Source organism: Corynebacterium sp. c8Ua_99 (assembly GCF_039907185.1).
GTDB lineage: Bacteria > Actinomycetota > Actinomycetes > Mycobacteriales > Mycobacteriaceae > Corynebacterium > Corynebacterium jeikeium_D.
This window is the reverse complement of record NZ_JASBOG010000002.1, coordinates 57672-173014: the sequence shown is the minus strand read 5'-3', so window position 1 is coordinate 173014 and position 115343 is coordinate 57672. Positions and strand designations below refer to the sequence as shown.

The 115343-nt window shown below is 58.6% G+C and carries 91 protein-coding genes and 1 riboswitch (2 of these 92 cut by a window edge); of the genes, 40 read left to right on the top strand and 51 right to left on the bottom strand.

Features of this window, described 5'->3' with window-relative positions; translation table 11 throughout:
* On the top strand, positions 1-876 hold the 3' portion of the coding sequence (locus QKE19_RS02065; protein WP_069359178.1) for a GTP pyrophosphokinase. 291 nt of this gene lie to the left of the window's left edge; 876 of the gene's 1167 nt are visible here — the last part of the coding sequence; its start codon lies beyond the left edge, outside the window; the stop codon is at positions 874-876.
* On the opposite strand, the gene QKE19_RS02060 is transcribed toward QKE19_RS02065, so the two are convergent.
* Positions 824-1216 (bottom strand): RNA-binding S4 domain-containing protein, encoded by a 393-nt coding sequence (locus QKE19_RS02060; RefSeq protein WP_080969602.1) that lies wholly within the window; start codon positions 1214-1216, stop codon positions 824-826. The genes QKE19_RS02065 and QKE19_RS02060 overlap by 53 nt on opposite strands.
* On the bottom strand, positions 1217-1453 hold the full coding sequence (locus QKE19_RS02055; protein WP_172620238.1) for a hypothetical protein: 237 nt from the start codon (positions 1451-1453) through the stop codon (positions 1217-1219).
* Between the two features lie 161 nt (positions 1454-1614).
* On the opposite strand from QKE19_RS02055, the gene QKE19_RS02050 reads away from it, so the two are divergent.
* Positions 1615-2361 carry a helix-turn-helix domain-containing protein gene (locus QKE19_RS02050; RefSeq protein WP_016422973.1) on the top strand — a complete coding sequence of 249 codons (747 nt, stop codon included), beginning with the start codon at positions 1615-1617 and terminating at the stop codon, positions 2359-2361.
* 6 nt (positions 2362-2367) lie between these two features.
* On the opposite strand, the gene QKE19_RS02045 is transcribed toward QKE19_RS02050, so the two are convergent.
* A complete protein-coding gene (locus QKE19_RS02045; RefSeq protein ID WP_347890246.1) occupies positions 2368-3060 on the bottom strand; it encodes a YigZ family protein in 693 nt (230 codons plus the stop codon).
* Positions 3061-3198: 138 nt separating this feature from the next.
* Here QKE19_RS02045 and treZ point away from each other — a divergent pair, with 138 nt between their 5' ends.
* Positions 3199-5115: a malto-oligosyltrehalose trehalohydrolase gene (gene treZ, locus QKE19_RS02040; RefSeq protein ID WP_347890244.1), complete on the top strand. Its 1917-nt coding sequence runs from the start codon at positions 3199-3201 to the stop codon at positions 5113-5115.
* Here treZ and QKE19_RS02035 read toward each other — a convergent pair.
* The 3 genes from QKE19_RS02035 to dnaE form a co-directional block, all read right to left on the bottom strand.
* Positions 5112-8792 carry a hypothetical protein gene (locus QKE19_RS02035; RefSeq protein WP_347890242.1) on the bottom strand — a complete coding sequence of 1227 codons (3681 nt, stop codon included), beginning with the start codon at positions 8790-8792 and terminating at the stop codon, positions 5112-5114. The two genes, treZ and QKE19_RS02035, sit on opposite strands and share 4 nt — an antisense overlap.
* A 106-nt stretch (positions 8793-8898) precedes the next feature.
* Positions 8899-10194: a threonine ammonia-lyase IlvA gene (ilvA, locus tag QKE19_RS02030; RefSeq protein WP_049190440.1), complete on the bottom strand. Its 1296-nt coding sequence runs from the start codon at positions 10192-10194 to the stop codon at positions 8899-8901.
* Positions 10195-10250: 56 nt separating this feature from the next.
* Positions 10251-13808, bottom strand: coding sequence for a DNA polymerase III subunit alpha (gene dnaE / locus QKE19_RS02025; RefSeq protein ID WP_016422978.1), 3558 nt, complete (start codon positions 13806-13808; stop codon positions 10251-10253).
* A gap of 243 nt (positions 13809-14051) precedes the next feature.
* On the opposite strand from dnaE, the gene QKE19_RS02020 reads away from it, so the two are divergent.
* The 3 genes from QKE19_RS02020 (at position 14052) to QKE19_RS02010 (ending at position 17010) form a co-directional block, all read left to right on the top strand.
* Positions 14052-14216: a hypothetical protein gene (locus QKE19_RS02020; protein ID WP_016422979.1), complete on the top strand. Its 165-nt coding sequence runs from the start codon at positions 14052-14054 to the stop codon at positions 14214-14216.
* 80 nt (positions 14217-14296) lie between these two features.
* On the top strand, positions 14297-15586 hold the full coding sequence (locus tag QKE19_RS02015; protein ID WP_069359181.1) for an alanine racemase: 1290 nt from the start codon (positions 14297-14299) through the stop codon (positions 15584-15586).
* Positions 15583-17010, top strand: coding sequence for a D-arabinono-1,4-lactone oxidase (locus tag QKE19_RS02010; RefSeq protein WP_347890241.1), 1428 nt, complete (start codon positions 15583-15585; stop codon positions 17008-17010). Before QKE19_RS02015 ends, QKE19_RS02010 begins: the two co-directional genes overlap by 4 nt.
* Here QKE19_RS02010 and rarD read toward each other — a convergent pair.
* The 4 genes from rarD to lspA all read right to left on the bottom strand — a co-directional run bounded on the left by rarD (position 17007) and on the right by lspA (position 20371).
* Positions 17007-17975, bottom strand: a complete 969-nt coding sequence (gene rarD, locus QKE19_RS02005; protein ID WP_049193996.1) for an EamA family transporter RarD — start codon at positions 17973-17975, stop codon at positions 17007-17009. The genes QKE19_RS02010 and rarD overlap by 4 nt on opposite strands.
* 124 nt (positions 17976-18099) lie before the next feature.
* Positions 18100-18825 carry a hypothetical protein gene (locus QKE19_RS02000; RefSeq protein WP_049193997.1) on the bottom strand — a complete coding sequence of 242 codons (726 nt, stop codon included), beginning with the start codon at positions 18823-18825 and terminating at the stop codon, positions 18100-18102.
* The gene (locus tag QKE19_RS01995; protein WP_042389388.1) at positions 18822-19733 is read right to left on the bottom strand and encodes an RluA family pseudouridine synthase; all 912 of its coding nucleotides are present in this window, start codon (positions 19731-19733) and stop codon (positions 18822-18824) included. Before QKE19_RS01995 ends, QKE19_RS02000 begins: the two co-directional genes overlap by 4 nt.
* 68 nt (positions 19734-19801) lie before the next feature.
* The gene (gene lspA / locus QKE19_RS01990; protein ID WP_070600855.1) at positions 19802-20371 is read right to left on the bottom strand and encodes a signal peptidase II; all 570 of its coding nucleotides are present in this window, start codon (positions 20369-20371) and stop codon (positions 19802-19804) included.
* Positions 20372-20461: 90 nt separating this feature from the next.
* Here lspA and QKE19_RS01985 point away from each other — a divergent pair, with 90 nt between their 5' ends.
* Complete coding sequence (locus QKE19_RS01985; protein ID WP_347890239.1) at positions 20462-21490, top strand: hypothetical protein; 1029 nt, start codon at positions 20462-20464, stop codon at positions 21488-21490.
* Positions 21491-21661: 171 nt separating this feature from the next.
* Here the strand turns inward: QKE19_RS01985 and QKE19_RS01980 are convergent, their stop codons facing one another.
* Positions 21662-22405, bottom strand: coding sequence for a hypothetical protein (locus QKE19_RS01980; RefSeq protein WP_347890237.1), 744 nt, complete (start codon positions 22403-22405; stop codon positions 21662-21664).
* A 124-nt stretch (positions 22406-22529) separates the two neighbouring features.
* On the opposite strand from QKE19_RS01980, the gene QKE19_RS01975 reads away from it, so the two are divergent.
* Entirely contained in the window at positions 22530-23516 is a 987-nt protein-coding gene (locus QKE19_RS01975) for an asparaginase (protein ID WP_347890235.1), read from the top strand.
* 1 nt (position 23517) lies between these two features.
* Here the strand turns inward: QKE19_RS01975 and QKE19_RS01970 are convergent, their stop codons facing one another.
* From QKE19_RS01970 to QKE19_RS01865, 22 genes are all read right to left on the bottom strand, one after another.
* Positions 23518-24180 carry a sugar O-acetyltransferase gene (locus QKE19_RS01970; RefSeq protein WP_016422989.1) on the bottom strand — a complete coding sequence of 221 codons (663 nt, stop codon included), beginning with the start codon at positions 24178-24180 and terminating at the stop codon, positions 23518-23520.
* 66 nt (positions 24181-24246) lie between these two features.
* A complete protein-coding gene (locus QKE19_RS01965) occupies positions 24247-25713 on the bottom strand; it encodes a DNA polymerase IV (protein ID WP_070566022.1) in 1467 nt (488 codons plus the stop codon).
* A 15-nt stretch (positions 25714-25728) separates the two neighbouring features.
* Positions 25729-28989, bottom strand: coding sequence for an isoleucine--tRNA ligase (gene ileS, locus QKE19_RS01960; RefSeq protein WP_083276346.1), 3261 nt, complete (start codon positions 28987-28989; stop codon positions 25729-25731).
* 420 nt (positions 28990-29409) lie between these two features.
* Entirely contained in the window at positions 29410-30423 is a 1014-nt protein-coding gene (locus tag QKE19_RS01955) for a DivIVA domain-containing protein (protein WP_049170271.1), read from the bottom strand.
* A 398-nt stretch (positions 30424-30821) separates the two neighbouring features.
* The gene (locus QKE19_RS01950; RefSeq protein WP_048731166.1) at positions 30822-31121 is read right to left on the bottom strand and encodes a YggT family protein; all 300 of its coding nucleotides are present in this window, start codon (positions 31119-31121) and stop codon (positions 30822-30824) included.
* A 63-nt stretch (positions 31122-31184) separates the two neighbouring features.
* On the bottom strand, positions 31185-31706 hold the full coding sequence (gene sepF / locus QKE19_RS01945; protein ID WP_048731168.1) for a cell division protein SepF: 522 nt from the start codon (positions 31704-31706) through the stop codon (positions 31185-31187).
* 122 nt (positions 31707-31828) lie between these two features.
* A complete protein-coding gene (gene pgeF, locus QKE19_RS01940; RefSeq protein ID WP_049190457.1) occupies positions 31829-32551 on the bottom strand; it encodes a peptidoglycan editing factor PgeF in 723 nt (240 codons plus the stop codon).
* A 6-nt stretch (positions 32552-32557) separates the two neighbouring features.
* Positions 32558-33865, bottom strand: coding sequence for a cell division protein FtsZ (gene ftsZ, locus QKE19_RS01935; protein WP_016422996.1), 1308 nt, complete (start codon positions 33863-33865; stop codon positions 32558-32560).
* A 268-nt stretch (positions 33866-34133) separates the two neighbouring features.
* Entirely contained in the window at positions 34134-34910 is a 777-nt protein-coding gene (locus QKE19_RS01930; RefSeq protein ID WP_347890231.1) for an FtsQ-type POTRA domain-containing protein, read from the bottom strand.
* 4 nt (positions 34911-34914) lie between these two features.
* Positions 34915-36408 carry a UDP-N-acetylmuramate--L-alanine ligase gene (gene murC / locus QKE19_RS01925; protein WP_049170265.1) on the bottom strand — a complete coding sequence of 498 codons (1494 nt, stop codon included), beginning with the start codon at positions 36406-36408 and terminating at the stop codon, positions 34915-34917.
* A gap of 13 nt (positions 36409-36421) precedes the next feature.
* Entirely contained in the window at positions 36422-37594 is a 1173-nt protein-coding gene (gene murG, locus QKE19_RS01920) for an undecaprenyldiphospho-muramoylpentapeptide beta-N-acetylglucosaminyltransferase (protein WP_070603082.1), read from the bottom strand.
* Between the two features lie 4 nt (positions 37595-37598).
* Positions 37599-39407 (bottom strand): putative lipid II flippase FtsW, encoded by a 1809-nt coding sequence (ftsW, locus tag QKE19_RS01915; RefSeq protein ID WP_070438843.1) that lies wholly within the window; start codon positions 39405-39407, stop codon positions 37599-37601.
* Entirely contained in the window at positions 39400-40878 is a 1479-nt protein-coding gene (gene murD / locus QKE19_RS01910) for a UDP-N-acetylmuramoyl-L-alanine--D-glutamate ligase (RefSeq protein ID WP_347890229.1), read from the bottom strand. The genes ftsW and murD overlap by 8 nt, the downstream gene beginning before the upstream one ends.
* Positions 40875-41981, bottom strand: a complete 1107-nt coding sequence (gene mraY / locus QKE19_RS01905) for a phospho-N-acetylmuramoyl-pentapeptide-transferase (RefSeq protein WP_016423002.1) — start codon at positions 41979-41981, stop codon at positions 40875-40877. Before mraY ends, murD begins: the two co-directional genes overlap by 4 nt.
* On the bottom strand, positions 41982-43508 hold the full coding sequence (gene murF / locus QKE19_RS01900) for a UDP-N-acetylmuramoyl-tripeptide--D-alanyl-D-alanine ligase (RefSeq protein WP_347890227.1): 1527 nt from the start codon (positions 43506-43508) through the stop codon (positions 41982-41984).
* A gap of 132 nt (positions 43509-43640) precedes the next feature.
* Complete coding sequence (locus QKE19_RS01895) at positions 43641-45215, bottom strand: UDP-N-acetylmuramoyl-L-alanyl-D-glutamate--2,6-diaminopimelate ligase (protein ID WP_347890225.1); 1575 nt, start codon at positions 45213-45215, stop codon at positions 43641-43643.
* Between the two features lie 138 nt (positions 45216-45353).
* Positions 45354-47264, bottom strand: a complete 1911-nt coding sequence (locus QKE19_RS01890; protein ID WP_048731186.1) for a penicillin-binding protein 2 — start codon at positions 47262-47264, stop codon at positions 45354-45356.
* Between the two features lie 341 nt (positions 47265-47605).
* Entirely contained in the window at positions 47606-48421 is an 816-nt protein-coding gene (locus QKE19_RS01885) for a hypothetical protein (RefSeq protein ID WP_016423006.1), read from the bottom strand.
* Positions 48422-48485: 64 nt separating this feature from the next.
* Positions 48486-49526: a 16S rRNA (cytosine(1402)-N(4))-methyltransferase RsmH gene (rsmH, locus tag QKE19_RS01880; protein WP_016423007.1), complete on the bottom strand. Its 1041-nt coding sequence runs from the start codon at positions 49524-49526 to the stop codon at positions 48486-48488.
* 260 nt (positions 49527-49786) lie between these two features.
* Complete coding sequence (gene mraZ, locus QKE19_RS01875) at positions 49787-50218, bottom strand: division/cell wall cluster transcriptional repressor MraZ (RefSeq protein WP_005510286.1); 432 nt, start codon at positions 50216-50218, stop codon at positions 49787-49789.
* Between the two features lie 708 nt (positions 50219-50926).
* Positions 50927-51370 carry a DUF3040 domain-containing protein gene (locus QKE19_RS01870; RefSeq protein WP_048731191.1) on the bottom strand — a complete coding sequence of 148 codons (444 nt, stop codon included), beginning with the start codon at positions 51368-51370 and terminating at the stop codon, positions 50927-50929.
* Between the two features lie 230 nt (positions 51371-51600).
* A complete protein-coding gene (locus QKE19_RS01865) occupies positions 51601-52089 on the bottom strand; it encodes an SAV_6107 family HEPN domain-containing protein (RefSeq protein WP_048731236.1) in 489 nt (162 codons plus the stop codon).
* A gap of 206 nt (positions 52090-52295) precedes the next feature.
* On the opposite strand from QKE19_RS01865, the gene QKE19_RS01860 reads away from it, so the two are divergent.
* Together QKE19_RS01860 and QKE19_RS01855 are read left to right on the top strand one after the other, a co-directional pair.
* Positions 52296-52886, top strand: coding sequence for a GNAT family N-acetyltransferase (locus QKE19_RS01860; RefSeq protein WP_048731193.1), 591 nt, complete (start codon positions 52296-52298; stop codon positions 52884-52886).
* On the top strand, positions 52867-53541 hold the full coding sequence (locus QKE19_RS01855) for a DUF3153 domain-containing protein (protein WP_016423011.1): 675 nt from the start codon (positions 52867-52869) through the stop codon (positions 53539-53541). Before QKE19_RS01860 ends, QKE19_RS01855 begins: the two co-directional genes overlap by 20 nt.
* A 3-nt stretch (positions 53542-53544) precedes the next feature.
* On the opposite strand, the gene metF is transcribed toward QKE19_RS01855, so the two are convergent.
* Complete coding sequence (gene metF, locus QKE19_RS01850; protein ID WP_101738820.1) at positions 53545-54519, bottom strand: methylenetetrahydrofolate reductase [NAD(P)H]; 975 nt, start codon at positions 54517-54519, stop codon at positions 53545-53547.
* Between the two features lie 78 nt (positions 54520-54597).
* On the opposite strand from metF, the gene QKE19_RS01845 reads away from it, so the two are divergent.
* The 4 genes from QKE19_RS01845 to QKE19_RS01830 all read left to right on the top strand — a co-directional run bounded on the left by QKE19_RS01845 (position 54598) and on the right by QKE19_RS01830 (position 60119).
* Complete coding sequence (locus QKE19_RS01845; protein ID WP_048731197.1) at positions 54598-55710, top strand: polyprenyl synthetase family protein; 1113 nt, start codon at positions 54598-54600, stop codon at positions 55708-55710.
* Positions 55711-55728: 18 nt separating this feature from the next.
* Entirely contained in the window at positions 55729-57429 is a 1701-nt protein-coding gene (crtI, locus tag QKE19_RS01840) for a phytoene desaturase family protein (protein ID WP_048731199.1), read from the top strand.
* A gap of 86 nt (positions 57430-57515) precedes the next feature.
* Complete coding sequence (locus QKE19_RS01835) at positions 57516-59132, top strand: alpha-(1->6)-mannopyranosyltransferase A (protein ID WP_048731201.1); 1617 nt, start codon at positions 57516-57518, stop codon at positions 59130-59132.
* A gap of 6 nt (positions 59133-59138) precedes the next feature.
* On the top strand, positions 59139-60119 hold the full coding sequence (locus tag QKE19_RS01830) for a phytoene/squalene synthase family protein (RefSeq protein WP_016423016.1): 981 nt from the start codon (positions 59139-59141) through the stop codon (positions 60117-60119).
* 30 nt (positions 60120-60149) lie between these two features.
* Here the strand turns inward: QKE19_RS01830 and QKE19_RS01825 are convergent, their stop codons facing one another.
* Complete coding sequence (locus tag QKE19_RS01825) at positions 60150-60524, bottom strand: Rv2175c family DNA-binding protein (protein WP_005510311.1); 375 nt, start codon at positions 60522-60524, stop codon at positions 60150-60152.
* A gap of 79 nt (positions 60525-60603) precedes the next feature.
* Here QKE19_RS01825 and pknB point away from each other — a divergent pair, with 79 nt between their 5' ends.
* On the top strand, positions 60604-62871 hold the full coding sequence (gene pknB / locus QKE19_RS01820; protein ID WP_347890218.1) for a Stk1 family PASTA domain-containing Ser/Thr kinase: 2268 nt from the start codon (positions 60604-60606) through the stop codon (positions 62869-62871).
* A gap of 72 nt (positions 62872-62943) precedes the next feature.
* Here the strand turns inward: pknB and QKE19_RS01815 are convergent, their stop codons facing one another.
* From QKE19_RS01815 to QKE19_RS01785, 7 genes are all read right to left on the bottom strand, one after another.
* Positions 62944-64329, bottom strand: coding sequence for a 3-deoxy-7-phosphoheptulonate synthase class II (locus QKE19_RS01815; protein ID WP_005510339.1), 1386 nt, complete (start codon positions 64327-64329; stop codon positions 62944-62946).
* Positions 64330-64397: 68 nt separating this feature from the next.
* A complete protein-coding gene (locus QKE19_RS01810; RefSeq protein WP_016423018.1) occupies positions 64398-64889 on the bottom strand; it encodes a polyadenylate-specific 3'-exoribonuclease AS in 492 nt (163 codons plus the stop codon).
* 151 nt (positions 64890-65040) lie between these two features.
* On the bottom strand, positions 65041-65832 hold the full coding sequence (locus QKE19_RS01805) for a lysophospholipid acyltransferase family protein (RefSeq protein ID WP_016423019.1): 792 nt from the start codon (positions 65830-65832) through the stop codon (positions 65041-65043).
* A gap of 102 nt (positions 65833-65934) precedes the next feature.
* Entirely contained in the window at positions 65935-66948 is a 1014-nt protein-coding gene (locus QKE19_RS01800; protein ID WP_147721787.1) for an ROK family glucokinase, read from the bottom strand.
* A 9-nt stretch (positions 66949-66957) separates the two neighbouring features.
* Positions 66958-68112 (bottom strand): glycosyltransferase family 4 protein, encoded by a 1155-nt coding sequence (locus QKE19_RS01795; RefSeq protein ID WP_049190492.1) that lies wholly within the window; start codon positions 68110-68112, stop codon positions 66958-66960.
* Between the two features lie 53 nt (positions 68113-68165).
* Positions 68166-69266, bottom strand: coding sequence for an NlpC/P60 family protein (locus tag QKE19_RS01790; RefSeq protein WP_049190494.1), 1101 nt, complete (start codon positions 69264-69266; stop codon positions 68166-68168).
* Positions 69267-69582: 316 nt separating this feature from the next.
* Positions 69583-70161 (bottom strand): C40 family peptidase, encoded by a 579-nt coding sequence (locus QKE19_RS01785; protein WP_048731217.1) that lies wholly within the window; start codon positions 70159-70161, stop codon positions 69583-69585.
* Positions 70162-70175: 14 nt separating this feature from the next.
* Positions 70176-70318: riboswitch (cyclic di-AMP (ydaO/yuaA leader) on the bottom strand.
* Positions 70319-70731: 413 nt separating this feature from the next.
* Here QKE19_RS01785 and QKE19_RS01780 point away from each other — a divergent pair.
* The gene (locus QKE19_RS01780) at positions 70732-72321 is read left to right on the top strand and encodes a DEDD exonuclease domain-containing protein (RefSeq protein WP_347890217.1); all 1590 of its coding nucleotides are present in this window, start codon (positions 70732-70734) and stop codon (positions 72319-72321) included.
* On the opposite strand, the gene trpD is transcribed toward QKE19_RS01780, so the two are convergent.
* Positions 72318-73385: an anthranilate phosphoribosyltransferase gene (gene trpD, locus QKE19_RS01775; RefSeq protein WP_049192934.1), complete on the bottom strand. Its 1068-nt coding sequence runs from the start codon at positions 73383-73385 to the stop codon at positions 72318-72320. The genes QKE19_RS01780 and trpD overlap by 4 nt on opposite strands.
* A 537-nt stretch (positions 73386-73922) precedes the next feature.
* On the opposite strand from trpD, the gene QKE19_RS01770 reads away from it, so the two are divergent.
* From QKE19_RS01770 to QKE19_RS01750, 5 genes are all read left to right on the top strand, one after another.
* Positions 73923-74537, top strand: coding sequence for a heme-copper oxidase subunit III (locus QKE19_RS01770; RefSeq protein ID WP_088611596.1), 615 nt, complete (start codon positions 73923-73925; stop codon positions 74535-74537).
* A 75-nt stretch (positions 74538-74612) separates the two neighbouring features.
* The gene (locus tag QKE19_RS01765) at positions 74613-75503 is read left to right on the top strand and encodes a cytochrome c (protein ID WP_016423027.1); all 891 of its coding nucleotides are present in this window, start codon (positions 74613-74615) and stop codon (positions 75501-75503) included.
* A complete protein-coding gene (locus QKE19_RS01760; protein WP_049170241.1) occupies positions 75500-76711 on the top strand; it encodes a ubiquinol-cytochrome c reductase iron-sulfur subunit in 1212 nt (403 codons plus the stop codon). Before QKE19_RS01765 ends, QKE19_RS01760 begins: the two co-directional genes overlap by 4 nt.
* On the top strand, positions 76708-78336 hold the full coding sequence (locus QKE19_RS01755; protein ID WP_070603055.1) for a cytochrome bc complex cytochrome b subunit: 1629 nt from the start codon (positions 76708-76710) through the stop codon (positions 78334-78336). The genes QKE19_RS01760 and QKE19_RS01755 overlap by 4 nt, the downstream gene beginning before the upstream one ends.
* Positions 78337-78502: 166 nt before the next feature.
* The gene (locus tag QKE19_RS01750) at positions 78503-80230 is read left to right on the top strand and encodes an ABC-F family ATP-binding cassette domain-containing protein (protein ID WP_347890214.1); all 1728 of its coding nucleotides are present in this window, start codon (positions 78503-78505) and stop codon (positions 80228-80230) included.
* A 163-nt stretch (positions 80231-80393) separates the two neighbouring features.
* Here the strand turns inward: QKE19_RS01750 and QKE19_RS01745 are convergent, their stop codons facing one another.
* Together QKE19_RS01745 and QKE19_RS01740 are read right to left on the bottom strand one after the other, a co-directional pair.
* Positions 80394-80840 (bottom strand): cytochrome c oxidase subunit 4, encoded by a 447-nt coding sequence (locus QKE19_RS01745; RefSeq protein WP_016423031.1) that lies wholly within the window; start codon positions 80838-80840, stop codon positions 80394-80396.
* Between the two features lie 35 nt (positions 80841-80875).
* A complete protein-coding gene (locus tag QKE19_RS01740) occupies positions 80876-82051 on the bottom strand; it encodes a cytochrome c oxidase subunit II (RefSeq protein WP_049190506.1) in 1176 nt (391 codons plus the stop codon).
* 500 nt (positions 82052-82551) lie between these two features.
* Between QKE19_RS01740 and asnB the strand changes: the two genes are divergently transcribed.
* Positions 82552-84477 (top strand): asparagine synthase (glutamine-hydrolyzing), encoded by a 1926-nt coding sequence (gene asnB / locus QKE19_RS01735; RefSeq protein WP_347890211.1) that lies wholly within the window; start codon positions 82552-82554, stop codon positions 84475-84477.
* 178 nt (positions 84478-84655) lie between these two features.
* On the opposite strand, the gene QKE19_RS01730 is transcribed toward asnB, so the two are convergent.
* Positions 84656-84997: an iron-sulfur cluster assembly accessory protein gene (locus tag QKE19_RS01730; protein WP_005512007.1), complete on the bottom strand. Its 342-nt coding sequence runs from the start codon at positions 84995-84997 to the stop codon at positions 84656-84658.
* Between the two features lie 309 nt (positions 84998-85306).
* On the opposite strand from QKE19_RS01730, the gene QKE19_RS01725 reads away from it, so the two are divergent.
* The 4 genes from QKE19_RS01725 to QKE19_RS01710 all read left to right on the top strand — a co-directional run bounded on the left by QKE19_RS01725 (position 85307) and on the right by QKE19_RS01710 (position 88694).
* Positions 85307-86071, top strand: coding sequence for a DUF3043 domain-containing protein (locus QKE19_RS01725; protein WP_016423034.1), 765 nt, complete (start codon positions 85307-85309; stop codon positions 86069-86071).
* A gap of 11 nt (positions 86072-86082) precedes the next feature.
* Positions 86083-86676: a bifunctional adenosylcobinamide kinase/adenosylcobinamide-phosphate guanylyltransferase gene (locus QKE19_RS01720; protein WP_347890208.1), complete on the top strand. Its 594-nt coding sequence runs from the start codon at positions 86083-86085 to the stop codon at positions 86674-86676.
* Between the two features lie 102 nt (positions 86677-86778).
* The gene (cobT, locus tag QKE19_RS01715; RefSeq protein ID WP_049190512.1) at positions 86779-87816 is read left to right on the top strand and encodes a nicotinate-nucleotide--dimethylbenzimidazole phosphoribosyltransferase; all 1038 of its coding nucleotides are present in this window, start codon (positions 86779-86781) and stop codon (positions 87814-87816) included.
* A gap of 5 nt (positions 87817-87821) precedes the next feature.
* Entirely contained in the window at positions 87822-88694 is an 873-nt protein-coding gene (locus tag QKE19_RS01710) for an adenosylcobinamide-GDP ribazoletransferase (protein WP_070549814.1), read from the top strand.
* Positions 88695-89259: 565 nt separating this feature from the next.
* Here QKE19_RS01710 and QKE19_RS01705 read toward each other — a convergent pair.
* Together QKE19_RS01705 and QKE19_RS01700 are read right to left on the bottom strand one after the other, a co-directional pair.
* Positions 89260-91137, bottom strand: a complete 1878-nt coding sequence (locus QKE19_RS01705; RefSeq protein WP_347890206.1) for a VWA domain-containing protein — start codon at positions 91135-91137, stop codon at positions 89260-89262.
* 489 nt (positions 91138-91626) lie between these two features.
* Positions 91627-92742, bottom strand: a complete 1116-nt coding sequence (locus QKE19_RS01700; protein ID WP_347890204.1) for a branched-chain amino acid aminotransferase — start codon at positions 92740-92742, stop codon at positions 91627-91629.
* A 222-nt stretch (positions 92743-92964) separates the two neighbouring features.
* On the opposite strand from QKE19_RS01700, the gene QKE19_RS01695 reads away from it, so the two are divergent.
* The 7 genes from QKE19_RS01695 to QKE19_RS01665 all read left to right on the top strand — a co-directional run bounded on the left by QKE19_RS01695 (position 92965) and on the right by QKE19_RS01665 (position 103686).
* Complete coding sequence (locus tag QKE19_RS01695; protein WP_070546921.1) at positions 92965-94503, top strand: leucyl aminopeptidase; 1539 nt, start codon at positions 92965-92967, stop codon at positions 94501-94503.
* Positions 94504-94676: 173 nt separating this feature from the next.
* Positions 94677-96707 carry a 2-oxoglutarate dehydrogenase, E2 component, dihydrolipoamide succinyltransferase gene (gene sucB, locus QKE19_RS01690; RefSeq protein ID WP_150961050.1) on the top strand — a complete coding sequence of 677 codons (2031 nt, stop codon included), beginning with the start codon at positions 94677-94679 and terminating at the stop codon, positions 96705-96707.
* 569 nt (positions 96708-97276) lie between these two features.
* Positions 97277-98902, top strand: a complete 1626-nt coding sequence (locus tag QKE19_RS01685; RefSeq protein ID WP_016423042.1) for an inorganic phosphate transporter — start codon at positions 97277-97279, stop codon at positions 98900-98902.
* Positions 98903-99054: 152 nt separating this feature from the next.
* On the top strand, positions 99055-99858 hold the full coding sequence (gene lipB, locus QKE19_RS01680; protein ID WP_048732570.1) for a lipoyl(octanoyl) transferase LipB: 804 nt from the start codon (positions 99055-99057) through the stop codon (positions 99856-99858).
* A gap of 9 nt (positions 99859-99867) precedes the next feature.
* Entirely contained in the window at positions 99868-100953 is a 1086-nt protein-coding gene (gene lipA / locus QKE19_RS01675) for a lipoyl synthase (RefSeq protein ID WP_070546245.1), read from the top strand.
* A gap of 66 nt (positions 100954-101019) precedes the next feature.
* Positions 101020-101799 (top strand): DUF4191 domain-containing protein, encoded by a 780-nt coding sequence (locus QKE19_RS01670; protein ID WP_005511046.1) that lies wholly within the window; start codon positions 101020-101022, stop codon positions 101797-101799.
* Between the two features lie 267 nt (positions 101800-102066).
* Positions 102067-103686, top strand: a complete 1620-nt coding sequence (locus QKE19_RS01665; protein WP_172954657.1) for an aspartate:alanine exchanger family transporter — start codon at positions 102067-102069, stop codon at positions 103684-103686.
* Positions 103687-103688: 2 nt separating this feature from the next.
* On the opposite strand, the gene QKE19_RS01660 is transcribed toward QKE19_RS01665, so the two are convergent.
* The gene (locus QKE19_RS01660) at positions 103689-104207 is read right to left on the bottom strand and encodes an RDD family protein (RefSeq protein ID WP_016423046.1); all 519 of its coding nucleotides are present in this window, start codon (positions 104205-104207) and stop codon (positions 103689-103691) included.
* Positions 104208-104611: 404 nt separating this feature from the next.
* Between QKE19_RS01660 and glnA (QKE19_RS01655) the strand changes: the two genes are divergently transcribed.
* From glnA (QKE19_RS01655) to QKE19_RS01630, 6 genes are all read left to right on the top strand, one after another.
* A complete protein-coding gene (gene glnA / locus QKE19_RS01655; RefSeq protein ID WP_048732575.1) occupies positions 104612-106048 on the top strand; it encodes a type I glutamate--ammonia ligase in 1437 nt (478 codons plus the stop codon).
* A gap of 958 nt (positions 106049-107006) precedes the next feature.
* A complete protein-coding gene (locus QKE19_RS01650; RefSeq protein WP_048732577.1) occupies positions 107007-108179 on the top strand; it encodes a tyramine oxidase subunit B in 1173 nt (390 codons plus the stop codon).
* Positions 108180-108251: 72 nt separating this feature from the next.
* Positions 108252-109709, top strand: a complete 1458-nt coding sequence (gene glnA, locus QKE19_RS01645; RefSeq protein WP_048732579.1) for a type I glutamate--ammonia ligase — start codon at positions 108252-108254, stop codon at positions 109707-109709.
* Positions 109710-109869: 160 nt separating this feature from the next.
* A complete protein-coding gene (locus QKE19_RS01640; protein ID WP_048732581.1) occupies positions 109870-110064 on the top strand; it encodes a PspC domain-containing protein in 195 nt (64 codons plus the stop codon).
* A gap of 52 nt (positions 110065-110116) precedes the next feature.
* Positions 110117-110407, top strand: coding sequence for a PspC domain-containing protein (locus QKE19_RS01635; RefSeq protein ID WP_049170200.1), 291 nt, complete (start codon positions 110117-110119; stop codon positions 110405-110407).
* 309 nt (positions 110408-110716) lie between these two features.
* Positions 110717-111409: a YtxH domain-containing protein gene (locus QKE19_RS01630; RefSeq protein WP_347890199.1), complete on the top strand. Its 693-nt coding sequence runs from the start codon at positions 110717-110719 to the stop codon at positions 111407-111409.
* An 83-nt stretch (positions 111410-111492) separates the two neighbouring features.
* On the opposite strand, the gene QKE19_RS01625 is transcribed toward QKE19_RS01630, so the two are convergent.
* Both QKE19_RS01625 and QKE19_RS01620 read right to left on the bottom strand, forming a co-directional pair.
* A complete protein-coding gene (locus QKE19_RS01625) occupies positions 111493-112110 on the bottom strand; it encodes a DNA-3-methyladenine glycosylase I (protein ID WP_070438607.1) in 618 nt (205 codons plus the stop codon).
* Between the two features lie 52 nt (positions 112111-112162).
* Positions 112163-113080: a 2-dehydropantoate 2-reductase gene (locus tag QKE19_RS01620; RefSeq protein ID WP_049189583.1), complete on the bottom strand. Its 918-nt coding sequence runs from the start codon at positions 113078-113080 to the stop codon at positions 112163-112165.
* 261 nt (positions 113081-113341) lie between these two features.
* On the opposite strand from QKE19_RS01620, the gene QKE19_RS01615 reads away from it, so the two are divergent.
* Positions 113342-115343, top strand: the 5' portion of a protein-coding gene (locus tag QKE19_RS01615; protein ID WP_049189584.1) for a glucose PTS transporter subunit IIA. The gene runs 119 nt beyond the window's last position; only the first 2002 of its 2121 coding nucleotides appear in the window; the start codon lies at positions 113342-113344; the stop codon falls past the right edge of the window.

Sequence of the window (115343 nt, the reverse complement as noted above, 5' to 3'; positions counted from 1 at the left end):
TGGCACGATATCCACGACATCATCGGTGTGCGTGTAACCACGTACCATTCGACGGAGATTCCCGCGATCATGGATGCGCTGGGAGATTCGCTGACTGTGCTGCGTAGGATTGACAAAACCGCGGAGACACGAATCAGCGGCCGGTTGGGATACGGCTCCCAGCACTTGATCTGCAAGGTGTCGACGGCGGCGCCGTCAGAGCTAGCTCCATATGCGGATATGCAGTTTGAGGTGCAACTGCGCACTGTGCTGCAGCATGCGTGGGCGGAATTTGAGCACGATATTCGCTATAAGGCCCCTGAGGGAGCGACAGACCCGCGGATTGATCGAGCTTTTGCGCTGGCCGCTGGCCTTATTGAGCTCGCGGATCAGCAGTTCGACCAAGTCGTTGCCGTGCTGGAGGAATCCACGCCGGACGATTCCGCGCAGGGAGAGGGAAAACAGCCCTCAGCTCCGGCAAAGACCACAGCCGATGACATTGTGGTGACTGAGGAAACCCTACCCGGCGTGCTGACGATGCTGCTTCCAGATGCGCCCCGATCGAAATCAGAACATTACGGCTGGGCAGAAGAACTGCTGGAGCGCAATGGCATTCGCACTGTCGGGCAGCTGCGAGAGCTACTTAATCCGCAGCGCCTCAGCGCCGTAAGCAAGGCCATGAAGTACCGCTTTAACCCAGGCCATGTGCGTGTTATCGATGACCTACTACTAGCGGCTCGCGGTGAAAAACACATCAAGGCCACTGCGGATACCAGCCATAACCCGAAGCGTCGACCAGCCCGTTTGCGCGCACGGTTGCAGCAACTAGCGGAGGCCGGGATGCCTATGAGCGACGTCCCCGAAGACGATCGAGCTGACGGCGATCGCGCTTCGTAGGCCGCCCGGCACCGCGGTCGCGCGTCGGCATCGATGCGAGAATCTCCCTCGGGGGCGGCGGCGGAGAGTGGTCGATATAGCACTGCCTGGCCACCGGAGCTCCGACCCGCTTCTTCACCGTCTTGGTGACCTCAACAATGTGTTCGCGGTGGTTTGCCCACAGTCGCACTCTATCCCCTGGAACGACCAGAACTGAGGGTTTCACGGCTTCGCCGTTGACTTTGACGTGGCCGCCACGGCACGCATCTGCGGCCAATGAGCGAGTTTTCAGCAACCTGACCGCCCAAATCCAGGCATCAATACGCACTGGCTCGGTAGACAATTGCTGCTGAGCAGGCATTTACTGCGGATCCTTGTAGTTCACAATCCGCTGAACCTTTTGCCAATTGAGAAAACCACCGACCAGGCCGACTACTGCCAGGATGAGGAATAGAGACATGCTTCCGGCTAGAAGTCCGAGCACTGCACCGCCGACGACACCACTGCCTGCCCATACAACGGCATTGCGGGAGTACTTTCGCACCGCGTTCTTGCGGAGCTCAATGGGGTTCTGAGGTTGGGGCTGAAGATAGCTCATGGAGTACATATTAGAGCGTTCTGGTCGCCCTGACGCATCGCATAGGTCGATAGGGCGTACAATTCGGGAAAAATTTCTACAGCTATAGCAAACCTGCTAGATATTCCTATTTGGGTAGGTAATTAACACAATGGCGTAGGTTGATTGCTAGTGTTAGTCCTATGACAGAAACTGTCCGCCCCCGCCACCGCATGGTCGACCGCGTTGCGGCGATCCTCGAACTCGTTGCGCGCTCTAACGAAGGTCTAACCCTCACTGACATCGCCCACACGCTGAACTATCCGCTCAGTACCACGCAGGGCCTTGTCAACGGTCTGACTGTGACAGGTTACCTTGACGAGTCCAACAAGCGTTACACGCTCGGCATGGCGCCGTTTCTGCTCAATGTCATGGCCGGTCGTCGCATGGTCAACGTTCCGACGGCTGAGCTCGAGGCGATTCACAACGAAACTGGCTTGATTACCGTGCTGGCACTGCCGGTTGGTGGCAAGCTTTTCTACCTCAAAACCGTCGGTGAATCCATGCGCTACCAGTACCTGACGGAGAACTTCCTGCCGCGCTCGCTGTTGCGCACCTCTGCAGGTTGGGTTTTGATGAGTCGGTTTGAAAAGCGCGAACTGTGGTCCTACCTGAACTCCGCGCGGCCGGAAGACCAGGTCTATGTGGATGATTTCCTCCGCCAGGCCGGGGAAATCGCAGAGACCGGCGTCTGTGCTGCCCCGGGTATTGCCGAAGGCGGTGGCGTTGACGGTGTCTCTATCGCAGTGGAGGAAGACGGTGCTACTGTCGCGGCAGTCTGCGTCTTCGGTCGGCCAGAAAAGATTGCGGAAAATAAGGACGAATTGGTGGAAATTCTCAAGCGCCATCGCGGCGCACACAACGGCGAGGAATCCCCGAACCAGGGTTAGTGGCTGTTAAGCGCGCAGCTCCCACCAGACTTCGCCACCGTCCGTAGACGGCTCGCTAGCTCCCTTAGTCAGCGCCTGCATTTCGCCGTCAAGCTGGGCAATCCCATCGGCAGTCACCGCGATGGAAAACCCCACGTTCTGGCCCCACCGCGTTTCCACGATCTCATAACCACGAGCACGCAATTCCGCTTCGATGCGACCGGCATCTGCGGCGGAGACACTCACTACTCTCAAGGCTCTTTGCACGCGCCGCATGCGCGTGACTTTTTCTAGACACTCTGAGACCGAATCCGAATAGGCCCTCACAAGCCCACCCGTGCCTAATTTGATGCCGCCAAAATAGCGGATCACTACGGCGGTGACATTCGTCATTCCAGAGCCCTGGAGCACATCGAGCATCGGGCGCCCTGCCGTGCCACCAGGTTCACCGTCATCTGAGGATCGCTCCGCCCGATTCCCTCCGACGACCTCATGAATGTATGCGCTGCAGTGGTGGCGAGCATCCGGGTACTCCGCCTTGGCCAAATTGATGACCTCTCGGGCGCTGTCTTCGTCGTCGGCACGCGCGATCCACGTAATGAAGCGAGATTTCTTAATCTCGATTTCATTCGTGACGATGTCACCGTCGGCGGGGACAATCAGCTCGATGTCACGCTGGTTCTGCGTCGCTTCGGTCGAAGTGGATGGCTTGGTGGTCATAGTGTCCATTGTTGCCTATGGGCTTAGTGCACACCCAATCACCGCCGCTCGGTACTTTTCTCGACCTCACCTTTGACTCCCCTCGAATCCGCGGTGTTCGAAAACGTTTCCCTGTGCCAATCCGCTGACTGACCTACCATGGTGCCCATGAGCAACTACCGAGTCTGGGCCCCGTACGCTTCCGAAGTTCGTCTGCTGTTGGGCAATCCTGAAGCGCCAGCGATTTTTGATATGCATCCAATCGCTGACGCCACCGATGGCTACGGCGCCAACTCTGGTTGGTTTGAAGCTGATGTGGCTCGCACACCGGGGGATCGCTACGCATTTTCGCTGCGGGCACATGCGGGATACGGCGCGCCTGACGACGAATCGGGGGACGGCTCCTCCCCTGCTGTCGGTGACTGGACAATACCGCTGCCAGATCCGCGTTCCCAGTCGCAGCCGGATGGTCCGCATGGTTTCTCCGAGGTCGTTGACCTGGGTGCCTATAAGTGGAAGGACTCGGCCTGGTCGGGCCGGATTCTGCCAGGAGGTCTGATTTATGAGCTGCATGTGGGCACCTTCAGCGATTCTGGTGATTTCGAAGGTTTGGTGGAACATCTAGACCATCTGATTGAGCTGGGGGTAACACATATTGAGCTGATGCCAGTGCAGCCTTTCGGTGGTGACCGTAATTGGGGCTATGACGGTGTGTCCTGGCACAGCGTGCACGAGGGCTACGGTGGCCCGCGGGGTCTACAGAAGCTGATTGATACGTGCCACCGAAAGGGTTTGGCTGTCATCTTGGATGTGGTCTTTAACCACTTTGGTCCAGACGGCAACTATGTGGGATTTTTCGGCCCCTACACCGCTGGTGGTTCGACGGGTTGGGGTGAGGTTGTCAATCTCACTGGCGACAACTCTGATGAGGTGCGTGCGTATATTTTGGATGCAGTGCGCCAATGGCTGGTGGATTACCACGTCGACGGTCTTCGTCTGGACGCAGTCCATGCCCTGCATGACGAGGGGGCATTCCACATTCTGGAGCAGATGCAGGTTGTCGCAGACACTGTCGCAGCCGAGACTGGTATTCCGCGTTCTTTGATTGCAGAGTCCGACCAGAATGATCCGCGTTTGGTCCGCCCGCGCGCTGCAGGTGGCTTTGGCCTCAACGCTCAGTGGGATGATGACGTCCACCATGCACTGCACACGCTGGTCTCTGGCGAGGACCACGCCTACTACTCAGACTTTGGGTCGGTGGAAGCGCTAGCTAGTGCTTTGGAAACTGGCTTCTGGCATACGGGCACAATGTCGACGTTCCGTGGTCGCACTCATGGTCGTCTCTTCGACCTGTCTGTACAGCCCATGCATGCTTTCGTAACGTACACGACCACACATGATCAAACGGGAAACCGCGCTGTCGGTGACCGTCCGTCGATGAACCTCACTCCGGCGCAGCAGGTTTTAAAGGCAGCAGTTATCGCCTGCAGTCCTTTCACCCCGATGCTCTTCCAAGGTGAGGAATGGGGCGCCTCTACCCCGTTTGCTTTCTTCTGTTCCCATGAAGATCCGGAGCTGCAACGGCTCACGCGCGAGGGACGCCTACGTGAGTTTGCCCGTGCCGGGTGGGATCCGAAGGAGGTATCCGACCCATCGGATCCAGAGACCTTCCACCACTCGAAGCTCAATTGGCAGGAGGTCTCGGAGGGCTCGCACGCCACTATTCTGGCGGCCTACCGCGATCTCTTCGCGCTGCGGAAGTCCCACCCGTCGCTTCGCACTCCCTGGTCGGCATCTGTGGTGACTGAGTATGACGAGGACAATCGTTGCCTCGTCGTTGTGCGCAGCCAGGATGAGCGCGAAATGGGTGCCCGAAACTCGGATGCCTTTGAAACTGTCGCTTTGGTGGCGAATTTCTCCGACGCCGAAACCAGCGTCAGCCTGGATTCCGAGTTCGGTTCCGCCCACCTGCTGCACACTTTTGAAGACGCAGCAGCCAGCATCGTCAATGACGAAGCTGCCGGTCCCGAAATCTCGCTTCCAGCGTGGGGCTACGCTGTCGTCTCGCTCAGCTAGTCAGCCGGACTTTCAGCCTCGGTGTCGGACTCTTCCTCATCCGCCGCACCCGACTCGGGTGCTGGCCACGGCAACTCGGTGACATCACCGTGGAGGACGTGAGCCACCAACGCGTCTGCGATGAGAATATCACTCATCACCAACGTCGGAACCAGGTCCGCCAGCTGAGCCCACATCGGAATCAGCTCACGGACAGCGGCGACACTGGCATCAGAGTTCTCAGCCTGAGTACGAGCCAATACGCGGGCAGCCACTGCAATAAGCAGTGACGTTCCCGGCACCAGAGTCCAGTGCAGCGAAGGATCATCCGCATCGATGCCGTCGAGCTTGTGGAAGCGCACATTGACCGCCTTGCGCAGTCGTGGAGACGCCTTCGACACCGTCTTAAACAACACTCGAGAGGCGGCGGCAAGCTGGGTCATGACACCGGATTCCACAATCTCAGCACGATTGCGTACCACTTCATAGATTGCGGTGAAGCGAGCGTCATCGTCGGTCAGCGGACCCGGGACCATGCGGTAAGGATCAAAGACCTGCGACAGAATAGCGCTGGCCTGTGCTTCCGGCAGCGAGGTAATCTGCACCGAGCTCTGGTCGATAGTAGCGGACTCCAGGGTGGTGTCCTGGCCGCTGGCAGCAATGTCCAGCAGTCCCTGGCCACCAGTTGTGCGCAGGTAATCCAGCTGACGAGAACGGTCCACGCTCTCATCAGTGAGATCCGCTAATGCTGCCAATGCACCGAGCCACGGCACACGGCGACGCCCCGGCACTGGCTTAGTAGCGCTGAAGTCTCCCAGCACGAGTCCGGAGGCGATAAACATACCCGGCTGATCGTCGAGCGCGATGACTGAACGGTTCAACGCTGCCAGTCCGGCGCGTGGTTCGGCACACAAGATCGCACCCAACCTAGGTGCGACCAGCAGCGGATTCGCCTGCGCCATGTCGGTTGCACGACCAGCGCGCAAGGTCGCCAGTAGCGTCCACAAACGTGCGAGCTGATCCTGATTTAGCTCGCCCCACAGTTCCTGCGCGCGAGCAACGGGATCGGTGTCCTCGCCATCGAGGTCGATAGCCTCTGCATCATCGACATGATTCAGAATGGTCGACCCGGCCGCCGGCCACTGCGGGTGGCGTTCCTTTTCCACACCGAGAGTCACCTGCGCGACGAATGGGCCGAGGCCGCAGAGCTCGTCGGGAAGCTCGCATTCGCCCTCCACGACTTCCAAGGCGACGGGTTCGCGCCACGGCTGACCGGCGGCCCAGAGCCACAGGGTCATCGGCAAGTGCGAAACATCGTCAGCGACATCAACCTCGATGATGTCAGTGGCTTCATCGTTGAAGGAAATCTGGCGGATGGCATCGCGGGAGGAAGCCTCCACCAGTGGTACAGACAGGCGCTTCCGTCCCGTCACACGTGTCCAGTCCAAACTGATGCGCAGAGCCTTCAGTAGGGAGATACGGTCTGCAAACTTGCCGAACTCCGCGTAGCCAGTATCGCCGAAACGCTTGATGGGGACGCGACAGATGTCGCGCTCACCGCTGGAAACTGCAACATGCGCATGGCGCAACTCGCCCGGGGCATTGACGACAATCTTGCCGAAGGCATCGACACGCTTCGGGCGGGTGACCAATGTAGTGGTGCGGCGGGCGACGGATTCGTCGGCAAGCGGAACCTCAAACTGCAGCGTTCCTGGCGTGACCTGCAACTGCAGCCATGCGCCCTCCTCGGTGGAAAGCTCGACGGTACCTGTGACTTCGTCCGCCCCGAGGCGCACGATAGCGGGCTCGGCGTCAAGCGGCTTGTCGCCGGAGACAACGCGGATGTCAGCGGGGCTCAGACCGTCGATGGTTGGGATGCGGAATCCGTCACCACCACCGCTGTAAGTGATCGTGAGGTCTGCCTGCTCCGCAATGGCGAAGTGCTTCTGGAAGCTGCGGCCACGCGGATTGACCAGGCGAACCACGAACTCGCCGACCCACGGATAATCGTCATCGGTAAGGATCTCAACCTCGCCACCCGCGGCGGGCACCTCGAGGTCATAGACCATGACGGAATCCGTGGTAAACGCACCATAGCCACCAAAATCGGTGACGATGGCGCGCCAGGACTCGTCCTTACCGGACAGCGTCGGCGGGAACACAGCGACCGGACCACCGGCGTAAACCGGGGTGCCGTAGGCAGACACCGTGCCGTCGAGACGCGCGTGGGGCATGGTCATTCGCGGTTGACGCTGCGGTGATGCCGAGCGAACCTCGCCTGCCGCCCCAGACCGACGAACCTGAACTGCATGAACATCGCGAAGATCGATCTCAGCGACTTGCCACAACTCCCAGTTAAATGGGCGCGGGTCCGATAGCAATGGCACCTCAGCGCCTGTGACGGGGTCAACGAGTGTGGCATCAACCGGGTAGACCACCGTAGCGGACGTCGAGTGTAGCGAGACCTTGTCTGTGACTGACTGACCGTCGGCACCGAAAATGAGAATCGGGTCCTCAGTGCTAATCGCGGGGACTCGCCAGTGCTTCTCATCGCCGATTTCCACCAGCACATCGCGCACCGGCTCATCGATGGTCACCACTGGACGCGGCAGCGAATCCTGCAGGCCCACCACCGGCGTCGTTGCTACCGTGCCGCCGAAGGTGACACGCCAGGTCCGTCCCGCCGGATCCAGCGGCGTCGGTAGCTGTACGCCAACGGTCTGCGTCAGCTCATCGAAGTACAGCTGCGGGCGCCCGGTCGTTGCCACCACGCCCACCGCTTCACGACGATTCGCAGTACCCGCCGGACGCATACGCAGCTCTTCACGCGCAGCGGCCACCAGAATAGGCGGCAGCCCCGCATCGAGCTGGCCGAGTTCTTCCCGGGCCTCCCAGTTGGCCGGATCGGCAGCGGTGGCAATGGCGTAGCCGAGGGTTGCCTTAAACAACTTGTGTGCCTGACGAGGTGCCGTCCTGGCCAGCTGACGCAGCGCCAGCGGGTAGACACCATCTTCCGCCTCTGCGATTTCGGTCAGCAGCTCCTCGAGCAGCGGATGAACCTTCGACAGCGCCTGTACCAGGTCATTTGATGAAGGGTCGGATAGCTCCGCTACCCCCGCGAGCTCCTCACAGCGCTCGATAATCAGTGGCATCACCGATAGCTGCACACCCGCGTGCAGCAAAAGCACCTGCGCTGCCCGCTGCAGCGGATCCGCGTCGGCTTGGTTGCTGTCGACGTCGTTAGGCAAACCAGCGTTGGCCAGCATTGTCGGCACTGCGGCGGCGAGGTGCTCGATGAGCGCGCCGGTAGTGTCAGCGTCTGGATTCAGCTGCAGAGCGGCTGGCCAGTCCAGCCACATTTCGCTTGCCGACGCAACACGCGCGGCGCGTCCTACCAGCGAGGCAAGGGTGACCAGCGGGTGATTGTCAACGACACTCTTCGCAGCTTCAATATCGGCAGCAGTACCACCCGCCAGATGATGGGCCAGGAGCGTTCCCAGGAAGCGGTCGATACGCTCAACCTCGTCCATCGCCAGCCCTGACCAGACAAACAGTGGCTCAACTTTGGCCTGTGTGGCGGATTCCAGCAGACCCGGAATCCGGGTGGCCAGGTCCTGCTCTGCGGCAGCCAGCCACATTTCGACAATCACGGTATTTTCCACTCGGACACCCTGGTCGACACTGCTTGCCCCAGTCATAGTGGGTGGACGCTCCCCTTCGCTACAAAGCTTGCTCGAAAAGATTCATTTAATTAACGGAGCTGGGAGGACTTCCTCGGAGGTTTCCCAGCTGGACCCAGCAAGTCTAGGTCAAAAAGTCATACTCTGGTGTGCCGGGTACCAGTCGGCGGCACTTCAGCGGCGAGGCATCCATGCGTGCCAGCAATTCCTCGAGGTCAGAGGCACGACGTAGCTCAATACCGACAAGAGCCGCGCCAGTTTCGCGGTTGTTGCGTTTGAGGTACTCGAACTGCGAGATGTCGTCATCCGGGCCGAGAACATCGCTGAGGAACATGCGGAGCTGGCCGGGCTTCTGCGGGAAGTTGACCAGGAAGTAGTGCTTGAGGCCGCGGTAGACCAGCGAGCGCTCCATGATCTCGGCATAGCGCAGCACGTCGTTATTACCGCCCGAGATGATGCAGACAACAACCTCGTCCGGTTCAAACTGCATCTGCTCCAGAGCTGCCACAGACAGCGCACCGGCCGGCTCAGCGATGATCCCTTCGTTCTGATAGAGATCCAGCTGCGCCTCACAGACCGCGCCCTCCGGCGCAATCATCGGATGAACGCGGTTGCGGTTGGCCTCCAGGATGTGCCATGGCAGGTCACCGAAACGGGCCACCGCGGCGCCATCGACGAACGGATCGGTGTGCCCCAGCGTAATCGGGCCATTGTTCTCCAGGGCTGCGCGCATGCAGGCCGCACCCGCAGGTTCCACACCCATGACCTGGGTGTTCGGCGACATATCCGACAGGTAAGAGGTGACACCGCTGAGCAGACCACCGCCACCGACCGGTACGCAGATGGTATCCAGAGTCAACCCCTGGCCGGAGAGCTGCGCAATAATTTCAGCTGCGACAGTGCCTTGTCCGACAATGGTGTTGAAGGAGTCGAATGGCTCCACCATGGTGGCACCAGTGCGCTGTGCGTCAGCACGCGCCGCAGCGGCGGCCTCATCGAAGGAGTCCCCGACAACGACAATCTCAACGGCATCGCGGCCGTGGTAAGCGATACGGTCGCGCTTCTGCTTCGGCGTAGCATTGGGCACATAGATGCGCCCCTTAATACCCAGCTGGCGGCAGGCATATGCCACGCCTTGAGCGTGGTTTCCTGCAGATGCCGCAACGACGCCTGCTGCTCGCTCTTCGTCGGTAACCTGAACCATGGCGTTGTAGGCACCGCGAATCTTGTACGAGCGCACGTCCTGGAGGTCTTCCCGCTTGAGGAATACCTTTGCACCGGTGATTTCGGAAAGACGTGGGCTGAACTGCAGCGGAGTGGCCGCAATAACCGAAGAAATTCGTGCCTGCGCAATCTGAATATCGGCCGCGTGAACAAGTCGGCGTTCGGTCTGGGAAGCAGGCACAGAATTCTCACTCATGAGCTATGACTCTACTCGGTCATACAACCGGTTGCGACAATCAGGGCCGCGATAAGCTACCCCAAAATGCTGGCCCCAATCGTCGCCTTCAGATCACCAATCAAGCTGGCGTCCCGGTCGACCCGCAAGTGCTCGCCGAGAACCAAAGTGGTGTGGGAATCGCCGTCGACAAGCTTGAGGTAAACGTCGGAGTCGCCTGGGTTGTCCAGCAGTACTGACTTCAGCTTGGCAATCATCTCCGGAGTGCACTGATCAGTGCGCATGGTCAGACGCAGCGGCGCCGAAGTGGAGCCATTACGGCCAAGATCCGGCAGCTTCAGGTCATCACAGACCACACTCATGCGGTCATCGCGGTACTGAACGCGAGCACGAATAAGCACAATGGCGTCTTCAGCAATGCTGGTGGCAATCATTGCGTAGGTCCTCGCAAAAGCCATGACTTCCACGCGCGCGCCGTTGTGGTCCTCAATGCCGATAATCGCCCAGGGCTGACCGTTCTTATTCACGCGACGGTCAACACTGGAGACAATGCCACCAATAGTGATTTCGGTGTTGTTGGCGACTTCCCCACCGACGACCGTGGTCAAAGCGGTATCGGTCTGCGCGGCCAGCGATTCTTCGAACCCATCGAGTGGATGACCGGAGACATAGAGGCCCAGCATTTCTCGTTCCAGGGTCAGCTCGTGCTTGCGATCCCACTTTTCATCCGGCACACGGATTTCAAAGATGCTCTCCGATCCGGTGTCCTCTTCCCCACCGAAGCCCGCAAACAGGTCGAACTGTCCCTTGTCTGCAGCCTTCTTGGTCGACAGCACCGAGTCAATGGCCTCTTCGTGAATGAGCGCAAGGCCCTTTCGTGGGTGCCCCAGCGAGTCGAAAGCGCCGGCCTTAATCAACGACTCGGTGATGCGCTTGTTACACGGCAGCGTCTCAATCTTGTCCAGGTAGTCCGAGAACGACGTGAACTTGCCCTTCTCCTCGCGCGTCTTCACAATCGACGCGACCACATCATGGCCGACGTTGCGGATAGCGCCAAGGCCGAAGCGAATATCCTCACCGACCGGCTCGAAGTCCATACCCGACTCATTGACATCCGGCGGCAGCACCTTAATGCCAAGGTGGCGACAGTCCGACAGATAAATAGCCAGCTTGTTCTTATCATCCGCCACCGAGGTCAACAGCGCCGCCATGTACTCAGCGGTGTAGTTGGCCTTCAGATACGCGGTCCAGTAGGACACCAGGCCGTAGCCCGCCGCGTGAGACTTGTTAAACGCGTACGAGGCGAAGGGCAGAATAATATCCCACAGCTTCTGGACAGCATCCTTGGAGAAACCATTCTCCAACATGCCGCCTTCGAAGTTCACGAACTCCTTGGCCAGCACCTCGGGCTTCTTCTTACCCATGGCCTTACGGAAACCATCTGCTTGGCCCGCGGTGTAATTCGCCAGCTTCTGCGAGATCTTCATGATCTGCTCCTGGTACACGATCAGGCCGTGTGTTTCTTCCAGGATTTCTTTCAGCTGCTCATCCAGTTCCGCGTGGATGGCGTTATAAGGCTTGCGACCATTCTTAATATCCGCGTAGTCAAAGTGCGCGTTCACACCCATCGGCCCCGGACGGTACAGCGCCAGCGATGCCACGATGTCGTCGAAGCCCGTTGGCTGCATGCGTTTGAGCAGCTCACGCATTCCGCCACCATCGAGCTGGAACACACCGAGGGTGTCACCGCGCGACAGCAGCTCATAGACCTTCGGATCATCGGTCTGAAGGTCATCGAGCAGAACTGTCTCGCCTCGGTTGGACTTGATGTGCTCAATACAGTCACCGATAACCGTCAGGTTTCGAAGACCCAGGAAGTCCATCTTCAACAGACCGATGGCCTCACACGCCGGATAGTCCCAGCCAGTGATAATCGCGCCGTCAGCCTGTCGCTTCCACATCGGGATGTGATCCAAGAGTGGCACCGACGCCATCACCACGGCACAAGCGTGCACGCCGGTCTGCCTAACGACGCCCTCGAGACCACGGGCTGTCTCGTAAATTCGAGCCACATCCGGGTCGGTTTCAATAAGCTGACGAACCTCGGCGGCCTCGCCGTAGCGTGGGTGCTCCGGGTCGACGATGCCGCTCAGCGGAATGTCCTTAGCCATAATCGCAGGTGGCAGCGCCTTAGTAATGCGGTCTGCAATCTGGTAACCCGGCTGACCGAACTGCACACGCGCCGAGTCCTTCAGAGCCTGCTTGGTCTTCACCGTACCGAAGGTGACCACCTGCGCCACCTTGTCTTCGCCCCAGCGATCTGCCGCGTAGCGAATCATTTCATCGCGGCGGCGGTCGTCGAAGTCGATATCGATATCCGGCGCGGACGGACGCTCTGGGTTCAGGAATCGCTCGAAGAGAAGACCGTGCTCAATCGGGTCGATATTGGTAATCCACGTCGCGTACGCAACCAGGGAACCGGCAGCGGAACCACGCCCCGGACCGACCTTGATGCCCACCTCACGGGCATGGCGGATCAACTCCGCAACGATAAGGAAGTACGACGGGTAGCCCTTACCGTCAATAACCTCAATTTCGTACTCCGCGCGCCGGATGTACTCCTCCGGTACCTCGCGCCCTTCAAAGCGCTTGCGCAGCCCCTCCATCACGTTGTGATGCAGCCATGTCGTCGGCGTCTCCCCTTCCGGAACGTCCGCCTTCGGCATGCGATCGTGCGGGTGCTCTTCCCACAGCTCGTCGTAGTCCTCAACGCGCTCTGCGATGAGCAGCGTGTTATCGCAGGCACCCGGGACTAGGTGATCCCAGGTCGCGCGCATTTCTTCGGCGGACTTAATAAAGTAGCCGTCACCGTCGAACTTAAAACGGTCCGGGTCATTGAGCGTCTTACCCGTCTGCACACAGAGCATGGCCTCGTGAGCCTTGGCCTGGTCACGGGTGACATAGTGGCAGTCATTCGTAACCAGTGGCGGCAGGTTCAGCTTCCGGCCAATCTCCAGTAACTCACTTCGCACACGGGTCTCAATATCCAGCCCGTGATCCATCAGCTCAAGGAAGTAGTTTTCCTTGCCGTAGATGTCCTGCCACATTCCGGCGGCCTGCAGAGCCTCGTCGAACTGCCCCAGACGCAGACGCGTCTGCACATCACCCGACGGGCAACCAGTGGTCGCGATAATGCCCTCGGCGCGTTCCGCCACCAACTCGGCATCCATACGCGGGTACTTACTAATCTGCCCCTCATACGACGCCATCGACGACAGGTAGAACAGGTTCCGCAGACCCTGCGCATTCGCAGCCAACATGGTCTGGTGCAAGTAGGAACCGCGACCCGAGACGTCATCTCGACGCTGATGCGGCTCACCCCACTGAATGCGCTTTTTATTAAAACGGCTCTCCGGCGCCATATATGCCTCAATGCCGATGATTGGCTTGATGCCCTTGGACTTCATCTGCCGATAGAACGCATTCGAGCCAAACATATTGCCGTGGTCGGTGACACCGACCGCAGGCATTCCCTGTCGCGCAACCTCGTCGGCAAGCAAATCAATCTTCGCCATACCGTCGAGCATGGAGTACTCGGTGTGATTGTGGAGGTGCACGAAGGAGGAGTTAGCCATGAGTCCAGATTGTAGACAATCCCCCGGATTGAACACGATTCCATCGAACACCCAAAATGAAGCAGCCCCTTATGCCTGCACAGTTATAGCTAAAGACGTGTGCAACATCACTCTTACTTTTCCTTTACTTTTCAAAACCAGTTGACAATACTCGACATCACAGTTCGTGAGGAAGTCCTCATATTTCCTCGCGACCATAGAGAAACGCACTGCCCTCGAGCAAAGAACCAAAGGAGCAATACAGTGTTCGCACCACTTTCCGATGGCCACTTCACCTACTTCCCCAAGCCCGAGCTTGACGAGGTTCTTGCAACCATCGACCGCCGCCCAGTTGCCGCCGGCTACCTCATCGATGGCGATGTCATCACCTCCAACATGGATGCCGCCCGCTACAGCTGGCTGGTCTAAAAGGGCGCAGACCTGGAAAATTCTGACTTTCTTTTCAAAATCAAAGACAGTACAGGTTTTCAATGATTACGTTTTAGGGCATGAAACTTTCTCGAGCTTCTGCCCCGGAGTCCTCGGACACATCCCGCCCGGCTCCGACATCGATGTCTCACCTGCCTGAAGCGCTGCCGCCACAGACGCCCCAGACAGCCCGCCCGCCACTAGCTACCGACACGCTGCTTAACTGCACTTCCCTTCCTGCAGTCGTCGTCGACCTCGCGGCGGTCGAAGCCAATGCCCGCGATATGCTCCGCCGTGCAAACGGGATGCCTATCCGCGTGGCCTCGAAATCGATTCGCATTCCACAGCTTATTTCGCACGTCCTGGCCTTCCCCGGTTTCCAGGGCGTGCTGGCATATTCGCTGGCAGAGGCGCTGTACCTATTCCGAGAAGGCATTAGCGACGACATCGTCGTCGCCTACCCAACACTTGACGCCCGCGCTATCTCAGAGCTTGCCGACGATGATGCAGCGCGTGCCGCCATCTGCGTCATGGTTGACCGTCCCGAGCATCTGGAGGCGCTGGCGTCGTCGGCAAGCGAAAATGCGCCAATCCGCGTGTGCATGGACGTCGACGCATCCTTTCGTCCCCTCCCCGGCGTGCATATCGGTACGCTGCGCTCAAGCCTGTTCTCGCCGAAGCAGGCAGCGGCGTTTGCCAAGCAGATTATTGCCCGTCCGGAGCTGCAGCTGGCGGGAATCATGATGTATGAGGGGCACATTGCCGGAGTGGGCGATGCCGGAAACTCCCTGCGTGCGCGCGCAATTCGAGTGATGCAGGCCGTCTCAAAGAAGGAATTGGCAAAGCGCCGCGAGAAGGTTGTCACTGCAGTCGAGAAAGTGGCGGGGCCGCTGGAGTTTGTCAACGGTGGTGGCACGGGGTCGCTGGAGTCGACGTGCGCCGAGGCCGCAGTCACCGAGGCAGCGGCGGGGTCGGGATTCCTGGCACCAACCCTCTTCGATAACTATCGCGCATTCAATCTGCGCCCGGCGTCCTGGTTTGTGTTGCCGGCGACGCGACGTCCTAAGAAGGGCGTGGTCACGGTGTCCGGCGGTGGTCGAATTGCCTCTGGACCGGCGGGAGCTGACCGGCTGCCAACCCCCTGGTACCCCACTGGCCTGCGCTACGCGGCGGAGGAAGGACCAGGTGAGGTGCAGACTCCGCTGCTCGGCAAGACCGCCGACGCAATTTCGCTGGGAGATCCCGTGTGGTTCCGCCACGCCAAGGCCGGCGAAATAGCCGAGCACACACAAGAAGTCATTGCAGTTCGAGATGGCACCATCATCACCCACTGGCCCACGTACCGAGGAAAGGGATTGATCTTCACATGAGCAATTCACACAACAACGCCCGCTTCACAGTCTCTACAGTTGAGTCCCGAGTACCACGCGTACGTCGGCGTGCGCAGGCGAAAGCCGTCGCCAACTCGCATTGGAGCAATTGGGCGCACACGCAATCGTGCACCCCGTCCTACACTCATCAGCCGCACGATGATGAGGGTGTCATCTCGGTAATTAAAGCGGCGAAGACCGAAGGGACTACGGTGCGCCCGCTGGGGGCCGGTCATTCTTTTACTTCCGTGGCCACCACCGATGGGCACCGCATTCAACTCGACCGCTGCTCTGGTCTGGTCGAACTCGACGCCGCCAACCAGACCGCCACGCTGCGTGCCGGCACTCGCCTGCGCGACACTCCAGGTATTCTGCGCCCGCTCGGTTGGGCACTTCCCAACCAGGGCGATGTCGATCCGCAGTCGCTGGCCGGTGCTATCTCTACTGGCACACACGGCACCGGGCTTGGATTCACCGGCTTCGCGGGCACCGTGAAAGGATTCAAGATTGTCACCGCGGATGGCGTCGTCAGGCACTGCCATCCGGACGCTGAGGGAATCGACGGCGAGCTCTACCGCCTCGGCCGGCTGGGACTGGGTGTCTTCGGCGTGCTTACGGAGGTCACGATGTCCGTCGTGCCAGCGTTTGATTTGCACGCCGACGAGCACCGCGAAGAGTTTGATTCCCTGCGCAAGAGTTTCGCCGAGCGCTGCAAAGAAGCTGACCACCTGGAGTTTTTCTGGTTCCCGGGACAGCGCGAGACGCTGGTCAAGCACAATACTCGCATTGAACCGCAGCGCCACCGCCGCCCGAGCCGCAATAGCCTGAAGCAGCGCCTGGGCAGCGCGCGTACGTATCTTAACGACGAAGTCGTCAACAACATGGGACTCTTGGCGTGCTGCGAGATTGCTAAGGCCATTCCCGCTACGACCGATACCATCAACCGGATTGCCACCAACACCGTGCCAGAGCGCAGCTACTCCAATGAGGCGCACAAGGTCTTTGTCTCGCCGCGCCGAGTGCGTTTTTCCGAGATGGAGTACTCCGTCCCGCTCGAGGCCGCTTCCGATGTCCTCGGGGAAATCCGCGACACGATTGCCCGCAAGAGGATGAAAGTCTCCTTCCCCATCGAGGTGCGCTCCGCGAAAGCCGATGATGTGGCCCTATCCACTGCGTACGGTCGCGACAGTGCCTACATCGCCATCCACCGCTACTGGAAGGAAAATTATCGAGAGTACTTCAACCTCATCGAGCCGATTTTCAAGGCCCACGAAGGTCGCCCGCACTGGGGCAAATTGCACACGCTTCGCGCGGAGGATTTCGCGGAACGTTATCCGCTGTTCGGCGAGGTCCAGGCACTACGGGAAAAGGTCGACCCGCAGGGAATCTTCCTCAACGAGCACCTGCGCGAACTTTTCTGCTAATTATCTGCCGGCTTTACGACGTCCCGGGTAACCGCCCCATCCGCCTGGTCAGCGGCATCGTCGGAAACCGCGGCCGGTTCAACACCGGCCTTGCGGAGTTCCCGGCGAACCCGACGCTGCCGGAGCATCTTCAAGATGAGGTCGCAGATGAACAGCGCGACGGCACCCCAGATGATGAAGAACCCGATCCAGCGCTCCGGTTCGAGCTGCTCGCCCAGCACAGTGACTGCCAGGGTGATTTGGAGAACCGGAGTGAGGTACTGCATCAGACCCAAGGTGGCCAGCGGCAGGCGTTTGGCACCTTCGCCGAAGAGCAGCAACGGAATGGCGGTAGCAACACCGGCGCTCATCATGAGCAGCGTGTGGCCTGTTCCTTCGGAGCTAAACGTGCTCTGCCCGTTGTAGGTCAACCAGAGGATGTAGGCCAGAGCAATCGGTGTGATTACGGCGGACTCGGCCGTCAGCGAAGCTGCGGAGGAAAGCGATACCCGCTTCTTCATTAGTCCGTAAAAACCGAAACTGAACGCCAGCGCCAGCGCACCCAACGGCGGATGTCCCACACCAATTGTGAGAACAATGACCGCAATGGTTGCCAGGATGACACTGCCGAGCTGCAACCGCGAGATGCTTTCACGGAAGAAAATCATCGCCAACAAAACGCTGACCAGCGGGTTGATGAAGTAGCCGAGCGCGGCCTCCGCCACCTGCCCATTGTTGACCAGGTAGACGTACACACCCCAGTTGACGGAGATCAACAGTGCGGCAATAAAAATAGTGCCCCAGGTCTTGGCACTCGCGGCCTTCAGCTCTGGCCATGCGCGCATGAAGCTGAGGGCAATGACCATAAAGACAAGGGTCCAGACGAATCGGTGCGCCAAAATCTCTACGGCCCCTGCTGGTTCCAGCAAGGGGAAATAGAGCGGAAACAGCGCCCACAAAAGGTACGCACCGAATGCCTGAATCACTGTTGACTGACTCCTTTTCGTTCTTGTTGAAACTGACTGCGTACTGGCGGCAGAGTTCTAGCCGCTTCATCCTAGTCGTTTGGATTTAGGACACTTAGTTCTGGTTTCTATTAGTTCTGGCCGCTTAGTTCTGGCTCAGCCCTGGCGCAAAGAGCGGATCTTTATCCGTGAAGCCGGAACTCAGCACCGGGCGAATACCAAAGCGGCCACGCGCCGCATCTGATGGCAGCGCCTCGACAGCTTTCACATCGGGCATTTTCTTGACATCCATCAACGATTCAGCGTCACCATAGACCAGTAAACCGTTGAAGCCGAGCCGTTCGTCGTCAATCGCGACGTCCGCGTAAGCAGCCGCTAACTCCAGCTGATCTTGCAGCAGCTTTTCTTCGCTAGCTGTTTTACTCGGCTGCGGCAAATACCGGGTGCTCACACCGCCGATGATTGCAGTCGATACTCGCAGAGAGGGCTCTTTTTCATAGACCTGTGCCGCTTCTTGCGCATCAAGCAGCCGATCAAAAGTCACCATCGCCCAGAACTTCGGGTCCTCCACGACTGGCTGGCCTGTCTTTAGCCGGTGGTCCTCTTTCTTCATATTCTCGAGGGACTTGTCGGCACGCTCTACGTACTGCTCGGTTGCTTCCCACGGGTCCGGGCCGAGCGCATCGCCGTTGAGGTTCTGCGGCTTGCTTACCCGATCGGAGGTCGAAGCGACTGCTAACACAATCACCAATACGACAACACAGAAACCAGAGATTAGTGCCATCACTGGCGAAATACTGCCGTCACCAGTGCTTTTCGCACGAGTTTCACGGCGTGGTGGGGTCTTGGATCCCGATGGGGTCTGCGTCATGCGCTCTGCCTCAAAACTTCCAATGCGTGGTTCAAATCATCTGGGTATGGACATTCGATTTCCATCCAGCGCCCATCTGCCGGATGGTGGAAACCAAGCGAGACCGCGTGAAGCCACTGGCGGTTGAGCCCCAGCCGCTTGGCCAATGCCGGATCGGAACCGTACATGGGATCGCCGCAGCATGGGTGATTCAGCGCAGAGAAGTGCACGCGAATCTGGTGCGTGCGCCCAGTCTCTAGATTCACCTTCAGCAGCGTTGCTGGGGCGAAGGCCTCAAGCGTTTCGTAGTGCGTCACAGCATGCTTGCCATCCTGGCGGACGGCAAAGCGCCAACCCGCCGAAGGATGACGGCCAATCGGCGCATCAATTGTCCCCGACAGCGGATCCGGATGCCCCTGAACCAGAGCGTGATAGGTCTTGGACACCTCACGGTTTTTGAACGCCCGCTTGAGCACGGAGTAGCCCCGTTCGGAGCAGGCGACAACCATCACGCCAGAGGTGCCAACATCGAGGCGATGCACGATGCCTTTTCGCTCGGGCGGACCGGAGGTAGAAATGCGGAAACCAGCAGCCGCCAGTCCGCCGATAACCGTTGGGCCTTCCCAACCGACCGACGGATGTGCGGCCACACCGACAGGCTTGTGAACAGCCACCAAATCGGAGTCGTGGTAGAGCACGTCCATGCCCTCGACGAGTTCCTCTTTGGGAACCAATGGCTTTTCCACCGGCGGCAACAACACAGAGAGGAAAGCGTTTTCTTCCAATCGGTCGGACTTACCAACGCTCACGCCATCGACCGTGATGTCCCCAGCCGCTGCCAAATCAGCCACCGCTGTGCGCGAGAGTCCCAGCAACTTAGCCACACCGGCGTCTACCCGCATACCGGCCAAGCCCGGTGGAACGGGCATCTGCCGGGTTTCTCGGTCGGGCTGGTGCGCTCCCCCGAGTGCTGCACCGGTATTTACTGCATTGTCGTTCACTGCTGTCCTCCCTCCGCCGACTGCTTCTGATCCGTCTGGGAAGATTTCTTCTCCGCTGCAATCTGATCAGCGAAGAGATCCGGCTCCTTGGAAAAAACCATCCAGATAACGAGGATAATAACGCCCACTGTAATCGCGGAGTCCGCGATATTAAATACGGCAAAACCCTTCACCGACAGGAAATCGACGACGTGGCCGACGTAGAAACCGGGTTCCCGAAACAGCCTATCGATGAGGTTGCCCAGCGCACCACCAGCAATAAGCCCCGCTGCAGTCGCCGATATAGGACTGCGCAGCCAATGGGAAAAGCACATCACAGCCAGGATGTAAACCAGCTGCAACGTGGTAAAAACCCAGGTGGCGTTCGTGCCAAAGGAAAAGGCCGCACCAGGGTTAAAAACGAGCCGCAACTCGAAGAGATCGCCGATCACCTGCACCGCAGGACGGCCATCGAGAGTCTTCAAAGCGATAATCTTGGTCAGCTGATCAATGATCGCAACTGACACAATAACCACAGCGAGAATCCCCCGCCGCGGGAAATATGTCCTCGTTTCCTTCTTAGTCACTGTCCCATAATGGCCTAACAAACCCATATTCAGCCAACTGACACCGCCCGGGTGGTTCCTATCCACCGCGAAACCGGTACGCTAACCGGTGTGACTCGACGTTTCCAATCTCAGTTTGTTCCGGCCTCCTCTGCTTTACGACGTGCAGGAGAATCCACCTCCTCGTGGTTCCGTCGACCTAGCCGCAGCGACCAACCTGGTCACACCAAGCGTGGCTTGCTGGCGAGGGTCGGCACCGCTGTTGTTGCCGCTACCACTGTGGTGTCACTGGCCGCGTGCTCGTCGGAAAGCTCGGTGAAAACACAACCCGTGGACGTTGCACAACCCAAGGTCGAATTGACCAGTGCTGGTAGCGGTGAGCTGGCGAGCGGGCGCTGGAAGGACGACGGTGCAGAGCAGGAGTCGACCGTGGCGGTGACGCAGGGCTTCGCGCAGCGTGGCGGAAACGCCGATAGCGACCAGACGTTCCCGGACACCCGCCTGGAAATCCCCCTGACCAGCACTGTTACCAGCGATAACGATACTCGTGTGGTGACGTCAGAGGTGGGTAAACCCCACGGCTCCAACGATGAGCTGAATGAGGATATCGCTACCGCACAGGGCTTTATCTCTGATTGGTCAACAACAGCCACTGGTGAGGTCAAGGAACTCAAACTGGGAGCGCCGGAGAAGGCGACCGACACCGCTCGCGCTGGTGTGGAGATGGCGCTGCAACAGCTGCATTCCATACCTATCGTCTTCCCCTCCGAGGACATCGGAAAGGATGCAACCTGGACGGTCGAAAGCGAGGTCGAAGGCCAGACCACGATGACGCAGAAGGTGACCTATACCCTGCTCAGCCGTGCGGGCGACATTGTTAATTTGAAGGTCGATGTCAAGCAGGTGCCAACCGTCACCGAGTTGGACACTGGCGGCGAGGGGGCACTGAAGGTTGTCGAGGCCACGACTGACATGCTTGCCGACCGCGTCACCATCGACCTGACTAAGCCGCTTCCGATGAAGGGCAACATCGACTTTGTGACCTCCGTGACCTACGGCGACGGCAACTCCGATGTGCGCATCACTCAGCAGACGCACCGCGGGCTGGAGTTTAAGGACGGCAGCGGGTCGAAGAAGTAGCCCAGAAGAAATAGCTCTGGCCAGCGCAAGGTTAGAAGACGAGAAAGTGTCTAGGTTTATGTCACTTTTCTGCCCAAAAAATGGGCGGAACTGTCATAAACCTAGACACTTTCTTTTGTCTGCCCCAGTGCACCCGACCGGACTAGGCTGTGATACCTGGCCCGACGGCGCCTAAGCCGGTGGAGGCGGAGGAGGCGCGTCCTCCGCCGGAGCCGGAGCCGGGGCCGGCGCAGGAGGCGGGACCTCCTCAGCCGGCGGTTCAGGTGCAGGAGGCGGAACTTCCTCAGCGGGTGGTTCGGGCGCCGGAGCCGGGGCTGGCTCCTCGACCGGTGCTGGGGCCTCCTCAACCGGAGCCTCTTCAACTGGGGCTTCTTCCTCCGGCTCAGGTGGCGGCGGAGGGGTTTCGCCCGGCGCGAGGCAGAACCCCGGCTTGTGCTCCGGATCAAGCGTCGATGCCAGGTTGCAGGCCCATTCCTTGCTCAGCATCCAACGGCCATCCCTGTAGATGAAGTCCACCTGATCCACGAGCATCGGATCTTCCTCCGGGCGGAGGATATTGACACCGGCCACGGCCTGCTTCGTCGTGAAGCCGGGCGTGATCGGATCAATGACATCAAAGCTGATTTCCTGCTCATTGGCACTATTGGTGACAATGTCGAAGAAATCGCCGGCAGTATCGCCGTCCTCGATGGTCAGCGCCTTTTCCTCGATAGGTAAATCGGGGTTGATAAGGCGTGCGAGGACGTCGTTAAGCTCTGCGCGCGTCGGCAGCATGATGACGGGTTCCACCGAGCTGGATGTCTTCGATTCAGTCGTCGGCGCTGCAGTATTGCCACCACCGCAGGCAGCGAGCCCAAGTGCGCTGACCGAGACCATTGCCGCTACTGTCACACCACGCGCTGTGCGCCAACGCATTCCGCTAACGCGCTGGTTGCAGGGGACTTTCATATGTGCACTACTCCAATAAAATCTGCATGAAGATTCGCTGGCTTCACGCCTTCCATAATCCTACACAAGGCCAAAACAACGCCTGGGTAAGATGGTGGACATGTCGACTCAGGATCATTCCCCGGCTAGCTCGACCTCGTCTAGCACGGCCTCCCCTCGCCGAATCGTTGTCATCACCACCGGCGGCACCATCGCCTGCACCACGGATCGCAGCGGTGCGCTAACCCCGACCATCTCGGGCACGGAGCTCGTCGCAGCGGTCGCGCAGCGTTATCCAGAGGGCATGTTAGAGCTGGAAGTTCGTGAGCTCGGGATGCTGGACTCGTCGAATCTCGCGTTCACCGACGTTGACCGTGTTCTCGCCGCTATTCACGAAGTGCTTGATGACGACTCCGTGGACGGTGTCGTCGTAACTCATGGCACGGACACGATGGAGGAAACGGCCATGGCTGCCGATATTTTCCATGCTGACTCGCGTCCGGTTGTCTTTACTGGTGCACAACTTCCCTATGATCATCCGGAAACCGACGGACCGGGGAACCTCTTTGAGGCCGTGACCATTGCTTCCGATGCCTCTGCGCAGGGAATTGGCGTTCTTATTGTCTTTGGCCACGCAGTCTTGCCGGTACGAGGTGCGACGAAGTGGCACACAACCGATCCTTTGGCTTTTGCCACTAATGCACCGGAGGAGCCGGTTCGTCCAGATCCGCTGCCTCTGGCGGCTTTGGCGGGCTCGAAGGTAGAGATTATCCCCGCCTACTTGGGTGCAGATGGATCACTGCTGGATTCGGCAGTCGCCGCCGGTGCACGCGGCATTGTCGTAGAGGGCCTGGGGTCGGGCAATGTCTCCGATGAGTTTGCCGCTGCCATTGACCGGGCCATTGCCGCTGATGTGACCGTCGTGATGGCAACGCGCGTCCCGCGTGGTGATGTCCACGCCGCCTACGGCGGTGCCGGTGGCGGTGCGACGCTAGCTCGGCACGGTGTGATTAGCGCTGGTTGCGTGCATGCACCGCAGGCGCGCATCATTCTCGCCGCCGCGCTGGCTGCGAATGTGCATCCGCAGACGCTGTTCTAATTCACGCCTCGATGATGCGGATGATTTTCGCCGGGTTTCCAGCCACGACTACGCCCGCGGGAACGTCCTTAGTCACCACGGCACCCGCGGCGACCACGGAATTGTCGCCGACGTGTACACCGCCCAGGATGATGGCTCCGCCACCGATCCAGGCATTGCGTCCGATGATGATTTCATCTCCAGACTCTAGATAAGCGGCGCGGGCCTCAGCTCCCAGTGGGTGTACTGGTGGAAGAAGCTGCACGTTGGGCCCGAGCTGCGCGTAGTCGCAGATTGTCACCTTCACCACGTCAAGTGCGGTGAGCCCAAAGTTGATGAAAACGTTGTCGCCGATGTGGATGTTATCGCCGTAGTCCAGGTAAATGGGCGGGCGAACGGTGCTGCTCTCTCCGAAAGACCCCAGTGCCGGTGCTAGCACTTGCTGTGCTGCCTGCTGGTCTTCGCGGAACGCGACCTCAAATTCAGCAGCCACCTGGCCAATTCGCACGTTCAGAGCCTGCGATTCCGGATGGTCCGCGATATACCACTGACCGTTTAACATGCGCTGGCGGTTATCCAGACCGTCGTCGGGAAGTGTGGTCGACGGATTCGGATCTCGATCGGTGTTGCGCAACGAGGCGCGGCGAGCTGCCTCGAGCTCTGCAATGCGGGATGCGGTAGTCATAGTGCCCCAGTTTACGGACAGCGCATAAACAGAGAGCCGCGAACGGCACTGAGGCAGTCAGCCATATCAAGCATCCGCGTCGGGGCCGAGATCGTCTTCGCTTTCCCGCTCAGGTTGCGGCAAGTCGAGAGCTGCTGCTTCGTCGGATGCCAGCCACTCCGGCCAGTCCAAACTGCACACCGCGGAGCACGGACGCAGCTCCGGGTCGTCTTCCTTCAACGTAATCATGCGCCCGGGGCCACTGGTGCGGCTTTCAAAGCGGACAGTCACAATCCCGTGCCCCGAACCCTGCACCCAACCATGTCCATACTCGCTGTGGTGTACGTCCGAGGTGGGTGCCCACTTGGAGTCGGAAAGCCGAACGGTCGGCAACGCACCGGTTCCAGATAGCTCGACCAGGCCGGCGGGAGCGTCGGAAAGCGCAGGTGCTGGTACTCGATCTTCGACGGTGATAGCGCGGTCGAGCTCAGGAAACAGGACTTCTTGTATGTGCGAATCCAGCCCGGAGAAACCGACGCCCACCAGTCGCACTGGGCCGACCTCCGCGGGCGTGAACGCGATTCGGTGCGCCACCGCCATGAGGGTGTCGAAATCCTGTGTGGCGTAGGCGAGCGTCTCAGATCGGGTATGGATGCTCAGGTCAGACAGACGCACCTTGCAAGTGATGGTGCGAGCACCACGGCCATCTTTTTTGAGCCGTCGAAATGCGGACTCACCTGCGCGATCGACGGCGGCGTGGAGCTGGGCCTGCGACTCCAAATCCTCAGGATAGGTGTACTCCGCCGATACAGACTTGGCGACATCGCGCTCCTTAACCGGCCGATCGTCCGTCCCCTGCGCCAGCTGCCACAGCATTACACCGGTTTTGGATGTCAGCGAAACCTCGACATCGCGCTGGGACATGGCGGCAAAATCACCGATCGTCTCCACACCCAGCGTGTGCAGTTTCGCAGCGGTGACAGGGCCAATACCCCAGAGCTTCTCTACCGGCAATGGGTGTAGAAGCTCGTGATTGCGTGCGGGGTCCAGCACGTACACGCCATCGGGTTTCGCCAGGCCTGACGCAATTTTCGCGAACTGCTTGCCCGCGCCCGCGCCTATCGACGAAGCCAAGCCGGTCTCCCGCCGGATATCTGCCCGCAGCTGCTCCGCCCAGGCAATGACCTGCTCCTTCGAGGCTCCCTGAAGCTCTTCGGGTTCCATGAAAGCCTCGTCGACGCTGAGCTGCTCGACCACGGGCACGCGCTCGCGGATTACAGAGAACACGCGGCGCGACACCGGCCCGTAGATGCCCTTGCGCGCGCTGACCGTCACTGCGGTCGGTGGCATGAGACGACGTGCGCGAGCCATCGGCATAGCCGAGTGCGCGCCGTACGCGCGGGCCTCATAGGAGGCACCGGCGACCACACCTCGACCGCCCAGTCCGCCGACGAGGACTGGCCGCCCGCGCAGAGTCGGGCGGGTGAGCTGCTCGACGGACGCGAAGAACGCGTCCATGTCGATGTGCAGAACCCACCGCCCGGAAGTCGGCATAGAGATTACTCTCCCCTACTGCTTGGCAATATCCGCCGAGCAGCCGTCCGCCACGTCGTAGCTCAGCGACTCTCCGCCAGCGACGACCTCGAAAGCGGTTGCGAGAACCTCGCGGGCGATGAGGTCAGCGTGGCGGTTGGCCCACTCCTCACGCTCGGCCGGCACCTGCAACTTCACCGAAATGCGGTCGGTGACCTCAAGGCCAGCGTTCTTGCGGGCATCCTGCAGACCACGGATGCGGTCAGCGGCCCAACCGCGGGACTCCAGGTCCTCGTCGAGCTCAGTGTCGAGCACAACCAGGCCATTGACGCCGTCGACCTCAGCGGTGGAATCCGGCGAGATCGCGACCAGGTTGCGGGTGTACTCGCCCTCCTGCAGCGGAATGCCATCGGCGACAACCGCGCCGTCGACAACCTCATAGTTGCCAGACTTCACAGCCTTAATGACCTTCTGGACGTCCTTACCCAGGCGCGGACCGGCCACGCGAGCGTTGACGGAGACCTCGAATCGTCCCACCGAGTCCACGTCGGAGGTGAACTCCACCTTGTCGACGTTGACCTCGGAGGAAACGATGTCGGTGTACTCACGCAGACGCTCGGCATCCGGGAATGCCAGGGTCAGCTTCTTCAGCGGCAGGCGGTTACGCAGCTGGTTGGCCTTGCGGATGCGCGATGTTGCCGAGCAGACATTGCGGACAATGTCCATGGACTCAACGAGTTCGTCATCGGTCGGCAGCTTGTCGACGTCCGGCCAATCCTCCAGGTGCACCGAGCGGCCGCCAGTGAGCGAGCGCCAGATGACCTCGGTGGCCATCGGCAGCAGCGGAGCAGCCACGCGGGTGAGAACCTCCAGCACCGTGTACAAGGTATTGAAGGCCTCTGGGTGCTTGACATCGCCGGCCCAGAAGCGGTCGCGGGAGCGGCGCACGTACCAGTTGGTCAGTGCGTCACAGAACTGACGGACCTCATCGGTGGCAGAAGCAATGTCAGTGTTGTCCAGGCACTCAGTAACAGCACGGACGGTTGCTGCAAGCTTGGCCAGGATGTACTTGTCCAGGATGTTGTCGGAGTCTACCGACCACTCGGCCGGTTTGGAAGCGTAGAGCTGCAGGAACGAGTATGCGTTCCACATCGGCAGCAGCGCCTGGCGCACGCCCTCGCGAATGCCCTGCTCGGTGACAATCAGGTTGCCGCCGCGCAGAATCGGGCTGGACATGAGGAACCAGCGCATGGCGTCGGAGCCGTCGCGGTCGAAGACCTCGTTGACGTCCGGGTAGTTGCGCTTGGACTTACTCATCTTGTTGCCGTCATCGCCCAACACGATGCCGTGGGCGACGACCTTCTTGAACGCCGGGCGGTCAAACAGTGCAACCGACAGGACGTGAAGCAGGTAGAACCAGCCGCGGGACTGGCCGATGTACTCCACAATGAAGTCGGCCGGTGCGTGGGACTCGAACCACTCCTTGTTCTCGAACGGGTAGTGGAACTGCGCAAACGGCATGGAACCGGAGTCGAACCAGACATCCAAGACATCCGGGACGCGGCGCATCATGGACTTACCGGTCGGGTCGTCCGGGTTCGGGCGAACCAGCTCGTCAATCTCCGGACGGTGCAGTGTGGTCGGGCGAACGCCGAAGTCCGCCTCCAGCTCATCGAGGGAACCGTAGACGTCGACACGCGGGTACTCGTCGTTGTCGGAAACCCACACCGGAATAGGCGATCCCCAGTAGCGGGTACGGGAGATGTTCCAGTCACGTGCGCCCTCGAGCCACTTGCCGAACTGACCGTCGCGGACGTGCTCCGGCATCCACTCAATCTCGTTGTGGTTGAGCTCCACCATGCGCTCGCGGATCTTGGTAACGGACACAAACCAGCTCGGCAGTGCCATGTAGATTAGCGGCTCGCCCGAACGCCAGGAGTGCGGGTAGGAGTGCTCGATGGTGCGGTGCTGGACGACGCGGCCAGCGGCCTTCAGGTCACGGATGATGTCCTTGTTGGCGTCAAAGACCAACTTGCCCTGGTACTCCGGCACCTGCGAAGTGAACTTACCGTCCATGTCCACCGGAATGATGACATCAATGCCGTATTCATTACAGGTGTTCATATCGTCTTCACCGAAGGCCGGCGCCTGGTGGACCACACCAGTACCGTCCTCGGTGGTGACATAATCGGCCACCATGATTTGGAAAGCGTTCGGGTGATCTGCGAAGTAGTCGAAGATCGGCTGGTAGGTCAGACCTTCCAGGTCAGCACCAGCGAAGGTAGCCACGACCTCGTGTTCCTTGCCCAATTCCTTGGCGTAGGCACCAATCAGCGCTTCTGCCAGCAGGAAGGTCTTACCTGCAAACTCCGGCACGGAGGAATCCTCGCCGACCTTAACTACGGCGTAGGTGACCTTCGGGTTCACGGCCAGACCAAGGTTGGACGGCAGCGTCCACGGCGTGGTGGTCCAAGCGATAGCTGCAGTGTCAGCGAGCACCGGGTTGTCCGCCAGCGTCTTCTCCGCTGCCGAGCCTGCCTTGGCGCCGGTGAACGGGAAGGTCACGGTCAGAGTCGGGTCCTGCCGCATCTTGTAGGAGTCATCCAGGCGGGTCTCCTGGTTGGACAGCGGGGTGTGCTCTGCCCAGGAGTACGGCAGCACGCGGAATCCCTGGTAGACCAGGCCCTTGTTGTAGAGCTCCTTGAAGGCCCAAATCACGGACTCCATGTAACTCATGTCCATGGTCTTGTATCCGCCGTCGAAATCAACCCAACGCGCTTGACGAGTGACATATTCCTTCCACTCGCCCGCGTACCGCAGCACCGACTCAGCGCAGTACTTGTTGAAGTTAGCCAGACCCATTTCCTCGATCTGGCCCTTGTCCTTAATACCGAGCTGCTTCTCTGCCTCCAGCTCAGCCGGCAGACCATGGCAGTCCCAGCCAAAGACGCGACCAACCTGGTAGCCACGCATGGTCTTGTAACGCGGAACAATGTCCTTGACGTAACCGGTCAGCAGGTGACCGTAGTGCGGTAGACCGTTGGCGAACGGCGGGCCATCATAAAAGACGTATTCGTCAGCACCATTACGCTGATCGATAGAGGCCTGGAAAGTGCTGTCCTTGCCCCAGTACTCCAGAACCTTTTCCTCCAGTTCCGGAAACTTCGGGCTGGAGGTGTACTTACCAAAGTCAGCAGTGCGCGGATACGCGCCACCTGCCGGAGTGGCCTCAGCAGAGGCATTTACATCGTTCGAATTAGACACCGTTTCTACGTCACTTCCGTGGTCGAACATCATTAATACTCACCACGGGGACGCATGCCTAGCCCCTTCAGCGTTGTTACTGGTGACGCTGAAAAGGAGTCTCGCGCGGTACCACCCCGCTTGGCGTCACGCTTTACGACGGTTCTTGCGAACAAGAACCATGCGGCTTCACGCGATAGCCCGCTTATTTAATAAGGCTTTGTAACGGTGCCAAACCGTTCGGTTCTACTGGGCCCATTTTCTACTGGACTGTTCTTCCGAAACGCTCCCCGGTGATGGCCGGCTCATTGCGCGTATGGGTGTCAGTATAGCAGTGTCTCAGGCAACTACTACAACCCTGACCGGAACAAAGAATGCGATTGGTTCGCAGGGAAAGATAGCAAAAACCACCGCGCTCTGCCTCCCCTCCCTGGGGAGCCGAGCGTGGTGGTTTTCTACGTGTTGGCTACATAACTAGTTGTTGTAGCCGTCGGCCGGGGCAGCCGACTCGCGAGAGTTCAGGTCGTCGAGCTGGGACTCCAGGAAGGTCTTCAGGCGAGTGCGGTACTCGCGCTCGAAGATGTGCAGCTCCTCGATGCGCCCCTCCAGAGCGGTCTGCTGCTCCTTGACGGTGGTCATGATCTCGTGGTGCTTGCGCTCTGCATCGTCCTGCAGCGCGGTTGCCTTCTGCTGCGCTGCGGTGATGGTGGCGTTAGAGCGAGCGTCTGCGTCGCTGATCATCTGCTCGCTGCGCTGGCGAGCGTCAGTGAGGGTCGACTCAGACTCGTTACGGGCATCAGCCAACAGCTGCTCACTGCGCTTCTTGGCATCAGCCAAAGTTGCTTCTGCCTCATTGCGAGCGTTGGTGATAGTGCGCTCGGCCTCTTCATTGGCCTCTGCCACGGTGCGGTCAGCGTTTTCACGAGCCTCGGTGACAAGCTTGTTGGCCTCAGCGTCGGCGTCAGTGGTGACGCGATCAGCGGTGTCCTGAGCAGCCTGCAGGATACGAGCAGCGCGGAGGCTAACTTCCTGCGACTCGGTGCCGGTGCTTGCTGCAACTGCCTGCGGCTGCTCCGCAGCTGCGGAGGAAGCCTGCTGTGCAGAAGCCTCTGCCTCAGAAGCACGCTTCTCAAGAGCATCCAGACGATCCTGGTAGTGAGCCTCAATCTCCTGCTGCTGAGCGCTCAGGCGCTCGTTGTACTCAGCGCGCAGCTCCTGCTCAATTTCCTTGCGCAGCTTGTCCTCATCGACAGCCGGCGCCGCAGCGGCAGCACCGGAAGCAGCGTAGTCTGCGCCGCCACCCTGCTCTAGCTGACCCTCAAGGTCCTCAACCCGCTGGCGCAGCTCAGCGTTTTCATCCTGGAGCTCACCCAGTGCGTCCTCTACGAGGTCGAGGAACTGATCGACCTCGTCCTCGTTGTAACCACGCTTGCCAATCGGAGGCTTGCTGAAAGCCACATTATGCACATCAGCCGGAGTCAACGGCATGGTGAGTTCCCCTAACACTTTGAGCGGACAGTTCTTAAGAAATCTTAAGAGAATTATTTCCAGTAGTACTGTTTACCCGGCCAATCCTACCTGCTCTAGTCACAGTCCTCACCCCATTTATTTTGGGCAGGACTCTATCCCCCACGTTCTAACCAATGGCAAAGTTCTAGTAAAACGTTAAACCTCGCCCTTACCCTGCACCTTTAGCCACAGAACTTTACCCCCGACACAATAAAAACCCATTGGGGATTACATTCCCCAACGGGTTCCTATTGTTGCCCCCGATTAACACCCCCGGCGGCAATTCAATGCCCGAGAACATCGCATTCGGGACAGTCAAAACAACACAGCTCCACCGAAATCCACATTGTGAATCCCAAGCAAACAGTTAGCGATATTTACGCCACCGCGCCGAGAGCTACCTGCAGCACCATTCGCAGAATCATAAGGATGAAGAACAAAACAAGCACAGACATGTCCACCATCACGTTGCCCATCGGCATAGGCGGGATGAGTCGGCGCAACAGCTTCACCGGCGGGTCGGTAATGACAAAAACAACTTCGCCAATCGACGAAAACACCCTGCCTGGTCGCCAAGAGCGAGAAAATGACTGAATCATTTCAATCACAATGCGAGCCAACAGCAGATAGGTGAAAAGCTTCAGCAGGATTAGCAGAACTAGCAGTAGTGAAGACACGAATAAACAGTCTAGCTAATTAATCGAAATACGAAACACTAACAAGCCATGCGAGCCGGCTGACTAGCCGGACATCCGGTCGAACTGGCCCTCGTTGACATCGCAGCCATGCGGGTACAGGGTGAACACGGAGCCGTCAGCCTTGATTCGACCGCGCAGACCGAAAACCAGTCCAGCAACGAAGTCGACGTAGCGCTTAGCCTCAGATGGGTCAAGCTCACTCAGATCGAAGGTGACAATGTCACCGTCGCGGAAGTGCGAACCGATGTCCGGAGCCTTGGAGTACTTGTCCTGGAAACCACTTTCCGGCTTGATGAAGACCTGCTCCGGTTCCTTGGTCTCAGCAACGGAGTGCAGGTTGCCGTAGCGGTAGTCCTCCTCGCGGGAGTTCACACTTGCAGTCTCACGTGGAGCCTCTTCGCGCAGCTCGTAGCGGTGGCGCTCCGCACGACGCGAGTCGGCATAGGAGTCATCAAAACGCTCCTCGTCACGGCGGTCAAACTCGTCGTAGTGCTCGTCGTAAGCCGCGTCATCAGTCGGGGTAAGACCGAAAAAATTTGAAACCCCACGGAAGAAATCAGCCATCTTCTGCTACGTCCTTCTTAGTGTGCGAATTTAAGTCTATGCTACCCACAACCTACCGGCTGGGTTGGCAATATCGCATAGACACGCGCAAATTTGGCGCGCCAAAATTACAACTTTGAAACTTAGCCCTGCTCAGGCAGGATTACGATGCCCGCCTGACGGCCAGTCTTCCCCTCCCGCCGGTAGGAAAAGTACTGCTCATTGTCAATAGTGCAGCTGGGCTCGACATTGACATGCCGTACACCGAGGTCATAGAGCTGACGCATCAGGCCGGCGCGCACGTCGACACCGGCAGTCCCCTGCTTCGTTCGCATCTTCGCTCCGGGCAAATGCTTATCGACGTCATCGGCCATCGACTCAGGCACCTCGTAATTGTGGCCAGAAGCCGCCGCACCGAGAAGCGCATGGATATTCTCGGGCGTGGCACCGAGCTCAATCATCTTCTCGACAGATTTACGAACGATTCCGTTGCGGGCACCGGTCCGCCCTGCGTGTACCGCAGCGGCGACACCCGCATAATCGTCGGAAAGCAAGACGGGAACGCAATCGGCAACGAGCACTACCAGCGCGAGACCCGGCGTGGTCGTGACGATGGCGTCGGTAGCCGAGACAGGCTCAGTTTGTGGTTCGTTGACGACGGTGACCGTGTTGGTGTGAAGCTGCTCCATGTAGACGAAGCGGGCACGGTCGATTCCCAGAGAATCGGCCAAGCGCTGGCGGTTGCGTTCGACTGCGGACGGGTCATCGCCGACATGATCTCCAAGATTGAAGGAATCATATGGTGGCAGCGAAAACCCGCCGCGCCGATTCGTCAGAATTTTTCGGCTGCGGCGGGATTCAGTCATGATTTCTTAGAAGCCCCACTCCGGCAGGTCACTGGAAGCCTGGTAGCCGCCACGACGGTCGTCGCGGTCATCGCGGTGAGCACCACGGTAGTTGCGGTTTTCCTGCGTACGCGGTGTCGGGTTATCGGTGAACAGACCACCGCTGTTCGGGTTGGTGCGCGGGACAAAGCGGTCGCGATCCTCACGCTCGCGCGGCTGTGCGACCGGGCGCTCTTCCTCCACACGCGGGGCCGGAGCGCCGAGGTTGTCACCGCCCGGCAGTGCGCTGCCCTGTCGCGGTGCCTGCTCAGCGGCCGGACGCGCCTCGGCATCCTGTGCAGCCGGACGTGCAGCGGCACCTGCAGCTGGCTTGTCCAGCGGGTTGCCGTTACCCTGCTCAAAACCGGTAGCAATCACAGTGACGCGAACTTCGTCACCGAGGTTGTCGTCGATAATGGTACCGAAGATGATGTTGGCATCCGGATCAGCCTTTTCCTCCACGATGGACGCGGCGGCGTTGACCTCCATCAAGCCCAGGTCGGAGCCACCGGCGACGGAAATAAGCACACCCTGTGCACCATCCATGGTGGACTCCAGCAGCGGGGAGTTAATGGCCTGAGTAGCGGCGTTCATCACACGGTCGTCGCCGCGTGCGGAACCAACGCCCATCAGAGCCGAGCCAGCCTCAGCCATTACCGAGCGGACGTCGGCGAAGTCGACGTTAATCATGCCCGGAATGGTAATCAGATCAGTAATACCCTGGACACCGTTGTAAAGAATCTCGTCAGCAAAGCGGAACGCGTCCATCATGGACAGATCCTGTTCACCAATCTGCAGCAGACGCTGGTTCGGAATGGTGATAAGGGTGTCACAGACCTCCTTGAGGGTTTCAATGCCCTCGGCGGCCTGGCGCGCACGGCGCTTGCCCTCGAAGTCGAACGGCTTGGTTACCACGCCGACGGTCAGGGCACCGGACTTCTTGGCGATGCTCGCGACAACCGGAGCTGCACCGGTACCGGTTCCACCGCCCTCACCTGCGGTAACGAAGACCATGTCGGCGCCCTTGAGGGTCTCTTCAATCTCGTCCTTGTGGTCTTCTGCGGAAGTGCGGCCAACCTCGGGGTTAGCGCCAGCTCCCAGACCACGAGTTGCCTCACGCCCAATGTCGAGCTTGACATCAGCGTCGGAGAACATCAGGGCCTGCGAGTCGGTGTTGACTGCGATAAATTCGACACCCTTCAGCCCCTCCTCGATCATGCGGTTGACAGCATTGACGCCACCGCCGCCGACACCGACGACTTTGATAACGGCGAGGTAGTTATTCGGGGAGGTCATTGCGCGTTTCTCGCCCTTTCCTATAGGTCCTAAATAATTTCATCTAGCCACGTTGCACATGGGCCGCACGACAGCATTGGCACCGCCGGGCAGTACAGCTCTCCATGACACCGCACGGAAGAAGTGCATCATGGCCGAAAAGCTGTTGACCCCATTGTGGTCGAAAACTGCAAATAATTCAGCGACCTTTTAGCGCGTGTCGCTACCTTAAACCTGCACTTGAGGGATAGTGTTTAGCCACAGAAATCACTCCAGACACCACCATTCTCTACTCTCCCTTAGCAGCGGGTAGTCGGGGGTTGGAGACATTCCAAATCTTCTCGCCACGGTTCAGCACAATCTCCGCCGCGCGTGCCTTTTCTGCCGCATTATCCGAGGACCCGAAGTACACCTCGTATCCATCGGTCAGAAATAGCTTGATCTCTGCCTCGGAAGGAGCGCTAATCCGCTCCACACGGTGTGCAACGGGCTCTGGCAACGCCTTGACGACGTTCAAAACCGCCTTGATAACGCGCGGTTCGGGGTCAACTTTGCCGTCTGTTGGCTCATCCACACGAGGTGCATCAACAACCTCGATGACACCCGCCGGCGGGGCTGCCGTGACGAACTCCTGACCATTTGCGGAAAACAGATGCTCTCCGTCAGTGGCACGGACAAACACCACCGGGGTGAATTCCCGTACCGAAATAGTCACGCCCTGCGGCCACGAACGACTGACAGTCACGCTATCGACCCACGGCTGCCCCGCCACGGAGCGCGCTGAGGCATCCGTGTCCAAGCGAATGAGCTTTTGATTCTCGGAGATACCACTGGCCTCGACAATCGCGTCTTTATCCCCGTGGACGACGCCTTCAACATCGATGTTTTTCACAACCAGCCACGGCGAAAACCACACCACCGCTGCAACGATGGCGATAATCGCGACCAGGCCACCGCCGATGAGCCAGCCGCGTCGCGGGGCGCGCGCTGAACGCCGACGCCGCGACGCTGTTGTGCCCCGGCCTGCACCGTCGGTCTGCTGAGATTGCTTTCGGCTGGTTTTCACAGTGCTACGACTCCACCTGTTCGTCGTTGTCTCCGCTGAGCTCGCGCACGATTTCGTCGGCAAGCATCGTCACAGAGCCAGCGCCGATGGTCAGAATGACATCGTGCGGTTCGGCGATTTCGCGAACGCGAGCCGGGACGCTGGTGAAATGCGGCTCATACGTCACAGGGATGGTCATTTTGTTGGCAATGAGCGCGCCGTCGACGCCCGGCAGTGGCTCCTCGCGGGCGCCGAAGACATCGAGCAATACGGCCTTGTCCGCCAGAGACAGGGCGGCAGCGAACTCTTCGGCAAAGTTGCGAGTACGCGAGTACAAGTGAGGCTGGAACACAGCGATGACCTTGCCACGACCGGCCTCGGTGACCAACTCCCGAGCTGCGCCCAGAACTGCGGAGACCTCGGTCGGGTGATGCGCGTAGTCGTCGTAGATACGAGCGCCAACAAATGGGCCCTCGCCGATACTGCCGTGGTAGTCAAAGCGGCGACGAACACCGGTGAATTCACCGAGACCGCGCGCCATACGCCCCAAATCTGCCCCGACGCAGTCGCCACCGACCATTGCAGCCAGCGCGTTGAGCGCCATGTGACGGCCGGGCTGATGAAGTTCAAACCTCACCGATGTCGAGCCAACAGTGGCCTCCACGCGGGCACCACCACCGACCGGAGTCCAGCCGTGCAAAACGGCACCGACCGGCAGCGTCGGGTGTTGAGCCAAGGCTTCTTCCCCACCATAAGCCAGCACGTTAATGCCGCGCTCCACCGCGCGCTCGCCCAATGCGGCCGCATGCGGATCCTCAGCACAGATGACCAGATGACCGCCATCCTTAATGCGCTCTGCAAAAGCGTCAAAGACGGCGTAGTAGGTCTCGTCGTCACCGAAAAAGTCAAGGTGATCGGGCTCGATGTTGGTAATTACGGCCACTTCCGGCTGGTAGGTCAACAACGAGGCATCCGACTCATCGGCCTCAGCAACAAAGACATCGCCACTGCCCTGGTGAGCATTGACACCGGCCTTGCTCATCAGACCGCCAACGGCAAAAGACGGATCCAAACCAGCTGCCTGCAAAGCGGCGACGGTCATCGACGTAGTCGAGGTCTTGCCGTGAGTACCGGCGATCAGGAGAGCCTTGGAGTCCTGCATCAACAGCGCTAACACATCGGAGCGCTTGAGCACCGGAATGTCCAGCTCATGTGCACCGGCCAGCTCCGGATTCGTCTTCGGAATAGCTGCGAAGGAAATGACCACTGCGTCCGGCAGCTCTCCCTCGCCAGCAAGCTCAAGATTCGCACGGTCATGCCCAATGGCGATGGTGGCTCCCATCGCACGCAGTCCCACCACCGCGCGGGACTCCTTGACATCGGAACCGGTAACACGAATGCCACGCGCCAACAGGATGCGAGCGATACCGGACATACCGGCACCGCCAATGCCAATCATGTGGACACTTGCGGGCAGCTCTCCCGTTACCGGCTGAAAGTCATCGAAATTAACGTTCATGTTTATGCTCGCTTTACTTCTTAGAGTTCACAGCCGCAGACAGCACCCGACGGGCGATGTTCTCCGCAGCGTTACCATGTCCAATGTTGGCCAGGGCGCGGCGCCCGTCGGCAAGCTTTTCTGGGGACGTGACCAGCGGAATCACGATATCCGAAACTGATGCCGCAGTCAGCGACTCGTCGGCGATGAGAATACCGCCACCAGCATCGATGACATCGGTGGCGTTGAGCGCCTGTTCCCCATTTCCGTGTGGCAGCGGTACATACACCGCAGGCAAGCCGACAGCTGAGACTTCAGCCACCGTCATCGCACCGGAACGGCACAAAATCAGGTCAGCGGCGGAGTACGCCAAATCCATCCGGTCGATGTACGGCACAGCGACATAGGGGGCGTCCTCGCGGATGGACTCGACCTCGACGTGATTCTTCTTGCCGTAGGCATGCAGTACAGATACACCGGCGTTGGCGAGCTCTGCGGCTGCACCGGTAACAGCTTCGTTGATGGAACGTGCCCCCTGCGAACCACCGGTGACAAAGAGCACCGGTCCCTCCTGCGGTAAACCGAAGAACTCGCGGGCTTCGGCACGCTTGGCGTCGCGGTCCAACGCCGCGAGACTGGCACGCACGGGATTGCCAACGACCTCGGCCTTCAGACCAGAGCCAGTCACGGCGGCCAAGCCGACGCCCCCGAGTGCGACACCGAGCTTATTGGCCAGGCCCGCACGGGCGTTGGCCTCGTGAACCAGGAACGGAATCTTCTTCCCCGCACGGCACGCCATGTAGGCCGGTGCCGATACGTAGCCACCAAAGCCGATGACCGCATCAGCGTCAATGCGCTTGAAAACCTTGCGGGTCTCACGCACCGCACGAGCGACGTTGAGAGGCAGCTTGAACAAATCCGCAGTCGGCTTGCGCGGCACCGGCACTGGCGGAATCAGCTCCAGGTCATAGCCTCGCGCCGGTACGAGGGTCGACTCCAACCCCCGATTCGTACCGAGTGCAATGACGCGGGCATCCGGCTGCAGTTTCAAAATCGCATCCGCTACTGCCAGTGCAGGTTCGATATGGCCAGCCGTACCACCGCCGGCCACCACAATGGTCGGAGCAGAGCCATCTTCCTTGAGAAACTGCTCAGACTCCGAAGCGCCTTTCGCCCCAGCGGCTGCGCCCAGATTCTTGTCTGCCATGGTGTTATCGATTCCTCCTCCGCGGTGCTGAACCGCCGTTCCTATTGTTTCGGCCCGGGCGCTGGCGCGAACGCGACTGTCCGCCACGGCCTTCGCCCCGAATCCTACTGCCCCGGCCTGAGCTTGACGACGACCAGGAGCCCTGTGACCGTCCAGCCCGCGGCGACCTCGCTGTAAATCCCCGCGTCCGTCCGTTGTCACTGCGAGGGGAATAATCCACTTCGCGGCCACGAACGCTGCCCGAGTTTCCGGAGCTGCCGGAGGTTCGGGAGCCACGCTGCGGGGCGGCACCTCGACCACTGCGGCTGCCTCCACTACGGCCGGGCCGATTGGGTCGGTCAGCTCGGCCACTGTAGGTTTCCCGCACCTGCGCCCCCTCGCCGCGTGGAGTACGCGCTCCACTGGTCACCACGGGAGGACCGAAGCGTTGCGGATCGCGATGGGCACGCACCTTCGGCGCGTGGCGACGCGATTCGTCATACGGGATTGGTTCCGGAATACCCAGGAACCTGTCCAGCCCCGGACGTCCCGAAGTCTGCATTGCAGAGACTGCCTCCGATTCGTGGCGGGCACATGTGGCCAGCAGACCCATCGAGAACAACGTCACCATCGCCGATGTACCACCGGCGGAAATCAGCGGCAGCTGCAGACCAGTCACTGGCAACGCACCAACGACGTAGCCGATGTTGATGAAAGCCTGCACCACGGTTGCAGCAGTAATCGTGCCCGCGAGCAGACGGAGAAACGGATCGTTCTGACGACCGGCGATACGAAGTCCCACCCAGCCGAGCGCTGCGTAGAGCAAAATAACCATCAGCGCGCCGAGGAAACCAGTCTCCTCACCGATAATGGCGAAAATGAAGTCATTCTTCGCCTCCGGTAGGTATCCCCACTTCGCGCTCGACTGACCGAGACCGACACCGGTGAGAGAGCCGTCGGCAAGCGAAAGAAAGCCTTGGTAGGACTGGTAGGCATCGCCCTGCACGTCGTTGAAGTTACCAAGCAGCGAGTCCAAGTAGACCCTGATTCGCGCCGAACGGAAACCCGCGGTGACGGTAAAAATCACCAGGGCGAAAGCCGCAGCGGCAAGCAGCCCGGTGATGAATACGCGCGGCAGGCCAGCGAACCACGCCAACGCCACCACGACGAACGCCATGGAAGCAACCATGCCGAGGTCACGCTGCAGCATCACCAGTGCCAATACCACGAAGCTGACCGCACCGAACAGCCCGAACAAATCGGTATAGGACACAGCAGTGCGGACCTTTTCAGCCAGCAGCTTCGAACCCCACAGTGCCAGCGCGATCTTCGCGATTTCTGACGGCTGCATGGTGATACCACCAATACTCAGCCACGAACGCGCACCGGTTTCCTCCAGGCCGATGCCGATACCAGGGATAATCACCAAAACCAGCAGCACAAAGGACAAAATCAGCGCTGCTGTCGATAGCGAGCGAATCAATTCCACCCGCATTCGCAGCACGATCCACATGGAGATGAGACCCGCCACCACCATGACCAGCTGACGGATGAACACCGACCACACGCTGCCCGAGTCATTACCCGCGCTGGCCATGGATGCCGACAGCACCATCACCAGTCCGATTGACGTCAGCAGCGCGACGATAATCATCAGTAGGTGGTAGTCGAACAGCGGACGCGACTTCCAGTCGTTAAAACGCTCCACCCACGCCGGCCGCTCTCGAGCACTAGAGCTAGACGACGAGGGCCGCTGTGAACTGGTAGCCTTCGTCCCCTTTTGTGCCGTCGCGGCACTAGCGCTTAAATTACGAGCCTTGCGGGAGTTATCCATCAGTTGACGTCACCTTCTGCGCCCATTGCGCGAACAAGTCGCCACGTTCAGCCATTCCGGAGTACATGTCCAAGCTGGCGGCAGCTGGTGCCAACAGCACCACATCCCCAGGGTTGGCATATTCACTAGCTGCCATACAGGCCTTTGCCATGGCATCAACCTTGTCGGTGTCATCAATGACAACGACCGGCACAGCAGGTGCGATGCGGGAGAGCGCATCGCTGACTAGTTGCCTATCGACGCCCAGAACCACGGCGGCCTGCAGGCGATGAGCATGCTTCGCCACTAGCGGAGAGATTTCCGCGCCCTTGAGCTGACCACCGACGATCCAAACGACACGCTCATGACCGGACAGTGCAGCGTCGGCAGCGTGGGGGTTGGTGGCCTTGGAGTCATCAATCCACACGACATCATTTGCCTTATGGACAATCTGACCGCGGTGTGCGCGAACTTCGAAAGTCTCCAATGCCGCTGCAATTTGCTCCGGTGAGGTACCGATACTGCGCGCCATCGCAGTGGCGGCCACCGCGTCGAGAACACCTGCCCGGCCGGGAGGAGAAATTCCCGCTACCGGTGCGATGACAATGCCCGGACCAGAGTCGTCAGCTGCGGCATCGCCGCCGCCAAAAGCGCGGTCGACAATCATGCCGTCGCGAACTCCGACCTGGTGTGCCTCCGGGGGACCATCGGTAAAGCCCACGACGGAGTTGCCGAGCTCGTCGTTTTTCAGCATCTTTTCCACGTGCTCGACGACATCTGCGTCATCCGCACCGTAGATTGCGCCAGTACCGCGCAGCGCACGGGTCTTGTCCAGACCGTAGTTTTCGTAAGAACCGTGCCAGTCGATGTGGTCTTCCGCCAGGTTCAGCAGTACTCCCGCATCTGGGCGAATGTTTGGAGCCCAGTGCAGCTGGAAGCTGGACAGCTCTGCGGCCAAGACCTCGATACGAGGCTCAGCAGTCAGTGCGTCGTACAGAGCCACACCAATGTTGCCCACAGCTGCGCCCTGCTCCCCGAGCATGGCGGCCAGCATGGAGGTGGTTGTGGTCTTGCCGTTAGTGCCGGTGACTACCAGCCAGGTACGTTTCGGCCCCCACAGCTGGGCACAGTCGCCGGCGAAAGCCAGCGCCACATCGCCGAATACCGGGACACCGGCCTCAGCGGCGGCGCCGAACAGCGGACTGGTCGGACGCCACCCCGGCGAGGTCACAATCGCAACCGCGTCGGCAAGCTCGTCGCGAGAGTCTGCGGTCGTGACATGCCGAACCGAAAAGTCAGCGGCAACCAGTGCGCCGAGAGCGGAATCGTCCACGACGACAACTTCCGGACAGCCGATGTCCTTGAGCATCGCAATGGCACCGCGACCGGAAACTCCGGCTCCTGCCACCAGAACTCGACCAGAGCGCACCGTAGCGACTAAGTCGAGATTTCGGATATCGGTGAGGTTGGTCGGGTCTGGTGAGTTAATCATTGAAATACGCCTACCTGAGAGAGCCAGTCACTGTAGAAGATGGCTGCGCCAATCATGTTGAAAATGCCTGCGAGTAGCCAGAAGCGAACGACAACAGTTGTCTCCGCCCAACCTCCGTTTTCGAAGTGGTGATGGAGAGGAGCCATGCGGAATACGCGCTTGCCAGTCGTCTGGAAAACCGCGATCTGGATTGCCACGGAAGCAACTTCCATCACGAAGATGAAGCCAATGATAACCATCAGCAGCTCAGTCTTGGTGACAAATGACAGACCCGCTACCAAACCGCCAAGAGCCAGCGAACCGGTATCTCCCATGAAGATCTTTGCCGGCGCTGCATTCCACCACAGGAAGCCCAAACAGGCGCCCAGACCCGCGACGGAAATAACGGCGATATCCAGTGGATCGCGGACGTTGTAGCAACCGCTGCCCAGCGAAGCCTCGCAAGAGTTACGGAACTGCCAGAAGGAAATCAGCGTGTAGGTGGCCAGTAGCAGCGCGGTGGCGCCAGCGGCCAGGCCGTCAAGGCCATCAGTGAGGTTGACGGCATTCGTCCATGCGGCAATGACGATGAAGACAAATACCAGGAAGACAATCATGCCGAACCACACAGGCCCCGGTGCCAGATTCAGGAACGGAATATCTCGAATCAGCGACAAGCTCGTCGAACCGGGAGTCAAGCCAGACGCATCCGGGAACTGCAGCAGCAGCACGCCGAAAATCAGCGCTGCCGCCAGCTGCCCAACCAGCTTCGCTGTCTTGTTCAGCCCCAGGTTGCGTCCTTTGTAGAGTTTGATGAAGTCATCGGCAAAACCCAATGCGCCCATCGCCAGAACCAGGAACATGACCAACAGACCGGAGGCCGACGGCCCTACGCCAGTCTGGATATACGTAACGAGGTGTGAGAGGAAATAGCCAGCGACGATTGCGGCGATGATGGCGATGCCGCCCATGGTCGGAGTTCCCCGCTTGCGCAGGTGGCTCTTCGGCCCTTCTTCACGGATCTCCTGGCCAAGACCTTCAGCAGAGAATTTGCGAATAAGCACTGGTGTTAAAAAGACACTCACCAGGAATGCAATCGCACCACTGAGAATAAGTTGAATCACTTACTTTTCCTCTCCGCTTTCACCTTCGGGCGTAGTCCCAACCTTGGCAGCCAGCGAGTCCGCGACCCGCCACATACCGTCCGCATAGGAGGCCTTGACTAACACCACATCGTCCGGACGCACCTCGGCCGCCACCAAATCCGCGGCAGTGGATGTATCCGGCACCCTAGAAGTATTTAACCCCAACTCTTCCGCTTTGTCGGCCAGGGCATGCACATTAGAACTCTCTCCGACTGCAATTAGTCGATCGATGCCGCGGCCCACAAGGTACTCGCCAAGCGACGAGTGCTCATCTTCAGCGGAATCACCAAGCTCACCCATCTGTCCCAGCACGGCCCACGATGAGGCGTCCTGGTGCGTTGGGCCAGCTGCTGTACGTGCCAGAGCGTCAATCCCCGCACGCATCGAATCAGGGTTGGCATTATAGGAGTCGTTAATTACGACGATATTGCCAGTGAGCTGCTGGACATCCATGCGCCGCTCTGACGCTGCCACATGCGCAGCCATCGCCTTTGCGACCTGCTCAGCATCAATACCGGACTCCACTGCCACCGCAATCGCCGCCAGGGCATTGGCCACTTGGTGCGCACCATAGACCTGCAGTTGGATCGGGAGTGTACGCCCATCCGGTACATGCAGGTCAAAAGATGCACGAGCAAAATCATCGAGATGCACATTCGTGGCGCGGTAATCCGCGGTTGCGTGGCGTTCGGAGTTCTCATCGGCAGAGAAGAACACCACCTTCGCCTGGGTACGCGGAGCCATGCCAGTGACGTAGTCATCGTCGGCATTGAGTACGGCCACACCGCCCTGCTCCGCAGCCGGCAGCGCTTCCACGAGCTCGCCCTTAGCCTGCGCGATTGCCTCGCGCGAGCCAAACTCACCAAGGTGCGCCGTGCCAACATTGAGCACCGCACCGATCGTCGGTGGCGCGATGCGCGCCAGGTGGGCCACATGCCCAATTCCGCGTGCGCTCATCTCCGCAACCAGGTACTTCGTCTCCGGAGTGCACTGCAGCACCGTGTACGGATGCCCAATTTCGTTATTAAACGACCCCTTCGGCGCCACCGTCGGACCGTCGGTACGCAGCAGCGTCGCCATCATGTCCTTCGTCGACGTCTTTCCCGCCGAACCCGTCACACCGACGACATGCAGCTGATCCTTCTTCAGCTCGTCGACGACGTAACGCGCCAACTTACCAAGCGCTTCCAGCACCGCCGCCCCGGAACCATCCGGATCGTGTGCAAATGCGTCGGCATTGGAGTCCTGCTTACCAAGGGGCTTGACGACGACCGCAGGTTGCCCAACATCTCGTGCCGCCAGTGCCATCGTCGCTCCAGCTGCCACAGCCTGATCGATGAAGTCGTGGCCGTCGACACGCGCGCCCGGTAGGGCGAGGAAGAGCGAGCCTTCGCGAATCTTTCGGGAATCGAATTCTGCGGGCTGAGTCACTGTGGCGTCATCATTGACGTGGGCGAGTTCACCTCCCACGATGTGAGCGATTTCCGCGGCGGTCAGGGCAATCATGATGTCTATAGTCCTTGTTGGTTAGAGTTCCAGGCGCCTAGTAAAGGATGATTTCTTGATTCTATTCGCTTACCGCGAATGGTTCGCGGTAGGCATGTCAGGTGGTGCGCTTCCTCAGCGATTTCAGCAATCTCAATCAGCGGATCCCTCCAGTCGCTGTGTGAGTGCTTCGGCCAGCTGCTCACGGTCATCGAACGGGTGAATCACGCCACCGATATCCTGGCCGGTTTCGTGTCCCTTGCCTGCCACCACGATGCTGTCGCCGCTGTGGGCAAGTTCGACGACACGGCGAATTGCCTGGCCGCGATCGCCGATTTCCTCAACAACCGTGTCAGAACTGGCCTTGCTGCTGGCAACCGCTTCCTTCGCACCGGCGACCACGGCCGCACGGATTTCAGAGGGCACCTCGGAGCGTGGATTGTCATCGGTGATGATGACGACATCGGCACCGCATGCAGCCTCAGCTCCCATAATTGGACGCTTGGCACTATCGCGGTCGCCACCGGCGCCGACGACAACCAGCACGCGACCTTCGGTCTGTGCACGCAAGGTGGCCAACACTTCAGCTACTGCGGCTGGCTTGTGGGCATAGTCCACCACAGCCAGGAAGTCCTGTCCGCGATCGATGCGCTCCATGCGGCCTGGCACACGCACCTGTGCCAGACCGCTCTTGGCCGCGTCATTGGCATGCCCAATCGCATCGAGCACAGCCCATGCGACTGCGGCATTGGCAACGTTGAAAGCACCCGGCAGAGGAACTTCCACCTCAACTGTGTCAGTGTTGTTTCGCGTTAGCTCCACATGCTGGACACCGTTAGTGGCGACAGTGGCTGCAGCGGCGTGCCATTCTGCAAAGACCTCGGCAGCTGGCGTCTTGTCGGTTACGCGATGCTGAGTATGGACAGTGGTGACTTGGACATCCGGGTCGCCGGCAGCGATATCTGCCATGCGGACACCCCAGTCGTCGTCGATGCACGCGACAGCCTTCGGTGCATGTGTCGGACCTTCAGGATCAAAGAGCTTGGCCTTGGCTTGGAAATACTCTTCCAAGGTCTTGTGGAAGTCCAGGTGATCCTGCGAGAGGTTGAGGAAACAGCCGACGTCGAAACTGACTCCGTCTACACGTCCCAACGACAGTGCGTGGGAAGAAACCTCCATGACAACGTGCGTCACACCCTCGGAGAGCATCTGGTGGAACAGGCGCTGGAGGGCTGGAGCCTCTGGGGTAGTCAGGCTCGACGGAACGGCACGGCCATTGATGCGCGTGCCGGTAGTACCAATGATGCCTGTCGAGCATCCAGCTGCCAGGAGCGCGCCCTCCAGCATGTAGGTCGTGGTGGTCTTGCCAGAGGTGCCGGTAACCCCAATGATGGTCAGTGAATCCGAGGGGTGATCGTAGATTTCTGCAGCAACGTGCCCCATGACGGCCCGGACATCGTCGACAACCAGGACTGGTCGAGTCTCCCCTGCTTCCCGCAGGATTTTCAGACCTTCCTCATCAGTCAGGATCGCTGTAGCAGCCGACTGCTGCGCGTAGCGCGCACCATGCGTGCGAGTACCTGGGACGGCAGCAAACATTCCGCCTTCAGGCACTTCGGCAGCGTTGAGTTCGATTGCGGCGATATCCGCTCCTGCCGCCGCGGATTCGGTAATGCCGTCAAGTCGGCCATGCGCGAGGTTACACAATTTCGCAAGGGTGGCGGTCATTGGCTGTTCCCTCTTTCAAGTCAGTCGTTGGTGTACAACAGGTTGGAAAAATTCAAGAGATTCACTTTGCAGAAACCAAAGTAATAAAAGTCTGTGTATTAGTGCTGTCGCGGTAACTTCATTGTGGTGGTGACCTCGTTACGGCTGCAGCAACAACTTGCCCTCGCGGGGTGGCGACGGCGGTACGTTGTAGCGGTTAAGCGCCCAAGCGGCGATGTCCTTAAACAGTGGGGCTGCTGACTGACCGCCGTCACCATGGACACCACGCTGGGGTTCGTCAAGCATAATGCCAATGACAAAACGGGGATCGTCGGCAGGCGCGATGCCTGCAAACGTGATGTGGTACTTGGAATTCGAGTACGCGCCGGTGTCGGGGTCAAACTTCTGCGCCGTACCTGTCTTGCCTGTGAGCGAGTATCCCTCAATACTATTGCCGGCCGCGGTACCCGACTGCTGCCCCGTGGGATCAGACTGCATAACGCCTTCAAACATAGCGCGCACAGTTTGGGCGGTCTCCGGGCTAACCACACGCACTGTTTCCGGGCGCTCTGTTGCCGTCTTCGTGCCGTCCGGGGAAATTGTCGAACGAATCATACGCGGCGGGATGCGCTCGCCATCGTTGGCGATTGCCTGGAAAACTCCTGTCATCTGCAGCAGTGTCATGGCCATACCCTGACCAATGGGCAGGTTCGCAAATGTACCGCCGGACCACTGCGGACGCTGTGGCACAAAGCCGGACGATTCACTGGGCAACTCGATACCCGTGGACTGCCCCAGCCCGAAGAGATGCAGCATCTCAGCGAAGCGGTCCTGACCCAAACGCTCTGCCAGCATTAGGGTGCCGACATTGGAGGACTTGCCGAATACACCGGTCGTCGTGAAAGCTTCCGTGCCGTGCTCCCATGCATCGCGCACGGTGACACCCGCCATATCAATCGTGCCCGGGACCTGCAGAACCTCATCCGGTGTGGTCTTGCCATCTTCGATAGCGGCCGCGGCGGTAATGATCTTTGCTACAGAGCCCGGCTCAAATGGGTTCGATACAGCGGAGTTTCCGATAGTGCGCCCCTCTTCGAGCTCGGCCCCCATATCCTTATTCGGGTTAGCCGTGTCCGCCTGCGCCATTGCAAGCACTTCGCCGGTCTTCGCGTCGAGCACGACTGCCGACGCATCCTTCGCTCCCGAGTTGGCCTTCGCCTGGTTGACCTGCTGCTGGACAAAGTACTGCATGTCGAGGTCCAGGGTCAGCTCGTAAGTCGTACCGTCCACAGCTGCGTGGACATCGCGCGTGGATCCCGGGATTGCCACACCGTTAGAGGCGATATCAATGGTCTTGCCACCGTTAATACCCTGCAAAGTGGCATCACGAGAGGCTTCAAAGCCGAACTGGCCGACGCCATCCATGCCAATCTTGCCGATGACGTTAGCCGCCGTCGCCCCATTCGGGTACTGGCGAATATCCTGACGCTCCGCCACCAGTTCCGGATACTTTTCCACGATGGCAGCGGCCTTGTCCGGGTCGACATTACGCACGAGCACCTCATAGGTGCTGTCCTCATTGCGCAGCTTCTCCAGAATGTCCTTCGAGCTCACCCGGGACGGCGCGCTCATCACCGAGTTCTCCTCGGTTTCGGGTTCCGCTTGACGACGGCGACTGCTTCCCGACTTCTCCGCGTCGATGTCGGCCACGTCGAGTAGCTTCGGCAAATCCTTGGCGATCTGCTCGAGGCGTTCATCGTAGGTAGCGACATCATCCGGGCGCTGCTTATGGGCGTCCCCAATCCACTTGCGCAAAGTGTTCGGGTGAACGGTAATACTGCGTGCCTCCATAGTGAAGGCAAGCTGAGCTCCGTTACGATCGAGAATCGCACCGCGCCGAGCTGCATCAACAACTTCCACCGTGCGCTGATTCTGCGCCGCCGCCGACAGGTCAGGACCTGCGACGAGCTGCACCCAAGCCAAACGGGAGACCAGCACTACAACTGCGATAGCGCCTATAAACTGCAGCCAGTTGCGACGTCGGATGAAGTCCTTATTACTAATGCGCATTTTTTCGCGCGGGGGCACGCTTCGGTTGGTTTTAGCATCGAGCCCCCGGCTGCGCTGACCATCCCGAACGCGACTTTGGCCTCTGCGCTCACGGGATGTAATTCGGTAAGCACGTTCGCCGAAGTCATACCCCCCTCCACGGTTGGGGTAGTCGTCTTCAGATCGAATCATGCGCTAGTGCTTTCTACTAAGTCGATTCTCCCGCGCGCGATAACGTTAGGCGGTATTCCCTGCCATCGCGAGTACTGAATTAATTAGTCTACAGTCGACTGACCAGAAACAGTGGAACCGCCAGAATATCGGACAGTTGGCCAGTTTGGCCCAGTTTGTTTTCTAAGTTCCTACGGTGCTGGAGCTGGCTCGGGTGCCGGAGCTTCCGGTGCTTCCGGCGCCGCGGCTGGCGCTTCTGGGGCTGGCGCTGGCGCTTCAGCCTCAGGCGCGGGTGCCGGAGCCGGCGCAGGTGCTGGTGCGGGCTCATGGTTCTGCGGCGCATACGGAGCGGTTGCCGGCAACCCGTTCGGACGTGGGTGCGCTTCCTCAATGGCCGGTGCCTGCATCCCCGGAACATTCTCGGTGTCCTTCGGGTTCGACGACGGCGCATGCGGAATATTCGGCGACTCGTTATTGAGGTCGACAATCTTCTGCTGCTTCTCATCGCCCGGTCGCACTTCCACGACCTTGCCTTCCGGATCGGTCGTCAAAACGGCAGGCTGCTCCGGATTGACCATGCCCTCTTCCACAGCACGCTGCGCGATAGCACCGGTTGACTTCATGTAAGCAACATCCCGCTCGAGCACCTCCAGCTGGTTACGCAGCTCCTTTTCCTTGGTCTGCGCAGCATCCAGCTGCAAGGATGTCGAGGTCGAAATACCCGACAGCCACATCGCCGCCACGATTCCGGCAACGACGAGAATGATCATCACGGCCGCACCGGCAAACTTGTGGTTATCCCTCGAGGACGTCGTAACGCGACGCCCACGCACCGAGATGACCTGCTGAGAACCTGTGCGCCCAAACCGCCGGCGCTGATAAAGATCCTGTTTCGTGCGGGCGCTGCGACCGCGCTGACGAGTCTTCGTCTTGGCACCGGCGACGGTTGCAGATGCGCCGCGGGAGGTGCGCCGGGTGGGGGCGTGCTCCGTGATTGTCGTTGCCATGCTCGAAAGTTCTCCCAGTACTTAGATCGTTAAGGGTGCGTTTGGTGCGGTTGAAAGGTTTGGGTCAATCGGCTCGAATCCGCTCGATACAGCGAACTCTCACCGGTGCGGCTCGGGGGTTGTCTTCGATCTCGCTTGCCGACGCCTTCTCCGCACCTCTCGTGATGAGAGCAAAGTGCGGTTCATGCCCCGGAAGCTCCATCGGGAGCCCCGGTGGGGTTGTCGACTTCACGCGCTCCGCAAAGTCCTTCTTGACGATGCGGTCTTCCAGACTCTGGTAGCTCATGAACACTGCACGCCCATCGACTGCGAGTGCATTGCAGACCTGTGGCAGTACATTTTCCAGAGCTTCAAGCTCACGATTTACCTCGATACGAAGAGCCTGAAACGTACGCTTGGCCGGGTGTCCGCCCTTGCGGCGAGATGCCGCCGGAATGGTTTCGTAGAGCAGCTCGACCAGACGACCGGAGGTCGTAAACGGTTCCTTCTCCCGCTCACGCAGGACTGCCGAGGCGATCTTGCCGGCGAAGCGCTCGTCGCCGTAAGTCGATAGGATGCGCGCGATATCACCGTGCGAATAGGTATTGAGCACATCCGCTGCGGTAATCCCCTGGCTTGCATCCATGCGCATGTCCAGCGGGGCGTCGACTCGGTAGGCGAATCCACGATTGACTTGGTCAAGCTGCATCGAGGAAACACCGAGATCGAAAAGCGCACCTGCAATGCCCTTCTCAGCGGCGCGGGCGAGAATGTCCTCCGCGCCACTTCCACCCGCGGCTGCAGAAATTTCACCACTGAGCACCTCGGCGAGCGAATCGAAACGCACACGGAACCCTACAAAGCGATCACCGAAGCGCGCGAGACGTTCTTCTGCCCCTCGCAATGCATTGTCATCGCGATCGAGTCCAACAACGCAGAGCTTCGGGAACTGCTCCAACAGGTATTCCGTGTGTCCACCGGCACCAAGAGTGCCGTCGACAACTACTGCGTCGTCACCCAGTGCCTCGATGCCCGGGCGCAACAAATCAGTTACTCGATGAAGCAAAACGGGGACATGACCAAACTCGCCGGACTTGCGATCATCCGCAGGTGCCGATCCGTTCATTTCCCCTCCTCACCGGGTATGTTCGCACTGGTCAGAGAATCTATCGAGTGTATTCCCGGTTTGCTTAACGACGAGTGCCGCGCCAGCAACCAGACCGCACCTCATGAGCACTACTGGGAATGCTGCTATCGGTGCTTAAAACAAAAAGCGGGGATGTTCACAGGGCCCCGCCTGACAGAACCTGGTATCGGGGAAGTACACCAGGGGCTATCAGGCAGAGTCCATGCGGACATTCCCTCTTTTCGGTTATTCCAAGCGGTTTATAAAACGCCGAACAGCGAGTCATCCTCACCTTCGGAGAAATCAGCTTCATGCTCCGCCTGGTAGGCCTCCCAGGACTCTTTGTCCCAGATCTCCAGAAAGTCAATAGAGCCGATAACCACGCACTCCTTGGAGAGATTCGCGTACCGACGGTGATCCATCGATAACGTGATTCGCCCCGAGCCATCAGGACGCTGCTCATCGGTGCTCGCCGCAAGATTTCGGATGAAAGCTCGCGCCTTGGCATTCGTACGAGAGGCCTTAGTAGCCCGCTGAGCTAATTTGACGAACTCCTCTTTCGGATACACCGCCAGAGAATGATCCTGCCCTTTAGTGACCATCAGGCCACCTGCGAGATCCTCACGGAACTTCGCTGGCAACGTCAGGCGCCCTTTGTCATCAAGCTTCGGCGTATAGGTGCCCAGAAACATGCGTCACTGGCCTCCTATCCCCGTGTCAACCTCAATGTCAACGCACAAACGCTTACCGAATTCAGGGATTTAGGCGTTGCCTTCAAGCAGAGCCGGAGGGCTGTGCTTTACCGCAGTGCCAAAATCTCGCCAAACTTTAAGCGCAAATCGGATATTCACTTCTGCAATGTTGACCAACCTCAATCAACATCACGCCCCACTTTACCCCACTATCTGCCACTATCAACACAAGAAGAAGAAAAATAGTCACAGAATCAGCGCAACCCCGCCGCCAGGACATCCACTTTAACCCAATTGACCTGGACTTTTAAAGAATCACCTCGACAATTAAAGCGCGAATAAAAAGTGGGGCACCCACCCGCAACCACGCCGATAACGACGCCACACCAACCACATTGTTAACAGAAAGCAGTTTACGCCCCACTACCCACCACTTACCTGCTAAAAACCATCCAGATTCAACCTGGTCGCCAGACTTAGCGCGTTGACCTGCAATTTTATGTCGCCAGAGCCAAACTTTCGGAGATACCAACAACGACCGCAGATAAGAATTCCTCCATCCCAATAGCTAAGTGGGGGAAAGTGGAGACTCGGGGTGGGGCAAAGTGGGTGAGATCTTGTGGAGACGATTCACGTCTAGAAAAACAAAAAAGTGAGAGCAAGCCATCGCTGGCTTGCCCTCACTTGTTAATTCTTGAGGCTTATCCCCTAACGCCCCTCGAAGCGGCCACGGAAACGCGATTCCAACGTGGAATCACCAGAGGAGCCACGGCTACCCGAGGTCCCTCGACGACTCTTTGCCGCCCCGGACTTAGTCTTTCCAAAGCTCAGCCCCGAAGCAGAACTAGCCTTCTCCTGCTTACCGGCGCCGGTCAGAGCCCAAACGCCGGAACCGAACATAAGGCCAAAGCCGGCAACCGATAACACAATGAACCAATTGCTCACAGAGAAAAGAGCGACGCCGCCAATCAACATCAGCAGACCGAGGAGCATGAGCGCAAAAACCTGGATGGAAAACCCACGAGGTGCGCTGTTTTCCTCCGGAAAGCTGAACGCATTTCCGGCCATCGTCGAACTAAATTTAGGATCCTCAGCGTAGAGTGCAGACTCGATTTCGTCGAGCATCCGCTGTTCGTGCTCAGATAGTCCCACAATTCCTCCATCGCCTACTTGAGCATTGCCCACCGCGATACTGGCGAGCCTTGACCCCTCAACTAACAATGCCGATACAACAAAGTTAATTACAGGCCACGTGCTGCTAACGCGGCGTCCGTTAGCTTCATTCTTACCCCTTCAACGGGCGACTCACCTCTATTGTTCCATGAATCCGAACAATCCCCCATTTATTTAGGAAAGCAACGCTCTAACACGCCCCCACCGGCTTACGCAGCTGCGGGCAGAACACCCAGCTCAGCCCGGACAGCCCCCAAGAATGCACAACTTAAATCCCACAACTCCTGCGCCCGCCGAGAGTCAATGCGACGCGAAATACCCAACCGGACTTCCTCACGCAGCGCGGTGAACTGCTCAAACTTGGTGACCCAGCTATCAAATTCGGGCTGCTCTTTCTTTAAACGCAACCAGGCACTCTGTGTTGCCGAACGACGACGCTTAACTACCGAGCCCGAACGAGCGCCCGAGCCAGAACCCCCAGCCACCGACACATCGTCGCGATTCAACAGCGCGCCTGCGCAACGCAGCGCCGCACAGTAGGAAAGCTCCAACATCTCATCAGAGCTGGCATTCCGAGCATTCGCTAGCAGAGCCTCTGCCCGCCCCAGCAGCTCCAGCGATTGCCTTGAGACACCGACCGGGGCGACCGAACCCGACTGCGAAATCGCCCTAAACTCCACCACGTTCGACCTTGCCACCACCCTGCTTCTCCTTTCACACAGCATTCACATGAGCACGGATTTTCCGCTTCTCCTTAGCGGGATTGACTGCAATCTATCCCCAAGCCCGGACTACGCCATGCGCACTTTCGCACACCTGTTCGACTCGATGTTATTGCAGTAATCTCACAACTAAGTTCGTCCAAGTCGCTAATCTGGTCACTGTGAAATACAGCGTGGTTCCGATGACAGCAGGAGACTTCAATCTCCGCCTGCAAGAAGCAGTGGCTCTCTACATCACCGCGATGCAGTACAACCCCGCAATCTTGCCCGGTCGTCTCCACGAATGGCAGAAGCAAACCACTCAACCCGGCTTCATGGCTGCTGCAGCCATAGCTCACCCCAAAGAGCTCTCCCCTGCCCAGGCTCTCCGCGACCCGCGCTGCAGGTTGGTTGGCATCGGCTACTGCCGTACAGGATTGGACACGCACTGGTGGTATCGCCAGGTAAGAGATGGACTGCTCATGGACGGGCGCTCGCTACCGGACGTCGTCAAGCTCTTGGGCAACTACGCCGAACTGTCTGAGATTCACATACACCCCAGCTTTCAGGGGCGGGGACTCGGTAAACGACTGCTCCGCGAGTTGGTCGATTCCCGCCCAGAGACGCGAGTTCTGTTGTCAACCCCGGAATACCCGAATGAGGCCAATAGGGCATGGCAGCTCTACCGCCAATTTGGTTTCAAGGATGTTTTAAGGAACTTTTATTTCACAGGGGACTCCCGTCCCTTCGCAGTTCTAGGAGTAGATCTTCCCCGTGACATCATCACCGAGTGAACCTTCCACACCACGTCGACGGCTTTCGCCTCTGCGCATTGCCACAGCAATGGCCGGAATTGCCGCCATCTTGCCGCTCAGCGGCTGCTTTGACGCACAGGCTGGCATTACCATTTCCGGCGACGACAGGGTCTCGGGCACAATTCACGTAACACCCACGGAGGAAGTCCGTTCCCAATTTGAGCAGTGGCAAGTACCGGAAGATCTCTCCGACCGCGTCTCGCAGGGAGTAATCGACTCCTCCACAGGAAAGATGGAAGTCTCGTTCAACGAGCTGCACTTCATTGAACTCACCGATACGCTCCGACAGCTTTCCGACGATCGCGTAGACATCGACCTAGACCGTACCGGTGGCGGCAAGATTTCGATGAACGGCCACATGGATTTGACTCACCTGCCCGGCGCGAAGGTTGATTTCGTCGTCGCGTTCCCGGAGCAGGTTACTGACTCCAATGGCCGCCAGACCGAACCGAACAAGGTGGAATGGCAGCTCGCCAGTGGCGAGAACCATAATGTATGGGCTTCGTCGCCGGCTGGATCCACCAAGCGGAATCAATTCCTATTATTTGCCGGTGTGACCACAGCCGCCGGTGTCCTAGCCTCAGTGCTAGGTGTCCTGTGGGCGCGAAGAGTTCGCGACATGCAGGACTTTTAGCAATTAAAAACCGCCGCGCAGCATATCCTGGCCGGTGCCCCATTCGGGCGCCATGCCGAGGTTGTGCAAAACTTCCTGGGAGGCGCGAGCGAAGTTCATAGTCATAAAGTGCAGCCCCGGCACGCCTTCGGCGATGAGCCGCTCTGCCATGTTGGTCGAAAACTCGATACCAATCTTGCGAATCTCATCTTTATTGGCCTGCTCGTCACCATCTGCTGCCTTAATCAGGCGTTCCTCCAAATCGGATGACAACTGTGCCCCGGAGAGCTCAACCTGCCTGCGCACTGAGCGCAGCGATGTAATCGGCATCAGCCCCGGAATGATGGGCTTGGCACCGTGCACTGGGTCGGCTTCCACCAGGCGGTCTCGAAGGCGTAAGTAGTGCTCAATATCGAAGAACATCTGCGTAATCGAGTATTCGGCTCCCGCGCGCAGCTTGGCCAGCGTGTACTGCGTATCATGGTCCAAATCCGGCGAGCGGTAGTGTCCTTCCGGAAACGACGCAATGCCGATTTCAAACTTCTCGAACTCCGGCTCGGCCTTAATCAGCTCAATCAGCTCGCTGGCGTAGTGCAGACCGCCCTCGGTCTCCACCCAAGGACCAAGCGGGTCTCCCGGTGGGTCACCACGCAGAACAAGCAGATTCGTCAGCCCCGCGCTGAGATAAGAGCGCAGGATTTCCCGCAGCTCGTCGACAGTGTGCTCTACCAATGTCAGGTGCACAAGCGTTGTAAGCGGCTGCCTCGAAACGCGCTGGGCGATTCGCAGGGTGCGGTCGCGGCTAGAACCACCGGCGCCGTAGGTCACGGATGCAAAGGAGGCACCAAGATCATGGAAAGCCTCAGCTGCTCGAAGAAGACGTTCCTCGGCGGCGTCGTCACGCGGGGGCATGAACTCGACCGAGAAGGGAATACTGCCCGCGCTCGGCATTGAAAGCGCCTGGCGGATTGTCACTTGGCGGCCTGGCGACGGTGGCATTGTTGAGGACATAGTCACTCATACTAAGCGGTGTCCTATTCTTGAGTCAGCATTACCCGTCATCGACGAGAGGCTCACATGAGCGAAGAACTGGATTTGGCCGCGCTGCAGCCCCGCGAAGTACCAGCTGCTGTTACCAAAACGCTGGAGAACTACCTCAAAAGCCGTGGCGACGATGTCGCGTCGGTCGATGCGGTGTACACCGAGGCCATAGATTCGCTCCATTCCTTCGTCCTCAATGGGGGCAAGCGCGTGCGTCCAGCCTTCGCCTGGCAGGGGTGGTTGGGAGCAGGCGGCCTCGAAGGCCGTTTCTCCCCAGCCGAGGATTCCCAGGCTGTGATGAACGCGGTGAGCGCCCTGGAACTCATTCAAGCCTGTGCACTCATTCATGACGACATCATCGATGACGCTGATACGCGCCGTGGCGCACCGACTATCCACAAGGTATTCGAGGCCAAGCACGAGGCCAATAGCTGGAATGGAGCCGCCGACCGCTTCGGTATTTCGGCCGCAATCCTCATTGGCGATGTTGCTCTGACCTGGGCTGATGACATGATGCACTCTTCAGGCCTCAGCTCGGAGGCGCTAACCCGCGCACTTGTCCCCTGGCGGGCGATGCGCACTGAAGTACTTGGCGGCCAACTGCTCGATATCACGGCCGAAGCCAGCCGGGACAGTCGCGTCGAGACCGCTGAGAAAATCAATCTGTTCAAGACCGCCGCCTACACCATCGAGCGGCCGCTCCACATTGGTGCTGCGATTGCCGGCGCCCCAGCGGAATTGGTTGAGGCCTACCGCAGCTTCGGCCGCGATATCGGTGTGGCATTCCAGCTCCGCGACGATCAGCTGGGTGTTTTCGGCGATCCCGAAGTCACGGGCAAGCCTGCCGGCGATGACCTCCGCGAGGGCAAGCGAACCGTACTGGTCGGCCAGGCTTTAAGCCTCTACCTCGATTCCGCACCTGAAAAGGCCCGCTTTATCGATGAACGCCTGGGAGCGGTCTCGTCTGCTGCAGATATTGATGAGCTACGAAATCTCATCGCTGATTCCGGCGCTGCCGATGCCGTCGAACGTGAAATTGACCGCCTGACCAGCCGCGCTTTCTCCACTATCGAGAATGCCGACCTGCCTGCAACGTCGCGCGAGAACCTCATTGCTATGGGCGTTCGCGCCACCGCTCGTCAGCATTAGACCAGGTGTTGCGTAGTCATGCCCGCTGCTTCCCCCACTCGTGCCCCCATTAATTCCCCGCGTCTGCGACGTGCGGTCACTCGTCCTCATAAGGGCTCCAAACCACGACTGACCATCATCGGCGCAGGCCTGTCCGGACTTACCGCCGCGCTCTACGCCATCGCCGATGGCTACGATGTCACCGTTGTCGAGCGGGGAAGTTTCGTCGGCGGACGCTGCGCCAGTGAACCCATCACAGTCGATATCGACGAGCAATCGCTCACCGCAGTCTTCGACACTGGCGCAACTGTATGGACCATGCCCTCGCTTGTCGACGATGCCCTCGCCGCCGTCGGCCTCTACGCGCGCGATATCGACCCGGGTTTTTCGGCCTCCCCAATCACGCCCACCTACCGTGCGGAATTTGCCACCCGCGGCGGACTCGACGTGTTTTCCAACGAAGACATGATGGCCGATGAACTCGCGCGCTTCGGTGCCTCTGACTCCACCGTCGCCGGTTACCGCAAACTTCGCACGTGGCTGCAAACTCTCTTCAATGCCTGCTTCGACAACTTCATGTCCCGCAGCTTTGACCGCGTTACGGACCTATTCACCGGGCCCGGCGCGCTTCGCGACCTCACTACGCTCCTCCGACTCGGTGCCTTCGGCGCCCTCGAACCTAAGATTCGTGCCTTCCTCGGAGATAATGATCTCGCTCGCGTTTTCAGCTTCCAGGCGCTTTACGCAGGTGTGCCTCCCGCTAAGGCCCGTGCGGTCTACGGCTGCATTTCCCACATGGATACCTCGATGGGGGTTTACTATCCGCACTCCCCCGCATTTGGTTCGGGTATAGGCGCCGTCAGCGAGTTGCTCGCCGAGGCCGTCCGTCGAGCTGGCGGAACCATCGACTTCGGCGTTGATGTCACTGGGCTGAAAGTTGACGAAGCAGGCTTTGTCTCCGCCATCACCACGGCAACTGGCGAGCGTCCCACCGATGCCGTCATCGCTACGACCGATTTACCTGTGGTGCAGAGCTGGCTTCACGACGCGGCTACCTCTGCCGCCGGTAGCTCATCGAAGCGGCGAGGCCTTCGGAGCGTCGTAAAGCGGACGGGAGCGCGACGGTTGTTCCCAGTTCGATTTTCTCCATCGGCGGTGGTGGCGCACGGGCTGATTCCGGTTTCGGAGACTGCGACGTGGCCGAAGCGGCATCACCTGATTTCGTTTGGCGAAAAGTGGAACGAAACCTTTGAGGAGATCTCGTCACCGCGCCATGGAAAGCTAATGTCGGACCCATCATTGCTGGTCACCCGGCCTGCGGTGAGCGCGCCGGAGCGTATTGTCACAGATGCGAACGGCGTGCAGTGGGAGCCCGTCAGTGTGCTCGCGCCGTGCCCCAACTTGCAGTCGGCCAATCTGATCTGGTCACGAATCGGTGGGGACTACGTTGCGAAAATAACCGCTGAGCTGGAGCGGCGCGGACTGACCGGGATTTCTACGAAGTGGCGAGTCGGTCGGATCGATACCCCTCAGCAGTGGCAAGAACGCGACATGGGCGTTGGCTCGCCGTTTGGGCTGGCGCATCTGTTCCGACAGACGGGGCCGTTCCGTCCCCGCAACTTCTCTCCGAAGATGCCAAAGAATCTGACGCTGGCGGGATCGACGACGGTGCCGGGGGTTGGCGTGCCGACGGTCATGATTTCGGGACGACTTGCGGCACAGCGGTTTGAAACGCCTTAGCTCATGAATGTCTCCCGGATGTCTGCCGGTGGTCACTGACCAACTAGGATTAATGCATCAGCAATGTATCGATTGTTTAGGTTGACATGAATTTATCGCGGAGTGCTCAGCTGGGTGTCTACGGTGGCATCCTCATTGCTCTGGGCTCCTACGGTTCCGGTGCGAATCGCTACCGTGGCGGCCTTGTCCACGCTCTGGGACTCGACTGGATCACCTACGGTCACGGTCAGATTTTCTGTGAGATTGTGATTTGGGTAGGTATCGCCCTGCTGCTTATCTCGTGGCTGCGCATCGGGCGGGAACTGCTGTTCTCGAAGGGGACCACCCGGGACATTGTGGCCGGTTCTGCCCATGCTGGCGACGCAGCAGACGCTGCGGTTCCAGCGAACGCTGGCGGCGATGAGTCCACGTTGCGTCGGTTCAATTCAATCCTGTTGGCCTGGGCAATTCCCCTCGCGCTGGCCGCACCGCTGTTCTCTCGCGATGTCTATTCGTATCTCATGCAGGGCGCGATGGTCCGCGATGGGTTTGATCCCTACACCGAGGGAGCTGCAGCTAATCCAGGGCCGATGCTGCTGGAGGTATCCGCAGATTGGCGGAATACCACCACCCCGTATGGCCCGCTGCATCTGGGAATTGGCGAGGTCATCACGCGGATTGTCGGCGACAACATCACCGTCGGCGTGATTCTCTACCGCATTGTGTGTCTGCTGGGCTTCGCCGCCATTGTCTGGTCGATCCCGCGAATCGCCCGGGAGCTTGGAGCAAATCCGGCTTTCGCACAGTGGCTCGGTGTGCTCAATCCACTGGTGCTACTGCATCTGATTGCGGGTATGCACAACGAGGCACTGATGGTCGGATTGGTCAGCCTGGCACTAGTCGCCGCACTGCACATGGAGCACATGCGGGGCGGCCTAGTCGCTGCTGTCCTCATCGGAATCGGCGTCGCGCTGAAAGCCACCGCTGTCCTGGCGCTGCCCTTCGTCGTGTGGATTGTGTTGACCAGGCGCGAGCCCATCGCCACGGTTCAAGAGATGCTGCGCAAGATTCCGGCGATTGCCGGTGTGGGCATCGTGTTGGTCGCAGTCTGCGTCGGCACGCTTGCAGTGGTGACGTGGCTGACCGGCTCGAGCTGGGGCTGGATTTCCGAGATCAGTGGCAATACCAAGGTGATTAACCCCCTGGCAGCACCGTCAGCGGTCGCTGGTGTGATCTCGGGCGTCATGGCGTGGTTCAACGACGACATCGGTTTCAATGTCATCGTCAGCCACACACGCGTGGTCTCCTCTATCATCATGCTGGTGGGACTCGTGATCTCCTGGTTCTACTTCCGAGCCACCCCTCGTAACAATGTCGCTGGCATGATTGCCGCCTACGTGGTGGCCTGCGTATTTAATGCCGTGGCACTTCCCTGGTACTACGCCAGCTTATTGACTCCCATGGGAACGATTCGCCCGCCACGATGGGTGGTTCAAGGCACCGTGTTGTTCACATTCATCCTGTCGCTGTCCTTCGCCGGCGGCGGCAATCACCGCTTCTACGACGTGCCCTGGATGGTTATCATTACCGTTCTCGGCTGGCTGGCCGTCGGCTGGCTGACCACTGGAAAATTCAGCTGGAAGTACCCGTGGCGCGACGATAAAACCGCCGCAGACACGGATTCCACGGTGGCACCCCTGTCGCGGTCAACCGAGGTCGCATAGTTGTCCATGCCCACCCCACAGCCTCTCTCGACCATCGCGCTGCCACAGTCCTACGAGCTCTGCCGCGATATTATGGCCTCCCACGGTCGCACGTATTCCCTGGCCACGCGACTATTGGCACCCCGCCAACAGCGTGCGGTGTGGTCTCTCTACGCCTGGGCACGCATCGTCGATGACTACGTCGACTGCCCCGCCGACGCCGACCGCTCCCCCACGCACATCGAAGCCACGGTCACACGTTTAAGCGAGCTTTTCCACTCAGCTGTCGTCATCGGTTCGCTTGACGACGTCCACCGCGACCGCGACCGTGCCGTCATCTCGGCGGCCGCACAGACTTTTCGCGACTACGACATCGATCCACAGCTCTCTGCGGACTTTGTTCACTCCATGTTGATGGACGTGCCCGACACATCGTGCCACATTGCGCATTTTGAAACATGGGAGCAACTCGACTCGTATATGTGGGGCTCCGCAGCAGTCATCGGCCTTGAGATGATGCCCATCCTAGGCACCCGCGCAGGGGTCTCCCGCGAGGAAGCCACTCCCTACGCAGAGCTCCTGGGAAAAGCCTTTCAGGTGACGAATTTCCTCCGCGACATCGCCGAGGATTTTCGCCGTGGCCGTATTTACCTACCACTGAATGAGTGGGAGGCCTTCGGAGTGGGTACCGAGGAGATCGGCTACTGTGCCGCCACGGGACAGACGACCCCGGCGGTACGTCAGGCATTGGCCTTCTTCATCGCTCGCAACCGCGCACTCTATGCCGAAGCCAGCAGCGGCGTGGACATGTTAGAGGTGCCAGGGCGTCAGGCTATCCGTGCCGCGGAGATTCTCTACTCAGACATTCTCGGCGAAATTGAGCGCATGAACTACAACGTCTTTGCGCAACGCGCTCAAGTGGGACGCGCTCGAAAAGCAAAAATCGCCCTCCCGCTGCTTTTCACAGCAGTGGCCGGGCGATTACGACAGGAGCTATCGCGGGCGTAGGACGGCGGGCGTAGGACGCCGTCCGGGTCTTTACAACGCCATAGCCTGTGCGCGGCGCATTACTTCGCGTGCAAGGTGACCGTGCAGGGCGTCCACCGGACGTCCAGGCAGAGATTCATCTTCGGTGAATAGCCACTCCAGCGTTTCTTCTCGCGTGTAGCCGCCGTCGGCAAGCAATGCGAGTGCGCCAGGTACAAAACGCGCGACCTCATCATCTTCAAAGAAGCGGGCGGGAATTTGTGCAATGCCGTCGCGGTGGACTGCAATAAGGCGACCCTCCTGCAGCAACGCGTGAATTCGGGTGACGGTGACGCCAATGAGGTCAGCGGCATCGGGCAGCGCAAGAGTGGGTTCGTCGGCGCTCAGGACATCGTGGCAAGTTGGAATCTTTCTCACACTGGTCACTTTAGCGCGTTGGCCTTGCAGTAGGTACGTCCCCATATACTTATTAGAAGCAACTGATTGGAACAGGGAAGGCTGGTTTATGTCGCAGCTTGTCGAGGGGCAGATTCTCGATGGTCGCTACCGCATCGGAGCCACCATCGCACACGGTGGCATGAGCACCGTGTACTGCGCCACCGATTTGCGGCTCGATCGCAGGGTGGCCGCAAAGGTCATGGATCCGCGTTTTGTCGACGACGAGTCTTTCCGCATCCGCTTCGAACGTGAGGCCCGCGCGGTCGCGCACCTCAATGACGAGTCGCTCGTCAACGTCTACGACCAGGGCACGGACCCGGCGGGGCATGTTTTCCTCATTATGGAATTCGTCGACGGTGGGACCCTCCGCGAGCTGCTCCGTCAGCGCGGTCCGATGCCTCCGCATGCAGCTGCCGTCGTAATGCGCTCGGTTCTGCGCGCCCTATCGGTGGCGCATTCCCGCGGCATGGTGCACCGCGATATCAAGCCGGAAAATGTGCTGATTGCCTCGGACGGGCGAGTGAAGCTGGCGGACTTCGGTCTAGTGCGCGCGGCCGCTGATGCCAAGGTGACCTCTAACTCGGTCATCGTCGGAACCGTCGCTTATCTGGCTCCGGAGCAGGTCACGGGTGAATCCATCTCCCCTGCCTCCGATGCGTATGCGGCGGGTATTTTGCTCTTTGAGCTGCTTACCGGCACGACGCCATTCATCGCCGATTCTTCGCTGGGCGTTGCCATGAAGCGTTTGAACGAAGATGTCCCGCCACCTTCGGAGCTCATCGACGGCGTTCCTGAGGAGTTCGACGAGTTGGTCGCCCACGCTTGTTCCCGCAGGCCGGAGGATCGGTTTGAGACGGCCGAGGAATTCGGTGACGCACTCGAAGACATTGCGGACAAACTCGCGCTGCCACCATTCCGCGTGCCGTCGCCCGTCAATTCAGCAGCCGCCAACGCTGCCGCCATGGAGGGGCTCACAGAGGACTTCCACCGACCGGGCAACGACCATTTCGATGACAGACACGGCACCGCAGAGACGGCACCCGAGCGCTTCGGTCACGACGGCTATGGCTTCTCGACGGACGCACCCGGTAGCCCCGTTTCTTCCCGACCACCGGGACCGCCAAACGTTTTCGATGATTTCGACGACCCGAATGCTCCGGAATATCCGCTGCCGCCGGACACTCAGGGTCCACAGCACCCACAGCATCCGCAGCCGCGATCTGCTCAGACTCAGACGCCTAAGAGCCGTCGAGCTACCCGACAGCGGACGCGCCGTGGATGTGCATTGTGGCTGATTATCGCCCTGGTTGCCACGTTGGGCATGGGGCTTGGCGCGTGGTGGCTGGGCTCTGGCCGCTATGGCGAAGTGCCCTCTATCACTGGGCTGTCGCAGCCACAGGCGATGACCGCAATCAGTGAGGCGGGCTTTGAACCGGTGGTTGATGAGCGCTACGACAACGATGTCGCAGTGTCCCAGATTATTGGCTCGGACCCCCTAGCTGGAGCGCGGGTTGTCCGCGGTGATGATGTTCGCGTACTGGTCAGTCTCGGCCGCCCGACTGTGCCCGCATATCCCGCGAACCACTCAAAGGAAGTGTTCAGCGCTGCCCTAGCTAAGCGGACGTTGAAAGAAGAGGTCGGAGACCCCGTCTTTTCCGATGATGTCTCCACCGGCGGCTTGGTATATGCGGTTCCTGCTCCAGGACAGACCGTCGAAGTTGGCTCAGTTGTGACTGTGCATTACTCCAAGGGGCCAGCACCGGTGAAGGTGCCAAAGATCGTGGGGCTTCAAGAGGATGAAGCTCGTGAGCTGTTGAGCAAGGCCGGGCTGGAAGTCCGGGAGGTATCGGCGGAGTTTTCCTCCTCTGCTGAGCCGGAAGAGGTTCTTTCCGTGTCTCCTGAGGAAGGCACTGGCCTCGAACGCGGTAGTTCTGTGACGTTGACCATTAACAACGGCATCGAAGTGCCCAATGTAGTGGGCAAGTCGGAGGATACTGCTCGTCAAATTCTGCAGCGCGAGGGCATTGAGGTAAGCGAAGTAAAGGACGCGTCCTCCTCCTCGCGCGACTACGGCCGTGTTGACGCAGTCTCACCAAGTGCAGGTCGTCTGGTTAACCCCAATGATGCGACTGTCACGCTGACCGTGTCCAGAGCAGTGAAGGTTCCGCAGCTGCTGGGTAAAACTGTTGCGCAGGCACGTCGTGAAGCGGAGAAACAGCATCTTCAGCTCGACATCGACGGCTCTGCGAACGATGACGATCGCATCGTATTGCAGTCACCCCGACCGGGCGCTAAGGCCACGGCGGGTGACAGCATTTCGGTCAGCACTCTGTAAAAAAGTGCGGCGCTCTACTGAGTGCGGTGCTGCACTAGCTGGGCTAGTTGTACCTAGCTGAGCTGGTTGCAACTAGTTGCGCAGCATCTCGGCAACCAGGAAGGCCAGCTCCAGCGACTGCTGAGTGTTCAAACGCGGGTCGCAGGCGGATGCGTAACGGCCTGGCAGATCGACATCGGAAATGTCCTGCGCGCCACCGAGGCACTCAGTGACATCTTCGCCGGTCAGCTCCACGTGGATACCACCCGGGTGCGAGCCGATCGAGCGGTGCACCTCGAAGAAGCCCTGAACTTCGTCGACAATGCGGTCGAAATGGCGGGTCTTGTAACCATTGGAGGCCGAGTAAGTGTTGCCGTGCATCGGGTCGCACTGCCAAATGACCTTGTGACCAGAAGCTTCCACAGCCTCAACGATGGGAGGCAGCACGGAGCGAACCTTGTCATTGCCCAGACGCGAAGTCAGGGTCAGGCGACCTGGCTGGAAGAACGGGTCGAGCTTGTCGGCGTAAGCGACAGCCTCCTCCGGCGTGGTGGTCGGGCCAATCTTCACACCGACGGGGTTGCCAATCATGGCAGCCAGGTTGATGTGGAAGTCCTCAATGCCACGGGTGCGCTCACCAATCCACAGCTGATGCGCGGAGAGATTGAACAGCTCCTGGTTGCCATCGTTTTCAGAAAGGCGCAGCATAGCGCGCTCGTAGTCAACAACCAGCGCCTCATGCGAGCAGTAAATCTGCGCGGTCTGCAGGTTCGAGTCCGCAACACCACAGGCAGCCATGAACTGCAGTGCGTGATCAATCTCGCGTGCCAGGTCCTCGTAGCGGGCGCCAGCCGGCGAGTTGCTGACGAACTCACGGTTCCACTCGTGCAGACGGTGCAGGTCAGCGGTGCCCGAACCTGTCAGTGCACGTACCAGGTTCATCGCCGCAGAGGCATTGGCGTAAGCACGCACCATTCGAGCTGGGTCGTGAACTCGAGCTTCTTCGGTCGGCTCAACGCCGTTGACCATGTCACCGCGGTAGCTAAGCAAACCGTCGCCGTCGATATCCTTCGAGCGCGGCTTGGCGTACTGACCAGCGATACGAGCCATCTTTACGACCGGGGTGGATGCGCCGTAGGTCAGCACAACGGCCATCTGCAGCAAGGTCTTCACATTGGCGCGAATGTGCGGCTCAGTATTGGACTCAAAGGTCTCCGCACAATCGCCACCCTGCAACAGGAAGGCCTTACCATTAGCGACGTCGGCAAGCTCCTGACGAAGCTTACGAACCTCAGGCGCGACCACAATTGGCGGCACCGATTCGAGAATGCGACGCACGTTTGCAGCGGCGCGGGCATCCCAGCTTGGCTGCTGTAGGGCTTGGCGGGATACGACATCAGCAAAACGCTCAGCCATGTCGCCGGGAAGCGGTGGCAGATCGGGCAGGTCATCTACAGGGAGATCAATAGTCCAACTCACAGAAGTTCATTGTAGTGCCCCTGCCAGAAGGGTGTTAGTCAGGTCACCAAATATTCGAATTCCGCTGCTTAATCGAGCGGCAATTTCTGTGCAATCTTTTGAAACTTCAGCAGATTGTGCTGGGCATCTGCCAGCGCGTCGTGCTTACCTGCAGTCTGTTTCGGCAACCGTGGCTTACCCGCCATCTCCCAGTACTGCTTGAGTTCACGGGTATAACGTGGCATGAACTGCGGCAGCTTGGTCATATCACCCCAAAGCTGCACCAACGCAATGTGATCGTAGGCGCCTACCCAAGCCCACAGCTCTGGGCTGCCCGTACCGGGTTCGGTGAAAAATGCCAGCAGTTCCTCGCGGATCGTGTCCCGGTTCTTCCACAGCGGAGATGAGGGGTTGGGCAGCTGATTGAGCACATTGGCCCGAACCCACGGCCCGGCCTTGCTCTCATTGAACTCGGTAGACACCGCGTAGTACTCGCGGCCGTCCTCAGCTACGACACCGATGGAGACAAGATCAATAGTCTTGCCGTCTTCAATAAACTCGGTGTCATAAAAATAACGCACGGTGTGGAATCCTCTCCAGCCTCGGCCTCGCGTCGGCTACCTCGCGACCAAAAGACCGTGGAGCCCTACCGAGCAAATCTTACCCATGCACCGAATCGCCATAGGAAGTGTGCAGCCCCACTGTCGCGAAAACTATCTGCGCCTAATTATTCTAGCGAGCGCGTCGGAACCAGCGACGAGGGGTCGGCTTCGGCCCCGGAGCCGGAGTAGTGAGCTCTCCACCCGGTTCGGTTCCCGCTGGATAGCCGGTGCCGGCCTCCAAGGACTTCTTCACATCAGTCGCGTAAGCATCGACATATTCCTGACCCGAAAGCTTCTGAATTTCCTTAATCAGGTCATCCGTCAGCGCCCTGGCCGCTTCATACTCATCGCTGTACTTGGCTTTGTACTCCGACGGATCAATCGGATCGCCGATAATCGTTCCGACCTTCACCGGACGAGGAATCCACGAACCAATCGGGTTGGCCTTCTCCGTATCAATCATCGCCATTGGGAACACCGGCACACCGGACTCCAGCGCTACACGTGCCGCACCAGTTTTACCGCGGTACAGTCGACCATCCGGACTACGGGTGCCTTCCAAGGAAATGCCCAGCAGGTCACCGCGTGACAGCACCTTCAAGCCTGCGTTCAGCGCATCGCGAGCTGCATCACCAGAGGTACGGTCAATCGGCACCTGCCCCACCGAGGAGAAGAAGAACTTCTGGATACCGCCGACAAAGCCCGGCGTGGTGAAGTACTCCGCCTTCGCCAGGAACGTCAGCTGACGACGGCAGACCAGTGGGAAGAAAAAGTGATCCATCACAGCAAGGTGGTTCGACGCCATCAGCGCTGGACCTTCCTGAGGAATCTTCTCACCACCGATGTAGTACGGGCGATTATAGATCCGCAGCCAAGGGCCAATGAGGATGTACTTAAAGAACTTGTACCAGCGATTATTCACAGTTTAAAACTATACAGGTTCAGTTGGTCCGACGATCCATCTCCGCAGCCATTCCCCCACCTTTTCGCGGGCGAATTCCCCTGCAATCCCCCAATTGACGCTTTACGACGATGTCGCACCCTCGGCAGCCACAACGCTGCGCGCAATATCCGCCGCACCGATCAACCCAGCATCCGCACCTAGTTCAGCGACCCGCACATCCGCTACCGGACGATAGCCAGCGCCGGTGAGATTGCGGGCAAACTCGGCCTTGGCCTTGTCCAGGTATAGATCAGACGCCGAGGCAACACCGCCACCGATAACAATCAATTCCGGATCAAAGACATCGCCCACCATCGACAGGCCACGCCCCAGCCAGGTAGCAAAGTCATCAATCGCAGCTAGAGCCAATTCATCCCCCTGGCGAGCAGCCGAGACGACATCGGTACCAGTTACCGAGCCGGCCACGAGCCCGTCGGTAAGCCGCGAGAAGTAGCGACCGGATTCAGAGAGTTCCTGAGCGGTGGTAACCAACGCCGTACCCGAGCAGTAACGCTCCAAGCAACCACGCTTTCCGCAGGAGCAGGGACGACCATCCGGCACAACGGTGAGGTGGCCGAATTCCGGCGCCGTGCCGTACGCGCCACGGTAAATCTCACCCCCCTGCATCATCGCGCCGCCGATTCCCGTACCCAGCGCAAACAGCACCCAATTATCCGCACCGCGAGCCGCACCAAAGCGATACTCACCCCAGGCGGCCGAGTTAGCATCGTGCTCAAGCTGCAGCGGACATGGGAGAAGCAAGGATAAACGCTTGACGACGTTCGCATCGCGCCACGGCAGATGCGGGGCAAAACGAACCGTCTGGCGGTCAGAATCCAAAAAACCAGCTACAGCTAAACCGATGGCGCTGACATCTGGAAAGCGTTCAACCAAGCGCTCGGATGTCTGGACAATGCCACGTTCAATGGCATCCACACTGCCGTCAGAACTAGTCTGAACTCGATACAGCACCTGCCCATCAGCGCTGACCACTGCAGCGCGCAGGTTTGTTCCACCAATATCAAAACCGATAGCCGGGCGATCAGCGGCGTCGGACTCGTCTGAGCTCGGATGAATCGGAATATCGGTGGACATAACAGTTGATTATAAAGGGATTGCGCAGGTTCGGAGAATTCGGCGAGCCCGAGCAGCCATGACCTCCCAGGTCCACGACTGCACAACATGCTCCCGACCACAGGCTCCCATCGCCGCCGCGCGCTCCGGATTATCCAAAATCTCAACCAGCCCGGTGGCGACGCTGCGCTTCGAGGCCCCGTCGACAACGATGCCAGTTTCGCCATCGATAACTGTCTCCGGGGCGCCACCAGACTTGCCAGCTATGACAGGGACACCGCAGGCCTGTGCTTCCAAGTAGACAATGCCGAGGCCTTCTACATCGAGGCCACGTCCGCGGGTTCGGGCGGGCATGGCAAAAATGCTGGCCGCATTGTAATAGGCGGGGAGGTCATCATAAGAGACCTTGCCGGCAAAAATAACCTGCTCGGAGACCCCGAGCTTTACTGCCAGCTTTTTCAATTCTCGGTTCAACGGACCAACGCCCACGATCAGCAACCTGGCATCCGGGTGCTGCTCAAGAACCTTAGGCATGCTGCGAATCAGCATATCTTGGCCTTTTCGGCGCACTAGCCGAGAAATACAGACGATAAGCGGCTGGGACTCACCGATTCCGTGGTGCTGCCGGATCTTCTGTCCCGCCTCGGGGTCCGGGGAAAATCGCTCGATATCGACACCGGAAGGCAGGCGTTCAAATGCTGTTTGCGGACCAAAGGCTGCCGCAAATCGACCACGGGTGTAGCGGGAAATATAGGTCACAACATCGGAGCTCTTACCAATGCGCCTCAGCATCTGGCGGGCCAATGGCAGCATCGACCAGCCCACTTCATGTCCGTGAGTGGTAGCAACGATGCGGGTGGCACCTGCGCGACGGCATGCGTCGGCAAGCAAACCAAGTGGCGCGGCGGCACCAAACCATACGGTGTCAATGCGTTCGGTGCGAATAATCTGAGCGGCGCGACGAGCTACGTGCGGCAGTGGCAGCAGCACGGAATCACGCATGCGATAAACACGGTACGGTAGCGACTCGTCGTAGGCGCGGAGCTTTTCTTCGGGGGCTCGCGAGGACGCGAGGACTACGAGGTTCTCCGGATCCAAACGAGCACAGAAATCACGCAGGTAGGACTCGATTCCACCATCGCGAGGCGGGAAGTCATTCGTAATGAGCAGTACGCGCGCAGACATGGAGCCGAGTTTATCTACCTTGACTAAAAGGACGCGAGGTCACCTGCCGCTAGTTAGAAGCGGACAGCGCCTTGGTACGGGCCACCTTGGTCGATGGAAACGACCTGGACTGGAATACCGTAGTCGGAAGCATGGACAATCTGACCATTGCCGATGTACATGCCCACGTGCGTGATTCCCGGGTAGTAACCGATGATGTCGCCCGGCTGCAGCTGGTCGCGGCTCACCGGAGTACCACCGGCGAGCTGTGCCTGCGAGGTCCGCGGGATGGACTTACCAATCTGCTGGTACGCCCAGTACATCAGGCCGGAGCAGTCGAATGCGGAGGGACCAGCAGCTCCCCACGAGTACGGGGAACCCAGCTTCGACATCGCGGCATCAACTGCGGCGGAAGATCCGAGCAGTTTGTCCAACCCTTCGGTAATTGGGTTGTTCTTGGAAATCCAGATTTCCCGCTGTTCGGGGCTCAGCGATTCAACCATGGACTTGACATGCTCGGCGCGCTCATCAAATTCGGCGCTGCGCTTGTCCAAATCATCGCGGCGCTTGGCCAGGTCATCGAGCTGCTTGCGGATATCGCCCTGCAGACGCAGCGCATTGGCCTTGCCATCCTCGGCATCCTTGCGGGCTTGCACCGCACGGCTGACGACTTCATCGTTGTCGCGGAACATCTTGTTGATGTAGCCGGCACGGTCGATAGCGTCCTGAGCACTGGAAGATCCCAGGGCGGCAGACAATGGGTCGACGATTTCACCACGCATCCGCTTCTTCGCGAAGTAGGAAATCTCACCAGAGAGCGCCTTGAGATTATCCTGTGCTCGGAGAACCTGATCCTCAGAGTGCTTCAGTTCCCCTTCGGCGTGCCGGAGTTCCTCTTCCTTGGCCTGAACCTGAGAATCCAGCTCGGTAACTTCCTCAGAAACCGCTTCGGTATCCCGAGAAATCTTCTCCAGCTCTGCAATAATGCCGTCTGCAGTAGCCAGATCCGGGGCTGGCTGTTCATCCTGCGCAGAGGCAATCGGCGCCAAACCTACGGAGCCAAAGGTTAGCCCAGTCACGACCGTAAGCCCGACTACACCGCGACGAGAGTTGTGGCGACGGCGAGAGGCACGGTGACGCGACAAATCCAAACCCTTTTCAAGTTGTGTATTCAAATTTCTTCCCCGAAAAACAAAACATCAAACCACTTGACGCATTCGAGCAAATTGTAGCAGCCTTGCCGCGGAACAACACACCGACAAACCGCCAGCACAAAGGGGTATCCAAAGGGAGTAACCAGGATAGCCCTTCGACTCCACGCATTGCGTAACCGCAGTAGAAAAACAAAAAATGAGGCGAGTGCCCCTATAGTGCTTTACGACGCGCATAGCGTCAGCACCCGGGCGCTCGCCTCAGTGCCCCCTCGGTAAAAAGAGAGCCAAGGCTCTGCGGGGCATCAAGGCCCCGCAGGTTGTCATCCGTTCAAACAGATTAGAAGCGGACGAAGTTGTGAACCGGCATGTAGTTCATCGGAGCTTCCTTGACGACATCGCCGGACTGCGGAGCGTGAATCACGTTGCCGTTGCCGGAGAAGATGCCGACGTGGGTAGCGCCAGAGTAGAAGGAAACGATGTCACCCAGTGCCGGGCTGGAGACCGCGGTACCCTGGGAAGCCTGCGCCTGGGAGGTACGCGGGATCGACTTACCGACCTGCTGGTATGCCCAGGAGGTCAGACCGGAGCAGTCGAAAGAGTTCGGACCGGTAGCGCCCCACACATACGGGGAACCGATCTTGGAACGTGCAGCGGAGACGATAGCCGAACCAGTGGACGGTGCTGCAACGTTTGCAACGCTGCCGGAGGTAACCTCACCTGCGATGTCGTTGAACTTGCCAACAACATCCTGCATACCTGCAACCTGCGGGGTATCGAAGCCGTTCAGTGCGCCCTGGATGTCGTTCAGCGGGTTAGCGTTAGCGGTCGGAACTGCGAGAGCGGTAACGCCGGCGACAGTTGCGCCAAATGCGACTGCGTTGCGTGCAAAGTTAGAACGGCGGTGGTGCTTGCCCATTGTTTTGAAACTCCAAAATCTTCCTGTTTAGCCGACCGGGTTAGCTGACGGGTTCGGAAGAATGGAAGACTTCCTACCCTCCGGGATTTCCCTTTGGGATTCACCCCATGGTTCGAGGTGGGTCCCCGGCTCGAATCCCCTGAGGCTCTCACTACTTAGACCCTCAGGACCTTCGATAAGGCTCTGTGTTTTCTTATCAATGACCGGCACCAACTCAGTGGCCCCGTTTCAATGTCTCGATAAGGTTACGAAATGGCATCAAGTTTTGTCTAGCCGTTTGCCCAGAAAACCGCTCGAGGCCCGGTTGTTACCATCGATAGAACTAAACCGTTACCAAGCTGTTACAACTAGACACTCCCCCTATAGCGGAATAATAACAGTTTGATAAACGTGTCACTACCTGGCATTTTGAAGTCCGCCGAGAACTTTACACTCAATGCCTTAAAGTCGACACATTTTTATCGCGGGCTCAAAACGTGTTTTATGTCACACTCCAACTTGTGGCGGCTCAATTTGCTCAAGTTTCACAGTTTTAACACCGCTAGGAGCGCTCAGAATAGGATTATTGATGTGGATTCAGGACAACAGCACTTCCCTCTCGAAGGCACCGTCGATGATTCTCTTTTCAACACCACCTTTGTCGTCGTAGACCTAGAAACGACTGGACTGAAGGCCAAGAACGACCACATCATTGAAATTGGGGCCATCAAAACCCGTGGCGGTAAGACGATTGGCACCTTTTCCAGCTTCATCGACCCCGGCATGGAGATCCCCGACCACATCACATCTCTCACCGGTATCACTACCGCCGATGTTGAAACTGCCCCACAGCTCGGCACAGTTATTACTCAGTTCCTCGAATTTGCCCGGGGAAGCGTCTGGGTTGCGCATAATGCCAAGTTCGATATTGGATTCCTCCGCCAGGCTTGCACAGATTTGGGCCTAGATTGGCCGAGCCCCAGTGTCGTAGACACTCTCACGTTGGCGCGTCGCGTCCTCGACCGCTCACAAGTTGGCAGTTTCAAGCTCTCACAGCTCGCACGGTACGTCGGTTCTCCGAATCACCCCACCCACCGGGCGCTTGACGACGCAATCGCAACCGTCGACGTCCTTCACTACCTCATGGAGAGACTAGCTGGCGATGAAGTACAAACAGCGTCCGAGCTAGTGCACTACTCGCCCACCGTCGCTCCAGAGGTTCGTGCTAAACGGCACCTTGCCGATGGAGCTCCGCACACCCCTGGTGTCTATGTTTTTCGGTCAAGAAATGACGACCCCTTATATATAGGTACAGCTCTCGATTTGCGACGTAGACTTCTGCAGTATTTCAACGGCACTGATTCTCGTCGCAAGATTACGGAAATGGTCTCTCTAGCCGAACGCGTCGAGATCATCGAGTGCCCGCACGGCTTCGCTGCAGAAATCCGCGAGGCTCGTCTGATTTCTGCACTCCGTCCGCCCTACAACCGACAACGCACCGAACCAACCCGCGGCTGGTACATCGTCCCCACTAGCCCCGGTCGGCCTGCCAAGATTAGCCGGACAGTCACCGACGCCCGCGGCCTAGGTCCTTTCCGCACGCGCGACACCGCTACCGCCATCCGCGACAGGTTCTCTGCGCTTAACGACGACTTTGCGATAACAACCACCCAGATCTCTACCACCGGTTCCAACGAGATCGCAGACATGATTGCAGAGATATCAGCACTTGCCGAAGCACACCGCTTCCAACGCGCGGCAGTGCAGCGTGACCGCACTGCGGAGTTCATTATCAGCTTGGACAAGCAGCAGCGCCTGAGCATGCTTGCCGCCATCCCATCTCTGCAAGCCGCTTTCCCCGATGGCAATGGAGGCTGGCACCTAGCGGAAATTCGCTACGGCAGGTTGGCCGGCGCCAGCACCGCACCACGTGGCGCGGATATGAACTACATCATCGACCTCATGGAGAGTTCGGCCCAAACAGTCACTCCAGATGACTCCTTATATAAAGGAGCATCAATTGATGAACTCAGTATTATCTGGAAATGGCTGCAGCGCCCGGAGGTACGAATAAAGCCCACCGGAGGCGAGTTTTCCTACCCTAGGCTGGGCGCAGGAAAATACCTTCAGTGGGCAATTGACGCGCAGCAAGCACGTCGTGAAGCGCGACGCGAACCTTAACCCTTCATCGCCGCGGTAAGGATGTCCAAGCACAGCCCCGACTGGAGCGTTTCCTTGACCTCTTCAATGGAGTCGGCCATAGCTTCCTTTAGTGGACGGCCACTCAGACCACGCGAAATGGCGATTGCGGCGGCGGAGTTAAGGATGACTGCATCGCGAATTGGGCCTTCGAGCTCGCCAGCCCAAATGCGACGTGCAACATCAGCGTTGTAAGCAGGGTCACCGCCACGCAGCGCGTCAATTTCGGAGTACTCCATGCCATAGTCATGTGGATCGATGACATCTTCGGCAACTCCACCGTTTTCCACAATAAAGACCTTGGTGGGGCCAGTAACGGTAATCTCGTCGAGGCCATCGCTTCCGCGAACCACCAGCGCGCGCTGACCACGGCGGGCGAAGGTGTCCGCCATCGTCTCCATCTGATCTTCGAAGGCACAGCCAATCAAGCTCGCCTGCGGGCGTGCTGGATTCGTCAGCGGCCCCAACAGGTTGAAGACTGTCGGAACCGCTAGCTCCTTACGCACCGGTCCAGCGAAGCGCATGGCCGGATGAAAGCGAGCGGCAAAGAGGAAGCGCACGTAGAAATCCGGATGTTCCGGAGAAGTAACGAGACCGTTCTCAATGTCGATGCCAAAGGCCTCCAGCATGTCAGCTCCGCCCGACTTCGAGGAAGCCGCGCGGTTACCGTGCTTGAGCACCGGCACACCGCTGGCCGCGATAACAATCATGGACATCGTGGAGATGTTGACGGTATTTGCGCCATCACCACCGGTGCCGACGATATCGACTGCACCGCGCTCAATAACACCGGCGAGCTGTGGATCATGAACTGGGCGGGCAAATGAAAGCATGCCCTCAGCCGCAGCATCGAGCTCGGCAGCCGTAATCCCCTTGGCGAGGAGACCGAAAGCAAACGTTGCGGTCTGCACGTCTCCGGAAGCACCGGACATGATCTGATCCATGGCGAATCGAATGCCCTCACCGGAAACTTCGCGGCCAGCGCCAATCGTGGAGAGAACATGGCGCCAGTTTTCGACCGCCCTCTTATCGCCGATCTCGCTCATCGCCACTCCCTTCCACTAGATAGTCAAGTCTGTATTCGTACTTTATTAATACAACTGCACCTAGGTACTGCTGGCTATCCCGCCCACCAGGCGCACCACATCACAGGGCTGTTGAAAAAATCCCACCGTGATGTACGTAATAAGACAAGATACCTCCCCCATATATCCAGCGCATCACCAGGTCCACCTTTTGCGTTCACCGAAAATCTCACCCCCATTGGGGCAACTGGAAAAATACGATATTAAACAGAGCCGAACCTGCGATAAACTAACCGACAGCCGATGCCGCAGTATCGCTAACCCAGGTTCACCGGAGGCGAACTTGGCAGTCCAGGGGGATGGACACCACGCACCTCGGCACAACAAAACCCTCGAATTCACCCGCGTCGGATAAAGACACCGGAAAGTTCCCAACAGGGGGAAAAATTAGTGAAATTCTCAGAAACCTTTCCTCGCGACCTGGGATTTTAGGAATTTTTATACAAAAACGGGGGTTGCAACGTGACTACTCCTTAAGAACAGTACATACTGTTAGTTGTGACGAGCGCAGTTGAAAATCAAGGTATGACAGCACCACGTCGTGCTGCGACACTGAACCGACCGAATATGGTCAGTGTCGGCACGATTGTGTTCCTGTCTCAGGAATTAATGTTCTTCGCCGGTCTGTTCGCGATGTACTTCGTGTCACGCGCGAACGGCCAGGGCGATTCGTGGGATTGGGGTACCGGCCACCTCAATGTCCCGTACGCACTATTGATCACCGTGATCCTAGTGTCGTCTTCGTTCACTGCCCAGTGGGGCGTGTTCGCGGCCGAGCGTGGCGACGTTTTCGCACTCCGTAAGTGGTACGCACTGTCCACCGCCCTGGGTGCAATCTTCCTCGTCGGCCAGGCTTACGAGTACTTCACACTGGTTAGCCACGGTCTGACCATTCAGAACTCCATTTACGGTTCGGTCTTCTTCATCACCACCGGATTCCACGCAGCCCACGTCCTCGCGGGTGTGCTGGCTTTCGTTGTGGTGCTTATCCGTACCTCCAAGGCGAAGTTCACCCCGGCACAGGCCACTGCTGCCATCGTGGTCTCGTACTACTGGCACTTCGTCGACGTCGTGTGGATTGGCCTGTTCATCACCATCTACTTCATCCAGTAGGCCGTATTGGCCGTCCTTTGTTTAGTACGGCCTACAGCCCATCCACTTTCCACGAACAGTCTTAAAGGGAAAAAGATGGAAAACACTACCTCCGAAACCAAGGACACCACGTCCTTGGCTGCGGCCCCGAAGTCAAAGGGCCGCCGCAAGATGCGCCGTACTGCCTCCGGCATTATGGCTATGGCTCTCGCCCTCACCGGCGCGGGCTTCCTCGCTAATGCTCTGACCCCTGATGCACAGACGGCTACTGCTCAGCAGGATGAAGCCGCAATGATTCAGCAGGGCAAGGAGCTTTACGACGTTGCTTGTATTACTTGTCACGGCGCCAACCTTCAGGGCGTTAAGGACCGCGGCAAGTCGCTGATTGGCGTCGGCGAAGGCTCGGTTTACTTCCAGGTTCACTCCGGTCGTATGCCGATGCTCCGCAACGAGGCTCAGGCAGCACGTAAGACCCCGCGTTACTCCGAAGAGCAGACGCTGGCTATCGCAGCCTACGTCCAGGCTAATGGTGGCGGCGCCGGCATCGTCCGCGACGAGGACGGCTCCATCGCTATGGAGTCGCTGCGCGGTAAGAACGCCGGCCCGAACGGTGAGCTTGACAAGGCTGACGTTGCTCGCGGTTCCGAGCTGTTCCGCCTGAACTGTGCATCCTGCCACAACTTCACCGGTCGTGGCGGCGCACTGTCCAGCGGTAAGTACGCACCGGTCCTGGATCCTGCAAATGAGCAGGAAATCTACCAGGCAATGCTGACCGGCCCGCAGAATATGCCGAAGTTCTCTGACCGCCAGCTGTCTGCTGACGAGAAGAAGGACATCATCGCCTACATCAAGAACGCCAAGGAAACTCCGACCCCGGGTGGTTGGGGCATTGGTGGCATCGGCCCAGTTGCTGAGGGCCTTGTCATGTGGATTGTAGGCATTGTCGCTCTCGTAGCGGCCGCTCTTTGGATTGGATCCCGCCGATGAGTAATAACGAAAACAAGAAGTACAGCTCCGAAGAGCTGTCGAAGATGAGCAATGCGGATCTCGCTCGTCTGGGTGCTGAACTCGATGACGTGACCATTGCTTACCGCAAGGAACGCTTCCCGATTGCCAACGACCCGGCTGAAAAGCGCGCGGCTCGTGGTGTCACCATCTGGCTGGCACTGTCGGTCATTCTTGGCCTGGCATTCATCGCCATCTACCTGTTCTACCCGTGGCACTACAAGGGTCACGGCGAAGAGGGTCTGTGGTTGTACACCATGTACACCCCGCTGCTGGGTATCACCATCGGTGGCTGCATCGTCACCCTGGGTATTGGTGCAGTTAAGTTCACCAAGCGCTTCATTCCGGAAGAAATTTCGGTTCAGCGCCGCCACGATGGTCCGTCCGAAGAGGTCGACCAGAAGACCATCGTTGCCCTGCTGAACGATTCTTGGCAGACCTCCACCCTGGGTCGTCGCTCCGCTATCAAGGGCCTCCTTGGTACCGGCGCCGTCCTGGCTGGTATCGGCATGATCCTTCCGCTTGGCGGCATGATTAAGAACCCGTGGAAGCCACGCCACGACGTTGACGTCACTGGTGACGGCACCCTGTGGACCACCGGCTGGACTCTCGTCGAGAAGGGCCACAAGGTTTACCTGGGTCGCGACACCGGCGCTATCGCTGAAGAGGGCGTACACGGCTACACCACTAAGGGCGTTTCCCGCCTGGTTCGCCTCCGCCCAGAGGACCTGTCCGCAGGTTCCATGGAGACCGTCTTCCCTCTTCCGGAGGAGGACGTCAACGACGGCGACAAGTACTCCAAGGATGCTGATGTCTACGAGGCACACATGCACTCGATTCACGGCTCCCGCAACTCGGTCATGCTGATCCGTCTGCGTTCCCAGGACGCTGAAAAGGCAATCCTGCGCAAGGGTCAGGAAGACTTCCACTACGGCGACTACTTCGCCTACTCGAAGATTTGTACACACATCGGTTGCCCGACTTCTCTGTACGAACAGCAGACGAACCGTATTCTCTGCCCATGCCACCAGTCGCAGTTCGATGCACTGCACTACGGCAAGCCAGTCTTCGGTCCAGCTGCTCGCGCTCTTCCAGAGCTGCCGATCAGCGTTGACGAAGAAGGCTACATGTACGCAGAGGGCAACTTTATTGAGCCCGTCGGTCCGGCATTCTGGGAGCGTCAGTCATGAGTAATCCAACGAAACTAGCAACCGCTGCTAAGAATATGGATGACCGCTACACCCTGTCTGGCGGCATGCGTAAGCAGCTCAATAAGGTATTCCCTACCCACTGGTCCTTCCTGCTGGGTGAGATTGCACTCTACTCCTTCGTAGTCCTGCTCTTCTCGGGTGTTTACCTGACTCTGTTCTTCGACCCGTCGATGTCGAAGGTCATTTACGACGGTGCCTACGCGCCGCTCAACGGTGTCGAGATGTCTCGCGCCTACGAGACCGCCCTGCAGATCTCCTTCGAGGTTCGCGGTGGCCTGTTCATTCGCCAGATTCACCACTGGGGTGCTCTGCTGTTCGCCGTGTCCATCATGGCGCACATGTTCCGCATCTTCTTCACCGGCGCATTCCGCAAGCCGCGTGAGGCTAACTGGGTCATCGGTTCCATCCTCCTGCTGCTGTCCGTGGCAGAGGGCTTCATGGGTTACTCCCTGCCGGACGACCTGCTTTCCGGTGTTGGTCTGCGTATTATGTCCGCAATCATCATCGGTCTGCCGATTATCGGCACCTGGCTGCACTGGATGATGTTCAACGGCGACTTCCCGGGTGACATGATTATCCCGCGCCTGTACATTGCACACGTGCTGATTCTCCCGGCCCTGCTGCTGGGTCTGATTGCCGCTCACCTGGCTCTGGTCTGGTACCAGAAGCACACCCAGTTCCCTGGCGCAGGTCGTACCGAGAACAACGTCGTCGGCGTTCGTATTCTCCCGATCTTCGCAGTCAAGTCCGTTTCCTTCGGCCTGATTACGTTCGGCTTCCTGGCGCTATTCGCTGGTATCTTCCAGATCAACGCAATTTGGAACCTTGGCCCGTACAACCCGGCGCAGGTTTCCGCTGGTTCCCAGCCGGATATCTACATGCTGTGGACTGACGGTGCTGCCCGTGTCATGCCGCCGTGGGAGCTCTACTTGGGCTCTTACACGATCCCGGCAGTCTTCTGGGTCGCCCTGCTCTGTGGTGTTCTGGTTGTCCTGCTCTTCGCTTACCCGTTCATCGAGGCGAAGATCACCGGCGACAACGCCCACCACAACCTGCTGCAGCGTCCGCGCGACGTACCGGTTCGCTCCGGCCTGGGTGCCATGGCTCTGGTCTTCTACACCCTGCTGACTCTGTCCGGTGGTAACGACCTGATCGCATACCACTTCCAGATTTCGCTGAACGTGATGACCTGGGTTGGCCGTATCGGTCTGATCATCCTGCCTCCGATCGCTTACTTCGTCACTTACCGAATCTGCATCGGCCTGCAGCGCTCTGACCGCGCTGTCCTGGAGCACGGCATCGAGACGGGCATCATCAACCAGCTGCCTGATGGTTCCTTCATCGAGGTCCACCAGCCACTGGGTCCGGTCGACGAGCACGGCCACGCCGTTCCGCTCGAGTACCAGGGTGCTTACGTCCCGAAGACCATGAACGAACTGGGCGCCGCTGGTAGCCCGGGTCGCGGTAGCTTCTTCAGCCCGGACTCCCCGGAGCTTGCCGAAGAGGCAGCTCGTATCGAGCACGAGAACCACGAGCAGCAGGCTCAGATGTTCCGTGACCTCGAAGCTCAGAACGCTGAAGAGCGTCGCCAGCTCGAGCAGTAAAACTCCGCGGTAGGTTTTCTACTGCGCTCAAATAAGACCACCCCGGTCCGCATCCACTTCGGATGTCGACCGGGGTGGTTTTTGTTACCCAGATTCTTCCGACCTCGCCTTGACCCAACATATGTCGGATACCAAATCTGCTGTTTACCAGTACTAAAATGGACATATGTCTACCAGTCCCTCCCCCACCACCGATCTTTCGAACAACGCCACACAGCTTGTCGCCAACGGTGTCAATTTCGACTACGAGGCCACGCCTGTTCTGCGCGATGTCTCGCTCACGCTTTCCGACGGCGATGTCCTCGGTCTGGTTGGAGACAACGGAGCCGGCAAGTCCACTCTTCTTTGGCTACTATCGGGTCGTCGTCGGCCCACGAGCGGTACGGTGACTCATATTGGCACGCGTGTACTCGGCTCTCAGGAACTGGAAGCTCCTTTCGACTCCACGGTGCAAATGCTTATCGATGAAGCCCTCGGCCCCTCGAAACGTCGTTTAGCGGAGTTAGAAGAGGCAGCTGAGGCGATGGCCTTAGCAGAGACCCCAGATGAGTCTAAGGCGGCAGAGAAGGCGTATTCGAAGGCCTTCTCGGACGTCATGGCTCACGATGACTGGAACGCCGAACATAATGCGGAGATTGTGCTCGACCATCTCGGCCTGACCGGTTCTGCTCCGGACGGCGCTCCCCTGACAGAGCAACTAACCACGGAGATTTCCGGCGGGCAGCGGGCGCGGTTGGGGCTCGCGATTACGCTCATTCGAAAGCCAGAGATTCTGCTTCTCGACGAGCCCACCAACCATCTCGATGAACGCGGTCGCCAGCTCGTGATTGACACCATCCAGAACCACCCTGGAGTGGTTGTGGTGGCAACACATGACCGCGACTTCCTGGATGCCGTTTGTACTGTAATTGGAGACTTGGTGCCGGGGCGCCCTGGTATTGGGCTGTTCCGTGGTAATTACTCCGACTACGCGAAGCACCGTCGCCACCAGCGTGAGCTATGGGAGCACCAGTGGCGCTCGGAGGAGCATGAACGCAATCGGTTGGAAGACACCATCGAGAATGGCGCTCGTGAGATCTCACCGGGTCGGGAAATGACGGACAATAACAAGATGGCTTATGACCGCCGTGGCGGTCGTGTAGAGCGGCAAATCGCCCGCCGCGTGCGTTCGGCTAAGCAGCGGCTGGAGGAACTCATTGAGGAAGGTGTGGAGCGTCCACCGGCACTACTGGGCTTTGATGCCCCGTTGACCGCACCCCTACCGACCAAGCGCGCTGCTTCGGGCAGCGATGAAGATTTTCACATCAAGATGCGCGGTGTGGTCGTCCCAGATCGAATTCGGGTTGGTTCACTGACTATTCGTCCCGGCGACAAGGTCGTGATCACCGGCCCTAATGGGGCCGGCAAATCTACTTTGTTTAAGACGATCATGGGGCAAGTTGAGACGCAGGCTGGCGAGGTGCGTATCGGCGAGAACTGTCGAGTAGCCATGCTGGCTCAGGAACAAGACTGGGAAAACCCAAAGAAGTCCGCCCGTGAGTTGTACGACCTTGCGCCCAATGCCCGCGTGCCTCTCGACGACTTTGGATTGCTTAGCCCTGAGGATGCCAATCGACCGGTAGGAAGCCTCTCCATCGGCCAGCAGCGCCGGGTGGCGTTAGCGTTGGTCGTAGCCAATCCGCCGGAGATCTTGCTGCTCGATGAGCCTACGAACCATCTGAGTGTGGATCTAATCGAGCAGGTCCAAGACGCGATCGCATCTGCAGAGGGCACAATTATTGTGATTACCCACGATCACCGCATGATCAACTCGCTCGAAGCGCGTCATCTGCAGGTGACTGACGGTGAGGTCATCGAACTACCTAAGGGGCAGAAACCCGTCGAATTCGCTTGATGCGGAATCATATATTGACTACAGATCCTAACCGACGAGGTAACACCAGTTAGGAATCCCCTCCCACTCGCCCAAACAAAAAAGTCTCTCCCACTAACGCCCTTGTTAGTGGGAGAGACTTTTCGGTTATCTACGACTGTGGTTCAGTCTGATTGCACTCGGACTAGTGCTTCTCCGGCGGAGTGATGTACTGAGTGTTGAGCTTGGTGCCGGAGACAATCAGAATTACCGCGCCAAGGACAATCAGCCAGTAGGCCATGAATGCGATGCCGTAGCCCATGAGGAGGATGCCCATGGTCATCACGAACGGCCAAATCGAGCTAGCGGAGAAGAAACCGAGGGTACCTGCACCGTCGGCAATCTCTGCCTCTTCGAAGTCGGCCGGGGTGATGTCGGAGCGGCGCTCAGTGAAGTGGAAGTATCCACCGAGCATCAGAGTCATCAGAGCTGCGAGGACCAGGCCGGTTGCGCCAGCCCACTCGAGGCGACCCTGGCTTTCGTTGATGACGTTACCGGTGTCCTGGAGGTACTGAGTGCCGAAGATGTAGACGACAGCCATGAACCCCAGGAACACGGTAAGTCCGTAGAAGAGCTTTGCTGCAGACTTCATTTGAGAACTTCCTTTAAGTAAGAATCTTGCTGGGTTTACTTGGCGGTCGCGTTCAGGTCAATGGTGTTAGCACCACGATCACCCATGTCGCGGGTGTCGACACGACCGGAGTTGAACGGCGAAGTGGAGACTGCGAATGCCGGCTCACCGATGTGCTTCAGAGCATCAGCGTTAGTAGCTTCTGGGTTCTCCTGGCGGAACTTGATGTACTCGGTGAATGCCTCACGGGAGACAGCACGAATCTCGAAGTTCATCATTGCGTGGTAGGTACCACACATCTCGGCACAACGGCCAACGAATGCGTTCTTGACCTTGTCGCTCGGGTTGTCCTCTGGTCGGTTGGCAATCTTGTCCGAGTCAATCTTTTCGATCTGGAAGACACGGTTGGACTTGTTAGCCTCCGGGTGCGGGAACACGTCGCGCTTGAAGAGGAACTCCGGAACCCAGAAGGAGTGAATCACGTCAGCGGACGCGAGGTCGAACTGGATTGCAGTGTCTTCCGGAACAACGAGGACCGGAACCTCTTCGGTGGTACCGAGGGTCTCAATCTCGTCGTAGTGCAGGTAGTCGAGGCTCTCCTTGGAGCGTCCGTGAACCGGGTGCTCCTTCTGCTTTGCGCGATCCTCAGCGGACGGAACCTCGTGGCCGCCCTCGGTGAAGAACTGCTCATCAGCCGGCTTCTCAATACGGCCGTTGTATTCCTCGCCGCCCATCAGGTCAGCGGAAATGTTGGCGTAACCGAACTTCCAGTTCCACTGGAAACCGGTGACGTCGACGGTAACTTCCGGATCCTTATCCAGGGCAGTGACCTTGTCCTGAGTCTGAACCGTGAAGAAGAACAGAGTCATCACGATCAGAATCGGGAGAATGGTCAGAGACAACTCAACCGGAACGTTGTATGCAGTCTGGCGCGGGAACTCGCCCTTGCCCTTCTTTTCAGCCTTCTTAGCTGTGAAGTTTGCCATCGAGTAAAGGGTAACGCCCCAAACGATGATGCCGATAATCCAAGCTGCAACCCAGGTCCAAACCCAGAAGTTACCCATGGACTGTGCTTCCGGGGTCACACCTTCCGGCCAACCAAAGCGGAGCAGCTTGAAGAAGCCGTTCTCCGGAGGATTAACATCGCAGCCGGCAAGCAAGGCTGCGCTACCGGTGGCAACGCCGAGGACGCCGAGCTTACGGGCGACTCCGAACTTTCTACGCTGATTCACGTGTGTCTGCCTTCCTGATCCACACAATTTTCGATAACCGATTAAGGTTTCGTCCTACCCAAGCAGAGTAGTCGATTCTTAAGCTTTCTCCACAATAAATATGGCTGTGGGGTGCCTTTGAGTATATCTGCCCTAATAAAATACTGAGAAAGACCCGCCTATCGGGGGTGGCATTCTCACCAGTTACACCCTGTTGACGCTCCTAAGTCTATGAATTTTTTAGTGTTTGTGCCACGCGCTGACGCACACACCGTCCCGCGCAACCTTGCCCCGAGCCCTAGACACGGCAAACTCAGACATTCTCGCTTTTCCCCAAAAGGCATTAAAGTAGGTGCAGCATTTCTATGTGGCGCCAATCTGGGGTTCAACCCAGCTACTCAGCCACGCGGCGGTCCTTCACGGCCACCGGTTAAGGCGACAACCAGTCGCGCTGAGCCGCTAGCTACGGAGCCGTCGAAAATCCATTAAGTGACACTAAGCGAAAGGTGCGCGCACGAAGCATGTGTGGTCTTCTCGGAATCCTGGCTGCAAATTCTGACGCAGCGGAGCTCGTTCCCGTTGTCGAAAGGGCCCTGCCCTGCATGCGGCACCGCGGCCCTGACGATGCAGGCACGTGGCACGATGAGGACGCAGTTTTCGGCTTCAACCGCCTATCCATTATTGATATTGCCCACAGCCACCAACCGCTGCAGTGGGGACCAGAGAATCAGCCGAATCGTTACTCCATGACCTTCAACGGCGAAATCTACAATTTCGTCGAACTTCGCGAGCAGCTGGAGAAGAAAGGCTATGCCTTTAATACCTCCGGCGATGGTGAACCTATCGTCGTTGGGTTCCACCACTGGGGAGCGGACGTCGTAAAGCACTTGCGCGGCATGTTCGGCATTGCCATTTGGGACAGCGTCGAGCGCAAGCTTTTCCTGGCGCGCGATCCGTTCGGCATTAAGCCGCTCTACTACGCCACCACAGAGCGTGGCACAATTTTCGGTTCTGAGAAGAAGTCCCTGCTCGAAGCTGCGCCGGAGATGGGCATCGATGCGAAGAAGCTGAATAAGCGCGCACTGGAGCACTACGTCGATCTGCAGTACGTTCCGGAGCCGGAGTCGCTGCACACTGACATTGTTCGTCTGGAGTCGGGTTGCACTGCCATCGTTACGCCTGGTGGCGAAGTTAAGCAGACCCGCTACTTCAAGCCGAATTTCCCGATTCAGCCAGTGGCTAAGGGCGCTGAACAGGATGTTTTTGACCGCATTGCCCGTGCGCTGGAGGACAGCGTCGAGAAGCATATGCGTGCCGACGTCACGGTGGGCTCGTTCCTGTCGGGCGGTATCGACTCCACTGCGATTGCAACTTTGGCTAAGCGCCACAACCCGAACCTGCTGACGTTTACCACTGGCTTCGAGCGCGAGGGCTTCTCCGAGGTCGATGTGGCTGCCGAGTCCGCCGCCGCCATTGGCGTCGAGCACATTGTGAAGGTCGTCTCGCCGGAGGAGTTCGCCGGGGCGATTCCGAAGATTATGTGGTACCTCGATGACCCGGTAGCTGACCCTGCACTGGTGCCGCTGTACTTCGTGGCCGCAGAGGCTCGTAAGCACGTTAAGGTCGTACTGTCCGGTGAGGGCGCAGACGAGCTCTTTGGTGGTTACACCATTTATAAGGAGCCGCTGTCGCTGAAGCCGTTCGACAAGGTTCCATCTCCCCTGCTGCGCGGTCTGGCTAAGGTCGGCGAAGCTCTGCCAGAGGGCATGCGCGGCAAGTCGCTCCTGCAGCGAGGCACTACTCCGCTGGAACAGCGCTACTACGGCAATGCTCGTTCCTTTAACTTTGAGCAGCTGCAGGAAGTGCTGCCGTGGGCCAAGAAGGAATGGGACCACAGCGATGTCACTGCGCCGATTTACGCGCAGTCTGAAGGCTGGGACCCGGTGACTCGGATGCAGCACTTGGATCTGTTCACCTGGTTGCGTGGCGACATTCTGGTCAAGGCGGACAAGATCACCATGGCTAACTCCCTGGAGCTGCGCGTGCCGTTCCTCGACCGTGTGGTCTTCGACGTTGCACAGACGCTGCCGGTGGACATGTGTGTTTCTCACGGCACCACCAAGTACGCACTGCGTCGCGCCATGGAGCAGATTGTTCCGGAGCACGTGCTCAACCGCCGCAAACTGGGCTTCCCGGTGCCGATTCGCCACTGGCTGGCAGGCGACGAACTGCACGGCTGGGCCGAGGACATCATCCGCGAGTCCCAGACCGATGAGTTCATTAATAAGGACGCCGTGCTCAAGATGCTCGCCGAGCACCACCCAACCGAGCGCGACCACTCCCGCCGCCTCTGGACCATCCTTGCTTTCATGGTCTGGCACGGCATCTTCATCGAAGACCGCATTACTCCGGACATCGAGCAGCGCGACTACCCCGTCGAGCTCTAGCTCGCTTTACGACGGTCCCCGCGCCTCAACCCCATCCTGCCCCGGCAGGCTGCCACCATAGCTGGGGCAACCAATAGAAAAGGCTCGGACCTCACTCAGTTAACAAGAGTGAGGTCCGAGCCTTTTACTATCCGACGCTTTTCACAGCGTCTGCTGACAGCTCTGCTCAGCTAATGACTTAGTTGAAGGAGTCACCGCAAGCGCAGGAGCCAGTGGCATTCGGGTTATCGATGGTGAAGCCCTGCTGTTCAATGGTGTCAGCGAAGTCGATGGTGGCACCGGACAGGTACGGAACCGACTGGCGATCAACGACCAGCTTGACGCCACCGAAAACTTCGGCGACATCGCCGTCGAGGCTGCGGTCATCGAAGTAGAGCTGGTAGCGCAGGCCGGCACAGCCGCCCGGAGCCACGGAAATACGCAGTGCCAGGTCGGTGGCACCTTCTTGGTCCAGAAGTGCCTTTGCCTTGGCAGCCGCAGCTTCGGTCAGGGTAACGCCAGTGCTCTGAGCAGTAGTCATAGCGCGTGTCCTCCTTGTTGAAGTGTTTAAGTATGCGAGTCGACCCCAAGGTCGGCTACGTCATTATTTATCACAACCTTACCGACCAGTCTTTAATTCCCAATTCTGGGTTCTCTTTTTCTTTCTCTTTTTCGGAAGTCTCTTTTTGCCGCCACATCGCAACCACACCACGGCTTCCCACGCCACAAGCGCACTCTTCCCGCCTGCCCCTGCGGCGGTCATCCCCAAAACCTCGCCCTTGCCCCGTCCCTGCCCCTCAACCTGCAACCTAATTAGGGAAGCACCTTGAAGACCTTATAATCTGGGGTCGTGAATCTACCGTGGAAAAAGAATGACAAAAAGTCCAAGGCAGCTGAGGCAGCTAACGCTGACGCAACCAACGCCGGAGACGTAGCCACCGACGCGACCGCATCCAGCGGGGCCAAGGGCACCGCTTCGGAGTCTCAGCAGCCCGAGAAGAAGCACAGCGGTGCTTTTACTCCCAAGAAGGGGCGCCCCACTCCGAAGCGCAACGAGGTTGAGCGCGAACGCGGCATCCGCCGTGGCCCGGTCGAGGCGCCGCTGACCGCTAAGGAAGCTCGCCAGCGCCGCAAGGAGCTCAAGGCTTCCATGTCCAAGGAAGAGCTCAAGGCCGCCAAGGCACGCGAGCGAGCAGAGCGACGTGAGCAGCGTCGCATTGCCGACGAGCGCATGGCCGCCGGCGATCCGCGCTACATGCTGCCACGCGACCAGGGCGCTGAGCGCAAGTTTGTCCGCGACTGGGTTGATTCCCGTCGCTTCCTCGCTAACGTGTTCCTCCCGTTCGCGCTGATTCTGCTGCTGATTATGATGATTGGCACTTCCCTGCCGAAGCTGGCCAACATCGCATCTCTCATCGCGATGGTTCTCATCATCGCCCTGATCATCGAGGGCATTTACATCGGCCGCCGTGCCATCAAGTTGACGCGTGAGCGCTTCCCGAAGACCACCGAAGGGGCCTGGGGACTGGGCTTCTACGCTTACTCCCGCGCTTCTCAGCCGCGTCGTCTGCGTACTCCGCGTCCGCAGGTCAACATCGGCGACGAAATCAAGTAGCCTCATCTGCCATGCGCACTCTGGTTCTCGGTGGCGCCCGCTCAGGCAAGTCCTCATGGGCTGAGCACGAGCTGCTGGCCACCGCCGCAGCCTCAACCGGCGGTGCCTCAGATGCTGCAGCCTCAACGGTGTTGCACTACATCGCAACAGCACGGCCCTGGCCCGGTGATAGCGACTTTCACTCCAGGGTTGAGGAGCACCGCATTCGTCGTCAAGCACAGGCACGAGAGCACGGAGTGACCTGGCACACGGTTGATGACGTCGATGCGGTGGAAGCTCTCGCGTCGCCGGAGCGGCGCATGCTGCTGGACGATGTCGGCACCTGGCTGACGCACATCATCGACGCGCAGGGGCTGTGGGAGGCGCCGAGGGGCAGCGTCGCGCCGTGGACGCACTCGCTTGTCGACGCCGTGCGTAACTTCCCCGCAGATTCCGACCTGTTCATTGTGTCGCCCGAAGTGGGCTTCGGTGTCATTCCCGAACACCGCTCAGGGCGGCTTTTCCGTGATGAGATTGGCCTTCTCAACCAGCAGCTCGCAGCTATCTGTGATCGTGTTGTCCTAGTTGTGGCTGGCTGCCCCATGGAAGTCAAGGCGGCGAGCTAGATTCACTCCACGCCGCTTCCCCTATGACGGTCTGCCTAGCAATGCGAATAACTGTGCACCAATGGTCGGTAGACAAATCGTTTTCGGGTAGCGTTTGAGAGTATGAACGCGGATTATTTTGGACCGGTAGCACGCCCTGACGAAGAGACTGAACAGGCCGCCCGCGCGCGCCATGAGCAGTTGACTAAGCCCGCAGGCTCACTTGGCCGGTTGGAAGAACTCGGCATTTGGATTTCGGCGTGTCAGGGAGAATGCCCTCCGCGTGACCTGGACGATTGTCGTGTTTATGTCTTCGCTGGTGACCACGGTGTTGCCCAGGGCGGGGTGTCCGCGTACCCGTCCGAGGTGTCTATCCAGATGCTTGCCAATATCGAGGCAAAGGGTGCCGGCGTGAACGCTATCGCTGACATCGCGGGAGCCACTGTTACCGGCGTGGACATTTCCCTCGACCACGATGCCGAAGGGCCATACCGTATCCGTCGCAGCTGTGGTTCTATCGACCGCGAGGATGCGATGAGCGAGGAGGAGGTCGATAAGGCCATCCGCACGGGCATCGCGATTGCCGACGCCGCCGTTGATGAAGGCGCTGACCTGCTCATTGCCGGCGACCTGGGCATCGGAAACACCACTCCAGCCGCGGCGCTGATTGGTGCCGTGACCAACTCCGAACCGGTGGTCGTCGTCGGCCGAGGCACTGGCATTGATGACGAGGGGTGGAAGCTCAAGGTCGCTGCCGTACGCGATGCCATGTTCCGCGTGCGTCGCCTGCGCAATGACCCGGTTGAGGTGCTCCGTCGTATTTCCTCGCCGGATATGACCGTGATGGCCGCGTTCTTGGCGCAAGCAGCGGTTCGTCGCACTCCTGTGATTTTGGACGGAGTGGTTGTCACATCCGCTGCTCTGCTGGCTGACCAGCTCGCTCCGGGCGCCCGCGATTGGTGGGTCGCCGGCCACAAGTCGGCAGAGCCCGCGCACGCGCTTGCCCTTCGACACCTGGATAAGGAACCACTTCTCGAATACGGGATGCGTCTTGGCGAAGGCTCCGGCGCCGTCGCTGCCCTACCGCTGGTCAAGTCCGGCGTATCGGTCCTGCGCAACATGGCTACTTTCGCCGACGCAGGCGTAAGCACCAAGGACTAATCGACTTGTCCGACAAAGCCGGCCCGTCTCGCCAGGACAACCTCGACGGCGATCCCTCTGCTCACGGCAATGCCGTCGCTGAGGCCATCACCACTGCCCTGTCCTGGCTCACCATCCTGCCCTTCAAAGGCGCGAGCGTGTTCGACCGCATCACCGGCCGTCGCGCCATCGCCGCACTGCCAGTAGCTGGGCTCGTTCCTGCCGCGGGTGCAGTTCTCATCACGGCGGCGCTGTTCGCAACGTCGTCGTCACGCACGCCCACGCTTTACGACGTCACCCCGATCCTCGGCGGCACCCTGATTATGGTGGCGGCACAGATGTTGACCCGCGCGATGCACCTGGATGGGCTGGCGGATGTGGCGGATGCCCTCGGCTCGTATAAGCCGCCGGAGGGGGCGCGGGAGGTGCTGCGCGATCCGAGCACCGGCCCAATGGGCGTGGGCTCCATCGTGCTGACGATGTTGACGACGACGACTGCTTTTGCCGTGATTGTGGCTAGTGTGCTGTCGCAGTGGTCTGCTGGTCAGATGTGGCCTGGTGTGGTTGCGCTGTGCTTGCCTTTTGTAGCCTCTCGCGCGGCAGCAACGACTGCCTGCTGGCGCGGCTTTCCGCCTTTTTCGAACAGCGGCTTCGGCTCTCTGACTGCCGGTACTCAGTCCACAGTCACGGTGACCTGCTGGTGGATACTGCTGCTCGCTGTGTCGGGCTGGGTGGTTGGGCTCGTGGGCGTAGTCGCTTGTGCACTGAGCTTTGGCGTTACACTGCTGCTGACGCGGCATTGCGTGAAGAGGTTTGGCGGAGTCAACGGCGACGTGTTTGGTGCGGTCATTGAGATAACGTGCGCTGTCTGTGCCGTGGCACTTGCCATAGGGTTCTAGCAGGGAAAATGCGCGCATTGCCCCCGTTGGGGTTTTCTTTAAAAAGAACTATTGACGGTCGCTTTGACGCGGACGTATTCTGAGGGCACACCGCCGGGAAGGCGGAGTACAGGAGGCTCGTTTCGGGGCTCGCCCAAATTATTTTGCGCCGACCGTTTGCCGGGGCGCCAAGAACGAGCACACCTTCTAGCCTCCCAGCTAATTAAAAAAGCGCGTCCCGCCGCAGCGATGCACGGGGCGCGCTTTTCTTTGTTGGGGTGGCACTCCCAGGTTTGGGTTCAGTGGGGTTTGGGTTCAGTAGGGGCTAGTGACTGCGATTATGGCTGGCGGCGGTGGGTCGATCCGAGTTACTGACTGCGTTTATGTCAAAAATGGCCTGAAAAATGGCATGAAAGTGTCATAAACTCACACAGTTTCACATCTGCAGCCCATAATTCTTGGAGTTGTCAGTTCTTGCGGCTAAGTAGCAAAAATGTGCCCGCCAGCGATACGCCAGGCGGACACACTTTTGCTGCCTTCCCCACCCTGCCCCCTTGCTCAGGAACTTCCTGATCTTACGGTTTGTCTACTCCTTGCGCTTCTTGTTCTGGTAGACGATTGCGCCGGCAATGCCGATAAACACGGCGACCACTGCTACAACGGTGCCAATGACCAACGGGCTCATGCCCTCATCTTCCATGTCCGACGAGGATGCGGATGCCTGAGAATCCGTATCCGAGGAGTCAGATTCATTCGACGCATCTTCTGACGAGTCCTTTGACGATTCCTGTTCCGGCTCTCCCTTGGCCAGAATCGGCTTATCGGATGGAGTCGGGCCGTTCTTGTCAGTCGGTCGCCAGTCAGGCCCCTTAGTTGGCTTGTTGTCCAGGAGGAATGCGAGCTGGAACGGCTGATCGATGCCACTGACCTCTTCATCCGGGCGATAGTTAGCCATTCGGACAGTCGCGTAGTAGTAGCCGGCGTTGGCTACAGGTCGTCCTCCAACATTAGATTCTCGGTTGTTGTATTCGACCGGACGATCTGTTGACAAGTTCAGGTCCTCGGAATCCTGATAAAAGTGCATTGTTCCATCCGCCACGGAAACCTCGAATGGATTCAACAGCGCAACTCCCATGGAATCGGCATTATCGCGCTCCGAATTTCCAGTGCGGGCAGCAATCACTGGTCGCTGACCCCACTCGACAGGGATCTTGTAGAACTTCTGTTCACCGGGCACGATTGTGTCAGAGATGTTATCCCCAGATTTAACTTCCGGCGCTTGGGCTGCGTTATTGCCACCGTTTACGGGCTTGGCCTCTCCAAAAGTGGCCTTTTTGTAGGCTTTGTCGCCGGTCGAAGAAGACCGCCCCTCATTTAGTTTGTCAGCATCCTGCTTCTTCAGGACTGGCTCAAACTGGACGCTAACCTCGACCTTCACCGGTTCATCACGATAGTCCGCTACTGAATCACCGTCATAGACCCACACGTTATTTGCGACGAGCCACTTGGTTTGATCGCAACTGGATTCGATGCGGTCACTATCCCATGCAAGAACGCTTGCATCGGCCGAAGTTGGAGTCCACGAATCGGCACTAGCTTCGGCGCCAGTCAGCGACCCCATACGACCGTCGTCCTGGCATTTTCCGCCAGTTTCATTGATGATTTCGTCAACTTCAGTTCGGACATCCTGCTGGCCCTTACCCTCAGCATCGATATTCGCTAACACCTTTGAGGTAACAATCGCGTTGTGTCCCTTCGGCACCGCGATTCGGTAGTAGAGCGGGGTGCGATCGTGCTGGGCAACCTCTGGCACTAGCGTGGTCTGGTACTTGCCCTCACCGAGCCACTTCGCGCCTTCCTTAGTCTCGGAGAACTCGAACGGAGTACCCGTAGTTTCGTAGCCCTGCACTGACCGCTGAGTCAAGAACTTCATGTGGTCTGCAAGCTGGGTAGCATCGTCCGCAGTCATGCTCTGTCCACCGGATACCTGCGCAACACACTCCAGCTCAGCGCGAGCTTCTTCATCGACCTTGAAGCCCACTGTGTGAATCGTCAGGCCAACACCCTGCCCTGCCAGTTCCTTCGCAACCTCACACACCGGTGGCGGCGCGCAGGTGTCGATACCGTCAGAGACCAAAATAATTGACCGCTCACCGTCTGGGCCAAGCTCATCAGCCGCCTTACGCAGTGCATTGCCGATCGGCGTGTAGCCCTGAGCTTCCAACCCGGCAATCCTGCTCTTCAGGCCTTCTTTGTCGACCTTTTGGACAGGCGACAGCACCTCGATGTCCTGGCAACCACGTTCGCGGTTGGATTCATCACTGGATTCGCGCTGGCCATAAACCAGCATGCCAAGCAGCGCATCATCCGGGAGGGAGTCAATCAGCTCCGTGGATGCGCGCTTTGCCGCATCGAGGCGGGTGCCTCCGGCGTCGTCGGCAAGCATCGAACCAGACAGATCCATGATTAGCTCTGCTTTTGCTTCGCCCGTACCCCCTTCGCCCGTAGGAGCGGGCTGTTCCACCCCGGACGGCGAAGGCGAATCTTGGGCTGCCGCCACCGGAGCCGGAATCGCACTAAACCCAATCGTCCACGCAGCCAACAACAGAGTGACGACGATGGTTACCCTTAGGCGCTTTGAACTACTTGACGAAAAACTATCTTTAAAAAAGTCTTGAACTACCACCATCACAGCGCCTCAAACTGTTTTCCCAACTACAAAAATCAATCGTGTTGGTAGTTTTTCACAGTGACCCCGGTCACGCTAGAGGTGTTTTTAATGGCTAAACAAATGCCGTCTGAACAATTCATGAACCATGAGAAAATCGCACAGCCGTTGGGGAGCCAGCAAAGCAAAAACGCAGCCCCTGACCAGCGAATACTAAACAGGGGCTGCGAAAGTACTAATTCTTGTAACCACTATTAAATTTTTCTTAGCCGACCTACGCCGAAACTAAGCCTCAACGAGCTTGTAAATCCAACCGTGGGTATCCTCAACCTCGCCGTGCTGGATACCGGTCAGGCGCTCGCGCAGCTTCATGGTCCACCCGCCCGTCTCGCCGCCGTTGATCTCGAACTCGTCCTCAGCGGACTTCACAAAACCGACCGGGGTGATGACTGCAGCGGTACCGCAGGCGAATGCCTCGCTCATAACACCGGAGGTGGCATCATTCTTCCATTCCTCGGTGGAAATGCGACGCTCCTCGACATTCATGCCCAGATCCTGAGCAGCCTGCAGCAGCGATGCCCGAGTAATGCCCGGCAGCAGCGAACCAGACAGCTCTGGAGTCACCAGCCGAACACCAGCGTCAGCATTCTCATCCGGGTAGATAAACGCCAGGTTCATGCCGCCCATCTCCTCGATGTACTTGCGCTCGACAGCGTCCAGCCACACAACCTGGTCGCAGCCCTTTTCCTCTGCCTGCTGCTGAGCCGCCAGCGAAGCTGCGTAGTTACCTGCGAACTTCGCAGCACCGGTGCCGCCCGGCGCGGCACGCACGTACTCGTGGGAGATCCACACGGTCACCGGGTTAATGCCACCGGAGAAGTACGCGCCGGCAGGTGAAGCGATGAGCAGGAAGGTGTAAGAGTTCGACGGGTGCACGCCCAGGGTGCTCTCGGTGGAGAACATGATTGGACGCAGGTACAGGGATTCTTCGCCACCAGCTGGCGGCACCCATGCTGCATCGGCTTCAACCAGCAGGCGGATTGCCTCGAGGAAGGTCTCCTCCGGCAGCTGCGGCATTGCAATGCGGTCAGCGGAGCGCTGGAAGCGACGGGCGTTCTGCTCCGGGCGGAAAGTAACAATGGAACCATCCGGCATGCGATACGCCTTCAGGCCCTCAAAAATCGACTGCCCGTAATGCAGGACCGAAGAAGACGGCTGCATTTCAATCGAACCGTATGCCTGCAGCTTGGCGCCATGCCAGCCTTTGTCTGCAGTCCAGTCAATTCGGACCATGTGGTCGGTGAAGTGCTTACCGAAACCAGGGTTGGCCAAAATCTCCTCGCGCTCGGCATCAGAGAGTGGATTCGGGTTACGTTCGATTGCAAATTCCAAAGCAGACATGTCTTTCATCCTAAACCGTCGAGGATCGAGTCGTATCAATACTCGCCCCCGAAAGACCGTGTTAGTCAGGGCAATGTCAGCGTCGCGGGCACTAGGCGCGGGTACATTCCAATAGTCGTGGCGCTGGCTCGTCAGTCCGCTGTCCAGGGGTGAAGGACACGAACCGGCAAATAGGGATACGGTGGTGTACCACATAGTACGACTACAAGGAGATGCAACTACATGTCAGTCCCCGCTAACAATGATTCGGCACAGCTCGGTGCCTCTCGCAACGCCGCTGTTTTGTCCAATTACCTGCCGGCTATCGGCACTCGCGTGGTCATCGCTGCCGACAACTCTCTGCCCGCGGACGCCGACGCGGTCCTCGTCGCGCTTATCGACGGCGAGGATGGCCTCGAGCTGGTCGCACCCGAGGCCATCGGTTCGGTTGCAGAGCAGCTGCTCGCCTCCTTTGAGGCAGTCTCCGCCAGCGCTAAGGCCGAGTCCGTGACCGCCATCCCGGCTCCTGCTGGCCTGGATGTCGACAGTGTCACGGGCGTTGGCGTGGGTTCTGAGGACCTGGATGCGGAAGACATCCGCCGTGCCTGCGGCGCCGCTGCCCGCCGTATGACCAAGGCCAAGGTGGTCTTTAACACTCTCGGCGCCATCGATCCGCAGGCTGCAGCCGAGGGCTTTGCGCTGGGCGCTTACGCTTACTCCGGTCAGAAGAGCACCGAAGAAAGCAACGAGGCCACCCAGAAGGTGGTTGTGTTGGGCGCTGATGACGACGTCGTAAAGCGCGCTTCGGCAATTGTAGATGCCGTTGCCACCGCGCGTGACTTCGTCAATACAGCATCGTCGCACCTCTACCCCGAGACGTTTGCTGACGCTGCTGCAGCGCTGGGCCGTGACGCGGGGCTCGAGGTCGAGGTGCTTGACGACGACGCTCTGCGCGCCGGCGGTTTCGGAGGCCTCAATGCCGTGGGTGGTGGATCCTCGCGCGGGCCGCGCCTGGTGCGCCTGATCTGGAAGGGCGATGAGTCGGCAGAGAATTCGCTGGGCCTGGTCGGTAAGGGCATCACCTTTGATACTGGCGGTATTTCGCTGAAGCCGGGCGCCAGCATGGAGAACATGATCTCCGATATGGGCGGCGCTGCGGCTGTTATTGCCACAGTCGTCCTGGCTGCTCGCCTAGGTGTATCCACCCCGGTGACCGCAACTGTTCCAATGGCGGAGAACATGCCGGGTGGTAAGGCGTACCGTCCGGGCGACGTCATTACGCAGTACGGCGGTAAGACCATTGAGATTCTGAATACCGACGCTGAGGGCCGCCTCGTACTCGCAGACGCCATTGTCCGCGCCTGCGAAGACAAGCCGACTCACCTGATTGACACCGCTACCCTGACCGGTGCGCAGCTGGTCGCTCTTGGCGAGCGCACCCCGGGCGTCCTGGGTAACGACGAGTTCCGTGACCGTGTTGCAGAGCTGTCTCAGAGCATTGGTGAAAATGGTTGGGCAATGCCGATTCCAGTTGAGCTAGCAGAGGCCCTGAAGTCGCCGGTGGCTGACCTGCGGAATGTCACGAACTCTCGCTTTGGCGGTATGAGTGTTGCAGCTGCATACCTGCGCGAATTCGTTGGCGAGGATGTTGAATGGGTTCACATCGACGTTGCCGGTCCGGCCTTCAACACCACCGGGGAGTATGGTTATACCCCGAAGCGGGGCACTGGTGTTCCGGTTCGGACGATGTTCTCTGTGATTGAGGATTTGGCAACGAAGTAGCCGGTCATCCGACTGCGCCCCGCCCGGCTGGAATCCTGGCTGGAATGAGCTATTCCACGCACCAGTCGAAAGCGGGCGCAGCCCACGGGGCAAGCAGAGTTTTCAACCTGTAAGCTAATTTGTAATAACCGTCTTAAAACGAGATTTCTTAACTTTTCGAGGAGTGCACAAACATGGCGACCTCTATTGAGATGCCGGAGCTCGGTGAATCAGTTACCGAAGGCACCATTACCACCTGGCTGAAGAAGGTCGGCGACACCGTCGAGGTCGACGAACCGTTGCTCGAGGTTTCCACCGACAAGGTCGACACCGAAATTCCATCTCCGGTCGCCGGTGTTCTCACCGAGATTCTCTTTGAAGAAGACGACACCGTCGATGTTGGCGAGGTCATCGCAAAGGTCGGCGAGCCGGGCGAAGAGCCGGAAGGCGCTGACGATTCCGCTGAGGAGACCGAGGAAGAGGCTCCGAAGGAAGACGCTGAAGAGCCAAAGAAGGAAGCACCGAAGGCTGCCTCCGGTTCCGCTACTGACGTTGAGATGCCGGAGCTCGGCGAATCCGTCACCGAAGGCACGATTACCACTTGGCTGAAGAAGGTCGGCGACACCGTCGAGGTCGACGAACCGTTGCTCGAGGTTTCCACCGACAAGGTCGACACCGAAATTCCTTCCCCGGTCGCAGGTACCCTGCTCGAGGTCCTCTACGATGAAGACGACACCGTTGACGTCGGCGAGGTCATCGCTCGCGTTGGCGATGCAGACACTGCTCCGGCCGCCAAGGAAGAGGCCGAGGAGGCATCTGCCGCAGTCGAGAAGGACGAGGAGCCAGTAAAGGCCAACGAGGAGACTGAGGAAGACTCCACTGACGTTGACGCTGGCGACGCTACTGACGTTGAGATGCCGGAGCTCGGCGAATCCGTCACCGAAGGCACCATCACCACCTGGCTGAAGAAGGTCGGCGACACCGTCGAGGTCGACGAGCCACTGCTCGAGGTTTCCACCGACAAGGTCGACACCGAAATTCCTTCCCCAGTCGCAGGCACCCTGCTCGAGGTCCTCTACGACGAAGACGACACCGTTGACGTCGGCGAGGTCATCGCTCGCGTTGGCAGTGGCCAGCCAAAGAAGGCTGCACCGAAGAAGGAAGCTCCAAAGGCTGAATCCAAGCCGGAGCCAAAGAAGGAAGCTCCAAAGGCAGAGTCCAAGCCGGAGCCAAAGAAGGAAGAGCCGAAGAAGGAGACTCCGAAGGCTGAGGCTCCGAAGGCTGAATCCAAGCCTTCCGCTAACAAGGACGTTCCTTACGTCACCCCGCTGGTCCGCAAGCTGGCTGACAAGCACGGCGTTGACCTGACTAAGGTCGAGGGCTCTGGAATCGGCGGCCGCATTCGTAAGCAGGATGTTCTGCGCGCTGCCGAGGGCGGCCAGGAGACTACTGCTGAGTCCGGCTCCAACTGGTCCACCAAGGGCGTTCGCCCTGAGCTCGCTGAGCTGCGCGGCACCACCCAGCGTGTCAACCGCATCCGCGAGATCACCGCTGCCAAGACCCTCGAGTCTCTGCAGACTTCCGCACAGCTGACCCAGGTCCACGAGGCCGATATGACTGCCATCTGGGATTTGCGCGCTACTAAGAAGGCTGAGTTCGAGAAGAAGCACGGCGCAAAGCTGACCTTCCTGCCATTCTTTGCAAAGGCAATCGTTGAGGCTCTGGTCAGCCACCCGAACGTCAACGCTTCCTGGAACGAAGAGACCAAGGAGATTACCTACCACGAGCAGGTCAACCTGGGTATCGCTGTCGATACCGAGCGTGGTTTGCTCTCCCCGGTCATCCACAACGCTCAGGATATGTCCCTGCCGGAGCTGGCTGCTGCTATTGCGGACATCGCAGACCGCGCTCGCAACAACAAGCTGACCCCGAACGACCTGTCCGGCGGCACCTTCACCATTACCAACATCGGCTCCGAGGGCGCTCTGACCGACACTCCGATTCTGGTTCCGCCGCAGGCCGCAATGGTCGGCACCGGCGCGATTAAGAAGCGCGCAGTAGTCGTCACCGAGAATGAGGCAGATGCCATTGGTATTCGCGCCATGGTCTTCCTGCCAATTACCTACGATCACCGCCTGATCGACGGCGCTGATGCAGGTCGCTTCATGACGACCGTTGTTGACCGCCTCGAGGTTGCTAACTTCGAATCGGATCTGCAGCTCTAAGCAGCTTGCTCCCCTCCTGGGGTAGTAGCGCCGCGGGAATCTAGCTGGCTTGCTAGCAGGAGGTTCTGCCTCTTCCCTGCCCGCGTTAGTCGCACTTTGCGGCTGACGCGGGTATTTCTTTTGCCGCATTCGTCCCGCAGTTGAACCTAATCAGCGATTCCTTCAAATGCGCAGGCCCCCTATTCTTGGCTAGTGCTCAGATTTCACGTAGCCACACATAGCTAGCAAAGGCTCCATCGGCACAAAGAATTAACGTGCTGTTATTGCGCCGTTAAGCCATTAGCAGACAGCGGGAGGGTCGAACCGAAAGCAAAGCTGCAAGTAGCAAATGCGCATACTTTTTGTCCTGCCGAAATGCGAGAACACCACACACCCCCGCACACAGTTCCGGCTATCGCTTTCAGCTACACCGACGAGAGCTGAAGATAGCGATAATTAAATTCATTATTTGTTAACCTCGCCGTCACCTAGTTAGCAATTAGCCTTTACCAATCTAAGAAATCATTAGACAGCAGGCTTCTTTGGCGTGCCTATTTTTGCTCTCTGTACGTAACTTAGAAAGGTGGAGCATGTCCTCGGCTCCAGCGAATACTAGTTCGTCGACCGGGACCACATCATCTGAGCAATCGAGCTCCTCAGATAAGTGGTGGCACCTCTTCTTCGGCGGGCTTCTCGCAATCAACATCGTAATTTTTGTCTTCTGGGCTTATGACTTTGTGGGCCCGCAGGCAAATACGGCAATCCTTCTGATTACCATCGCGTTCGCCGTCTTCATGGCGTTCAACATCGGCGGTAACGACGTTGCTAACTCCTTCGGTACTTCAGTCGGTGCCGGCACCCTGAGCATGAAGCAGGCGCTTGTTGTCGCTTCAGTCTTTGAGGTTTCGGGCGCCGTCCTCGCTGGTGGCGAGGTTACTGACACCGTCCGTTCCGGCATTGTGGACCTGAACGCAATCCACGGTTTGGACCCGATGGAGTTCGCCTTCATCATGATGTCCGCGCTTCTCGGCGCGGCAGTGTGGCTCCTCGTTGCCACCCGCATGGGTTGGCCAGTCTCCACTACCCACTCCATCGTCGGCGGTATCGTCGGTGCCGCACTGACGGTCGGTTTCATCACCGGCAAGGGTGGCTGGAGCATGGTCCAGTGGGATCAGATTGGTCAGATCGCCGTTTCCTGGGTCCTCTCTCCGCTCCTCGGCGGTTTGGTCGCGTTCCTCCTGTTCGGCGGCATTAAGAACTCGATTCTCGTCTACAACGACAAGGCTTCCAAGCAGCTGCAGGCCATCCACCAGGAAAAGGCGGACCTCAAGGCGCAGCACCGCGACGACTTCGAAAAGCTCCCTGAGCACGATCAGATCTCGTACACCAACGCGATGCTTCGCGACGCTACGACGATGCGTGACAACGACTGGACTCCGGATGACCTGGAGTCTGAGTACTTCCGCAAGCTCGTCCACATCGAATCCAAGGTTGATGATGTCCGCGCTCACCGTGCGCTGGAAGCTTGGGTTCCGGGTCTAGCAGCCCTGGGCTCTATTGTCATCTCCGCGATGATGCTGTTCAAGGGTCTGAAGAACCTTCACCTAGGGCTTTCCAGCCTGGACAACTTCCTGATTATGGGCATGATCGCCACCGCAGTGTGGCTTGCCGTTTACATCTTCGCGCGTACTTTGAAGCGTCAGGATTTGGATCGTTCCACCTTCCTGCTGTTCAGCTGGATGCAGGTCTTCACCGCTGCTGCGTTCGCTTTCTCCCACGGCTCGAACGACATCGCTAACGCGCTTGGCCCGTTCGTGGCAATTCTGGATGTTCTCCGTACCAACGAGATCTCTTCCGAGTCCGGCGTCCCGCTGGCAGTCATGACCACCATGGGTGTCGCTCTCATCTCCGGTCTGTGGTTTATCGGCCGCTTCGTTATCAAGACCGTCGGATCCGGCCTGACTGAGATTCACCCAGCATCGGGTTTTGCCGCAGAGCTTTCCGCTGCTGTGGTCGTTATGATTGCTTCCCTGCTGGGTCTGCCGGTTTCCTCCACCCACATTCTGATTGGTGCCGTTCTCGGTGTCGGTATCGTTAACCGTGCCGCTAACTGGAACCTGATGAAGCCGATTGGTTTGGCCTGGGTTATTACCCTTCCGGCCGCTGCAGGTATCTCGGCAATCACCGTTTCCATCCTCCGCGTCGTCTTCGGCTAAGCCCACAAAAGCACGCCACTTTTACCCCGGCGGTCACTTTCTAGTGACCACCGGGGTATTTTTACGTCTGGCGCTATCCAAGTAAGTTTGGCGCTATCCAAGTAACAAGTAATCTGAGGCCTACAGAATTTCGGCGTATCCTATAGGCCACCATGACTGCCCCAAGAAAACCTTTTACTCGCGCAGATAAATCCATTCGGGAATCAAGCTCCGACATCGAGATTCAACATCTCGGCCTTGTCGACTACGAAGAGACCTGGCACCTACAGGCAGACCTTGCTGCCAAGCGTGCGAAAGACCTAATTCCAGATCAGGTTCTCGTGCTTGAGCACCCGAGTCTTTACACAGCAGGAAAGCGCACCCAGCCGGAGGACCGTCCTACCAATGGGTTGCCGGTCGTCGATGTCGACCGCGGTGGCCGCATCACCTGGCACGGCCCGGGCCAGCTTGTGATGTATCCCATCATCAAGCTCGCTCAGCCGGTCGATGTGGTGGACTACGTCCGCAGACTGGAAGAAGCCCTCATTCAAACCGTTCGCCGAGCCGGCATCGCGGCTGCTGGCCGCATCGATGGCCGCTCGGGGGTATGGGTTCCCGCATCAAACGGACTGAGCGACCGAAAGATTGCGGCACTGGGAATCCGCGTGACCCATGGTGTAACCATGCACGGACTCAGTCTGAACTGCGACAACTCTATGGAGTTCTACAACTACATCATCCCGTGTGGCATCTCCGACGCTGGAGTGACCACCCTATCCCGGGAGCTTGACCGAGATGTTAGCGTGTCAGAGATGACAGAGTCGCTTCTGGCAGATTTGCAAGATGCTTTGGAAGGCCGTTTGACCGTTGCCGACCATTCCTTCGGCTCCGCGCCCGACCCCACGAAGGACCTGCCACACCGGGTGAAGCACAACTCCACCACCGGCATATTCGAGTACTCATCAACAAAAGAGTAGGATGAAACTGTGACTGTTAAGCCAGAAGGACGTAAGTTACTGCGCGTCGAGGCACGAAATGCCGAGACCCCTATCGAGAACAAGCCCCGGTGGATTCGCAACCAGGTTCGTCCGGGCCCCAGCTACAAGGACATGAAAAACCGTGTCTCGGGTGCCTCTTTGCACACGGTCTGTCAGGAGGCTGGCTGCCCGAACATTCACGAATGTTGGGAAGACCGCGAGGCCACCTTCCTCATCGGCGGCGATAAGTGCACCCGCCGCTGCGACTTCTGCCAGATTAACTCAGCCAAGCCCGACCCATTGGATAAGGATGAGCCGCGTCGTGTTGCGGAATCCGTCCGCGAGATGGGTCTTCGTTACGCCACTATCACCGGTGTCGCCCGCGACGATCTGCCCGACGGTGCATCCTGGCTCTACGCTGAGACCTGCCGCCAGATCCACGAACTCAACCCGAATACCGGAGTCGAGCTCCTTGTCGATGACTTCCGTGGCGACGAATCTGCAGCACAGCAGGTATTCGACGCCAAGCCCGAGGTTTTCGCCCACAACTTGGAAACGGTGCCGCGCATCTTCAAGCGCATCCGCCCCGCATTCCGCTACGAGCGTTCCTTGGAACTCATCACTCGCGCTCGCGAAGCTGGGCTAGTTACCAAGTCCAACCTCATCCTGGGCATGGGCGAATCCTACGACGAGATCATCTCCGCTATGCAGGATTTGCACGATGCCGGCTGCGATATTCTGACAATCACTCAGTACCTCCGCCCCACTCCACTGCACCATCCAATTGAACGTTGGGTTAAGCCGGAGGAGTTCGTCAAACTCTCCAAGACCGCTGAAGAGATGGGCTTTGCCGGCGTCATGTCCGGCCCGCTGGTCCGCTCTTCCTACCGCGCTGGCCGACTCTACGCCCGTGCACTGGCGCACCGCGGTCAGGAACTGCCTGCGCATCTGTCCGCGCTTGCCGACGACAACGACAACAACCTCGCGCTTCAGGAAGCCTCGACTCTGCTCGACCGCTATGGCGCATCGGAGGATACGCCAGTCACTTCGACTATTCCGGCTTCCGAGAGGCCGACGGCCGCAGCGCCGTCGTAAAGCGAAACGGCGCTACGGCGCGGTCTATTGCCTAAAACTACATCGCATGCCCTAAAGTTGGTGATTATGGCGACCAATGATGCGAAAGAAATGAAGAAGGCGAACCGCGCCGCCAAGCGCGCTCAGCGTAAGCAGACTCGTAGCCAGATGTGGCAGGCGTTTAAGCTGCAGCGCTCGCGGGACAACAAGCTCGTGCCTTACATGGCGCTGGGCTTCTTCGGTCCAATTATCCTGCTGTTACTGCTTGGTCTGCTCATTGGTGGAGTCTGGCCCTGGGTTCTGACGATTATTGGTATCTCGATCGGCTTTATGGTCGCGATGTACATCTTCTCTAAGCGTCTTGAGGCGTCCTTCTACACAGAGGCGGAAGGCCAGGCCGGCGCTGCGGCGTGGACGCTGGACAATATGCGTCAGGGCGTTGGCTATGTCTGGCACGTCAAGACCGGTGTTGTCGCTAATCAGCACATGGATGCTGTTCACCGTGTTATTGGTAACGCCGGTGTTGTGCTGGTCGGTGAAGGTGATCCGAACCGCGTCAAGCAGATGATTGCTCGTGAGAAGAAGTCGCTGGCACGCATTGCGGGCGAAGCGCCGATTTACGACATGATTGCTGGTAGCGACGAGGGCCAGGTCCCGCCGAAGAAGCTGCAGCGCGAACTCATGCGTTTGCCGCGCAACCTGAATAAGGATCAGGCCAACGCTCTGAATGAGCGCATCCAGTCGATGGACCGTATTCGCGATGCGCGCGCGAACATGCCCAAGGGTCCAATGCCGAAGGGCGCTAACCCACAGGCCGGCATGAACCGTCGTGCGCGCCGTGCCGCCAATCGCGGCAAGAAGCACTAGAGGTTTTAGCTAGGTTTCACCAGGGTCGGTTGCTCGGGCAACCCGCCGAGGGGCAATCTAGGTTGAAGCAGAAAAAAGGGGCTTTCGGGCCCCCTTTTTTTGTGCTTTAAAGCTTTAAAACGATGCCTAAAGCCATGTCTTCACACACAGTTATTGATGTCTTGTTGAAGTGATTGCTCTCACTTATCACGCTGTCAGCAAAGGTCGTATCCTTGCTGGAAACAATGCTTAATGAAGATTACTGCTAGTTGTGCCACCATGGGATATGTGCAACTCTTGGCTGAAAATGAACTCTTAGCGCTTCTAGTGATTTTGTTTCTTGGCCTGGCAATTGGCCAGATCAAGATCTTCGGCTTCAAGCTTGGCGTGGCTGCCGTCCTCTTCGTCGGCCTTATCCTCGCGACTATTGAGCCGGAAATTCAAATCTCCCCGTTGATTTACATCGTGGGCCTGGCATTATTCGTCTACACCATCGGGTTGGAGGCGGGCCCCGAGTTCTTCAGCTCGTTACGCTCGCGCGGTATCAAGCACAACCTGTTCGGCATTGGTGTGCTCGCAGTTGTCACTATCGAGTCTTTCTTGCTGATCAAGTTTTTGCCTATCGACCCGGTGGAGGGCGCAGGCGCCTTCACAGGCGCCCTGACCAACACCCCGGCTATGGCCGCAATCGTCGATGCTCTTCCTAGCCTCATTTCGGATAAGGGCGAGCTGGCCGCTGCCCACGATATGCCGGTGATTGGTTACTCCCTGGCCTACCCAATCGGCGTGCTGGCAGTGATTGCCTCTATCGGTATTATGTCGAAGGTCTTCCGCGTCGATCACGACCAGGAAGCTATTGACGCAGGTGTCGCCGCGCTTCCGCTACATACTCGGGACATCAAGATTCTCAAGGACGACCTGCCTTCCATCACTGACCTTCCGTCGAAGTTCGGTTTGGACATTACGGTTTCGCGCATTGAGTACAAGGGCCACCTCTACATTCCGTCTCCGGGTGACACTGTCTCCGTCGGCGATATTATTTCCGTCGTCGGTACAGAGGAAGAAATTGCTCGTGCCGCCGAGTACATTGGCGAGCTTATGCCGGGTGATCCGACACACGACGGTCGCCTGGACTTCCGTCGCATCTTCGTCTCTGCATCTGACGTGGTCGGTGTACCCATTGCGGAACTTCAGACTCGCATGGACGGCATAATCATTACGCGTATTCGCCGCGGCGACCACGACATCGTCGCAGAGCCAAACATGCGCCTAGAGCTTGGTGATCGCGTCCGCGTAGTTGCACCGCCAGAGAAAATCAAGGACGCAACAAAGTTCTTCGGCGACTCCTACAAGAAGCTTTCCGACGTCAACCTCTTGCCCCTCACCCTTGGGCTTACGCTGGGTGTCTTGGTGGGTCTCATCAAGATTCCGCTTCCGGGCGGCAGCTCGCTCGCCCTGGGATCCGCTGGTGGTCCACTGGTTGTGGCGCTGATTCTGGGTGCTGTCGGTCGCACTGGCCCGTTGGTCTGGCCTATCCCCTACTCGGCCAACCTGGCGTTCCGCACCATGGGTCTAGCACTGTTCCTGGCAGGTATCGGCACCACTGCCGGTAAGGGATTCCAGGCTGCGTTGTCTGACCCGGCATCACTGACAGTTCTGGGTCTTGCCGCCATCATCGCGTTTAGCTCCGCACTGTTGACCCTCATTGTCGGTCACCGTGTGCTGAAGATTCCATTCGGCCAAACTGCGGGTATCCTCTCGGGCTTGCAGACTCACCCGGCAGTGCTCTCATACGTCAACGACCAGGCCAAGAACGAGTTGCCGGCAATGGGATACACAACGGTGTATCCAATGGCCATGATCATGAAGATTATTCTCGCCCAGGTCCTGGTCGTGTTGGTGCTATAGCGCTAACCCAAAATGACGGCCGTGCCAGTGGCACGGTCGTGCATGCCGCGCATATCCGAGTCGGTGATTGCTGGCGGCAGCAAGAAAAGAGTAAGCAAGCTGCGGAAGAAGGCACGAACAAAGCCAACTCGCTCGCCGGGCTTGTCCACGCGAGCGACACCCATCTTCATCATCCACTGGCCCGGAGTGCGGGCGAACAGCCAAACCGACACCGTGCCAATAATGAGGAAGACAACTGGCGAATAGGTCGCAAGGAATGACTGCCAGGCGATAAACGAATCCCCGAACTGGTCAATCTGCGCCTCGCTCGGGCCGAAGAACATCGAAAAAGCGCCGGCAATCATCAAGGAAATAATCCAGTCAATGAGAATGCCGCCGACGCGACGCATCAACGTCGCTTGCGATCCTGGGCCATCGGGGGCAAGACCCAATGCCTGGCCGGGATAGTCCGAGAGCTTGTCCGGATTATCGAACTCTCCCGGAATCTGAGGGCCATCTAGCCAACTGTGCTTTTCTTCCATGTGTTCATAGTCTAATGCAGCAATCCGGCTATCAAATCACGGGCTGGGACAGCCATTCAGCGCGTGCGGGGGTAATCCGGGGGCGATGTTGCGTCGCCTTTTCCATTTTCTTATCAGCACGGGAGCTAAAGGCGCGTCGTAAAGCGTGTGTGACATGAATGCGCAGGGTATTGCCTTGTTTCCACAAATAGATAACCTGCTCCCTATTTGCGTAACCTGTTCCGTATTGGCGAATTTCTCACGCACCATGCCAGAAATTCGTGGTTCTAATTCCAGAATGAATGCGTGGTTCGTTAAGCTTGAAGGCGTCAACCGGCCAGTCCTTGACAGCGCGGCAGGTGCACGAAACATCGTGCAAGAATTCCCTACTGCGTACTAAACAAGGCCAACTAAGGAGACCGCACATGTCCTTCAAAACTCCCGAGGAAGTAGTCGCGTATATCAAGGAAGAGGGCGTCGAGTTCGTCGACGTCCGCTTCACGGATGTTCCCGGCATCGAGCAGCACTTCACCATCCCGGCATCCGCATTTGACGAGGACGCGATGGCCGAAGGCCTGGCATTCGACGGTTCCTCGATTCGTGGTTTCACTTCCATCGACGAGTCCGACATGGCACTGCTGCCCGACCTGAGCACCGCGCGCATTGACCCGTTCCGCAAGGCAAAGACCCTGAACGTCAAGTTCTTCGTCCACGATCCGTTTACCCTCGAGCCGTTCTCCCGCGACCCGCGCAACGTCGCGAAGAAGGCGGAGGAATACCTCATCTCTACCGGCATCGCCGACACCTGCTTCTTCGGCGCTGAGGCGGAGTTTTACATCTTCGACAACGTCAAGTTCGAGACCGACACCAACCGCGGCTTCTACGAAGTTGATTCCATCGAAGGCTGGTGGAACCGCGGCAAGGACCAGAACCCGGACGGCTCTGCAAACCTGGGTTACAAGACCCGTCTAAAGGGCGGCTACTTCCCTACCGCTCCGTACGACCACTACCAGGACCTGCGCGACAAGATGTGCCTGAAGCTCGCTGACGCCGGCTTCGACCTGGAGCGCGCCCACCACGAGGTCGGCACTGGTGGCCAGCAGGAGATCAACTACAAGTTCAACACGATGTTGCACGCTGCAGACGACCTGCAAACCTTCAAGTACATCATCAAGAACACCGCCTGGGAAGAGGGCAAGTCCGTCACCTTTATGCCGAAGCCGCTGGCTGGCGACAACGGCTCGGGCATGCACGCTCACCAGTCGCTGTGGAAGGACGGCAAGCCACTGTTCCACGATGAGGCCGGTTATGCAGGCCTGTCGGACATCGCTCGCTGGTACATCGGCGGCATCCTGCACCACGCAGGTGCGGTACTGGCCTTCACCAACCCGACCCTGAACTCCTACCACCGCCTGGTCAAGGGCTTCGAGGCTCCGATCAACCTGGTCTACTCGCAGCGCAATCGCTCTGCCGCTGTTCGCATTCCGATCACCGGCTCCAACCCGAAGGCAAAGCGCATCGAGTTCCGCGCCCCGGACCCGTCGGGCAACCCGTACCTTGGCTTCGCTGCCATGATGATGGCCGGACTGGACGGCGTGAAGAACCGCATCGAGCCGCACGCTCCGGTCGACAAGGATCTCTACGAGCTCCCGCCGGAGGAAGCTGCCGACATCCCGCAGGCTCCGACCTCTCTCGAGGCCGCACTCGAGGCCCTGCGCAATGACCACGAGTTCCTGCTCGAGGGCGATGTCTTCACCGAGGACCTCATCCAGACCTACATCGACTACAAGTACGAAAACGAGATCGAACCGGTTCGCCTGCGCCCGACTCCGCAGGAATACGAAATGTACTACGACTGCTAAAGTTTTCGCTTCACGACGGCCACAGCAAGCACCCCCCATTGCTCCTCATGGCCGCCCAACGAGCTTGTTAGATGCCGCCTGACCACAGTTAATGTGGTCAGGCGGTTTTTCATTGCGGTCATGCTGGCTGCGGGCGCCTGGGCCCGCATACGCGCGCGTATGTGAGCACGAATTTGTGCGCGGTTCCGGGCCACTCCCCTGAACAGGGTCATACACCACCACAAAAGGGCCGCGACCCCTGCACGAGTAGAGTTGCACACTCTCCGCCCCAGTCTTATCGATGCAATATTCACTTGTCGATGCGCTATATCGTGGCCATAAGTGAACAGCGCATCGACAAGTGACAGGGTGGGGAGGATACCGTGCGCATAAGTGCCGGACAGCCGTCGATAAGTGACGAAAAATCGTCGATAAGTCAAGGAAAATCATCGATAAGTGCCAGGAAATTGGCCATACGTGCGAGGGTGGCGCTAGGGACAACACGAGGGACGGATGCGAGGGACACCGCAAGGGGGCGGACACCAAGAGCGGATGGGGCATGCTGCGAAGGTAGGATGCCAGGCAATCACGCCCGTTGAACCAGAAATGTGTCGCAACTTAATGACATGTGACAAAGTTCATAAACATTGATGCGTGGGAGGATAATTCACTCATCTGTAATCGTTCTCAAAAAGTATCAATTGTGCATGTCGAAGTAGTTATTACGGGCAACTTATTGACGGAAGTTGGGCTCTGTCGCTGTGACCGTCGTAAAGCGGGAATGTCGTGCTGAAAACTGCGTAAACGCCCCTACGCTGTGGTTTTTCCGTATGGTGGTACGCCATACCCCTCGGAAATGGCGACTCGAGAGCCCACGCCGAGGCGATTTGATTGATTCTGGAGAGCATGCATCTGGAATTTCTTAAGCAGAGCCGCCGCATAGGGTGGCCGATGAACATTAAGAAGGATTTGAGCATTCTTGACTAACGAAAACGCTGCCAACCCAGAAAACTCAACTCGCATTGATTTTCTCTACCTCAGCGAACCGGACATGGTTGAAGCTGGTGTCACGGATTTCGCCAAGTGTGTTGAGACCATGGAAGAAACCCTGATTCTGCTGGCTGACGGCGACTACCGCATGGCCGGTGCTTCCGCTAACTCCCACGGTGCCCAGATCAACTTCCCGGATAACCCAATCCATGAGGGTATGCCGGCAAATGGCCCTGACCGTCGTTTCATGGCAATGCCCGCTTACCTCGGTGGTCGCTTCAACGGCGCAGGTGTGAAGTGGTACGGCTCCAATGCCGATAACCGCCAGAACGACCTGCCACGTTCGATCCACCTGTTCATTCTCAACGATGCAATTACGGGTGCCCCGAAGGCTGTCATGTCGGCAAACCTCCTGTCGGCATACCGCACTGGCGCTGTTCCGGGTGTCGGCGTCAAGCACCTTGCCGTCGAAGACGCCGAGGTCGTTGGCATCATTGGCCCGGGTGTTATGAGCCGCACCATTCTCGGCTCTGCCATGTCGCAGCGTCCGGGCATTAAGAAGGTCAAGGTCAAGGGCCGCTCCCAGGCCTCGACTCAGAAGGCTGTCGATTGGATTAAGAACGAGTTCCCGCAGCTGGAAGAGGTCCGTATCGTCGAGACCGAAGAAGAGGCCATCCGCGACTCCGACATCCTCATCGCCGGCACCTCGACTTCCTCCGATGGTCCGGCCGGTTTCCCGTACTTCAAGAAGGAGTATCTGAAGCCCGGCGCGCTGCTGCTCATGCCGGCCGCTGCACGCCTCGACGACGACTTCGTGCGTTCCGACGACTGCAACCTCGTCGTTGACTACACCGGCCTGTACGAAGAGTGGTTCAACGAGAACGGCCCAGACGTGACCTATGAGCGCTTGCTCGGTATTCCGGGTAACCGCTGGTGGGACATGAAGGAAGAGGGCACCCTTCCCGCCGAGAAGCTTGTCAACATTGGTGATATCGCTTCCGGTAAGGCTCCGGGTCGCCAGAACGACGAGGAAATCTTCTGCTACTCCATCGGAGGCATGCCAGTCGAGGACGTCGCCTGGGCCACCGATGTCTACGACAACGCCCTGGCAAAGGGCATCGGCACCAAGCTGAACCTGTGGGATGTTCCGCTGCTGAAGTAGTAGTGACCAGTAAGTTCGACAACACGATTAGTAAGCTCAACAAGCTAGACGCGAAGTAGGCGAGTTTTACCAATGGGTAAGTTCAAACCCAGCAGTGACCAGACAACTCCGGAAGGAATCCAACGATACATCCGGGACAATGACATTCGCTGGGTAGACGTCCAGTTCACCGACGTTCCCGGCATCGAACAGCACCTAACCGTTCCGGTATCCGAGTTTGATGAGGACTCCGCTTACGAGGGCCTTGCCTTCGACGGATCGTCCATTGCGGGTTACACCTCGGTGGATAACTCCGACATGATGCTGCTGCCCGACCTGGACACGGCTTTCATCGACCCGTTCCGCAAATCGAAGACGCTGAACATGAAGTTCTTCGTCCATGACCCGCACACCCGCGAGCCATTTAGCCGCGACCCGCGCAATATTGCCCGTAAGGCCGAGAACTACCTGAACGAACTGGGCTTCGCCGATACCTGTAATTTTGGCGCTGAGGCAGAGTTCTACATCTTCGACTCCGTCCGCTACGACTCCAGTTCAAACAAGTCATTCCACGAGGTGGACTCGGTTGAGGGCTGGTGGAACTCCGGTGTGAAGGTAAACCCGGACGGATCGCGCAACCTCGGCCACAAGGTGCGCACCAAAGGCGGCTACTTCCCTACTGCTCCGTATGACCACATGCAGGATCTTCGTGACGAAATCGGCGAGCACCTGCAGGATGTTGGCTTCCATGTTGAGCGCTCCCACCACGAGATGGGCTCCGGCGGTCAGCAGGAGATTAACTATCGTTTCAATACCCTGCTGCACGCCGCCGATGACATGCAGACTTTCAAGTACGTGGTGAAGAACACCGCCAAGTTCAACCAGAAGTCCGCTACCTTCATGCCGAAGCCGTTGGCCGGCGATGGCGGCTCTGGTATGCACATCCACCAGTCACTGTGGAAGGATGGCAAGCCACTATTCCACGATGAAAACGGTTACGGTGGCCTGTCCGACATGGCGCGCTACTACATTGGCGGCATCTTGAAGCACGCCGGTGCAGTCCTGGCTTTCACCAACCCGACAATGAACAGCTACCACCGCCTGGTTCCGGGATTCGAGGCTCCCGTCAACTTGGTCTACAGCCAGGAGAACCGCTCGGCCGCCATCCGAATCCCGATTACCGGCGCAAACCCGAAGGCCAAGCGCATCGAGTTCCGCGCTCCGGACCCGTCGGGCAACCCGTACTTGGCTTTCACCGCCGCAATGATGGCTGGTCTCGACGGCATCAAGAACCGCATCGAGCCTGGCAAGCCGATTGACAAGGATCTCTACGAGCTGCCACCAGAGGAACTCAAGGACGTCCCCACCGTCCCGCATTCGCTGGAGGGTGCGCTGAAGGCGCTGGAAGAGGACCACGAGTTCCTGCTTGCCGGCGATGTCTTCACACAGGATCTCATCGACGCGCATATCCGCTACAAGTTCGAGCAGGAGATTATGCCGGCACGTCTGCGCCCGACGACGCAGGAGTTCGAGCTCTACTACGACTGCTAGCATTCGCCCCGTAAAGCTCGCTTGACGACGCCCACACCGCTACCCCACCTAACCGTCTTGGGGTAGCGGTGTTTTTAGCTGGGGCATACTTTTTAGTCGGCACATTTAGTAGAGCTAGCACCACTGCGAACTAGACGGATCAGGGCTACCCTTGATTGTTATGAACAACAAGTCACTGACCCGTTCCACCAATAACAAAATGGTTGCAGGTGTGCTCGGTGGATTCGCTGAGTATTTCAACTGGGATGCGACTTTGCTGCGCGTTATATTTGTCGCGTCTTTCCTGATGCCTGGTCCGCAGTTTCTTCTCTACCTCGCAGCATGGATTATCATGCCGAAGGAAACTTACGTATAAGCGCGGTCGACCGAAAAATGCCTAAATAGCCATACCTTGGAGTTTTTATCTGATGAGCGACGCCGCTCCCGAAAAGTCCACCAAGAAAACTTACCGCTCGCGTAATGACCGCCTCCTCGGTGGCGTCCTCGCAGGAATCGCGGAAAGCCAAGGCTGGGATATCACTTTCACACGAATGGTCTACATCATCCTTCCCTGCGTTGGATCGATGATTGGCTGGAAGATTGGCGCTGGGTTCCTAGCTCTTTACCTCTTGGCCTGGTTCGTCCTGCCAGATGGCGAGTACACGCTTGACGACGATGCTCGCGGCTCCAACCCCGCAGGGAAAGAAAATAAGCAATAAACGTCAAGCTTAATAAGATTGATACCTTTCCGTTACTCGCAACGCCCTCACCAGCACTATTCCAATTTCGCAATCACGCAAATTCGGTAACAAATAGTGCATAGAGTGCACAGATTCACGCTATTTGACTTGCGCAAGCCTCAGAATTACCTAGTGTTCCTTCTGTACGGCTTTAAAGCCACGCCCTCTTCCAATGCCTGATATTCAAAAGAATTGTCAATTTCTCTTTGAATTTAATTCTGGCGAATAGTGGAAGATGCCAATAATTGAATAGGTAACTTAGTTAGCTCTCAAGAAAGTGGTTTTGAAATGCAGAACAAGAAGATGACCCGTATCGCTACCGCAATCGTCGGCTCCGCCGCCCTACTCGGCGGCCTGGCTGCATGTTCTTCCGATGATGCACAGGATGCTGCTAACAACGCCAAGGATCAGGCGGGCCAGGTAGCAACCGACGCCACTGATAAGGCTGGCGACGCTATGGACGGAGCTAAGGACAAGGCTGGCGAGGCTGCTGATGGCGCTAAGGACAAGGCTGGCGAGGCTGCTGATGGCGCTAAGGACAAGGCTGGCGAGGCTGCTGATGGCGCTAAGGACAAGGCTAACGAGGCTATGAACGGTCTGGGGCTGGGCGACGCTGCTGGCGAGGATGTGGCAGAGGCTGACCTGCCTGAGTCCATCACCGAGGCAGCTTCTTCCTTCACCTCCCCGTACGATTCTGAGGCTGGCGAGTTCAAGTCCGCTAAGAAGGTCGGCGACGCGGTTGCCGCTGAATACGAGAACGTCACCTTCGTTGAGTCCCCAGAGACTAATGGTGCACAGCCGCTGATCGGTAAGATTCGCGAGACCTGGGTTGCCAACGGTGCACTGGCAAACGAGATTGGTCTGCCGACCGCACCGGAGTCGGAGATTGAAAACGGCTGGGAGCAGCCGTTCACTAAGGACACCATGAAGTGGACCTCTGAGGACGGCCAGAACTACTCCGACTCCTACGAGAACAAGTAGTTCTACACGAACCGAAAGATTTTGAGCGTGCCGGGTGGCACGCTCTTTTTCTTTCCCCCTAGCTAGTTAAATCCCCCTTTCCCCTAGTCAAAAACGCCAGAGGCACCGCGCCGATGTGCGCCAACAATGTTGATATCGACAATCCCCACGGCAGCCATTGATGCAAGGACCGTGGTGGGGCCTACGAACTTAAAACCAGCTTTCTTCAATGCCTTGGCAAGCGCCTTGGACTCCTCGGAGTAGCTGGGCACCTCTTCGATTGAACGTGGCTCGGGAGACTTCTCCGGTTTAAACGACCACATCAACTCGGCTAAGCCTCCGTTTTCACGCAGAGCAATCGTCGCCGCGGCGTTATTGATTACCGCGGTAATCTTCCTGTGATTCCGAATGATTCGTTCATCATTCATCAATCTTTCGACATCTTCGTCATCGAAATCAGCAACCGCATCGGGGTCGAAGTTCGCGAAGGCTTCCTGAAACGCGGGCCGCTTCTTCAGCACTGTCTCCCACGACAACCCCGCCTGAAATACCTCCAGGCTGAGCCGTTCGAATAGTCCTTGCTCATCGCGCACCGGCATCCCCCACTCGGTGTCGTAGTACTCTCTCAGCAGCTCACTGTGAGCAGCCCATGCCGGTCGAGCCAATCCATCCTCACCGATGATGAGCCCATTGTTTTCCGTGTAGTCCGATCCAATTTTCATCAGTCTTTCCAATCCCCCAATTCCGGTTTGACTTAGCTGAGCACCGCAGGTCTTAATTCTTATGCTTGTGTTGACGCCCAACCAGAGCGCCATACACCAGATCCAGCGTCGGCGTTTCCACTTTCGCCTTCTGCCCCATCCGGCGGATTGCGCCAATCTGGGCATCGAGCTCATTGGTAAGTCCCGCGGTGTAGTCGCGCTGCATCGACGAGGTGTTGTCGTACCCTTGAGCATCAGTAAAGGCCAAGGTCCGCGACACGATGTCCTCTGGCAGCGCAACGCCGCAGGCTCGACCGACTGCCTCGGTTTCTTCAAACATCCGCGTCAAGCTGTCGCGCATTTCCGAACGCAAGTAACCAATCGGACTATCAGCCAGGGCACCTAGGGCACCGAGGTTAGCCACGAACATCGCTTTTGCCCAGATATCGACCCAGATATCCGGGAGCTGTTCGCCACCGAGCCCAGCCATGTGCAATGCCTCGATAACTGCCCCGACCAGGTCATTAGTGGAGTCATCGAATGTGCCGATGTTCAGGCTCATCGGTCCTGGTCGGAAGGTGACTTCTGCCGGGCCAGTGTGGATAAAGAAACCGCGGATAACACCCGGGAACACCTTGTCCTCACCGAACCGCCCCGCTGCCAAATAAGGGATTTCCACCGAGTTATGGGTGGTCACCACTGCTGCACCAGCCGGAACTTGCGGGAAAGGATCGTTGCCCGGCAGCGCCTTGGTTGCTGCAATCACAACATCGACGTCGACGCCATCGGCAGTGAGTTCACCCCAATTGTCGGCTGCTTTGACGGGGATAATGCTGCGTTCCCCGTGCTCGTCGATAAGCGTGAGCCCCACCTCACGAAGACGTGTCAGGGTCTCGCCGCGGGCGAGAAAGACGACATCATAACCCGCTTGCACGAGGCGACCGCCAAACCAGCCGCCGACAGCTCCTACACCTAAAACTCCAATCCTCATAGCTGCCACCTTACGACTTCCGCACTGAGCGCGAAATAGGTTGCATGCGGTTGTCCACAGGCAATCCAGGCTATCCCCAAATGTGAAATTTGAGCTTGATTTACTACCTTGTCAAAACTATGTAAAGCGGAGTAGGGTCGAAATTAATAGATATCAACCCAGGGTTGTTACTCTTTTGAGGCAAGACCTGAGGCCCACAGTTTGTGGCGCCTCGGGTCTTTTTGCGTTTAACGGCCCTGCTTACTGTGAAGGAAGGTCACGATGGGGTCGTCAAAAGATTCCAGCGCGAGGGCAATAGTTGAAAACCTCGGTGGACCCGGAAACATCACAAGCATGACGCACTGTGCGACGCGTCTGCGTTTTGAACTCGGTGATGTCTCCAAGATCAACGAGGACAAGATTGACAAGGTGCCGGGCGTACTCGGTGTCGTTCACCAGGGCGATAACCGCTACCAGGTCATCTGTGGCGGTGGCGTCGAATCGATGTACACGGCAATTAAGCATCTACCGGAAATGAAGGGCGCCGGCGCAGTCGCCACTAAGTCCGACGCAGACGTTAAGGCAGAAGCTCGCTCGAAGGCACGCGGCAAGTACTCCTGGTTGGACAACTTCTTCGAGTACCTCTCCGATTCGTTCCGCCCAATCCTGGGCGTGCTGTTGGGCGCATCGCTGATTATCGCTATTGCCGCGGTTCTCGACGGTCTGAACATCGTCGACTTCCGCGCTGAGGATAAGTCCGCTACTTGGATCTTTGTTGACGCCATGTGGCGCAGCGTCTTCTACTTCCTGCCAATCATGGTCGCCTACAACGCAGCGAAGAAGCTGCGGGTAGATCCATGGCTGGGCGCAGCCATCATGGCTGCCCTAATGACGCCGGAGTTTATGAGTCTGCAGGATACCGATCGCTTCTCGGACACCATCAAGACAGTCAACGAGGAACTCGGTACCGAAACTTTCACCGCCAACATCTTCGGCCTGCCAATGCAGCTCAATGACTACGGCGGACAGGTCTTTGTACCGCTGATCATGGTCGCCATCCTGGCAGTGGTCTACCACGGTTTGAAGAAGATCTTCCCGGAGAATGTGCAGATGGTCTTCGTGCCGTTTATCTCCATGTTGATTATGATTCCGCTGACCGCTTTCCTCATCGGCCCACTGGGAATCTGGCTGGGTAACGGCATCGGCTCCGGCCTGGCATGGATGAACTCGAACGCACCGTTTGTGTTCGCAATTCTCATCCCGATGCTCTACCCGTTCCTGGTGCCACTGGGTCTGCACTGGCCACTGAATGCGCTGATGCTGGTCAATATCCAGACTCTCGGCTACGACTTCATCCAAGGCCCGATGGGTGCCTGGAACTTCGCCTGCTTCGGAGCAACTGCCGGTGTGCTGGTTCTTTCCATGCGCGACCACGACACTCAGATGCGCCAAACTGCAACGGGTGCACTCGCTGCCGGTCTCTTCGGTGGTATCTCCGAGCCGTCCCTCTACGGTATTCACCTGCGCTTCAAGCGGATCTACCCACGCATGCTGCTCGGTTGTTTTGCCGGCGGTCTGACTATCGCCATCCTGTCGGCTCCGTTCGGTGGTGTGACAACCAACGCCTTCGTCTTCACCTCCCTCATCACCACTGTCGTGTTCAAACCGATGTGGGTCTACCTGATTTCCGTCGCCGTGGCATTCTTCGTCGCCATGTTCGCCATCATTCTCACCGACTACCGCACGCCGGAAGAGAAGGCTGAGGCCGAGGCCGCACGCGCCGCAGAGCTTGACGACGAACCCAGCGACGCCACCCCACACGCTGCCACCAGTGGCTCCGATTCGGCTCCAGCTGAGGCTTCCGGTGACGCTGGTACCAACGCCGAGGCTGCCGCACCGGCTGCTGCGGCAGCTGGCGCCGGTGGTGTCGCAACTGCCGTTGATACCAAGCCTGTACAGGTGCAGGCCCCGGTTGCCGGTGAGGTTGTCAGCCTTGCCGAGGCCGGCGACGCGGTCTTTGCCTCCGGTGCTCTCGGTGACGGTGTCGGTATCAAGCCGACCAGTTCTACCGTGGTCGCACCCGTATCGGGCACGTTGATGACTGTGGCAAAGACCGGTCACGCCTTCGGTATTAAGACCGATGACGGTGTAGAGGTACTCGTCCACGTCGGTATCGACACGGTCAAGATGGCCGGTGAAGGCTTCGATGTCCAGGTTTCCAAGAAGCAGCACGTCGAGGCCGGCGATGTTCTTGCCGAGGTCGATTTCGACAAGGTCAAGGAAG

Excerpts from the sequence above, each read along its gene's own strand:
- QKE19_RS02060 (WP_080969602.1), bottom strand. The coding sequence starts at position 1,216 with ATGCCTGCTCAGCAGCAATTGTCTACCGAGCCAGTGCGTATTGATGCC.
- QKE19_RS02055 (WP_172620238.1), bottom strand. The coding sequence starts at position 1,453 with ATGAGCTATCTTCAGCCCCAACCTCAGAACCCCATTGAGCTCCGCAAG.
- QKE19_RS02050 (WP_016422973.1), top strand. The coding sequence starts at position 1,615 with ATGACAGAAACTGTCCGCCCCCGCCACCGCATGGTCGACCGCGTTGCG.
- QKE19_RS02045 (WP_347890246.1), bottom strand. The coding sequence starts at position 3,060 with ATGACCACCAAGCCATCCACTTCGACCGAAGCGACGCAGAACCAGCGT.
- treZ (WP_347890244.1), top strand. The coding sequence starts at position 3,199 with ATGGTGCCCATGAGCAACTACCGAGTCTGGGCCCCGTACGCTTCCGAA.
- QKE19_RS02035 (WP_347890242.1), bottom strand. The coding sequence starts at position 8,792 with ATGACTGGGGCAAGCAGTGTCGACCAGGGTGTCCGAGTGGAAAATACC.
- ilvA (WP_049190440.1), bottom strand. The coding sequence starts at position 10,194 with ATGAGTGAGAATTCTGTGCCTGCTTCCCAGACCGAACGCCGACTTGTT.
- dnaE (WP_016422978.1), bottom strand. The coding sequence starts at position 13,808 with ATGGCTAACTCCTCCTTCGTGCACCTCCACAATCACACCGAGTACTCC.
- QKE19_RS02015 (WP_069359181.1), top strand. The coding sequence starts at position 14,297 with ATGAAACTTTCTCGAGCTTCTGCCCCGGAGTCCTCGGACACATCCCGC.
- QKE19_RS02010 (WP_347890241.1), top strand. The coding sequence starts at position 15,583 with ATGAGCAATTCACACAACAACGCCCGCTTCACAGTCTCTACAGTTGAG.
- QKE19_RS02000 (WP_049193997.1), bottom strand. The coding sequence starts at position 18,825 with ATGACGCAGACCCCATCGGGATCCAAGACCCCACCACGCCGTGAAACT.
- QKE19_RS01995 (WP_042389388.1), bottom strand. The coding sequence starts at position 19,733 with ATGCCCGTTCCACCGGGCTTGGCCGGTATGCGGGTAGACGCCGGTGTG.
- QKE19_RS01980 (WP_347890237.1), bottom strand. The coding sequence starts at position 22,405 with ATGCGTTGGCGCACAGCGCGTGGTGTGACAGTAGCGGCAATGGTCTCG.
- QKE19_RS01975 (WP_347890235.1), top strand. The coding sequence starts at position 22,530 with ATGGTGGACATGTCGACTCAGGATCATTCCCCGGCTAGCTCGACCTCG.
- QKE19_RS01970 (WP_016422989.1), bottom strand. The coding sequence starts at position 24,180 with ATGACTACCGCATCCCGCATTGCAGAGCTCGAGGCAGCTCGCCGCGCC.
- QKE19_RS01965 (WP_070566022.1), bottom strand. The coding sequence starts at position 25,713 with ATGCCGACTTCCGGGCGGTGGGTTCTGCACATCGACATGGACGCGTTC.
- ileS (WP_083276346.1), bottom strand. The coding sequence starts at position 28,989 with ATGATGTTCGACCACGGAAGTGACGTAGAAACGGTGTCTAATTCGAAC.
- QKE19_RS01955 (WP_049170271.1), bottom strand. The coding sequence starts at position 30,423 with ATGCCGTTGACTCCGGCTGATGTGCATAATGTGGCTTTCAGCAAGCCT.
- sepF (WP_048731168.1), bottom strand. The coding sequence starts at position 31,706 with ATGGCTGATTTCTTCCGTGGGGTTTCAAATTTTTTCGGTCTTACCCCG.
- pgeF (WP_049190457.1), bottom strand. The coding sequence starts at position 32,551 with ATGACTGAATCCCGCCGCAGCCGAAAAATTCTGACGAATCGGCGCGGC.
- ftsZ (WP_016422996.1), bottom strand. The coding sequence starts at position 33,865 with ATGACCTCCCCGAATAACTACCTCGCCGTTATCAAAGTCGTCGGTGTC.
- murC (WP_049170265.1), bottom strand. The coding sequence starts at position 36,408 with ATGAACGTTAATTTCGATGACTTTCAGCCGGTAACGGGAGAGCTGCCC.
- murG (WP_070603082.1), bottom strand. The coding sequence starts at position 37,594 with ATGGCAGACAAGAATCTGGGCGCAGCCGCTGGGGCGAAAGGCGCTTCG.
- ftsW (WP_070438843.1), bottom strand. The coding sequence starts at position 39,407 with ATGGATAACTCCCGCAAGGCTCGTAATTTAAGCGCTAGTGCCGCGACG.
- murD (WP_347890229.1), bottom strand. The coding sequence starts at position 40,878 with ATGATTAACTCACCAGACCCGACCAACCTCACCGATATCCGAAATCTC.
- murF (WP_347890227.1), bottom strand. The coding sequence starts at position 43,508 with ATGATTGCCCTGACCGCCGCGGAAATCGCTCACATCGTGGGAGGTGAA.
- QKE19_RS01895 (WP_347890225.1), bottom strand. The coding sequence starts at position 45,215 with ATGACCGCCACCCTTGCGAAATTGTGTAACCTCGCGCATGGCCGACTT.
- QKE19_RS01890 (WP_048731186.1), bottom strand. The coding sequence starts at position 47,264 with ATGCGCATTAGTAATAAGGACTTCATCCGACGTCGCAACTGGCTGCAG.
- QKE19_RS01885 (WP_016423006.1), bottom strand. The coding sequence starts at position 48,421 with ATGGCAACGACAATCACGGAGCACGCCCCCACCCGGCGCACCTCCCGC.
- rsmH (WP_016423007.1), bottom strand. The coding sequence starts at position 49,526 with ATGAACGGATCGGCACCTGCGGATGATCGCAAGTCCGGCGAGTTTGGT.
- mraZ (WP_005510286.1), bottom strand. The coding sequence starts at position 50,218 with ATGTTTCTGGGCACCTATACGCCGAAGCTTGATGACAAAGGGCGCCTG.
- QKE19_RS01860 (WP_048731193.1), top strand. The coding sequence starts at position 52,296 with ATGACAGCAGGAGACTTCAATCTCCGCCTGCAAGAAGCAGTGGCTCTC.
- metF (WP_101738820.1), bottom strand. The coding sequence starts at position 54,519 with ATGCCACCGTCGCCAGGCCGCCAAGTGACAATCCGCCAGGCGCTTTCA.
- QKE19_RS01845 (WP_048731197.1), top strand. The coding sequence starts at position 54,598 with ATGAGCGAAGAACTGGATTTGGCCGCGCTGCAGCCCCGCGAAGTACCA.
- crtI (WP_048731199.1), top strand. The coding sequence starts at position 55,729 with ATGCCCGCTGCTTCCCCCACTCGTGCCCCCATTAATTCCCCGCGTCTG.
- QKE19_RS01835 (WP_048731201.1), top strand. The coding sequence starts at position 57,516 with ATGAATTTATCGCGGAGTGCTCAGCTGGGTGTCTACGGTGGCATCCTC.
- QKE19_RS01830 (WP_016423016.1), top strand. The coding sequence starts at position 59,139 with ATGCCCACCCCACAGCCTCTCTCGACCATCGCGCTGCCACAGTCCTAC.
- pknB (WP_347890218.1), top strand. The coding sequence starts at position 60,604 with ATGTCGCAGCTTGTCGAGGGGCAGATTCTCGATGGTCGCTACCGCATC.
- QKE19_RS01800 (WP_147721787.1), bottom strand. The coding sequence starts at position 66,948 with ATGTCCACCGATATTCCGATTCATCCGAGCTCAGACGAGTCCGACGCC.
- QKE19_RS01795 (WP_049190492.1), bottom strand. The coding sequence starts at position 68,112 with ATGTCTGCGCGCGTACTGCTCATTACGAATGACTTCCCGCCTCGCGAT.
- QKE19_RS01785 (WP_048731217.1), bottom strand. The coding sequence starts at position 70,161 with ATGGGCAAGCACCACCGCCGTTCTAACTTTGCACGCAACGCAGTCGCA.
- trpD (WP_049192934.1), bottom strand. The coding sequence starts at position 73,385 with ATGAGCGAGATCGGCGATAAGAGGGCGGTCGAAAACTGGCGCCATGTT.
- QKE19_RS01765 (WP_016423027.1), top strand. The coding sequence starts at position 74,613 with ATGGAAAACACTACCTCCGAAACCAAGGACACCACGTCCTTGGCTGCG.
- QKE19_RS01760 (WP_049170241.1), top strand. The coding sequence starts at position 75,500 with ATGAGTAATAACGAAAACAAGAAGTACAGCTCCGAAGAGCTGTCGAAG.
- QKE19_RS01755 (WP_070603055.1), top strand. The coding sequence starts at position 76,708 with ATGAGTAATCCAACGAAACTAGCAACCGCTGCTAAGAATATGGATGAC.
- QKE19_RS01750 (WP_347890214.1), top strand. The coding sequence starts at position 78,503 with ATGTCTACCAGTCCCTCCCCCACCACCGATCTTTCGAACAACGCCACA.
- QKE19_RS01745 (WP_016423031.1), bottom strand. The coding sequence starts at position 80,840 with ATGAAGTCTGCAGCAAAGCTCTTCTACGGACTTACCGTGTTCCTGGGG.
- asnB (WP_347890211.1), top strand. The coding sequence starts at position 82,552 with ATGTGTGGTCTTCTCGGAATCCTGGCTGCAAATTCTGACGCAGCGGAG.
- QKE19_RS01730 (WP_005512007.1), bottom strand. The coding sequence starts at position 84,997 with ATGACTACTGCTCAGAGCACTGGCGTTACCCTGACCGAAGCTGCGGCT.
- QKE19_RS01720 (WP_347890208.1), top strand. The coding sequence starts at position 86,083 with ATGCGCACTCTGGTTCTCGGTGGCGCCCGCTCAGGCAAGTCCTCATGG.
- cobT (WP_049190512.1), top strand. The coding sequence starts at position 86,779 with ATGAACGCGGATTATTTTGGACCGGTAGCACGCCCTGACGAAGAGACT.
- QKE19_RS01705 (WP_347890206.1), bottom strand. The coding sequence starts at position 91,137 with ATGGATCTGTCTGGTTCGATGCTTGCCGACGACGCCGGAGGCACCCGC.
- QKE19_RS01700 (WP_347890204.1), bottom strand. The coding sequence starts at position 92,742 with ATGTCTGCTTTGGAATTTGCAATCGAACGTAACCCGAATCCACTCTCT.
- QKE19_RS01695 (WP_070546921.1), top strand. The coding sequence starts at position 92,965 with ATGTCAGTCCCCGCTAACAATGATTCGGCACAGCTCGGTGCCTCTCGC.
- sucB (WP_150961050.1), top strand. The coding sequence starts at position 94,677 with ATGGCGACCTCTATTGAGATGCCGGAGCTCGGTGAATCAGTTACCGAA.
- QKE19_RS01685 (WP_016423042.1), top strand. The coding sequence starts at position 97,277 with ATGTCCTCGGCTCCAGCGAATACTAGTTCGTCGACCGGGACCACATCA.
- lipB (WP_048732570.1), top strand. The coding sequence starts at position 99,055 with ATGACTGCCCCAAGAAAACCTTTTACTCGCGCAGATAAATCCATTCGG.
- QKE19_RS01670 (WP_005511046.1), top strand. The coding sequence starts at position 101,020 with ATGGCGACCAATGATGCGAAAGAAATGAAGAAGGCGAACCGCGCCGCC.
- QKE19_RS01660 (WP_016423046.1), bottom strand. The coding sequence starts at position 104,207 with ATGGAAGAAAAGCACAGTTGGCTAGATGGCCCTCAGATTCCGGGAGAG.
- glnA (WP_048732575.1), top strand. The coding sequence starts at position 104,612 with ATGTCCTTCAAAACTCCCGAGGAAGTAGTCGCGTATATCAAGGAAGAG.
- glnA (WP_048732579.1), top strand. The coding sequence starts at position 108,252 with ATGGGTAAGTTCAAACCCAGCAGTGACCAGACAACTCCGGAAGGAATC.
- QKE19_RS01640 (WP_048732581.1), top strand. The coding sequence starts at position 109,870 with ATGAACAACAAGTCACTGACCCGTTCCACCAATAACAAAATGGTTGCA.
- QKE19_RS01635 (WP_049170200.1), top strand. The coding sequence starts at position 110,117 with ATGAGCGACGCCGCTCCCGAAAAGTCCACCAAGAAAACTTACCGCTCG.
- QKE19_RS01630 (WP_347890199.1), top strand. The coding sequence starts at position 110,717 with ATGCAGAACAAGAAGATGACCCGTATCGCTACCGCAATCGTCGGCTCC.
- QKE19_RS01625 (WP_070438607.1), bottom strand. The coding sequence starts at position 112,110 with ATGAAAATTGGATCGGACTACACGGAAAACAATGGGCTCATCATCGGT.
- QKE19_RS01620 (WP_049189583.1), bottom strand. The coding sequence starts at position 113,080 with ATGAGGATTGGAGTTTTAGGTGTAGGAGCTGTCGGCGGCTGGTTTGGC.